Genomic DNA, 115,343 nt, shown 5'->3' with positions numbered 1-115,343 from the left:
GAACGACAAGAAACCTGGCGCGGCTTGCGACGGTTGGCGCGATGCTCGCGGGCACGTTTGCATCGGTGCAGGCTGCCGATTTGCCGGTTTACAAGAAGGCGCCGCCGCCGGTGGAGGCGTTCAATCCGTGGATGGTGCGTCTGCGCGTGCTCGGCGTGTTGCCGGATGCCGGCGGCTCGACCGTCAATGTGGCGGGCGTGCCCTCGCTGTCCTCGCCGAACTCCGGCCTTTCGATCAGCGATCAGGTCGTCCCCGAGCTCGACATCAGCTACTTCTTCACCAAGAACATCGCGGCCGAACTGATCCTCGGCGTGACCCGGCACTCGATCAGCGGCACCGGCTCGCTCGCGAACCTGCCGATCGGCAAGACCACGCTGCTGCCGCCGACGCTGACGCTGCAATATCACTTCGACCAGTTCGGCGCGTTCAAGCCGTATGTTGGCGCCGGTGTGAACTACACCGTGTTCTTCAACAATTCCGCGGCCAATTCGCCTGCCGCAATCGCCGGTCCGCCCGCGATCGTCGCCACCACCACCAACCTGCATGTCAGCAACGCCTGGGGCGGCGCCGTGCAGTTCGGCTTCGACTACATGATCGACCGGCACTGGGGTCTCAACGTCGACGTCAAGAAGCTCTGGCTGCGTCCGGACTACAGCGCCACCGTCTCCGGCCTGCCGGTCACCGGCACCGCGCATATCGATCCGTGGCTGGTCGGCGCGGGCGTGACGTACAAGTTCTGAGGAGCGCTCGCATAGAGCAACGAATTCCGCTGTCGTCCCGGCGAACGCCGGGACCCATACCGCGGAAGCTATCGATAGAAAGAGCAGTACCGAACGACGAGTCTTCGTCAAACCTCTTCCTGGGGTTATGGGTCCCCGCGTTCGCGGGGACGACCACCGGGAGAGGGGGAAATACAAAAGCGCGGCAGGTTTCCTGCCGCGCTTTTTGCGTTTGAAGCGAACGGAAGAGAGGGAGAGGAACTACTCTTCCTCGTCTTCCTGCTTCTTGCCGCCGAGCGTCTTCAGCTTGGCGAACACGGCGTCGAGGTTGAGGTCGTCGTTCGATCGCTCGGCCGGCTCGAACTCGTCCTTCTTGGTGGTCTCGGAGGCCGGCAGCAGCGTGGCGCCGCCATAGGCTGCGTCGATCGGCTTCTCCTTGGCCGCGCGCGCCACCTCGAAATCGAGCTCGATCTGCGAGCAGAGGCCGAGGGTGACGGGGTCGATCGGGGTCAGCTGGGAGGTGTTCCAGTGGGTGCGGTCCCGCACGCTCGCGATGGTGCTCTTGGTGGTGCCGACCAGGCGCATGATCTGGGCGTCCTTGAGCTCGGCATGGTTGCGCAGCAGCCAGAGGATGGCGCTCGGACGTTCGTGGCGGCGCGAGACCGGGGTGTAGCGCGGGCCCTTGCGCTTGGGCTGGGGCGGCAGCACCACCTTGCTCTCCTGGAGGCGGAGCCGATAATCCGGATTCCTCTCGCCCTTCTCGATCTCCTCGCGGGTCAGCTGGCCGTTGGAGAGGGGATCCATGCCCTTGATGCCCTGGGCAGCATCGCCGTCGGCGATTGCGCGCACCTCGAGGGGATGCATCTTGGTGAAATCGGCGACCTGGTCGAAGGTCAGCGCGGTGTTGTCGAGCAGCCAGACGGCGGTCGCCTTGGGCATCAGAGGTGCGTTGCTCATGGCAAATCTCCTTTGTGCTTCGCCCACCCCTCTGGAGGCGAAACCGGTGGTCATCAGCGATGACTGGGAATTCGCGCTATATAAGCCCGGAGGGGGTAGCCACGCAATGGTTCTGCTATAGATAGTGCCTTGACAGCGCCCGAAAGGGGGCCCAATTCCCTGTAAGCCCGTACCCAAGCCCTATTCCATCCATCGACCGCTTCCCGCCCATTTGGCGAGGTGATTCGGTCCCGAGATCGCTCAATGTCAGCCAAACCAGACCTCAAGATCGTGCTTTGTTCTCCCCGTGGCTTCTGCGCCGGGGTGGTCCGGGCGATCGACACCGTGGAACGGGCGCTCGATAAGTACGGCGCCCCCGTCTATGTTCGCCATGAGATTGTGCACAACAAGTATGTCGTCGACGGGTTGAAGAAGAAGGGCGCCATCTTCGTCGAGGAGCTGGCCGAAATCCCGGAAAACACCAGCGCGCCGGTGGTGTTCTCGGCCCATGGCGTGCCGAAATCGGTTCCGGCCGACGCCCAGTCCCGCAATTTGTTCTCGCTGGATGCGACCTGCCCGCTGGTGACCAAGGTGCACCGCGAGGCCGCGATCCACTTCAAGCGTGGCCGCGAGATCTTCCTGATCGGCCACTCCCATCACCCCGAAGTGGTCGGCACGCTCGGCCAGCTTCCGACCGGCGCCGTGACCCTGATCGAGACCGCCGAGGACGCCAAGACCATCTCCCCGAAGGACCCCAACAACCTCGCCTTCGTGACCCAGACCACGCTGTCGATCGACGACACCGCGGAGATCGTGGCGCTGCTGAAGGAGCGCTTCCCGAACATCAACGGGCCGCACAAGGAAGACATCTGCTACGCCACCACCAACCGCCAGCTCGCGGTGAAGAAGGTGGCGCCGGTGGTCGACGCGCTCATCGTCGTCGGCGCCCCCAATTCGTCGAACTCGCAGCGCCTGCGCGAGGTCGCCGAGCGCGAGGGCTGCGGGATTGCGGTGCTGGCGCAGCGTGCCACCGACATCGACTGGGACAAGTTCGGCAACATCAAGAGCCTCGGCATCACCGCGGGTGCGTCCGCGCCGGAAGTGATCGTCGAGGAGATCATGGACGCCTTCGCCGAGCGCTACACGCTGCATGTGGAGACGGTCTCGGCCGCGGAGGAGAACGAGTTCTTCCCGCTGCCGCGTCAGGTGCGCCCCGAAGCCGCCGCCGAGTAGACCTTTATGGCGGTCTACACCGACGTTGCCGCCGACGAGCTTGCGGATTTCCTGAAGCAATACGAGCTCGGCGAATTGCTCTCCTACAAGGGCATCGCCGAGGGCGTCGAGAATACCAACTTCCTGCTGCATACGACCGAGGGCTCGTTCATCCTCACGCTCTACGAGAAGCGTGTGGCGAAGAACGATTTGCCGTTCTTCCTCGCCCTGATGACGCATCTGGCCGAGCACGGCATCAACTGCCCGCTGCCGGTGAAAGGAAGAGACGGCGAGGCGTTGCGCGAGCTGTCGGGGCGTCCCGCGGCGATCATCACCTTTCTCGAAGGCATGTGGCCGCGCAAGCCGAACGTGGCCCATTGCGCCGGTGTCGGCGGGGCGCTGGCTAAGATGCATCTGGCCGGCGCGAATTTTGCGGTTCGGCGCGCCAATGCGCTGTCGGTCGCGGGCTGGCGGCCGCTGTTCGATGCGGCGTCAAACCGCGCCGACGAGGTGCAGCCGGGCCTGCGCGCGTTCCTGGCGGCCGAGCTCGACCATCTCTCGAGCGGGATCTGGCCGGGCGATCTGCCGGAGGGCGTGATCCACGCCGACCTCTTCAACGACAACGTCTTCTTCCTCGGCGACCAGCTCTCGGGGATCATCGACTTCACCTTCGCCTGCAACGACATGCTGGCCTATGATGTCGCGATCTGCCTCAACGCCTGGTGCTTCGAGCCGGATCATTCCTTCAACGTCACCAAGGCGCGCGCTTTCCTCAATGCTTATGGCGGCGTGCGAAAGCTGAGCGAGGCCGAAGAGGCCGCACTGCCGCTGCTGGCGCGGGGTGCTGCGATCCGCTTCCTGCTGACGCGGCTGGTCGACTGGCTCAACGTCCCCGAAGGCGCGCTGGTCAAGCCGAAGGATCCGCTGGAATATGTCCGCAAGCTGCGCTTCCACCAGAGCGTGACGAGCGTACGCGATTACGGGCTGATGCCGTCAGGATTGGTCGCGTGAGCGAGCTTCCCAATGTCACGATCTATACCGATGGCGCCTGCTCGGGAAATCCCGGGCCGGGCGGCTGGGGCGCGATCCTGAAGTTCGGCGACAAGGAAAAAGAGCTGAACGGCGGCGAGCGCCACACCACCAACAACCAGATGGAGCTGATGGCGGCGATCTCGGCGCTCGAAGCGCTGAAGAAGCCGTGCACGGTCGATCTCTACACCGACAGCCAGTATGTCCGGCAGGGCATCACCGGCTGGATTCATGGCTGGAAGCGCAACGGCTGGCGCACCGCCGACAAGAAGCCGGTGAAGAATGTCGAGCTATGGCAGCGCCTGGATGCCGCGCTGAAGGCGCACGAGGTCCGCTGGCATTGGGTCAAGGGCCATGCCGGGCATCCAGAGAACGAGCGTGCCGATCAGCTGGCGCGGGACGGGATCGTGAAGGCTAGGTTGCAGCAGAGGCTGGCGGAGTAGGGGGCTGCCGGCGCTCCACTCACTGCCGTCATCCCGGCGAAAGCCGGGATCCATACCCACCGGGTCGAGTTTGGCGAAGACTCGTGGTGACCAGCTCGCTCCGCTACTCCACCCTGAGAGTATGGGTCCCGGCGTTCGCCGGGACGACACCGAGTGATTGGCTGAAAGCGGTGGCCGCCTTACAGCTGCCCGAGCAGCGTATCGCCGCCGGAGACCTCGACCTTGCCGGGCATCGCCTCGAGGTTCAGCTTCTTCACCACGCCGTCCTCGACCAGCATCGAATAACGCTTGGAGCGGATGCCGAGGCCGTTGGCGGAGGCGTCCAGCTCCATGCCGATCGCCTTGGTGAAATCGGCATTGCCGTCGGCGAGAAAGATAGCCTCGTCGCGCTGGTCGGTGTCGCGCTTCCAGGCGTTCATGACGAAGGCGTCGTTGACGGACACGATGGCGATGCTATCGACGCCCTTGTCCTTCAGGGCATAGGCGTTGAGGAAGATGCTCGGCAGATGCATCTTGTGGCAGGTGCCGGTATAGGCGCCGGGCACCGCGAACAGCGCCACCTTCTTGCCCTTGAAGATATCGTCGGTGGTCTTCACCTGCGGGCCTTCCGCCGTCATCACGCGGAATTTCGCCTCGGGCAGCTTGTCGCCAGTCTGGATCGCCATTGTCGGTCTCCCTGAATATCGATCCCGCTTATTAGACCGTGCCGCGGGCCTGCACAATATTGCTGGCGGGCGAAGCGGTGAGGGTGGGGCCCCTTCACCGTGATGTCATCAACCGGCGAAGCCGCCCTTGTCGAGGAAGGCCTGCTCTTCCTCGGTGCTGTCGCGGCCGAGCAGGTGGTTGCGGTGGGGAAACCGGCCGAACCGCTGGATGATGTCGGCGTGCTCCCGGGCGTATTTCAGGTTTTCAGCATTCTCGGTGTTCTGAAACAGCACGACGCAATGCAGCTGGTCGGGCAGGTGCTCCGAATGCATGAAGGGCAAATAAAGGAATTCGAGCAGGACCGGATCGACCCTGGCATCGACACCGCGATCGATCGCCCGGCGGGCGACGTCGCGCGCCAGCGCATCGCTGGCAAAGGCCTGGGGCGTGCCGCGGAACATGTTGCGGGGGAATTGGTCGAGCACGATGACCAGCGCGAGTGCGCCGTCGTCGCTTGCCTCCCATGAAGCGATCTCGCCGGCGACCGCCTTCTGCCACAAAGCAAGGAAGCGGCGCCTGACTTCCGCGTCGAAGACGTCGTTGCGCTTGTACCAGCGCTCGCGGCCGGCCTCGCGCCAGAAGGCGAGAATGCCCGATGGCGTGATATCGCCGACCGCGGTCATGAATCGGCGACGCGCTTACGCCGCCTGAGCCTTCTTCTCGTCGCGCAGCTCGCGTCGCAGGATCTTGCCGACATTGGTCTTGGGCAGGTCGCTCCGGAATTCGATGTGCTTGGGCACCTTGTAGCCGGTGAGCTGCTCGTGACAGAATTTGATCACCGCCTCAGCGGTGAGGTTCTGATCCTTCTTCACCACGAAAGCCTTCACCGCTTCGCCCGACTTGGAATCGGGGATGCCGATCACGGCGCATTCGAGCACGCCCGGATGACTCGCGATCACTTCCTCGATCTCGTTCGGATAGACGTTGAAGCCGGAGACCAGGATCATGTCCTTCTTGCGGTCGACGATCTTGGTGTAGCCCTTCTCGTCCATGATGCCGATGTCGCCGGTGCGGAAATAGCCGTCCGCGGTCATCACCTTGGCGGTCTCCTCGGGCCTGTTCCAGTAGCCCGACATCACCTGCGGACCCTTGGCGCAGATCTCGCCCGCCTGGCCGAGCGGCACCTCGTTGCCGTCGTCGTCGCGGATCGAGATGTAGGTCGATGGCACGGGAATGCCGATCGTTCCGGTGAACTCGGTTGCCGTTGCCGGATTGCAGGTCAGCGTCGGCGAAGTCTCCGACAGGCCGTAGCCCTCGGCGATGAAGCAGCCGGTGATCGCCTTCCATTGATCGGCCACGGGGCGCTGCACCGCCATGCCGCCGCCGTTGGAGATCTTCAGCTTGGAGAAGTCGAGCTTCTTGAAATCAGGGTGGTGCATCAGGCCGTTGTAGAGCGTGTTCACGGCCGGGAAGCTGTTGACCTGGTATTTCGCCAGCTCCTTGACGAAGCCCGCGATGTCGCGCGGGTTGGGGATCAGGAGATTGCAGCCGCCGGCGCGCACCGCGAGCAGGTAGCAGGCCGTCAGCGCGAAGATGTGATAGAGCGGCAGCGCGCAGACGATCATGAGCTGGTCGACATGCGGCGGCGCGGCGAGCGCCGGCTGGAGCCAGGCGTCGTTCTGCAGGACGTTGGCGACGATGTTGCGGTGGAGCAGGGTGGCGCCCTTGGAGACGCCGGTGGTGCCGCCGGTATATTGCAGGAAGGCGACGTCGCCCGGCGAGAGCTTTGGCTTGTTGAAGGTCATGCCGCGGCCGGCCGACAGCGCATCGTTGAAGGAGATCGAGCCCGGCAGCGACCATGCCGGTACCATCTTCTTGACGCGGCGGACGACGAGATTGACGATCACGCCCTTGAAGCCGAGCAGATCGCCCATGCTGCCGACGATCACGTGCTTGACCTGCGTCCTGGCGATCACCTGCTCGACGGTGTGGGCGAAGTTCTCCAGCACGATGATGGCTTCGGCGCCGGAATCCTTGAGCTGGTGCTCGAGCTCGCGCGGGGTGTAGAGCGGATTGACATTGACCACCGCGAAACCGGCGCGCAGCGCGGCGGCGGTCGCGATCGGATATTGCAGCACGTTCGGCATCATGATGGCGATGCGGGCGCCGCGCTGCAGCCCGCGGCCCTGCAAATAGGCGGCGAGCGCGACCGACATCTGGTCGAGGTCGCGATAGCTGATGGACTTGTCCATGCAGATGAACGCCTTGCGGTCGGCGAACTTGGTGAAGCTCTCTTCAAGAAGATCGACCAGCGATGCGTATTGGGTCGGCTCGATATCGGCGGGCACGCCGGGCGGATATTGCTTGAGCCAGATGCGCTCCATGGAAAACTCCCCTCATCTACCAGAGCCCGCTGTGTCTCGGGCTTGCCTCATTGCTGCCAGTATCGAGCCTGCCGGAACGGGTGGCAAGTCGTCGAGGCTTAAGACATCGGTCAGGGAGTGGCTACCGGAATCGTCGAGTTACCGCGCTGCCGCAGGTGCGAAGCGCGGGGTCCCGGCTCGGCGCGCCGTTAACTGTTGTTGGCCGGCTTGGCGGCGGGCTTTGTCGCGGCCTTGGGCTTGGCGGGCTTCGGATCGCTGCTGGCCGCGGGCTTCTCGGCGGGTTTTGCCACCGCGTCGTGCTTGGCGGCAGCATGCTTGGGCGCCGCCGGCTTCGCCGCGGTCTTCGCGTCGCTCTTATCGTTGCCCTTGGCCTCAGCCGGCTTGGCGACAGGCTTCACGGCCGCTGTCTTGGTGTCCTTGGCGGCGTCCTTGCCCGCGTCTTTCGGCTTGTCGGCCGCGTCAGGCTTCTTGGCCACGCGCGACTTCTTGCCACGCGGCTTTGACGCGGCCTGCTGGTCGGCATCGGCCGCGACCGCCGCGATCAGGGCGGTGCCGGTGCGGGTCGGGCCGGTATAGACCAGCACGGGCTCGGCCGCCGCGGGAGCCGAGGCCATCAGCTCGGAGGCCTTCATCAGGGGCGGCTGGAGGCCGGCGGTGAAGAAGGTCACCTGGGCTTCGCCGCCGGTGGCCGAGGCCGATCCGCTGGTGCCGCCATTGGCCGCAATCAGCGCATCGTCGTCGTCGCTGGCCGGCCGCTTGCGATGGCCGCCGCACATCTCGTCGCGCAGGTTCGGCGGCGAGGCATCGACCGGCACGAGGTTATCGACCGTGCCGAGCGAGGGGCGCAGCCACGTCAGATTGTCCTGGCTGAAGCCGCGCTCCAGCAGCTGCGCCGCCTTCACCGCGCGCGCGGTGCCGGAATTGGCGCCGAGCACCACCGCGATCAGCCGGCGCCCGTTGCGGGTGGCCGAGGCGACGAGGTTGTAGCCGGAGGCGCAGATGAAGCCGGTCTTGAAACCGTCGGCGCCGGGATAGCGGCCGATCAGCTTGTTGAAATTGCCGGTGGTGCGCTTGCCGAAGCGGATCGCCGGGATGTGCACGAAGTATTCGTATTCCGGCAGGTCGCGCAGGAACGAGCGCGCGAGGATGCCGAGGTCGCGCGCCGACGTGATCTGGCCGTCGGCGGGCAGGCCGTTCGGGTTGACGTAGCTGGTTTGCGTCATGCCGAGCTTCTTCGCGGTATCGTTCATCATCGCGGAGAAACCGTCGATCGAACCGCCGACGCCTTCGGCGAGCACCACGGCCATGTCGTTCGCCGACTTGACCATCATCATCTTCAGCGCGTTGTCGACGGTGAGCTGCGTTCCCGGACGGAACCCCATCTTCGAGGGCGACTGCGAGGCCGCCGTCGGCGATACCGTGAGCAGCGTGTCGAGCGTCAGCCTGCCGTCCTTGACCGCCCTCAACGTCACATAGGCTGTCATGATCTTGGTGACGGAGGCCGGATACCAGGGAATGGTCGCGTTATCGGCCTGCAACACCTTACCGGTGTCGGCCTCGATCAGCAGCAGCGCTTCGGCGCTCGCCCCGCGCGGCGCGAGCAGCGCGGCACATGCGAGCGTGGCAGCGAACAGGTTGAACAGCGATTTGCGAAGCAGCGGGCGTAGGGCGTGCACTATCCGATTCCGGTCCTTGGAGACCCGCCTGATACGGGCGGTGCTCGTGATCTGATTGTCGGTTCTGAAATCCAGCGCCGCCGCTTGCGGCGCCGCAAACCTATACCGGCTGGTGCGTCGAGAACAGGGGCATGAGCGGGGTATTCCGCAATGAAATAGGCCGAATTTCGACGATCCTGTGGGGACTTGCTACGGGGATTTGGCAGCAGTCGCAGCAGCCTCTGCGGCTGTCACACTGGCCCGTGTGGTCTCGTGAACCATGAACTGGGCCCTGGCGAGCTCGGCGAAATGGCCGCTCTTGGCCACGAGTTCGTCGAAAGTTCCACTTTCGATCACCCGTCCGTTCTCGAACACCAGGATCCGCGTGGCGTTGCGGATGGTGGAGAGCCGGTGCGCGATCACGAAGGTGGTGCGGCCCTTCATCACTTCGTCGAGAGCGGCATTCACCTTGGCCTCTGTGATGGCGTCGAGCGCGGAGGTAGCCTCGTCCAGAATCAGGATCGGGGGATCCTTCAGCAGCGCGCGGGCGATCGACAGCCGCTGCCGCTCGCCGCCGGAGAGCATGCGGCCGCGCTCGCCGGCATTGGTCTCGAAGCCACCGCTGCGCTCGATGAAATCGAGCGCCTGGGCACGCTCGGCCGCCTTGCGCATCTCGGCCTCGGTCGCGTCCGGCTTGCCGACGCGCAGATTCTCCTCGATCGAGCGGTTGAACAGCAGCGCCTCCTGGAACACGACGCCGATATTCCGGCGCAGCGAGGTCAGCGTGACGCCGCGCACGTCCATGCCGTCGATCTTGATGAAGCCGGATTGCGGGTCGAAGGCGCGGTGCAGGAGCGCGATCGCGGTGGATTTGCCAGCGCCGGTCGGACCGACCAGCGCGATGGTCTGGCCGGGCAGCGCGGTGAAGGTGAGGTCCTCGATCGCCGGCCGCTTGCCGTCATAGGAAAAGGTGACGTCGTTGAACTCGACGAGGCCGGACAGCCTGCCGGCGTCGATCGCGTCGGGCCGGTCGTGCACTGCGGGCACGGCGTCGAGCACATTGAAGAACTCGCGCAGGCGAGGCGCTTCCATGAACACGTTGTTGATGAAGCTCACCACCTGCTCGAGCTTCTGGATCAGCAGCGTCGCAAAGCTCACGAACATCACGATCTCGCCGACCGAGGTCAGCCCCTGGTCGTGCAGCGCGATGCCGAGCGTGAAGATCGCGAGCACGGTGATGGTGGTGGAGGCGCGCGTGATGACGGTGACGAGCGCCCACCATGACAGCACCGGCATCTGCGCGGCCAGCAACTCGTCGGCGACGGAGCGCAGTCCCTTCACCTCGGATTCGACGCGCACGAAGCTCTGAACCAGCGCGACATTGCCGAGTGCATCGGAGGCGCGCGCGGACAGCTCGCTATATTGCTCCTCGACCGCCATCTGCATGCCGAAGGTCTTGCGCACCACGAAGGTCGTCAGTGCGGTGAAGACGATGCAGAGCACGAACAGCAGGATCGCGAGCCGCCAGTTCAGGTAGAGCGACAGCGGCAGCAGCACAACGACCGAGAGGATCGCGGCAAAGTGCTCGCGGAAGAAGCCGAGCCACAGCCGCCACAAGGCGTCGGTGCCGTTGAGCATCACCTTCATCAGCCGGCCCGAATGGGTGCCGGAATGGAAGGTCAGCGGCAATTGCAGGATGTGCTCGAAATAATCGGTCAGCACCGCCTGGCGCTGGCGGTGCGAGAGCCGGTCGGCCTGCAAGGCCACGAGCGCGCTGCAGAGAATAGTGAACAGCCCGAACGCGACCCAGGCGATGAGGAACGGCCAGGCCGAGCTCGACCCGGCTACCGTTTTGCCGGAGAGCACGTCGACGATCCGCCCGAACAGCACGGGCTCGGCGAATTGCGAGGCAGCGAGCAGGAGGTTGGCGACCGCGAGCAGCCAGCCCAGCCGCGCCTCCTTGCCGAGCAGCTCGAGAACACGTGTGTAGAGACGGAGGATGGGCATGCGGGCAACGAACTCGAGCGGGTAACGGAGCCCGTATTTTAAGCAGGGATCGCGCGGGAGATATAGCGGAAGCTGTCAGTTTTGCTCAGTTGATCAGCCGCCCCGCCACCGGCGGCAGGAACCGGTCGTCGAAGATGTCGCCCGCCGTGGGCCGTTTGCGGAATTTGAAGTCCTGCGCGATCTGGTCGATCGAGCGCTCCAGGCGCGCGGGCTCGACGCCGCCGAGGCCGTTGCGCTTGACCTCGTCGGTCAGGATGTTGTCGACGAGGACGGTGCGCAGGCGCTCCAGCTCCAGGTCGCGGTCGCCGTCGTCGATGCGGCCAGCGGCCTCGTCCGCCGCACGTGCCGGCTCCTTGATGGTCGCATTGATGCCGGCGATCAAGGCGCGGACGAAGCCCTTCACGGCGTCCGGCTTTGCCGCGGCGAAGGCGGGATTGACCACCACGGCGAAGCCATAGGCCTCGCAGCCATAGTCGGCATAACGCAGCACGACGAGATCGGCTCCGGGCACGCCGCGGTCGCGCAGGTTCACCGCGGAGAGATAGTTGAAGCCTGCGACGGCATCGACCTGCCCTGCGGACAGGATCGGCTCGCGGACCGCAGCGCCAATCTTGTGGAATCTGACGCGCGATGCCTTGATGCCGTTCTGCTGCGCCAGCGCCGGCCACAGCCGCATCGACAGGTCGCCGTCGGCAACGCCGACGGTCTTGCCGTCGAGATCGGGCAAGAGATGGATGCCGCGGCTCCTGCGCGCGACGATCGCGTAGGGCGCGCGGTTGAACAGCACGAACACCGCCTTGACCGGCGTCGAGTCCTCCTTGTCGCGAAGGCGGATCAGCTCGTTGATGTCGACCAGCGCAAGCTCGCTGTCGCCCTTGGCGACGCGTGCGAGCGCCTCCGGCGAGCTGGCAGCGCTGTTGAAGGACACGTTGAGACGTTCGGCGCTGAACCTGCCGTCCTTCGCCGCAAGGAAGAACGGCGCCATGCTCGCGTCGAGCGGGCGGTCGAAGGTGAAATGGATCGCAACGGACGGCGCAGCGGTCTCGGCCGCACTGACATCGCGTGCAACGAGCGTTGCAAGCGAGATCGAGAGAGCCAGCAGGCAACGCAGGGCGGTCGTCTTGAATCCTGACATCGATTGCGCCGGGTTCCGCATTGTTATGGTTTCGTGACGCTTTACGGCAGCCGGCTGCGGCCAGTCTCTCCGCGCCAACATGAACGGCAGATGAGCGGCGGTTGCGGCACGATCACGCAACCCCGTTCAGCTTGTGTTGGGGTTGGGGAACCCAACTTAGGCTGTGCGGGTTTGAAAGGCATGAGCCTGTCCGCAGGCGTCCATTCCAGGTCCCAAGGAGGGCCCAAGACATGTTCGAGCGATTCTCCAAGTTTGCGGGCCGAAAGGCCGTTCTTGCCACCGCGGCGGTGCTGGCGCTGACCGCGCTTGCCCCGACCGCATCCTATGCAGGCGGCCGTCACTGGCATGGTGGCGGAGGCGGCGCGGCCGCAGCTGCGGCTTTCGCGGCCATCGGCACCGGTCTTGCCATCGCCGCGACCCGTGACTCCTATGCCTATGACTATGGTCCGGGCTATGGCTATTACGGCGGTCCCGCCTATTACAGCGGCCCTTCCTACGGACCCTATTATGGTCCAGGCCCGAACTTCCAATATCAGCGCTACGGCGGCACCGCTCCGTCCGAGTTCTGCGGCCAAGGTTACTACCAGAACTGCTACTAGCTCTGGCAGCCGGAGTTGACCATGACAGGCCGTCGCGCTTGCCGCGCCGGCCTGTTTTCTGCTTTTATTGCCGCGCGTTAACACGCTCGCCATTTGTTTAGAGTAGTTTTGAGTACCATGCTCGCGGCCAGGGATCTTGATCCGGCAACATCGCGTACGGCCCGGCTGTTTCAGCGCGGGCCCTCGAAAATGGCAAAGAAGCTCGCCGAAGAGGCCATCGAGGTCGTGATCGATGCCGTCAATGGCGATACCGACGCCGTGATCCGGGAAAGCGCCGATCTCCTGTACAATCTCACCGTGCTCTGGGCCTCTGCGGGCGTGCGCCCCGAGGACGTCTGGCGCGAGATGACGCGGCGGGAAGACATGCTCGGCATTGCCGAGAAGCTGCCGAAATCGTCGATGAAGCTGCCCAAGGTCGCGTCACCGCGCGTGGCTGCCAGGCGGCCAATTGTCGCGCTCGAGGGGCGTGCCGCGCGCAAGCGCCACTAGAAACGTCATAATTCGCCTCAATCTCGGCATGGACAAATCCGTCCCATGGTGCTTCATCGCGGCGCCATGCTGAAACGTATCTACGACTGGTGCATCGACGCCGCTCACAAGCCCTACGCGCTCTGGATCATGGGAGCGGTGTCTTTCGCCGAAAGCTCCTTCTTTCCGGTGCCGCCGGATGTGATGCTGATTCCGATGTCGCTGGCGCGCCCGCAGCGCGCCTGGCTCTACGCGGCCGTCTGCACCATCACCTCGGTGCTCGGCGGCATCCTGGGCTACGCCATCGGCGCGCTGCTGTTCGACTCGGTCGGTCATTGGCTGATCCAGGTCTACGGCCTCGGCGACAAGGTCGACGCCTTCCGTGCCTCCTATGCGGAGTGGGGCGCGGTGATCATCCTGCTCAAGGGTTTGACGCCGATCCCCTACAAGCTCGTCACCATCACCTCGGGCTTTGCCGGCTACAACATTCTGTTGTTCACCATCTGCTCGATCGTCGCGCGCGGCGGACGCTTCTTCATCGTCGCCATCCTGCTCAACCGCTATGGCGATTGGATCCGGGTCCAGATCGAGAAGCATCTCGGTCTCGTGGTGGCGGTCGGTGCTGCCGTGCTGGTGCTCGGCTTCGTGGTGGCGATCAAGTTGATCTAGAGCATGATCCGGACCCGAAGGGCCGCGTCAGCGCAAGGTGTGAAGCGGTTTTCCCTCGCGACAAACGCGGAACGCGTTTGCGCGGAGATCATGCTCACTTGGTAACCCGCGCTTTGCCGCCGGGCCGGGTTCGGCTACGGTTGCCGTCATGATGGTTCGATCCGGCAATCCGGCCTTGCGGCTCGGGACGGTGATATCAGCAGTGCTGCTGGTCCTGCTCGGTGCCGCCGGGACCGGATGGCCGCAATCCGCTCCGCCGGTGCTTGGCCTGCAGGAGCAGGGGCCGCAGGCCGCGCCTCAGCCGTCGACGCCCGCTCCATCGGCGCCGCCGGCGGCAGCGGAAAATCCCGGGCTGATCAATGAAATGGGCAAGCTGTTCGACAAGCTACCCTCGATCCTGCCGCCGATCAAAAGCCCGAGCGAGACCATGAACGATCTGTCGCGGCTGGCGAAGCCTTCGACCATGGTGTCGGGCCGGGTGGCCTGTCCGGCCTCGTCCAACGGCGCGCCAGATTGCAAGCAGGCCGCCGACCAGCTCTGCCAGAGCAAGGGTTACAAGGACGGCAAGAGCCTGAATGCCGACTCCGCGGAAAAATGCTCGGCCAAGGTCCTGATTCCCGGCAGGGCTCGCAAGCCGGACGACTGCCGCACCGACACTTTCGTGACCAGCGCGCTGTGCCAGAACTAGAGGACGTCGCGCGAGCAACAAGGAGCGCCCATGAGCCGTACGGAGCAGGACTTCCTCGGACAGCGTGAGATCGCCGACGACATTTATTACGGCGTCCAGACCATCCGGGGTAAGGAGAACTTCCACATCACCGGCATTCCGATGAACCAGGAGCCTTACTTCGTGAAGGCGCTCGGTTACGTCAAGAAGGCCGCCGCCATGGCCAATCGGGATCTCGGCGCGATCGAGGCCAGGGTCGCGGACGCGATCATCCTCGGCTGCGACCGCGTGATCGCCGGCGACATGATGGACCAGTTCGTCACCGACTTCATCCAGGGCGGCGCCGGCACCTCCACCAACATGAACGCCAACGAGGTGATCGCGAACCTCGCGCTGGAATCGCTCGGCTTCGGCAAGGGCGACTATCAGCACGTCAGCCCCAACGATCACGTCAATTACGGCCAGTCGACCAACGACACCTATCCGACCGCCTTTCGCCTCGCGCTGATCCTGCGGCTCGAGAGCTACATGACCGCGCTGCGTCAGCTCCAGGAAGCGTTCTTCGCCAAGGGTCGCGAGTTCGATCGTGTCCTGAAGATGGGCCGCACGCATCTGCAGGATGCCGTGCCGATGTCGCTCGGGGCCGAATTCCGGGGCTGGGGCACCACGATCGGCGAGGAGGTCGACCGCATCTCGGAAGCGCGTGCGCTGCTGCGCGAGATCAATCTCGGCGCCACCGCGATCGGAACCTCCGTCACGGCTGCGGTCGGCTATCCCAAGCTCGCGGTCCGGCACCTCAGCGCGCTGACCGGCGTCGACTTCATTCTCGCCGGCGACCTCGTCGAGGCGACCTCCGACACCGGCGCCTATGTGCAGCTCTCGGGCGTGTTGAAGCGCACCGCGAGCAAGCTGACCAAGATCTGCAACGACATCCGTCTGCTCGCCTCCGGCCCGCGTGCCGGCTTCAACGAGATCAACCTGCCGCAGCTGCAGCCGGGCTCCTCGATCATGCCGGGCAAGGTCAATCCCGTGATCCCCGAGGTCGTCAACCAGACCAGCTTCCTCGTCATCGGCCTCGACACCACGGTGACGCTGGCCGCCAGCGCCGGCCAGCTCCAGCTCAACGTGATGGAGCCGGTGATCTCGTTCGCGCTGTTCTTCTCGATCCGCACCATGGAGCGCGCGGTCAACAGCCTGCGCGAGAATTGCGTCGTCGGCATCACCGCCAACGAGGAGCACACCCGCAACATGGTGCTCAACTCGCTCGGCATCGTCACCGTGCTGAAGCCGCTGCTCGGCTACAAGCAATGCGCCGAGATCGCGCGCGAGGGCTACAAGAGCGGCAAGTCGCTGCACCAGATCGTGGTGGCCGAACGCAAGCTGCTGACGCAAGAGAAGTGGGACGAGATGTTCTCGTTCGAGCGGCTGATCAATCCGGATCTGCTGGGGTAGGCGGTCGCTGTCATTCCGTGGCGCGCGTAGCGCGAGCCCGAACCATCTCGCTACGCGCATTGATGCCCGATGAATTCCGGGTTCGACGCTGACGCGTCGCCCTGGAATGACGAGGAAAGAATTCCGCATCTTGGAATAGTGTCGCGGGTGCCGCCTACGGCGCCAAAACGCAATACTTGACAGTGGAAAGATTGCCTTGTTGGTATGGCGGTCAACCTTCCATTGACCTGCCAACAGAGGATCGTCCCGCAATGTCCATGCCTGCCTTGTTCAAAGGACGCCTGTCGATCCCCGTGATCGGCTCGCCGCTCTTCATCATCTCGGTGCCCGATCTCGTGATCGCGCAGTGCAAGGCAGGTGTGGTCGGCTCGTTTCCGTCACTGAACGCGCGGCCGCCGGAGCTGCTCGACGAATGGCTGGCGCGCATCACCGAGGAGCTCGCGGCCTATGACCGCGCGCATCCCGACAAGCCCTCGGCGCCGTTCGCGGTCAACCAGATCGTGCACAAGTCGAACAACCGTCTCGACCACGACATGCAGCTCTGCGCCAAGTACAAGGTGCCGATGATCATCTCCTCGCTCGGCGCACGCGAGGAGCTGAACCAGGCCGTGCACAGCTGGGGCGGCATCGTCTTCCACGACGTGATCAACCAGAAATTCGCCCACAAGGCGATCGAGAAGGGCGCCGATGGCCTGATCCTGGTCGCGGCCGGTGCCGGCGGCCATGCCGGCACCATTTCGCCGCTGGCCTTCGTCGCCGAGACGCGAAAATGGTTCGACGGCCCGACCGCGCTGTCGGGTGCGATCGGCAACGGCAAGGCGATCCGCGCCGCACGCATCTTAGGGGCCGACTTCGCCTATATCGGCTCGGCCTTCATCGCGACCAAGGAAGCCAATGCGGTGGAGAAGTACAAGGAGATGATCGCGGGCTCGACCGCCGACGACATCGTCTATTCTAACCTCTTCACCGGCGTGCACGGCAATTATCTGAAGCCCTCGATCCTTGCCGCCGGCATGGATCCGGAAAACCTGCCGACCTCCGATCCCTCTAAGATGAATTTCGGCACCGACGCTTCCGGCGAGCGCGCCAAGCCGAAGGCCTGGAAGGAGATCTGGGGCTCGGGCCAGGGCATCGGCAGCGTAGAGAAGGTTATGCCTGCCGCCGAGTTGATCGCGCGCTTCAAGAAGGAATACGACGAGGCGATCGATCCGCCGTTGTAGTTTCTCGTGTCCCGGACGCGGTGCAGTGCGTAGCATTGCTCCGCAGAGCCGGGACCCATCGCCGCAAGGCACGGACCCCGGATCAGCAGCTCACCGCTACGCGCTGCGCAGCGTCCGGGGAACGTCAACCAAGACTGATTAAAACATGCCCCCCATCTACCGTGTCGACGGCGACAGCGTCGTCACCAGTCCGGATGCCGCCGGTCCCTGGGATCGGCGCATGCAGCACGGCTCGGCGCCGGCCTCGCTGGTGACATGGGCGGCCGAACGCATTCCGACGCCTGCTCCGATGGATATCGCGCGCGTCACCATCGATCTGATGCGGCCCGTTCCGGTCGCGCCGCTGACGATCGTGACTGACGTCTTGCGTGAGGGCCGCAAGATCCAGCTCTGCGAAATCAAGCTGCTCGCCGACGGTTTGCAGGTCGTCGGCGCCACCGTGCTCAAGATCAGGCGCCAGGCGCTGTCGTTGCCCGCCGACGTCAAGGCGGTGCCGGTGACGCTGCCCATGCCGGAGGACTCGCTGGTCGAGGACGGTCACGCCGCCACCAGCCCGTTCGTGCGTTCGGTCTCGATGCGCGCCGCGCGTGGCCGCTTCGGCCAGGCCGGCGCCGGCGCGATCTGGTTTCGCGTCGATCATCCGCTCATCGAGGGCGAAGCGATCTCGCAGGCCATGCGCGCCGTGGTCGCCGCCGATTTTTCCAACGGCACCGCCTCGACGCTCGATTTTCGCGCCTGGACCTACATCAACGCCGACCTCACCGTGAATTTCTCGCGCCAGCCCATTGGCGATTGGATCCTGCTCGACGGCGACTCCTGGATCGGACCCGACGGCGCGGGGCTCGCAATGTCGCGGCTGGCGGACCGGCAAGGCTATTTCGGCCGCGCGGTGCAGAGCCTGGTGATCGAGAAGCGGTGAGCGTGACGGCCTTTGCTGCTGTCGCTCTGTGAGCCGATTGAACGGCAGGCTTCCGCCGCCGCGGAAGGGATGCTTGGTCGTGTGCGACGAGGCATCCTGCCAGTTCACATTCCGTAGAAGATCTTGATCTCCCACAGCACCACGACGATAGCCGTGATCAAGGTGACCGCGGCGACTGCACTTTCCAGGGAAGCGACTCTCATTGCTTACTCCGCTTCCCAGCCCCGTCAGCGGTCTAGGTGATTCCCCGATTCGCCTGCAATCGGGCGGCCATTGCCGGCGCATACTCCGTTGCTCGTTGTGGTGCCGGGGCCACAATCATACCGTAAAATCCCGGGGTTTTACCCCACCATCCGGTCCCGCCCGCTCCAGAACCCCGCACGCAATACCTTCTTGTCGACCTTGCCGACACCGGTCATCGGCAGCTGCTTCACGAACTGGATCTGCTTGGGCGCATGCGCCGAGCCTTTTCGCGTCTTCACGAGGTTGATCAGCTCGTCCGGATCAGGCCTTGCGCCCTCGCGCGGCACGACGATGGCGGTGACGGCCTCGCCCCATTTCTCGTCGGGAATGCCGACGACCGCGACCATGGCGACATCGGCGTGCTGCGACAGCACGTCCTCGACCTCGCGCGGAAAGATGTTGAAGCCCCCGGAGACGATCATGTCCTTCTTGCGGTCGAGGATGAACATGTAGCCGCGCTCGTCCTTGCGCGCGATGTCGCCGGTGTGGACCCAGCCGTTCTTCAGCGTCTCGGCGGTGATGTCGGGCCGCTTCCAGTATTCCGCCATCACGTGCGGGGCGCGCACGCAGATCTCGCCGGCCTCGCCGGTCTTCACCTCCTGGTCGTTGTCGTCGAGGATCTTGACCTCGCAGGCTGCGATCGGGAAGCCGCAGGACAGGAACAGCTCGGGTGCCTTAAGATCGTGGTCGGCTTTGCGCAGCACCGAGACCGGGTAGCATTCGGTCTGGCCATAGAGCTGCGAGAACACCGGCCCGATCCGCTCGATGCCCTCGACCAGCCGGCTCGGCGACATCGCTGACGCCCCGTAGAGCACCAGCTCGAGCGAGGACAGGTCAGTCTTATCAAGCGAGGGATGATCGAGCAGCACGTAGATCATGGTCGGCACGAACAGCGTGAAGTTGATGCGCTCGCGCGCGATCGTGGTCAGCACCGCCTCGGGATCGAATCCCTTCAGCATGTGCACGGTGCCGCCGCGCATCAAGGTCGGCAGCACTTTCGTGCCCGCGACATGGCTGATCGGGGCGACCGTGAGGTAGCGGGCGGCGTCGGGGATCTCGAAATCGGCGAGGATCGCAGCGGCGGCTCCGGCGTTCTCGCGGTGATAGCGCAGCGCGCCCTTGGATTTGCCGGTGGTGCCGCCGGTGTAGTTCAGCGTGGAGAGATCGTCGAGACCGGCGAGGCACCGCGCGCTGGCGTGTCCCGCGCTCTCGATCGCCGCCAGCAGATCGACACCGTAACCGGCCGGCCCCGTGGTGAAGACCGCCTTCAGCCGGGTTGCCCTCGCGGAGAGCTCGCCGCCGCGGTCGCGGAAGGCGGCCGCGTCGACCACCAGCATCACGGCCTCGGAATCCTCGAGTTGGAACAGCTGGTCCTCCAGCGATCCCAGCGGATGCAGCCAGGTGATGCAGAGCCGCGACAATTGCGCAGCGACACCGGCGCACCAGCTGTCGGCGCGGTTCGCGGTGAGGAAGGCGACGCGCGCGCCGGCCTGCAGGCCAAGCCGCATGAACACGCCCTGGATGCGTCCGATCAGGTCGAGAGTGCCCTGATAGCTCAGCGATCCCTCGGGCCATGCGAACGCGGTGCGGCCGGGATAGCGCGACAACGCCCGTAGCGTCTGCGCACAAGTCGGGGACGATGCGTGGAGCGGATCGGACATATGTTTCCTCGTTGCTTTGTCACCGGCTTCTGGCGTGCCAATGTTGCCGATGACGCTAGCACAGAGACTGCGGGAGGAAACGACAAAGCCCGCACCGGGAGGCAAGCGTGACGAGGAGATTTGCGTGCCATCAGATCGACTGCAACGCTTCGGCGATCGTCTCGCTCTGCCGCTGATCGCAGCGCCGATGTTCCTGGTGTCGGGCGTCGAGCTCATGGTCGCGGCCTGCCGCCATGGGGTGATCGGCAGCTTCCCCACCGCGAATTGCCGCAGCACGGAGCAGCTCGATGAATGGCTCACCGCGATCGCGACGCGCCTGCGCCGGCACGAAGACCAATCCGGCCGCAAGGCTGCGCCGCTCTGCCCGAACCTGATCGTGCATCGCTCCAATGCGCGGCTCGCGCAGGATCTCGCCGTGCTGCTGCGGCACAAGCCGGAGATCGTCATCACCTCGGTCGGCTCGCCCGCGCCTGTGCTGAAGCCGCTGCATGACGCCGGCGTGCTGGTGCTGGCGGACGTCGCCTCGATCCGCCACGCCGAACGGGCGGCGGAAGCAGGTGCCGATGGGCTCGTGCTGCTCACGGCGGGCGCGGGCGGGCAGACCGGCTGGCTCAATCCGTTCGCCTTCGTCCGCGCGGTGCGCGCATTCTACGATGGCATCATCGTGCTCGCCGGCGGCATCAGCGACGGCCAAGCGCTGCATGCGGCCGAAGTGCTCGGCTGCGATCTCGCCTATATGGGCACGAAGTTCATCGCGACGCGCGAGAGCATGGCGGACGAACGCTACAAGCGCATGCTGGTCGAGAGCTGCGCCGACGACATTCTGCTCACCACTGCGTTCACGGGGTTGCAGACCAGCATGCTGAGGCCGTCGATCGTGGCCGCCGGCCTCGATCCCGACGATCTCCCGGCACGCGGCGCGATCGATATCGCTGAGGATATCGACGTTGCCGCGCGCGAGAGCCGGCCAAAGCGCTGGCGCGACATCTGGAGCGGCGGGCACTCGACCTCGGGGGTGACGGACGTGCCGGCGGTTGACGAGCTGGTTGCGCGGACGCTCGCCGAATATCGTGCGGCGGGCGGGCCGTAGGCGCAGCCCGTCGAGCCGGGCCACGACGGTGTGGATCACGGTTAATCCCGGGCTCCTCCGCTCCCCTTATTTAACGGCAGATTAACCAACGCCGGCCAAGAATCCCCCTCACGGCCCGCCAATCAGGGCCGAGAGGGACAGGCGATGGACTTCGATTTTCTCAACAGCAAGACAGCGGCTTCGCTGGACGAAATCCGCGTCCGCGTCGCTCATGCCCTGGCGCGCCACCCGCTGTGCCGCAACGTCCGGTTCGACATCGTCAGCGTCCCCCGCACCCGCCGGGGCGGCAACTGGACGGTGACGCTGCAATCGGTCGAGCCGCGCGCGGTGTGGGAGGCCTCGGAGATCGTCGCCGACATCCAGGACGCCTACGACCTTTCGGCAGCTGCCTGATTTCCTTGAGTTTTCCGGGCGATGTCGCCGCAGTCCGCGCGATTGCCGCCGCGATGGCACGGTTAAGCCTTAATTATCGCCCAGTTGTCGGGCAGTGATCACGTGGACTTGAAGTTGGGCGCGGAGAGACGTTTGTCCAAAGCCATCACCATCGTTGTGCTGACCTGTTTCCTCGTCCTGGGTGCCGCCACCACCGCCATTCTTGGCCGGGACAGCGTGCCCAGCGTCAGCGAAGAGATGATCGCGCAGACGCCTCCAGCCAAGCCGCTCGCCACCAACCGCGCCGCCAAGGCCGACCGTCTGGTTCCGACCCTGGCCCTGGCTTCGGCCGCGATCGAGCCGGTCCAGGTGCCGGCCGACAGGCTTTCGCGGGCACCCGTGCTGGCCGAGCCGCTGCGCCAGGCCTTTGCCGCCGCCACACCATCCGATTTCCCGATGCCCAAGGCGTCGTTGAGTGCGTCCGAAGCGCCCGCCGCGGCTGAAGTTCCCGCCGTCGAAGTTCCGGCCAAGCCGAAGGTTGTCGCCAAGCCGCAGCCGCAGAAACACTATACCCTGCTATCCGACGCACAGATCTCTGGCATCCGGGACCGGCTGAAGCTGTCTTCGTCGCAGGAATATTACTGGCCTTCGGTCGAGACCGCGCTGCGCAACGTCGTCCGCAAGATCTCGGCCAACAAACTCTCCAATCCGAACGCGCCACCCAGCGCGCAGATCGATCCGAATTGCGACGAGGTCCAGCAGTTGAAGTCGGCCGCCATGCCGCTGCTGTTCCAGTTGCGTGACGATCAGAAGGAAGAAGTGCGCAAGCTCGCCCGCCTCATCGGGCTCGAAAAAGTCGCGCAGCAGATCTGACACGCGGGGTTCCTCCGGGAACCGCTCCTGCATCAGGAACATCTGGCAATCAACGTGCGTTGCTCGCCCCAAAGAGGGAGTGGATCAATGCGCGCCTCGACAGCTTATTTCGTCGGTGCCGGAACTATTATCGCGGCCATTGCCATCGGTCTTGGCGGGGGCATCGTTGCCGGCAACATCATGAACCCGGTCGCGTCCAAACAGGGCCCGGACACCAGCAAGATGGCGCAGCGCGCGGAGTCCGCGGGCGCGCCGGCACAGACGAGCGCGCCGTCGGAACGCGTCAATTATCTCACCGGCTCGCAAGCCTTCGGCGCAATGATTGCCGCGCCGGCGCAAGCCGAAGCGAAGCCGGAAGCTGTAAAGCCCGACACGCAGACCACTCAGGCGAATGCCGGACCGCCGGCGCCGCCGCCTTCGCCAGCGGCCGCGGTCGAGCCACCCAGGGAACAGTCCAAGGAACAGTCGAAGCCAGCAATCGCATCGCCTCCGCAGGCCGTAAAGCCGGCTGAGCAGCAAGCCTCGACCGAGCCGGCCTCTTCACCCGAGAACGCCTATGCCAAGGCGAGGGACTCCGACGCCAAGCGCGCTGCGTCCGAGCGGCGCCGGATGGAGCGCCGCGAGCGCTGGACCGAGCGCCGCCACTACGATTCCCGCGAGCAGCGCGGCTTGCGCGATCGCACCGATTGGGACGACGTCGCGCGCAACATCCGCGAAGATTCCGATGTGCGTGATTACGCCAGCCGGCCGCGCGGCGGCTTCCCGCAGATCAGGCTGTTCGGGCCCGACGACGACTAGCGCCTAAATTAGCTCGCGATCGCGCCTGCGATGGGAGAAGGCGGGACGCGGTCACTTCATTCCCGCGCGCCGCAATCCTTCCAGATAGTGCGCACGGTCCTCGTCCCGCAGCATCGGTAGCTCGCGCGTGATCCAGGCGAGCGAGACTTCGGGCTGGGCGCGGCGCAGGCCTTCCAGGGCGGACGCTGCCAGCGCCGGATCTCCTGACATCCCGGCGGCGGCCGTCAGCACGCGGTGCGCGCCGACGAAATCGCCGCGCTGCCGCATCGATTCCCGCGCCATCTGCACGGCTCCGTCATAGTCACGGCCGACGAACCTGGCATAGGCCGCAACCCCGCAATAGACCGCCGCGAGCGGATCGCGCGGGCTCAGCCGCAGCGCGCGACGTGCGGCGGCATCGCCGTCCTGCCATCGTCCGGCGTAGCACAGCGTCACGCCGTAAAAGGCGTGCGCCATCGCGAAGTTCGGGTTGAGCGTCAGCGCCAGCTCGAACTCCGCCAGCGCGTCGTCGAAGCGGCGGCGGAACAGATAGGTGTAGGCAAGGCCATGATGGGCCCAGGCATCCTCGCGATCGGCCTCCACCGCCGCGAGCGCCGCGCGTTCTGCGATCGGCACTGTCGCGGCCATGTCGGCCCAGCCCATATGCGCGCCGAAGATATGGCTGGTCGCGAGCAGTCCCAGCGCCTTGCCATAGGCGGGATCGATTGCGACGGCCTTTTCGAGCAGCCCTTGCGCGGCGGCATTGTCCTCGCGCGTGCTGCGCCAGTGATGCGACAGCGCGCGCATCACGAGGTCCCAGGCATCCAGGCTGCCCGGCGGCTTCTGCTGGGCGCGAAAACTTTCGGCAGCGTAGAGCTGCGGCTCGATTGCGGCGACGATCGCCTCGGTGATCTCGTCCTGCACGGCGAAGATGTCGGCGAGCTCGCGGTCGTAGCGCTCGGCCCAGAGATGACTGCCGGTCGAGACGTCGTTGAGCTGGGCCGAGATGCGCAGGCGCTCGCCGCTCCGCCGCACGCTGCCTTCGACCACGTAGCGAACCCCGAGCTCCCGCGCGACCTCGCGGATGTGCACGGCGCGGCCCTTGTAGACGAAGGAGGAGTTGCGCGCGATGACGAAGAACCAGCGCAGCTTCGACAGCGCGGTGATGATGTCCTCGCTGATGCCGTCGGAGAAATAATCCTGCTCGGCCGCGCCGCTCATGTTGGTGAAGGGCAGCACGGCGATCGCCGGCCGCTCGGGAAGCGTGAGTGCGGCGCGCTGCACCCGCGCGGCGTAGCCGGGCTCCGGCGCGATTGCGCCACCCATCGTGCTACCTTTGGCCTCGACATGGCCGACGAAGCGAAAGCCCTTGCGGGCGATGGTGCGGATCAGCGCCTGGCTCGCGCCACTGTCGCCGACGGCCTTGCGCGCCGCGTTGATCCGGCTGGTCAAGGTGGATTCGGAGACGCTTCGCCCGTGCCAGATCTTGTCGATCAGCTCGTCCTTGCTAACCACCCGATCGCGGTTCTGCATCAGGTGGACGACGAGATCGAAAACCTGCGGCTCTACGGCAACGGGAACCTGCTCGCGGCTCAGCTCGCGCCGGTCGGTATCGAGAAGGTGATCCCGGAACAGAAACTGCACGTCGAAACTCAGGCCTCATTACGAATTGGGGCTAGCAAAAAAACAAAATGAAATTTGGGTCGAAAACTGTGAGTCTGCCGAAGGGGCCGCTTGGTTCATCGCGATCGCGTGATGGCAGCCATCCCGTGCGATTGGGGTAGACGCTGTGTGGGCGACATGTTGACCGGATGTTCCGTCCGAAATCGACCCGTCATCCTGAGGGGCGAGCCGCGCGGCGCAAGGCGCCGCGTGGGGAGCTTCGAGGGTGGGACGGCCACGATGCAGCCGGGCCGTCCATCCTTCGAGGCCTCCGCTTCGCTCCGGCACTTCGGGATGACGGGCGATCGTGCGATGTGCGTCGTATGTCGTCGTGCGGGACGAATGTGCGACGAGCCGCGAATGTCCTTTGCCGGACCGCGTGCCCTGCGTAAGCTGTCGCCCACACAAACACCAACCACGAAGAAATGCCCATGCCCGCCTTTGCTGCCTCCACCACCGTGCTCGATTCCATGCTGTTCCGCGACGCCTTCGGTACGCCCGAGATGCGGGAGGTGTTCTCCGACGTCGCGCTGGTGGCACGCTATGCCGAGGTCGAGGTGGCGCTGGCGAAGGCTGAGGCGAGGTGCGGCGTGATCCCGCAGCAGGCCGCCGATCAGATCTCGGCGCGGACCGACGTCGCCGCGCTCGACTTCGATCTGCTCAGGCAGGAGACCGACATCGTCGGTTATCCAATCCTCCCTTTGGTGCATCAGATGGTGAAGCAGTGCGGCGAGGCCGGCCGCTACGTGCATTGGGGCGCGACCACGCAGGACATCATGGACACCGCCGTGGTGTTGCAACTGCGCGCCGCGTTCGAGATCGTCGAGCACGACATCGCCGAACTTCGCCGTATCCTCGCCGACCTCTCGAAGCGTTACCGGGACACACCGATGGCGGGCCGTACCCATCTCCAGCAGGCGCTGCCAGTGACCTTCGGCTACAAGACCGCGATCTGGCTCGCCATGTTCGACCGCCACGCCGAGCGGCTGACGCAATTGAAGCCGCGCGTGCTGGTCGGCCAGTTCGCCGGCGCCGCAGGTACGCTGGCCTCGCTCGGCGACAAGGGTTTTGAGGTGCAGGAGGCGCTCTGCGCGGAGCTGAAGCTCGGCATTCCCGCCTCGACCTGGCACGTCGCTCGCGACGGCTTTGCAGAAGCCGTGAACTTCCTTGCGCTCGTCACCGGCTCGCTCGGCAAGATCGCACTCGACATCATGATCATGGCCTCGACCGAGTTCGCCGAAGTCTACGAGCCCTTCGTGAAGGGACGCGGCGCCTCCTCGACCATGCCGCAGAAGCGCAACCCGATCTCGTCGGAGCTGATGCTGGCGGCGTCCAAGGCGGTGCGCCAGCATGCCGGCCTGATGCTCGACGCCATGGTGCAGGATTTCGAACGCGCCACGGGCCCCTGGCACGCCGAGTGGATGGCGATTCCGGAGAGCTTCGTGCTGACCGCCGGCGCGCTGCACCAGGCGAAGTTCGCACTCGCAGGCCTCATCGTGGATGAGGCGAAGATGAACGACAATCTTGCGGTCAGCCGCGGCCTGATCGTGGCCGAGGCGGTCATGATGGGGCTCGCGCCACAACTCGGCCGGCAGGAGGCCCATGACGTGGTCTATGATGCCTGCCGTCAGGCCAACGAGAAGGGAATGAGCCTGGCCGACGCGCTGTCCGTGGACTCCCGGATATCGAGCCGCATCGATCGCGCCACAATCGAGGCGCTCACCTCACCGAAAAATTACCTCGGCCTCGCGCCCGCCATGGTTGACCGGGTGCTGAAATCGGCAACGCGTTGAAAACCAAAATGCGTGAAACTGCGTATCTTCTCCATGTCGCAATGTGCTCGCGCACTTGCGTCCCGCGATGCTAGACTTAGATTGAACGACAGACTTTCGGCAGAGGGCCCCGCATGACTGATCACCGCAATTCCGCCACTCCCATCGATCCCGTGAAGCTCGACCGGCTGGCCGAGGTGGCGGTGAAGGTGGGCCTGGGCTTGCGGCCGGGACAGGATCTGCTTCTGACGGCGCCCGCGATCGCGCTGCCGCTGGTGCGGCGGATCGCCGTTCATGCCTACAAGGCCGGCGCCGGCATCGTGACACCGATCCTGTCGGACGAGGAGATGACGCTGGCGCGCTACCGCCACGGCCACGACAGCAGTTTCGATCGTGCCGCCGGCTGGCTCTACGAAGGCATGGCCAAGGCGTTCTCCGACAACACCGCGCGGCTCGCCATCGTCGGCGACAATCCGATGCTGTTGTCGGGTGAGGATCCTTCCAAGGTGGCGCGCGCCAGCAAGGCGAATTCGATGGCCTATCAGCCTGCGCTGGAAAAGATCGTCAATTTCGACACCAACTGGAACATCATCGCCTATCCGAGCCTGTCCTGGGCCAGGCAGGTGTTTCCTGATGATCCCGAGGACGTCGCGGTCGGCAAGCTCGCGGATGCGATTTTCGCGGCGTCCCGCGTCGATCGCGAGGACGCGATGGGCAATTGGGCGAGCCACAATGCGGTGTTGCGTGAGCGTACCAACTGGCTCAACGGCCAGCGTTTCCGCGCGCTCCAGTACAACGGACCGGGGGTCGACCTCACCATTGGCCTTGCCGATGGCCACGAATGGGAGGGCGGCGCCTCGCTCTCCAAGAATGGCATCAGCTGCAACGCCAACATCCCGACCGAAGAGGTCTTCACCACGCCGCATTGCCGCCGCGTCTACGGCCATGTCGTGAGCTCGAAGCCGCTGTCCTATCAGGGCACGCTGATCGACAACATCGCGGTGCGCTTCGAGGACGGCAAGATCGTCGATGCAAAGGCCTCGCGCGGCGCGGAGGTGCTGAACAAGGTGCTCGACACCGACGAGGGCGCCCGGCGCCTCGGCGAAGTGGCGCTGGTGCCGCATTCCTCGCCGATCTCGCAGAGCGGGCTGTTGTTCTACAACACGCTGTTCGACGAGAACGCAGCGTCCCACATCGCGCTCGGCCAGTGCTATTCGAAGTGCTTCATCAACGGCGCGCAGCTCACCCCGCAGCAGATCGCCGCGCAAGGCGGCAACCAGAGCCTGATCCATATTGATTGGATGATCGGCTCGGCCGAGACTGATATCGACGGCATCCTGCCCGATGGCAGCAAGGTACCGGTATTCCGCAAGGGCGAGTGGGCGAAGTAGGGCGTCTTGCGGCCATCCTTCGAGACGCCCGCCGCTGGCGGGCTCCTCAGGATGAGGTCTTGGTCTGTTGCGACATCTTAGACCCTCATGGTGAGGAGCGCCGTTTACGGCGCGTCTCGAACCATGCAGGCCGAGCATGTTCCGTAATTCAACTCACGCCGCCGCGTTGCGCAGCATCGGATTGTTGTCGATGCTGAAGCGGTTGAACAATGTCGTGAACGGGCTGCCGTCGGTGGCTCGTACGATGGCGTCGGAAGCGGCGATCGCCTCGTAGAGCGCGCCGACGGGATCGTCCGCGTCGTCCAGGTCGAGGCTCTTGAGGATCTCCTCGCGAGCCTCGTTGATCTCGTCCTCGTCGTCGAGCGTCGCCTCCAGCGCCTCCGCCGCACGCCGCATCTCCGCGAGGTCGCCGCCGCCGGAAAATTTGAGGATGTCGAGCCAATAGGGACGGCGACGACGAGCTGGACGAACGCTTCGAACGTATCGGCGATAATCCCGGCGCGGCCCTCCGATGAGACGTAAAGCACATTCTGCGGCGGCAGCAGCACGAAGGCGCCCCCGAAGCCGTCACTGCCAATCTGCTGGGGGTTTTCGATGCCGTCGATGGTGAACCAGGGCTCCTCGTCCGGCGCGAAGGAGACATCGAGGCTGACCAGCCAGGCGACGGCCTCACGATTGGCTGTCAGAACCTCGGGCGTGAGGGGCATCGGCGTGGCTCCATTTTGTGCTTCCGCGCACTTTGTCGCACCCCGGAAAAGATCGGTTCATGTGCTCGAATTTGCAGGGAAATCGCCGCGTTAACCGCTTCGCGCCTGCAACTTCCGGCTGATTGTCGGGGCCTGCGTAAGAAAGAATTAAAAACCGATGACTAGCGTTCCCGGCATCTTTCGAAGCAATCCGGGCCGAGATCCGGCAATATTTTATTATACCCGCTGGGGAAGAAGATGTCGCGCGCATTGATTGAAATCGGTAGTTGCAATGTCGAGCTTGAGCTGCGGCCGATCGAGCCGTCCTGGATCATCGAGGGCAATCCCGTGTCGCGCTCGCACATCCTGTCCACCAGTGCCGACGGCACCGCATCGACCATCATCTGGCAGTGCACCGAAGGCCGCTTCAACTGGTACTACGATATCGACGAGACGATCATGATCATGGAAGGATCAATCGTGCTCGAAAGCGACGGCATGCCGCCCAAGCGCTACGGCCCCGGCGACGTGATCTTCTTCCGCGACGGCGCGCATGCCAAATGGCATGTCGAAGGCCACGTCAAGAAGATCGCCTTCTGCCGCAAGACCAATCCCGTGATGATCGGCTTCCTGATCCGCGTCGTCAACAAGCTGAAGAAGATCTTCGCCTCCACCGGAGAGCGCCGTCCGGCCTCCCTGATGGGTGCCGGCTAGAGCATGATCCGGAAAAGTGTGCAGCGGTTTTCCGAAAAGATCATGCTCAAACAATAATCTCAATTCAAGAACGCTTCCCAGCGGCCACGACGGAAGAGGGGGCGGGATCATCCCGGCCCCTCTTCTCGTCATGACGGCAGCTCGAGCCGGTAGACGTCGGTGGCGGTCTGCGAGAACAGCGCGGTCTTCTCGGCCTCGCTCAGGGGTGAGGCGATGCGCTTGAAGGCGTTGAAGATCACCTGGTAGCTGCACTGGCCCTTGTCCGGCGGGAAGTTGCTCTCGAACATCGCGCGCTTGGGTCCGAACGCCTCGATGCAGGTCTCGACGTAAGGGCGCCAGGCCGCGGCGAGCTCCTCGGATGACGGCGGCCTCTCGCGCAAATGGAAGTCGTAGCCGAGCAGGCACATGGCGAGGCCGCCGAGCTTGACCACCACGTTTTCGCATGTCGCGATCTCGCGGATCGAGGCGCGCCATTGTGCAAACACCTCTTCACGCCGTCCTGCAAAGCGGCCGACGCCAGCTGGGCCGCCGCAATGGTCGAGCACGATCCTGGTGTCGGGGAAGGCGCGCGCCAATTCGGTCAGCTCGCCGATCTGCGGATGGAACAGCCATGCATCGAAGCTGAGGTTCAGTGGCGCCAGGCAGGCAAAGCCTTGGCGGAAAGCTGGATCCTGCAACAGGCCCTTCGGCCGGTTCGCATACATGCCGGCGACGACCGGGTCCTCGTCCCAGGCCGAGGAATGGCGGATGCCGCGGAAGCGGCCATTGCCGGCCGCGATCTCGGCTTCCAGCACCGGCCTTGCGGCGTCGCCGAGCAGCAGATTGGCGTGGCTGACGATGCCGGCGCAGATCGCCGCCTTGCCGTAAGCGCCGCTCGCGCTCATCGCGGCGACGCCGTTGGCGAACTCGACCTCGCCGACGGGCCGGAACGCTTCCGGCCCGTGCGCGCGATACATCGAGCGGCAATCGACATAGACGGTCGCGATGACGTTGTGGCCGGAGGCGATGTCGGCCGCCATTTCCTCGATCAGATAGCGGTGGCCGCGATTCCAGAGATGGTGATGGGGATCGACGATCGGCCGCAAGGGATCAATGATCGGCTCCTGATGCAGCGCGAGCCAGTCCTCGCGCGGCTCGACGAACAGCCCGCTCGTATTGCCGGGCACACTGCTTGCAGCCATCGGTGTCCGCTCCCTGTCGTCTTTTGAGGGAGGAGCCTAACATCTCACACGCACGCACAGCAGCGCGCATTGCTCAGAGCACCACAGCAGCGGCGGAGCACGTGCGCTCCCTCTCCCGCTTGCGGGGGAGGGCTGGGGTGGGGGTGTCTCCGCAATGGGACACTCCCGATGTGGAGAGAGCCCCCACCCGGCGCTACGCGCCGCCCTCCCCCGCAGGCGGGAGAGGTTGCAGCGAGCCTGGGGCCCACGGCTTCAACCAACAGCCATCAGATCTCTAGCCCTTCCGCCGCTTCGCCTTCACATCGACCACAAGCCGCCAATCGCTTGCATCGGCCGGCTTGGTCTCGCCGAGCCAGTGGAAGGAATCGCCGGTGATTTCCGTAAAGCTCCAGCGGGTCAGTTCGCCGGCCTCCGTCGTGCCTTCCTGCACGATGTCGGCGCCGCGCGGCCGGCCGATCTGCTGGCGGAAGACGCTGCGTCCAGGATCGAACCAGGAAATCCGCCACGCATCGATGGTCGAATCGTAGAGGCGCAGCGTCGTGCCGTACCAATTGCCCGCAATCGGAAAGGCCGGGCTGCCCGCGGGGCGCGGGATGATCCAGACGTCCTGGACCGCGCGTCCCTCCAGCACCCAGCCAAAATGGATCTCGCCGCGCGCGGTGTGTTTGGTTCCATCGAGGCCGTGGGCCGTGATCTCGGCGTCCCAATCGCCGACAAAGCGGCCGTAGAGCTGCAGCGCCGCGGCGTGCTCGGAATTCGGTCCATCGGCGTGCAATAGTCGCGCAAAGTCGTTCATGTCGATCTCCTGTTGCGCGGAGATCAGCACCGAAGACGGCAGAAGGCTTGGAGAAAATTGCGCCTCAGACCCCGTCGAGGATGATCACCGTCGGCATCGACGGCAGCGCGTCCCGCGACATCCGGAAGGACCGCCCGGAGCGCCGGTCGATCTCGAACTGCTGGCCGATCCGGCGCATGAAATCGTCGAGCGGGGTGGCAAAGCGATGCATCGGTAGCACGACGGAGGCGCGCAGGCGCTTGGTGATGTCAGAAATCCCTTCGAGCGACATGGTGTAGGTGCCGTCGATCGGCACCATCACGATATCGAGCCGTCCGATCTGGGCGAAATGGCTGTCGTCGAGCTTGTGATGGAGGTGGCCGAGATGGCCGATGCAGAGGCCGGCGACTTCGAAGATGAAGATCGAATTGCCGTCGCGGATCATGTCGGTGCCGGCGTCGTCGCCGAAATAGCGGCGGATGTCGGTCGTGACATTGCGGATGAAGGCGTCACTGATGTGTTCTGAAACGATCGCCGGCTTTCCGTCCTCGCCCCAACCATGCAGCACGTGAGGAATGCGCTTATCGGGAAACAGAGAGTAGTGGGTGCTGTGGGCCCGGTTCATGGTCACGACGTCGGGCAGCCGCCCGACCTGGTAGGCGCCGCTATAATCGGTCGCGATGCGCAAGCCGCCGGGCGTGTCGATGAAATAGGTGGAGTGGCCGACATAGGTGATCTCGACCTCGCCTGTGCCGGCCGCCGGCCGGAATGCGACCGGCAGAGCGCGCGGGGCCGCGTTCGCCATCGCCAGGCACTCGCTGCGCTGTGGCTGCTGGGCAAGGGCAGGGGTCAGGAATGCGCCGAACAGCGCCAGGGCCGTCGAAACAAGTCGCCGCATAAGTCCGTCCCCGATGATGTCAGGGAAAGTCTAGCGTGCATTGCGGCGCGGGGCCAATGGGCTGCGATCAACAGCGCGTCAGTGTCGCACCTCTCACTCCGGCTATCAGTCCCGCCTTCAGTCCCGCCTTGGGCTGAACTTCCAGGTGATCGCAACCAGGCTCGCGGTGATCAGGCCGCTGATGAGGCCGGCGATGGGGAGTGCAAGCAGCAGTGCCGCGGTTGCGGCCCAGCCGATCGAGGAAAACGCTTCGGCGAAGGTCGCAAGCCGCGACGAGGTCTGGCGGCGCCGGAATTGGCTGCGCCGGGCCTGCACCCGAAACCAGAGCTGGATCGCGGTCGCGGAGGCCGCGCTGAGGATGATCGCGCCGGCACTCACTGCAGCCTGGATCGGTGCGGCGAAGGCCAGCGCGCCGATCAGCGGGCAGAAGATCACGGCGATCGCGATCAGCACCACCTCGATCTTGGCGCGGACGACGGCGGATGGCGTCAGCGGCGCAGTCGCGACCAGGTCGGGGGCGTCCTCGCCGGAGATCGTCAGCCAGGCCAGCCCGCCGGCAAGCTGTCCGGCCGCCATCACGATCACAGGCGTGATCAGCGTCAGCGCCGCGGAGCTGTCGGCAAAACTGCGCCAGAGCAGCAGCGCCGGCGGCACCAGATAGAGCAGCTGCATCAGGGTCTGCGAGATCAGCCAGGGATCGCGCCAGAGCAGCGAGAATTCCTTGCGCCGCAGCGCCTGCTGCCGCGACCCGCCGCGGAACGGACGCTCCTTCGCGCGCTCGCTGCCGGAGCTGCCGTAAGCCGCGGCATCGATCGCCGTGTCGGCAAAGCGGTGCGAGAAGATCGCCATGACGCTTCCGAGCAGCACCAAAGCGAGCGCCAGGAGCGGCAGCAGCGCTTCGCTGTCGCCCATCGCCGCCCGTGCCGGCCACCACCAGATGCTGTCGACATCGGGGGCATGGGCGGCCACGCTGCCTGAGGTCAGGATGGTGAAGCGCGACAGCGTGCCGTAGGACACGATCGCGGCGACCTGGAGCGCGATCACGAAGCCGGCGCCGATGATCGCGGCGAGGATCTGGGCAATCAGGCGCGTCCGCGCTGGGCCGATCAGGCGAAACAACAGGATGGTGACGGCGATCGCGACCGCCGCGGCCGACAGGCCCATGGCGACGACCACCCCGAATGCGCTGAGCCAGCGCGCGCCGCCGCCGATCACGAGCACATCGATGAACGGCGTCGAGAACAGCAGCGCGATCGCGGTGACGGTCAGCGCGATCGCGGCGATGCGGACCGAGAACAGATTGGCGAGCGTCGCCGGCGAGGACATGATCAGGTCGAGATCGGCGCGGGCGTAGAACACCCGCGTCACCGATTCGATCGCCTGCGACAGCATCAAGGTCCAGGCGAGAAAGATCGTCGCCGAGATCACGATCAGCGAGGATTTGTCGAGCGGCAGCTGCAGATCGGCGAAACGGCCGATCACCGCCCAGGCCGGCAGATGCAGCAGCGCGGCGAAGCAGAGTAGGCCGATGATTGCGGCGCGCGCCCGCTTGCGTCGTCCGCCGGTCATCATGGCGAACCATTCGCGCCAGGCGAGCCGGAGCTCGTGGCGTGCGAACCAGGAGAGCGCGGTTGCCGAGCTCATGCGGCTTCCGGAAGCGTCACCAGCGCGATGAAAAGATCCTCCAGGCTGGTATCGGCATGGCCGTTCTGCTGGCGCAGCTCGGTCAGCGTGCCTTCGGCCACCAGGCGACCCGAGGCGATCACGCCGATGCGGTCGGCCATGCGCTCGGCGACTTCGAGAATATGCGTGGTCATGATGACGGTGCAGCCGGCGCGGACACGCTCGCTGAGCAGGCCCTTCACGTGGCGCGCGGAGACGGCATCAAGCCCCGTCAGCGGCTCGTCGAGAATGATGAGGCTGGGATCATGCACCAGTGCGCCGGCGAGCGCGACCTTCTGGCGCATGCCCTTGGAAAAGCCTTCGCAGCGCTCGTGCCGGTGCGGCGCCAGGCCGAGCGAGGCGAGCAGGTCCTGCGCGACCGGCTCCGAGACCGATGGCGCGATGCCCCAGAGGCCGGCGACGAATTCGAGATATTCGAGCGGGGTCAGCTTGTCGTAGATCATGGGCTCGTCGGAGACCCACGCCATCACCTGCTTGGCGGCGACGGGATTTTCGAGCGCATCGATGCCGAAGATCGAGACCGCGCCGGCATCGGGACGGAGCAGGCCCGCAACCATGCGCAAGGTGGTGGTCTTGCCGGCGCCGTTGGGGCCGACCAGCGCATAGAATTCGCCGGCGTGGATGGTGAGATCGAGGCTGTCGACCGCCAGACGGTCAAAACGCTTCGTTAACCCCAGGACTTCCAGCGCCGACTTGTCCCGCTTCATGACGGCCACACTATCCGGTTTTGCATCGCTCGCGACCATGATCCCAAGATATTTCGGCACCGTGAATCTACGGCCCACAAATTCCGCCATCCGGTTTCGACTAATGGCAAGTCACCGTTTGTTGACAGTAAGGAGCGGTTCAGGCTGAATTGGTTCCGGACAAATGGCGCTAACGCAGCGAAACGACTGCGTAGCGACTGGACACAAGATGCGGCAAGGCGGTCGGGAAGAACCGCCGGTTGCATCGGGAGGACGCGCGTCAATGCTGGATTTCGTTCAGCAGCTGGTCAGCGGTGTTGCGCTCGGCTGCGTCTACGGCCTGATCGCGCTCGGGTTCGTGCTCGTCTACAAGGCCACCGAGGTCGTCAATTTCGCCCAGGGCGATCTGATGATGCTCGGCGGCTTCTTCGCCTTCACCTTCATCGGCATGATGGGCCTGAACTACTGGATCGGCTTTGCCGGTGCGGTGGCCGCGATGGCGCTGTTCGGCATGCTGGCAGAGCGCGTGGTGGTGCGGCCGATCCTCGGCTATCCGCAATTCTCCATCATCATGGCCACCATCGGCCTTGGCTATTTCCTGCGCTCGGTCGCCGGCATGATCTGGGGCACCGATGATCTGAAGATCGAGACCCCGTTCAGCCAGGGCGTGCTCCGCATCGGCTCGCTGGTGCTCGCTTACGACAAGCTGTCGGTGATCGCGGCGACGATGATCCTGTGCACGCTGCTCTATCTCTTCTTCAACAAGACCACGCTCGGCACCGCGATGCGCGCCAGTTCCGAGAACATGCTCGCGGCCTACTACATGGGCATCCCGGTCAAGCGCGTGGTGTCGATCGTCTGGGCGATCAGCGCGGCGGTCGCGACCTGCGCCGGCGTGCTGCTCGCGCCGATCACCTTCATCCATTCCAATGTCGGCCTCGTGCTTGGCCTGAAGGCATTTCCCGCCGCGGTCCTCGGCGGCTTCGGCTCGATCCCGGGCGCCGTGGTCGGCGGCGTCCTGATCGGCGTGATCGAGAGCATGGCCGGCTTCTATCTGCCCGAAGGCTGGAAGGACGTCGCGCCGTACCTCGTGCTGCTCGCCGTGCTGCTGTTGAAGCCCGAAGGCCTGTTCGGCCACCACGTCCGCAAGAAGGTCTGAACGCATGCGCTTCCTGTTCAAGACCGACTATGAGGACGACATCAAGCTGTTCCCGCATTCGGGCTATCTGGTCTCCTACGGCATCCTGCTCGCGCTGCTGTTGATCGCGCCCTATGTGCTCTCCAGCTATCTGATGAGCCAGCTCGTCTTCGTCTGCATCTATGCGATCGTCGGCGTCGCGCTGCTGATCCTCACCGGCTTTACCGGCCAGGCCTCGCTCGGCCACGCCGCATTCCTCGCCATCGGGGCCTACACGGCGGCATACTTGCAGAAGTACAACGTGCCGTTCCCGGTCTACTTCCTTGCCGCCGGAGGTTTGACCGGCATCATCGGCGCGATGGTCGGCTTTCCCGCCCTGCGCCTGACCGGCATCTACCTCGTCATCGCCACCATCTCCTTTGCCCTGATCGTCGAGGAGATCCTGGCGCGCTGGGAAAGCGTCACCCACGGCAACGAGGGCATGCGGGTGAAGACGCTGTCGCTGCTCGGCGTCACCGTCCCGCGCGACAGCCCCACCTTCTATTTCCTCTGCCTCTCAGTGCTGGTGCTGACCATCGTCGGCACGCTCAATCTGCTGCGCTCGCCGACGGGACGTGCCTTCGTCGCGATCCGCGACAGCGAGACGGCGGCGCGCAGCATGGGCGTCAACGTCGCGCTCTACAAGGTGAAGTCGTTTGCGATCTCGGCGGCGATCACCGGCTTTGCCGGCGTGCTGTTCGCCCACAAGCTCTCCTTCATCTCGCCGGAGATGTTCACGCTCCAGCTCTCGATCGAGTTCATCATCGTGATCCTGATCGGCGGCACCTTCAGCCTGCACGGCGCGGTGTTGGGCGCGATTTTCATCGTGATGATCGATCCGTTCCTGACCTATCTCAAGGACGACATGCCCGGCATGATCGCCGGGATCGCGGCGACGTTCGGCGCCGGCCCGGCCACCGCCGGCAACATTCAGTCGAAGGTCGCGGCCTTCGCCTCGCTCAACGGCCTCAAAGGCGCGATCTACGGCATCATCATCGTGCTGTTCGTGCTGTTCGAGCCGCTGGGTCTCTATGGCCGCTGGCTGAAGATAAAACTCTTCTTCCAGCTGTTCCCGCTCTACAAGCGCGCCACCTTCAAGCGGCAGAAGATCTACGTGAAGTCGGAGCGGAACCGATGAGCTATTTCCGCGCCGAGAATCTGTCGCTGCATTTCGGAGGGCTGAAAGCGGTCGACGCGGTCTCGTTCGCGGTCGAGAAGGGCGAGATCCTCTCGATTATCGGTCCCAACGGCGCCGGCAAGAGCTCGATCTTCAACCTGATCTCGCGGATCTACCGGCCGACCTCGGGCCGCATCTTCTTCGAGGATCAGGATATCACCGAAGAGCCGCCTTACGACATCGCCAAGCTCGGCATCGCCCGCACCTTCCAGAACATCGAGCTGTTCGAGAACGCGACCGTGCTCTCCAACCTCCTGGTCGGCCGTCACCGGCACTCGACCACGCAGCTCTGGCAGGAGCTCTTGTTCCTGCCGAGCGTGCGGGCCAACGAGAAGGTGCACCGCCGCAGGGTCGAGCAGGTCATCGAGTTCCTCGATCTCGAACCCTATCGCGACAAGCTGATCTCCGGCCTGCCCTATGGCGTGCGCAAGGTGATCGAGCTGGCGCGCGCGCTGTGCTCGGAGCCGAAGCTGATCCTGCTCGATGAGCCGTCGTCCGGCCTCAATGTCGAGGAGACCGACGACATGTCGTTCTGGATCCGCGACATGAAGAGCGAGCTCGGCGTCACCGTGCTGATGGTCGAGCACGACATGTCGCTGGTCAACCGCGTCTCCGATCGCGTCATCGCGCTCAATTACGGCCGCGTGCTGGCGATGGGCTCGCCCGCCGACGTCCAGCAGCACCCCGACGTCGTCGCCGCGTATCTGGGAGCTTGACGCATGGACGCCGCTGTCACGCCCGAGATCATCCTGAAACTCTCCAACATCGAGAGCTATTACGGGCCGATCATGGCGATCCGCGGCATCTCGCTGGAGGTGCCGCGCGGCCGCATCGTCACCCTGCTGGGGGCCAATGGCGCCGGCAAGACCACGGTGCTGAAGACCATCTCGGGCATTCTCGATCCGCAGAAGGGCTCGATCGAATTCCTGGGCAGGCCGATCCAGCGCATGGAGGCCGACCGGATCGTGCGGCTGGGCCTCAGCCACGTGCCGGAGGGGCGCGAAGTGTTCCCGTTCCTCTCGGTGCGCGAGAACCTGATGATGGGGGCCTATCCGCGCAAGGACCGTGATGGCGTCGCGGAGGATCTCGACCGCGTCTATGGTTACTTTCCGCGGCTGAAGGAGCGCATCAACCAGCCCGCCGGCCAGCTCTCCGGCGGCGAGCAGCAGATGCTCGCGATCGGACGCGCGCTGATGAACCGGCCGACGCTGCTGCTGCTCGACGAACCCTCGCTCGGCCTGTCGCCGCTGCTGGTGAAGGAGATCTTCACCATCATCCGCCGCGTCAACGAGGAGCAGGGCATGTCGATCCTGCTGGTCGAGCAGAACGCCAAGGTGGCGCTGGAGACGGCGCATTACGGCTACGTGCTGGAGATCGGCCGTATCGTCATGAACGACACCTGCGACCGCTTGATGCATTCCCAGGACATCCAGGAGTTCTACCTTGGCGCCAAGGAAGCGGGCGCGCGAGGCGAGCGGCGCTGGAAAAAGAAGAAGACGTGGCGGTGAGGAAGAGCTGGCAGTAAGATGAGCTCGCCATCCGCAATAGAGACCGCCGGCAAGGCAGGCAGCGGAGGCAGGCGACAAGGAGGAGACGTGCATGGCCCGACCGGCGGTGCTGACGGTCGCTGATACGATCGCGAAGAGCTTCTTGCGCGCTGCGGAGACGCGGGGCGATCGGCCTGCCATCCGCGAGAAGAAATTCGGCATCTGGCAGCCGACAAGCTGGCGCGAATGGCTGGCGATATCGAAAGAGATCGCCTACGCGCTTCATGCGACCGGCTTCATGCCCGGCGATGTCGCCTCCATCATCGCCAACGCCGTGCCGGAATGGGTCCATGCCGACATGGGCATCCTGTGCGCCGGCGGCGTCGCTTCGGGCATCTACCCGACCGATGCGTCGTCCCAGGTCGAATATCTGGTCAACGATTCCCGGACGAAGGTGATCTTCGCCGAGGACGAGGAGCAGCTCGACAAGATCCTCGCTTGCCGCGCGCGCTGCGCGAGCCTGCAGAAGATCATCGTGTTCGACATGGAGGGCCTCAGCGGCAACTCCGACGACATGGTGATGTCGCTCGACGAGTTTCGCGCGCTCGGCCGCAATCACATGGTCGGCCGCGAGGCGCTGTGGCAGGAGATGATCGACAGCCGCAGCGCCGGCGATCTCGCGATCCTGGTCTATACGTCCGGCACCACCGGTCCCCCCAAGGGCGCGATGCACGCCAACCGCAGCGTCACGCACCAGATGCGTCACGCCAATGACTTCATCCCGGCGCAGGAGGACGAGGACAGGCTGATCTTCCTGCCGCTGTGCCACGTCGCCGAACGCATCGGCGGATACTACATCTCGGTCGCTCTCGGCTCGGTGATGAATTTCGCCGAGAGCCCGGAAACCGTGCCGGACAATTTGCGCGAGGTGCAGCCGACCGTCTTCCTCGCGGTCCCCCGCATCTGGGAAAAGTTCTATTCCGCCATCACCATCGCGCTGAAGGATGCGACCCCGCTGCAGCAATGGGTCTATCGCCGCGCCATCGGCATCGGCTACCGCATGGTCGATTACCGGATCGAGGGCAAGCCGCCGCCGCTGTCGTTGCGCCTCGCAAGCCGGATCGCCTACCGGCTCGCATTCCGCAACATCCGCCGCATGATCGGGCTCGATCGCTGCCGCGTCGCCTTCACCGGCGCAGCGCCGATCGCGCCGGAGCTGATCCGCTGGTATCTCGCGCTCGGCATCGACATGCACGAGCTCTACGGCCAGACCGAGAATTGCGGCGTCGCCACCATGATGCCGGCGACGCGGATCAAGCTCGGCTCGGTCGGCACCGCCGTGTCCTGGGGCGAAGTCGCGCTGTCGCCCGAGGGCGAGATCCTGATCAAGGGCGACTTCCTGTTCATGGGCTATCTCAACCAGCCGGAAAAGACGGCGGAAGCGATCGATCAACGCGGCTGGCTGCACACCGGCGACGTCGGCACCATCGACAACGAGGGCTTCGTCCGGATCACCGACCGCATGAAGGACATCATCATCACCTCCGGCGGCAAGAACGTCACGCCGTCCGAGATCGAGAACCAGCTCAAGTTCTCGCCCTACATCTCCGATGCCGTCGTGGTCGGCGACAAGCGGCCGTATCTGACCTGCCTCGTGATGATCGACCAGGAGAACGTCGAGAAGTTCGCCCAGGATCATGACATTCCCTTCACCAATTACGCGAGCCTGTGCCGGGCGACGGAGATTCAGGATCTGATCGGGCGCGAGATCGAGCAGGTCAACGGCAATTTTGCCCGCGTCGAGACCATCAAGAAGTTCTACCTGATCGAGCGCCAGCTCACCCCGGAGGACGAGGAGCTGACCCCGACCATGAAGCTGAAGCGCGGCTTCGTGAACAAGCGCTACGCCGCCGAGATCGAGGCGATGTATCGCGAGCGCGCGGTTGCTTGAGCATGATCCGGAGGATCATGCTCAAGAGAGATGGATTTGAGAAAACGGCGAAGGCTTGAGAGGCCCGATCCTTCGCTCAACACGGGCCACTGAAGGAGGAGACTGCAATGTCGAAATCGCTGAAGGCGCTGGGCCTGGCGGTGAGCGCCCTTGCGCTGACCTGTCTGCCGGCCACCGCTCAAACCAAGGTCACCAATGAGGGCATCTCGGCATCCGAGATCGTCATCGGCACGCATCAGGACCTGTCGGGGCCGATCAAGGGCTGGGGCGTGCCGGTCTCCAACGGCATGAAGATGGCGGTCGAGGAGATCAACGCGGCGGGCGGTGTCCAGGGTCGCAAGATCAAGCTTGTAGTCGAGGATAGCGGCTACGATCCGAAGAAAGCCGTGCTGGCTTCGCAAAAGCTGATCGAGCGCGACAAGATTTTCGCGATGGTGGGACCAATGGGATCGCCGACCGTGCTCGCTGCGCAGGATATCCTGCTCGACGCCGGCGTGCTTCAGCTCTTCCCGCTTACGGCGGCCGAGTTCACCTTCAAGTTCGATGCGGCCAAGCCGCAGGAGCGGCTGAAGTTCAACAACCTCCTGCCCTATGTCGAGAGCACGCGCGCAGCGCTCAAATACATGATTGAGGCAAAGAATTTCAAGAAGCCGTGCATCATGCATCAGGATGACGAGTACGGAAAAAATGTGCTCGATGGTTTTAACCAGCAGCTCGCCGCCATGAAGGTGCAGCCGGCCTCGATCACGAGCTACAAGCGCGGCGCCTCCGACTTCTCGGCGCAGGTCGCCAAGATGAAGTCCGACGGCTGCGACCTCGTCGTGCTCGGCGCGGTCCTTCGTGAGCCTATCGGCACCATGACCGAGGCCAGGAAGCTCGGCTGGGAGGTCACCTTCCTCGGTGCCACGCCCGTCAACGTGCTCGAAGTGCCGGCGCTCGGCAAGGAAGTGGTGGAAGGCTTGTATGCCGCTTCGAACTTCGAAATTCCCTACGAGGACACCGCGAAGGGAAAGGTGAAGGACTGGCTCGTCAATTACAAGAAGATGTTCAACGCCGACGCCAACACTCAGGCGATCATCGGCTACAATGCGGTGATGACGTTTGCGCATTATGCCAACAAGGCTGGCAAGGATCTCACTGGCCAGAAGATGCTCGACGCGCTGGAGTCCGGCGACAAGTTCCAGGATATCTTCAATTCGCCGCCGACCGTGTTCTCGAAGACCAACCATCTCGCCACCACCGTCACCCAGGTGCAGCAGGTGAAGAACGGCCGTTGGGTCCTGGTGAAGGACAATCTGATGTTTTGATGCGGACTCTCTCGCGGCGAGTTCAGTGCACCCTCTCCCCTTGTGGGAGAGGGTGGCTCGCCGCGTCGAGCCGGGTGAGGGGTCTCTATCCTCACGAATAGTCTAGCGTGTGGAAAGAACCCCTCATCCGTCGCGCTCGCGCGCGCCACCTTCTCCCACAAGGGGAGCAGGAAGAAGTGCCTACGATCCCCCGCTCGCCGTCCCCGAATTCACCGGGGCCAGTTCGTCCTCCCTGCAGCGCCAGCCGTCGGCGGCTTTGACGAACGCAAAAGTGCGCTGGATCCTCAGGCGACGCGTCACGTTGAAGGCTTCCGCCGAGCGCTCCTTGTTGGCGGCGCTCGGCTGCGGAAGACCCGTCCTGGCGTCCCAGCAGGTGCCGGTGCAGCTGGATGCGACCTTGCTGCACATGGTGAAGGGCGCCAGCACCGCCATCTCGATTTCGCCGGTGACCTGCGCCTCCTGCTCGGTCACCTGGCTGTCGAGCGCGTAGACGCGGTTGATGCGGAGGAAGCTGCCGCACGAATTGGCCGCATGGATCCGCGCCGCGCAGAAGTCGACAGCATCGGTGTCGGGGATGCGGGCCGCGACTTGCCGGCCGAACACCTTCTTGGGATCGCCCTTCGCCGCGCGGATGTCGTCGGCTTTGTGCTTCAAATGATCGGCGAGGCAATCCTCTGCGGATTCGAGCTCCTGGAGCGGCACGTTCTCCTTGCCGACCAGATTGCATTTGCGATCGCGCTCTCGTGTCCACCTGCCATATTCGGCGAAGGCAAAGCGCGCTGCGGTCGGGTCCAGCTTGCCGATCAGGCCGAGCACCTGGCCATTGAGCTCCGTTTCGGCAAGTGCCAGCGACGGGTCCGCACAAATCACCGCGCCCGCCGCGGTGTTGGCTGCGAGGCAGTCGAAATCCGGATCGCGCAGGATCGCGGCGCGCTCCTCGGTCACCTTGAGCAGGCACGCCTTCACCCGCTCGAAATCATCAGTGCGGATCGCGGTCTGGCCGACGATGCCGCAGCCGAGATTGCGCTGGCGGATCCAGATCGCATTCTCCTCGATCGCGGGAAGGCGATCGGGCAGGCGGGCGAGCCGCGCCTCGATCGCGGTGTTCAGCTTCTCGGCGGCGGCGGCAAGCGTGGCATCACCGCAGAACAATTGATTGCCGGGGTCGCGAATCTGCTGGCAGTTGTTCCTGGCGAACAGCGGCAGCCGATCGGCGATGGAGCGGTCGGACTGCGCTGACGCGGGTAAGGCGAGCGCCAGCAGCGCAATCACAGTCAGCACGATGAACCGCATTCCCGTCGCCCCCGCAAAGCCGTGGCCATGCTAGCCGCCCGGATCGCGTGGTGGAATGAGTTTTTGGTGAACGGAGGTTCGTAGCCTGGATGGAGAGAAGCGTAATCCGGGACTCGTACGACAAGCGACAGCGGCCCCGGATTGCGCTGCGCTCCATCAGCGCGCCTCGGCGGCGACCATCGAAACCTGCATCGGTTCGTCGACATATTTCATCACGGCCGACTGATGGAGCGCGAACAGCGGCTGGTAGCTCCGCGCAGCGTCGTCCTCGACCATCGCCATGCGGCGGTTGTCGAGCATCAGCCAGCGGCCGTCGAGGCGCGCGGCGACAACCGCGTGCTCTTCGCCGGCCCTGACGTCGCGCACCACGAGGATGCGGAGGTCCTCAGGCGCCACGCCCGCCAACCGCAGCGCGGCCAGCTTGGCGATGGCATAGTCCTCGCAGTCGCCGGCGCCGCGCGCGAAGGTCGCTAGCGGCGAGCTCCAGACGTCGTCGATGCCGTCATTGGCGGCCCGGATGGCAAGGTTGATGGCGCGGTTGGTCTCGCCGAGCCGCGCGCGGCCGTCGCGGGCTCGGGCCTGGTCGACGATGGCGAGCAGCTTCAGGGCCGCCGGCGAAGCGCAATTGTCCCGGTCACCGTCGCATAACGCGAGCTGCACCATGTCGCCGTCGAGCTTGTCTTTCAGCGCGAGCCATTTCTGTTGCAGGCTGCCGGCGGAGATGGCGAAGGCGAACACGCCGAACGGCTCGGCGGATTTGCGCACGAGCAGGCCTGCGCCCGGCGACAGCAGCGTGCCGGCGCGAAGCTCGGCGGCTGATCCGAGCAGGACCAATCCGCACAGGACAAGGATTGCGCGCCAGGCGCGCGAGCGAGCAGCGGTCTCCATCTGACATCCCCTTCCCGAGCTTCGCCAGATCCCCCTCGACCTGAACGTGCCGGGCTTTGTTGCTTTCGCGGAGATAGTGCGAGACGGGCCGTTTTGTTCTGCTTAACGCGCCCGGCTGGGGTTCCAAAACCGGGGAACAGCCTGAAATGGACCTGCCCAAATTGCGTAAAATTTTACGATTCGCCGGCTAGGAGGTGTCCGGCTGCCGCGAAATGGAGCCAATTGCAGACGCAGGTTGTGGGGAGTGCCGAATCTGGGTCCTATGGCTAACGCCCCCCTATTTCATGGGGTTCTGTTAGTTAGGTCACAGATTTAACTCCGTATTTGCCGCAGGATGCCGCGGAACCTCGCGAAGGAAAGATGACGCAAGTATCTGTTTCGTTACTATGCGTCAGATTACTTTGGATGACTGGAAATGCGTGGAAACAGGCCGAACTCGACTTCCGAATATTTGAGAGATTACTTTCGCTTCTCTGTAGCGGCGCCAAGCCGTGGGGCCTCTTGGGGCCAAGTGATGCGAAATCACACAAGCAATAGATGGTATCGCTAAGGACTTGCTAATGCTATGCAAGCTTAGGCGGTCGATACTTACTTAAATTTTAACCCTTTTTACGGTGCCCGGTTGAACTACGCTGGCCAATTTGACGCCGCGATTTCCTTGGACGGCCAGGGTTCCCGTTCGCCCGCGGGCAGTCATGTCGATTCCTTTACGGCGAAGGCGCATGGTCACGTGCCTGAGGGCGCGTTCGTTGTTCCCGACCCCAACCTGATCTTCAACGGCGAATTCAAGCGCACGGGTCTCGATCTCGTGTTGTCCCACGAGGGTCACGAATTCGTCGTTCACGATTATTTCAGGGGCGAAAAGCGTGCCGCGCTGGCCTCACCCGACGGCGCCCATCTCACCGGCGAAATCGTCAACGCGCTCACGGGCCATGTCCAGGTCGCTCAAGCCGCCCCCGGCGGCGCTGCCGCGGCCCAGGTCATCGGCCACGTCACCAAGCTCGTGGGCAGCGCGACCGCGATCCGCAACGGCGTCTCGGTCATCCTGAACAACGGCGACAACGTCGAGAAGGGTGACGTGGTCTCGACCGGCGCGGATTCCACGCTCGGCATCACCTTCATCGACGGTACCGTGTTCGGCCTGTCCTCGAATGCGCGGATGGTGCTGAACGAGATGGTCTACGACCCCAACGGGTCGAGCAATTCCTCACTGCTCAGCCTGGTCGCCGGCACCATCACCTTCGTCGCCGGCGAGACCGCCAAGCACGGCGACATGAAGATCGACACGCCGGTCGCCACCATGGGCATCCGCGGCACCGCCGTGCTGACCCAGATCAACTTCGTCGTTCCCGCCGGCGGCGGCGATCCGCAGCCGCAGGCGAGCTTCCAGGTGCTGGTCGAGCCGAACGGCACGACGGGCTCCTACATCCTGTTTGACAAGGTCACGCTGCTGCCGATCGCGACGGTCAACCAGGCCGGCCAGATGATCCAGATCAGCGGCGGCAACGTCTCGATCTCCAATGCGCTGATGTCGCCGGACGTTCAGAAGCTGATCACGGACGTGTTCACGCTGAAGTTCACCGACAACAACACCAACACCAAGCTGACCACGAACTTCACCGACACGCTCACGCCGATGAGCCTGGACGTCGTGTTCAAGTCGGGGGGCGGCGCCGTCGCGACCGCGACATTCGTCAATCTCAATCCGCAGGGATCGGAGGCGCCCGGCACGTCCGCGCCGCCCATCGTGCGTATCCCCGGCCAGCCGATTGTGCAAAGCTTCGACGCCGGCGGCAACGTGAAGACGGCGTTCGCGCTGACCGAGCGTGCTGACGCGACCGGCGACACGCATTCCGATACGATTTCCGGCCTGATCAGGTTCGTCGATCAAAACCTCGGCGACCGGCCGACGGTGAGCATCAGCCTCGCCGAAGCGCCGAACTACGTCTACAAGGACGCCGGCCAGCACGACGTCACCGGCTCGCTCTCGGCGCTCCAGAAGCAGGACATCGCGGCGACCCAGATCCAGATCAACGTCGCTCCCGATGCCGGCAACAACAACAACGGCTCGGCAGTCTGGACGTACACGATTCCCGACAAAGTCTTCGACTTCCTCGCCGCCGGCGAAACGCTGACGCTGACCTATATGGTCCGCGTCGACACCAATTTCTCAGTCAATCCCGAGTCCAGGCTCATCCCGATCACCATTACGGTCACGGGAACGAACGACAAGCCCACCGTCACGACGTTGGGCGGAACCGTGATCGAAAAGGTCGGAACGGGCAACGAGGCTCTGGATACCATCACGGGCACCGTCACCTTCACCGATGTCGATCTGACGGACCGCCCGATCGTGAGCGCGGCGCTCTCGTCGACCCAGCCGTTCAAATATCTCGACGCGCAAGGCCACGACATCACGTCGACGCTGACGCCGCAGCAGCTCGCGGCGATCGCCGCCGTCGAGGTGCCGCTGACCGTGGTACAAGGCGCGGGAAACGGCAACAACGGTTCGGCCACTTGGACCTACAGCGTTCCCGACCATCTGTTCGATTTCCTCGCCAAAGGCGAGAAACTGACGCTCAACTACGTGGTGCAGGTCGATGACGGGCACGGCGGTGTCGTCAGCACGCCGGTTACCGTGTCCATCAACGGTGCGGACGTCAATGTCGAGGGCACCAACGACGTGCCGACGATCGTCGAAGATCTGACCACGCCGACCGGTGCGGTGACCGAGGATACGGCGGCCACGCTCGCCGCCAACGGCACCATCACATTCAACGATCCTGATCTCACGGATACGCACACCGCGAGCTTTTCACTGAAGTCGACGATTTCGACCGCGCATCTGCCGGGCTTCAGCGACGGCACCTCGCATATCGGCACGTTCGCGCTAGCCCCGGTGGTTGAAAGCCCGGGCGCCAGCTCCCGCGGGTCAGTGGGCTGGACCTTCACGCTCGACGACAACGACCCGGTGCTCCAGTCGCTGGCCGAAGGGCAGACCATCACGCAGGTCTATACTGTCAGGATCGACGACCATCACGGTGGGACGGTCACCCGGGACGTCACGGTCGTCATCACCGGCAAGAACGACGCGCCGACAGTCACCAGCGGTGCCGCGGCGGCGACAGGTCATGTCGTCGAGGACGCGGACCTGACGCTGTCGATCGGCGGTACGCTGGCCATCCAGGATCTCGACCTGATCGACACCCATGCGGCGCAGGCGGTGTTCAAGTCGTCGTCCATCAGCTCGGCTCTGCCGGGCTTCGATGCCGACAGCACGCACATCGGTACGTTCACGATCGATCAGTCGGTGCTCGAGTACAACTCCGACACGAGCAATGGCGCGACGCTGGGTTGGCACTTCAGCCTCGACAACAGCAATGCAATGCTGCAGTCGCTGGCGCAGGGCCAGACCATCACGCAGGTCTATACCGTTACCTTCGACGATCATCATGGCGGTACCGTCAGCGAGGACGTCACCGTCACGATCACGGGCGTCAATGATGCACCGACGATCACGAGCGATGCCGCCGCAGCGACGGGCGCGGTGACCGAGGATGAGAGCGCCTCGCTCACAGCCGACGGCATCCTGGCGATCCAGGATTTGGACCTGACCGACACCCACACGGCGGCGTGGTCGTTCAAATCTTCGTCGGTCAGCTCGAACCTGCCGGGCTTCGGGACCGGCTCGCATATCGGCACCTTCACGATCGATGCGGTGTCCGAATCCAGCACTGACGGTAACAACGGTGCGACGTTGGGCTGGCACTTCACGCTCGACAACAACGATCCCGTGCTGCAGTCGCTCGCGGAAGGGCAGACCATCACCCAGGTCTACACCGTGACGTTCGACGACCAGCACGGCGGCAAGATCAGCCAGGACGTCACCGTCACGATCACCGGCACCAACGATGCGCCGACCGTCTCCTACGCCACGTCGGACGACATGGGCTTCGACGGCCACACCATCGCGGTCGGCGCCGCGCCGACGGTCGCCACTGATGACGTGACGCTGGACGGCCGGGTGAACTGGAACGGCGGCGCCGAGGCTGGTCACGGCCAGATCCTGTTCTACAACGGCAACACCTCGACGACGGGCTTTGGCCTGCTCGGCACGGTCAATGCCAACGGCACGATGGAGCTGCAGATCCTCGCGGGCGGCGTCCAGATCGCCGATACCGGCGTGGCAATCGCCGCGTCACAGTGGCACAACATCGCGCTGACCCGCGAGAACGGCACCTTCTCGCTCTATCTCGACGGCCATCTCGAATATTCGCAGGCATGGTCGGTCAACCCGATCGACGGCAGCCCGTCGAATCCGTCGCACTCCTACATGATGATCGGCGGCGCGAGCGAGCCGGGTGCGGCGGGCTTTGGCTCGGAAGGCTTCTTCGGCTCGATCGCCGACGTCAGCGTCTGGACCGACGCGCTGACGCAGGTTCAGATCCAGTCGATCGATTTCACCGCGCTCAGCGGTCACGAGACGGATCTGGCCGCGTACTATCAGCTCGGCGGCGGCAGCGGCAACACGGTCGCCAATTCGGTCAACCCCGCCCAAAGCCTCGACATCGACCTTGCCGACCTCAAGGAAACCAATGAGGGCCTGGACACTCACGGCGTGCTGACGGTTTCCGACGTCGATGCGACCGATCACGTCACGGTGTCGGTCAGCCACGTGCAGGCCTATCTCGACGGCGTGCTGCAAACGGACAGCGTCGGCGGGCTGTCGAATGCCGACCTCCTGGCGGATCTCACTGTCCCCTCGGGCTACATCCTCGACGGTACCGCGACTCATACGCAGTTCACCTGGAACTTCAATTCGCACGGACAGGCGTTCGATTTCCTCGGCGCCGGCCAAACGCTGTCGCTGCAATACACGATCGTTCCGGCCGATGGTGTCGGCGCGGGCACCGGTGCAGCCGTCACCGTCAACATCGCCGGCAGCAACGACGCGCCGACGCTCGCAGATCTCCACATCGGTCCGCTCTCGGACACGGCTGCTGCCGACACTTTCTGCGATCTGACCGGGACGTTGGCGGGCAACGATGTCGACACCGGCGAGACGGCGACGCTGACCTATGCCGTCATCAATGCGGATCACCACGCGGCCACGACAGCTGGCGGACTCTACGGGACGCTGACGGTCAATCCCGATGGCAGCTACAGCTACGTTCCGAACGCCGCCGCGATCAACGCGCTGACCGACGGCTCCTACGCGGATATCTTCACGGTCCAGACCACGGATGTGCACGGTGCAACCGGCACGGCCACGCTCACGGTCGACGTGAGGGGCGCGAACGAGGCCGGCGGCCCGGTCATCGACACCGGGAGCTTCCAGGTCGAGCACATCATCGAGAACAGCAACGACATCATCACTGATCTCGTCGTCGCCGATACCGATGCAGGCGCAGCTGCGGATACGTTCACCGTCACGCTGTCGACGGCGCATCCGGACGCCAGCAGCGTCTATTTCGCTCCGATGACGGGTTCACTCGACGCAATCAACGCGGGCCTCGCGAGCGGCGGTACTGGCGTCGTCTACGATCCGACAGGCGCCAGCGCCGAGGACTACCCGCAGCCGCCCGTGACCGACCGGGTCACCCTGACCGTCGCCGATTCGGCCGGCCACTCCGACACGGTCAACTTCATCTTCGTCGCGGGAGCGAGCAGCCAGGATATCATTCTGGCAGGCGCCAACGGCAAGGACGTCATCTTCGCGACGGATTCGAGCGACACGCTGATTGGCGGCGGCGCCAAGGACCAGTTCGTGTTCGCGCCGACGTCGTCGCAGACCGCGGTTCAGCACACCGTGAATGACTTCGAGACCGGCCTCGACAAGATCGACCTGCGGCAGTTCACCAGCATCACGTCTTGGACGCAGGTTTCGCAGCACGCGGCGCAGCAGGGCGTCGATACCTTGCTGACGCTCGACAGCAACGACAAGATTCTCCTGAAGAACACAGTCGTCGGCAATCTCCACGCCAGCGACTTCATCGTTCATTCCTGACGCTTGGGCGCGTCGATCGTCGGTATCTGCGATCGGCCCTGCCATTGATCGTCAATGCATGATATTCCACCAGCATGAAACGTCTCAAGATCCTGCGGCGGTGGTTTGCACGGAAGCTGGGCTTTGCGCGGCTGATGTGCCTTGCGCTGCTGGTCATGTTCGCCGGCGCGCGCCTGTGGGATCCGCTGCCGATCCAGGAATTGCGGCTGCGCACCTTCGACATGTTCCAGCTGATCGACCCGCGCCACAAGGCATCGCGGCCGGTCGTCATCGTCGACATCGACGACAAGAGCCTCGCCAGGCTCGGGCAGTGGCCGTGGCCGCGCACGCGCATCGCCGACCTGATCCAGAACCTCACCGATAGCGGCGCGGTGGCGATCGGCTTCGACGTGGTGTTCTCGGAGCCCGACCGGCTCAACCCGGAGCTGGTCGCGAGCCAGATGCGCTATCTGGACGACGCCACCCGCGCCAAGCTGCGCGAACTGCCGAGCAATGACCAGGTCCTCGCCGACGCGATCAAGCGCTCGCGGGTGGTGCTGGGAGAAACCGGGCTTCCAGAGGTCCTGTCCGAGCTCGATAAATCGCTTCCGTTCACGGGCGTGGCCACGCTCGGGGAGGAGGGCGCCGAGCGCTTCCTGTTCGAATTCCCCGGCCTGCTCCGCAACGTGCCGATCATCGAGAAGATCGCGGCCGGTCGCGGCCTGTTCTCGATCCGGACCGAGCGTGACGGATTGATCCGCCGCGTGCCGATGATCATGCGCGCCCAGGGCAACATCATGCCCTCGCTCAGCCTCGAGATCCTGCGTGTCGTCACGGGAACGCCGACCCTGCTGGTCCGCACGGACAAGGCCGGTATCAGGTCGATCCGCCTCAAGGGCCTGGAAGTTCCGACCGACAAGAACGGTCAGCTCTGGGTGCACTATGCCCGCCGGGATCCTTCGATCTACGTGTCCGCGGTCGACGTGCTCGACAACAGCCTGCCGCCTTCCAGGTTCGCCGGCAAGCTGGTGCTGGTCGGTACCTCCGCGGGCGGATTGAACGACATCAAGACGACGCCGGTGTCACGGGCCATGCCGGGGGTCGAGATCCACGCCCAGGTGCTGGAGAGCGTGCTGAGCGGCGCGGTGATCTCGCAGCCGAATTATGCGCTCGGCGTCGAATTGCTGGCCGCGCTCGTCATCGGCCTGCTCGTGATCATCTTCACGCCGAATCTCGGCCCTGTGCGCCTCGTGCTCGCGGGTGCGACCTTCGCTGCGATCCTGGTCGGCGTGTCCTGGTTCTTCTACGCGCAGTACCGCTACCTCATCGATTTCACCTATCCGCTGCTCTCGACCACTGCGGTCTATCTGACGCTGATCTTCGCGAGCTTCGTGCGCGAGCAGCGCCAGCGCGTGCAGATCCGCGGGCAGTTCGCGCAATACATGTCGCCGGTTCTGGTCGAGCAGCTGGCGCAGTCGCCGGAAAAGCTCGTGCTCGGCGGCGAAGAGCGCGAGATGACGATCATGTTCTCGGACGTGCGCGGCTTCACCACGATCTCGGAAAGCTACAAGCAGGACCCGCAAGGCCTGATTGCGCTGATGAACCGCTTCCTGACGCCGCTCACCGACGTGATCATCGAGCGGAAGGGCTACATCGACAAGTACATGGGCGACGCCATCATGGCGTTCTGGAACGCGCCGCTCGACGATGCCGAGCACGAGGTCAACGCCTGCGAGGCCGCGATCCAGATGCTGGAGCAGATCGACGCGGTCAACAAGGAGCGCGAGCAGGAATCCGCCGACGGCGGTCATGTCTACATTCCGCTCAATGTCGGCATCGGCCTCAACACCGGCATCGGCGTGGTCGGCAATATGGGATCGGACCTGAAGAAGAATTATTCGGTGCTCGGCGACAGCGTGAACCTGGCTTCACGCCTGGAAGGCCAGTCGAAGGAATACGGCTTCCCGATCATCGTCGGATCCAGGACCGCGCTTGCCGCCAAGGACAAGTTCGCGATCCTCGAGCTCGACTTCATCATGGTCAAGGGCAAGACCGAGCCGGAGGTGATCTACGCTATCGCCGGGCGCGAGGACGTGATGCACTCAGGCGCCTTCCAGCGCCTGCGCAACATCACCATCGAAATGCTCGGCTGCTACCGCGGCCGCGACTGGCAGGGCGCACTCGATGCGATCGAACGCGGCCGTCGCAGCGAGGATGCCGACACGCTGGAAAAGCTGTTCAGGCTCTACGAGGCGAGGATCAGGGATTTTCAGATCAACCCGCCGCCGGAGGGTTGGAGCGGGGCGTATGCGCTGCTGACGAAGTAGTGGGGAGGCGTTGTTTGCGTTGCCAGCGCCTCAAATTCGCTGTCGTCCCCGCGAACGCGGGGACCCATAACCCCAGGGAGTGGTTGCCGCGCGAGATTGGCAACCACGAGTCTTCGTCAAACGACTCCCTGTGGTTATGGATCCCGGGTCTGCGCTGGCGCTTGCCCGGGACGACAGTGGTGGTTGATACGGCAGCTTGGCTCAAACGCCAGCGACGTCCATCAACTCTCGTAGGGTGGGCAAAGGCGCGTTAGCGCCGTGCCCACGATCCTGCTCCGCAATGCCGAGGTGGTGGGCACGCTTCGCTTTTCCCACCCTACGACACCTGGGTTTGCCGCTCACTCCATCCCGATCGTCGTCAGATCCTGAAACCAATGCTGCGCCTGCACGAACTGCTTGATCTTCGGCGACAGCGCGTGCGGGTTGGTATCGTGTACGACCCAGACCAACGTGGCGTCGTCCACGATCAGCGCGTGCGCCTGGGCCAGCAACTCGTCCTGTTTGGCGCTATCGAATGTCTGCTTGGCCTCGTCGATCAGAGCATCCACCTTCGGGTTCTTGTAGCCGCCCCAGTTGACCCCCACAGGCGCGATCTGGCCCGAATGGAAGAAGCGGACGATCGCGTAGAGCGGGTCCGAGGTGACATAGGCGATGTTGTTGGCGGTGATGCCGGCGTTGATCTCGTCGGCCGCGCCCTTGCGCCAATGCGTATATAATGTCTCGAGCTCGACCACTTTGAAGTCGATGTCGATGCCGATCTCCTTAAAACTCTGCTGCAGGAATTCGTTCATCGGCAGCGACAGCATCTGGCCGGTGCCGCCCTGTGCGATGATGAAGGTGGCCTTCAGTGGTTTCGCCTTGGAGTAGCCGGCCTCCTCGACCAGCTTCTTCGCCGCAGCCAGATCATATTTCAGCTCGAAGCCCGGCTTGCCGAACCACGGGCTGGACGGGTCGACCTGGCCCTTCGCGGGCTTGGCGAGGCCATTCATCAGCCCGACCACGGCGTCGCGGTCGATCGCAAGGTTCAGCGCCTTGCGCAGGCGGATGTCGGTCCAGGGGGAGCCCGGCAGCACGCTGAGATGATAATTCCAGACATGCGGTGTGACGTTGTCGACGAGCTTCATGCCGGCGGCTTTCAGCTGCGGCACGGCATCCGGCGCCGGCGTCTCGATCAGATCGACTTGCCCCGCCAGCAGCGCGTTGGTGCGGGTCAGCGCTTCCGGCATCGGCACCAGCACGATCTTGTCGGCCTTGGGAATGCGCTTCTTGTTCCAGTAGTCCGGGTTCTTGCTGAGTTCTGCAAGCTCGCGCGGCACCAGCTTCGTCAGCTTGAACGGGCCGGTGCCGGAGGGCTGGCTCGCGAACTTGTCCCAATCCTTGCCGAGCTTGTCGTACTGCGCCGGGCTCGACACCAGGAACCACAGCATCTGATAGGGAAAGAAGGAATCGACCGTCTTGGTGGTGATCTCCACGGTGAAATCGTCGATCTTGGCGTAGCTCGCAACGGAGGGGAGGCGGGTCTTCACCTGCGCGCTCTGGCGCTTGTCGAATTGCGGCGCCTTGTCGTTGAGCACCTTGTCCAGATTCCAGATCACGGCGTCGGCGTTGAACTCGCTGCCGTCGTGAAACCTCACGCCCTTGCGCAGCGTGAAGCGCCATTTGGTCTTGTCGGCATCATCGACCTTCCACTCGGTCGCAAGCCCCGGCACCAGCTTGCCGGGCCGGTCGGCGACGTCCATCTCCCAGGCCACTAAGGGATCGTAGATCGTGTAGGCCGTGAACTGATAGGCGCCGGCGCCGCGATCGGGCTGACCCGTGGTGAGCGGAATGTCCGCCATCGAGATGCCGTAGCGCACCACGGTTTCGGCGCGCGCCGAGATTGCGGACAACGCCAGTGCAAGCACGGCGAGACAAATCGATAGACGAACACGCATGGCCCAGAGCTCCCAGGGGATTTCGAGACCGAACTTGCAATCTTGATGCCAGAATAGGCAGCGCGGCGCGTGGACCCGCCTGCGACCTACAAGGACTTGTCGTCGCAGGGCCAAATCGCAGAATAAGTTTCTCTTTGGCATAGCCATTGCATACGATTGCATCAAAAATAGTCATCGAAGCCGGAAAGGGATTGAGGCGATGCTTACTAAGAAGAACACGCGCGCGGCATGGATCGCGGTGCTCGCTCTAGCGACGGCGGCTGCATGGCCGCGTGAGGCCAGCGCCGACACCGTGCTGCGCATCGGCATGACCGCTGCCGATATTCCGCGCACGCTTGGCCAGCCCGATCAGGGTTTTGAAGGCAACCGCTTCACCGGCCTCACCATGTACGACGCGCTGACCGGCTGGGACCTGTCCTCCGCCGAGAAGGCGAGCGTGGTGATTCCCGGCCTTGCCACCGAGTGGAAGGTCGACGATGCCGACAAGACCAAGTGGGTTTTCAAGCTGCGCCCTGGCGTGACCTTCCACGATGGCTCCCCGTTCAACGCGGATGCCGTGGTGTGGAACGTCGAGAAGGTGTTGAAGCAGGACGCGCCGCAGTTCGACGCCAGCCAGGTCGGCGTCACGGCCTCGCGCATGCCGACGCTGGCCTCCGCCAGGAAGATCGACGACATGACGGTCGAGCTCACCACCAAGGAGCCCGACAGCTTCCTGCCGATCAACCTCACCAATTTGTTCATGGCGAGCCCGGCGAAGTGGCAGCATTTCTATGACAAGGCCGAAGGCGCCGACGCCAAGGCCAAGTCGCAGGCGGCATGGACGGCGTTTGCCAAGGACGCTGCAGGCACCGGCCCGTGGAAGATGGCGAGCTTCACGCCGCGCGAGCGGCTAGAGCTCGTCAAGAACGCGAGCTATTGGGACAAGGCGCGCGTGCCCAAGGTCGACAAGATGGTGCTGTTGCCGATGCCGGAAGCCAACGCCCGCACCGCGGCGCTGCTCTCCGGTCAGGTCGACTGGGTTGAGGCGCCGGCGCCGGACGCACTGCCCGAGCTCAAGCAGCGCGGCTTCAAGCTCTACGCCAACGAGCAGCCGCATGTCTGGCCGTGGCAGTTCTCCCGCGTCGAGGGCTCGCCCTGGAACGACATCCGCGTGCGCAAGGCCGCCAACCTCTGCGTCGATCGCGAAGGTCTCAAGGACGGCCTGCTCGCCGGCCTGATGGTGCCGGCCACCGGCACCTTCGAGCCCGGTCATCCCTGGCGCGGCAAGCCGAGCTTCGAGATCAAGTATGACAAGGCGGCTGCGCAGAAGCTGATGCAGGAGGCGGGCTTCGGCCCCAACAAGAAGCTGACGGTCAAGACCCAGACCTCCGCCTCGGGTTCGGGCCAGATGCAGCCCTTGCCGATGAACGAGTATCTCCAGCAGGCCCTTGCCGAATGCTACTTCGATGTGCAGCTCGACGTCATCGAATGGAATACGCTGTTCACGAACTGGCGCCGCGGCGCCAAGGATCCGTCGGCCAACGGTTCGCACGCGACCAACGTGACCTACGCGGCGATGGATCCGTTCTTCGCCCTGGTGCGCTTCCTGCAATCGGGCATGGCGCCGCCGGTCTCGAACAATTGGGGTTTCATCAACAATCCCAAGTTCGACGAGCTGGTGAAGAAGGCCCGCCAGACCTTCGATCCCGCCGCGCGCGACGCCGCGCTCGCCGAGCTGCACGCGGCCTCGGTCGACGATGCCGCCTTCCTCTACGTCGCCCACGACGTCGGCCCCCGCGCGATGAGCCCGAAGGTGACCGGCGTGGTGCAGCCGAAGAGCTGGTTCATCGACTTCTCGCTGGTGTCGATGAAGTAGTTCGCGCCACACGAACAGTGCACCCTCTCCCCTTGTGGGAGAGGGTGGCTTCGCGACAGCGAAGCCGGGTGAGGGGTCTCTCTCCGCGAGTGACCCTCTCGCTCATTCGATAATGCTGTATCCGCGGATAGATACCCCTCATCCGGCGCTTCGCGCCACCTTCTCCCACAAGGGGAGAAGGAAGAAAGAAGACCAGTGCTCGCCTATATCGCCAGACGCATCGTCTACGTCGTCCCGATCGTCATCAGCGTCGCGCTGGTGTGTTTCCTGCTCGTGCACATCACGCCGGGCGATCCGCTGGTCGCGGTGCTGCCGGCCGATGCCTCGCAGGAACTCGCCGCGCAGCTCCGTGCCGCCTATGGGTTTGACCGCCCGCTGCCGGTGCAGTTCGGCTTGTGGCTGATGCGCGCGCTGCACGGCGATCTCGGCAATTCCATCGCGACGGGGCGCCCCGTGCTCGCCGAGGTCATGCGCGCCGTCAGCAACACCGTCACGCTGGCGATTGCCGCCGCGATCATCGGCTTCACCATGGGCATCCTGCTCGGCCTGATCGCCGGCTATTTCCGCGAGACCTGGATCGACAAGCTCGCGACGTCCTTTGCCATCGCGGGCGTGTCGGTGCCGCATTACTGGCTCGGCATGGTGCTCGTCATCATCTTCTCGGTGCAGCTGAACTGGCTGCCCGCGGTCGGCGCCGGGCCCGGCGGCTCCGCCACCTGGGCCTGGGACTGGGCGCACCTGCAATACCTCGTGCTGCCCGCGATCACGACATCGGTGATTCCCATGGGTATCGTCACCCGCACGGTGCGCGCGCTGACCGGCGACATCCTGAGCCAGGATTTTGTCGAGGCCCTGCGCGCCAAGGGGCTGCATGAGCGCGGCGTGTTCCGCCACGTCATCAAGAACGCCGCGCCCACCGCGCTCGCGGTGATGGGGCTTCAACTCGGTTATATGCTCGGCGGCTCGATCCTGATCGAGACCGTGTTCTCCTGGCCGGGCTCGGGCTTCCTGCTCAACTCGGCGATCTTCCAGCGTGATTTGCCGCTGCTGCAGGGCACGATCCTGATCCTGGCGCTGTTCTTCGTCTTCCTCAATCTCATGGTCGACATCGCGCAAGCCGCGATCGATCCGCGCATCAAGCGGGGCTAGTGGGATGAGGTGCCACACACTCAGTGTCGTCCCGGCGAAGGCCGGGACCCATAACCCCGGTAAGCGGTTGTGGGACGAGACGGCCACGACGAGTCTTCGCCAAATTACATTTCGTGGCTATGGGTCCCGGCTTTCGCCGGGACGACGATGGAAATTGCGGCGATGAGCGAGCTTCCGTTGTCTGCCACCGCCGATGCCGCGCTGCAGGCCGCACCCGCCACCAAGGCGCGCGGTTATTGGGCGACCGTCGGCCGCCGCATCCGGCGTGACAAGGTCAGCATGGCATGCGCGCTGGTGCTGCTGCTGATCTTCCTGTCCGCGATCCTCGCACCGTGGCTGGGTCTGGAAGATCCCTACAAGGGCTCCATGATCCGCCGCCTGCGCCACATCGGCACCGTTGGCTACCCGCTCGGCACCGACGAACTCGGCCGCGACATGCTGGCACGGCTGATCTACGGCGGGCGGCTGTCGCTGGTCATCGGCATTCTGCCCGTGATCCTCGCCTTCTGCATCGGCACCTCGCTGGGCCTCGTCGCCGGCTATGTCGGCGGCAAGCTCAACACGGCCATCATGCGCACGATCGACGTGTTCTACGCCTTTCCCTCCGTGCTGCTGGCGATCGCGATCTCCGGCGCGCTGGGCGCCGGCATCCTCAATTCCATCGTGTCGTTGACGGTCGTGTTCGTGCCGCAGATCACCCGCGTCGCCGAAAGCGTCACCACCGGCGTGCGCAACATGGATTTCGTCGAGGCCGCGCGCGCCTCCGGCGCCGGGCCCTTCACCATCATGCGCGTGCACATCCTCGGCAATGTGCTCGGCGCGATCTTCGTCTATGCGACGAGCCTGATCTCGGTCTCGATGATCCTGGCGGCCGGCCTTTCTTTCCTCGGTCTCGGCACCAAGCCGCCGGAGCCGGAATGGGGGCTGATGCTCAACACCTTGCGTACCGCGATCTACGTCAATCCCTGGGTCGCCGCATTGCCGGGCGCGATGATCTTCGCCGTCTCGATCTGCTTCAACCTGCTTTCGGACGGCCTGCGGAGCGCCATGGACATCAGGAACTAGCCATGAGCGAGAGCAACACATCCGTCGAAATGCTCGAGCCGGTCGAAGACCGCGGCGGCGTCGCGCAGCCGTTGCTTCAGGTCAACGGACTGACAAAGCACTTTCCCGTTCGCGGTGGATTGTTTGCCGCGAAGCGCACCGTGCGCGCCGTCGACAACGTCTCCTTCGCCGTCGCCAAGGGCGAGACCGTCGGCATCGTCGGCGAGTCCGGCTGCGGCAAGTCCACCACCGCGCGCCTGCTGATGCATCTGATGCCGCGCGACACTGGCGACATCATCTATGACGGCATGACCGTCGGCCAGTCGCTGAGCTTGCGCGAATTGCGCCGCGGCATGCAGATGGTGTTCCAGGACTCCTATGCTTCGCTCAATCCGCGCCTGACGATCGAGGAATCGATCGCCTTTGGCCCGAAGGTGCACGGCATGGGCGATGGCGCGTCACGGGCGTTGGCGCGCGAGCTGCTCGGCAAGGTCGGCTTGCGCCCCGAAAACTTCGCCAACCGCTATCCGCACGAGATCTCCGGCGGCCAGCGCCAGCGCGTCAACATCGCGCGCGCGCTGGCGCTGTCGCCGCGGTTGGTGATTTTGGATGAAGCGGTCTCCGCGCTCGACAAATCCGTCGAGGCGCAGGTGCTCAACCTGCTCGCCGATCTCAAGCGCGAGTTCGGGCTGACCTATCTCTTCATCAGCCACGACCTCAACGTCGTCCGCTACATCAGCGATCGCGTGCTTGTGATGTATCTTGGCGAAGTCGTCGAGCTCGGCCCGGTCGACCAGGTCTGGGACAACCCTGCGCATCCCTACACGCGCGCACTCCTGGCGGCGATGCCGTCGTCGGACCCCGACAGGCGCACCGAGCAACCGCCAATCACCGGCGATCCGCCCAACCCGATTGATCCGCCCCCGGGCTGCCGCTTCCACACCCGTTGCCCGTTTGCGGAGCCGCTCTGCGCAAATGCGACACCAAAGCTCACCGCGCTGGATAATATGGGCCACGAGGCCGCGTGCTACATGGCGATACCGGGTTCAGGCCACAGCCGCGCGCCCAGGGAGAAGACCGCATGACGAGACCGACACCGAAAGAGATCAAGCCGATCGCGCTGGTTGCCGGCGTCCCCGTCGATGACGAGATCGCGACGCGCATCTCCAATTCCATCGGACCTGCCTTCGAAGGCTTCGCGGCCATCGCCGGCACGCTGCCGTTCGACCTCGAGCCCGCGCTCTATCCGACCGTGCAGACGCAGAAGGTGTCGAAATGAGCACTGAGCCTGCATTGATGACGCTCACCGAGGTCGCGCGCGCGATCGCGATGAAGCAGGTGTCCTCGCATGAGGTGACGCGCGCGCTGTTGCACCGCATTGCGCAGTGGCAGCCGCATCTCAACGCCTTCATGTCGGTCGAGGCGGAGGCTGCACTGCATGCGGCGGAGGCCGCCGATTCCGATCTCGCCAAGGGCAATGTCCGTGGTCCGCTGCACGGCGTGCCGCTCGCGCACAAGGACATGTATTACGACGCAGGCCACGTCGCGACCTGCGGCTCGCTGATCCGTCGTGATTTCGTGCCGACCGTGACCTCCACGGCGTTGCAGCGGTTGAAGGATGCCGGCCAGATCAGGCTCGGCACGCTGCATCTGGCCGAATTCGCCTATGGTCCGACCGGGCACAACGCCCATTACGGCCCGGTGCGCAATCCCTGGAACGTCGCGCACATCACCGGCGGCTCGTCGTCGGGCTCCGGCTCGGCGGTCGCGGCGCGGCTGACCTATGGGGCGCTGGGCTCGGACACCGGCGGCTCCATCCGGATGCCCGCGCATTTCTGCGGCGTCACGGGGTTGAAGACCACCGTCGGTCGCGTCAGCCGGGCCGGCGCGATGCCGTTGTCGCAGTCGCTCGACACCGTCGGCCCGCTTGCCCGCACCGCCGAGGATTGCGCGCTGCTGCTGGCGCTGATGGCTGGGGCGGACCCTGCGGACTCGACCTGCAGCCACGAGCCGCTATCGGACTATGTCGGCGCCACCAAGGGCTCGCTGAAGGGCCTCAAGATCGGCGTACCCGCCTCGTTCTATGTCGACGATCTCGACAGCGAGGTCGCGCGCGTGCTGGACGAGACCATCGCCGTGCTCAAGCGCGAGGGCGCCGACATCGTCACGGTCGAGCTGCCGGACCAGCGGCAATTGTCCTCGGCGAGCCAGCTCGTGCTCGCCGCCGAAGCTGCCGCCTTCCACAAGCGCTGGATGATCGAGCGTCCGCAGGACTATGGCCCGCAAGTCCTGATGCGGCTGCAGAACGGTCTCGCCGTTCCCGCCATCACCTATCTCGAGGCGATGCGCTGGCGCGGCCCGGCGCTGGCCGCGCACAACGCAGCGACCTCGGACGTCGATGCCTTGATCGCGCCGGCCTCGCCGGTGCCGGCGCCGACGATCGAGGAGAGCGATGTCGGGGGCGGGCCGAACGCACCGGCCATGGTGCAGCGGCTGACGCTGTTCACCCGCCCGGTGAACTTCCTCGGCCTGCCGTCGCTCACCGTGCCCTCGGGCTTCACGAAAAGCGGCCTGCCGGTCGGCATGCAGCTGATCGGCCGCTCCTTCGACGAAGCGACCCTGCTCACCATCGGCGCCGCCTTCCAGCGCGTCACCGATTATCACGATCGATTGCCGAAACTGCCGTCATGACCAACCTCGTCGACATCTCGGGCCTCAACATCCGCTTCACCGGGGAGCGCACGGTCTACGCCGTGAACGATCTCAGTCTCTCGCTGGGCAACAGTGAGGTGTTGGGCCTGCTCGGCGAGTCCGGTTCGGGAAAGAGCGTGACCCTGCGTGCGCTGATGCGGCTGTTGCCGAAGAAGCGCACGCAGATTTCCGGCACGGTCAACGTCATGGGCCGCGACGTGCTCGCCATGAACGACGAGGAGCTGTCGTCCTTCCGCGGCCAGACCGTGTCGATGATCTTCCAGGAGCCGGCATTGGCGCTGGATCCGGTCTACACCATCGGGGCGCAGATCGCCGAAAGCGTCGTGCGCCACGAGGGCAAAAGCTACGCGGAGGGCAGGGCACGCGCACTCGAAATGCTCGAGGTCGTGCGCATTCCCTCCGCAAAACGCCGGCTCGACGCCTATCCGCACGAGATGTCCGGCGGCATGCGTCAGCGCGCCATGATCGCGCTGGCGCTGGCGTGCCGGCCAAAAATCCTGCTCGCGGATGAGCCGACCACCGCGCTCGATGCCACCGTGCAGATCCAGATCCTGCTCTTGCTGCGCGAGCTGCAGCGCGAGTTCGGCATGTCCGTCATCTTCGTCACCCACGACATCGGCGTCGCCATCGAGATCTGCGACCGTGTCGCGGTGATGTATGCCGGCCAGATCGTGGAGCAGGGCACGCTTCGCGACATCGTCCGCAGCCCGGTGCATCCCTATGCCAAGGGCCTGCTCGCCTCGACTATTCACGGCGCCAAGCGTGGCGCACGCCTCGAAACCATCCCCGGCACGCCGCCTTCGCTGGCCGAGAAACCCCACAACTGCTCCTTCGCCCCGCGCTGCGCCGTGGCGCAGCCCCGTTGCCTGGCGCAATTGCCTGCCAATGTGGCGGTCGGGCCGGGCCGGGCGGCGCGATGTGTGCTGGCGGAGCAGGCGGCGGCGGTGTCATAATATTTGAACGGCGCTGCAGCAGCGCTCCTTTCTTTGAAATTCCTCTACGGCAACACCGAGTTGTCACAGTTCACCGGCGACCGCAGGCAGAAGCCGTTCTACTTTGCATGGGGTTGTTTTCGACATTTTTGTCGAAGGCGGGTGAAGCGACTAGCATTCAGACGCCATTCATCCCGGTTCCCGTTCCATGCGGCCGTTCATGCAGAGGGACCAGATTTATGCACATTTCCAACGAAGGCCTGCTCGTCATCCTGTTCGTCGGCCTGGTGGCCGGCTGGCTCGCCGGCAAGGTGGTGCGCGGAACGGGGTTCGGGATCATCGGCGACATCGTGGTCGGCATCGCCGGTGCGCTGGTGGCGAGCTTCCTGTTTCCGAAGCTCGGCATTCGCCTCGGCACGGGCCTGGTATCCGAGATCGTCTATTCCGCCATCGGCGCGGTCATCCTGCTGCTGGTGGTACGGCTGGTGCGGGGCGGCGGCCGGTTCTAGCAGCCGCCCGGTTCGGTCGATCGGAACTAGCCGCCTCTCCAGGACCGGAAAGGGGCGGCGGCCACTGCACCAAAAAGCCGCAGAGACTGTGAAATACCGGACTTGCGTGCGGGGCCATCAGGGGTAGATGTGGGCCATCAGGGTTTTGGATGAACCCGGCTGCGTTGGACGCAGGGCGAACATGATGTTAATCCGGGGCGAGTACCCTGAATTGCTCGTGAAATCAGGGGCCTTGGCCCCCACCTGAAAGAGATCAGACTGATGGCAGCCGGTCCTGGCGTCCGCCGTTCAGAGCTCGGTGACGCCTTACGCGCTTGTCGCACGGCGTTCATCGGCGTCGGCTTGATGAGCTGCATGATCAACCTGCTCTATCTGACCGGGTCGATATTCATGCTGGAGGTTTACGACCGGGTGCTGCCGAGCCGCAGCGTCCCGACCCTGGTCGGCCTGATCATCCTCGCCAGCTTCCTCTACATGGCGCAGGGTGTGCTCGACATGATCCGCAACCGGATCCTGGGGCGGATCGGCACCGCGCTCGATGAAGCCCTCAACAAGCGCGTGTTCGACACCATCGTGCGCCTGCCGCTTCTGGTCGGCAGCCGCAACGAAGGCCTCCAGCCGCTACGCGACCTCGACAATGTCCGCTCCTTTCTCGGCGGAATGGGCCCGAGCGCATTCTTCGACCTGCCCTGGCTGCCGCTCTATCTCGCCATCTGCTTCGCCTTCCACGTCATGATCGGCGTCACCGCGCTGGTCGGCGCCATCATCCTGGTCGGGCTGACGCTGGTCACCGAGTTCATGTCCCGCCAGCCGGCGCGCGAGGCGATGGGGCTTGCCGCCCAGCGCAACGATCTCGCCCAGGCCAGCCGCCGCAACGCCGAAGTCATGGTGGCGATGGGCATGGCCGGCCGGATGAACCAGCGCTGGAGCGAGACCAACGAAAAATATCTCGCCGGCAATCAGCGCGCGAGCGACGTCGCCGGCGGTCTCGGCGCGGTCGCAAAGGTGCTGCGCATGATGCTGCAATCGGCCGTGCTGGCGGTCGGCGCCTATCTCGTCATCCACCAGGAGGCGACCGCCGGCATCATCATCGCCGGCTCGATCCTCTCCGCCCGCGCGCTTGCGCCGGTCGATCTCGCCATTGCGCACTGGAAATCCTTCGTCGCGGCACGCCAGAGCTGGCACCGCCTCACGCGCCTGCTGGAGCAGATGCCGGCGCAGACGATGCCGACCCAGTTGCAGGCGCCCACGAGCCGGCTCTCGGTCGAAGGCGTCGCCATGGTGCCGCCCGGCGACCAGCGCCTCATCGTGCAGGACATCACCTTCGCGCTCGCCGCGGGCAACGGCCTCGGCGTGATCGGCCCGAGCGGTTCCGGCAAGTCGTCGCTCATCCGCGCGCTGGTCGGGGTCTGGCAGCCGGTGCGCGGCAAGGTGCGGCTCGACGGCGCAGCGCTCGACCAATGGTCGTCCGACATGCTTGGCCGGCACATCGGCTATCTGCCGCAGGACGTCGAATTGTTCGGCGGCACCATCGCCCAGAACATCAGCCGGTTCGATCCCGAGGCGACGTCCGAGGGCATCATCGCGGCTGCGAAAGAAGCCGGCGTGCACGAGATGATCATCAAGATGCGCGAGGGCTACAACACGCAAGTCGGCGAGCAGGGCACGGCGCTTTCCGCCGGCCAGGCGCAGCGCGTGGCGCTGGCGCGCGCGCTCTATGGCAACCCCTTCCTGATCGTGCTCGACGAGCCCAACTCCAATCTCGACACCGAAGGCGACGAGGCACTGACCCGCGCCGTCCGCGCCGCTCGCGAGCGCGGCGCCATCGTGGTCGTGGTGGCGCACCGCCCGATCGGCGTCGAGGCGGTCGACCAGGTCCTGGTGCTGCGTGATGGCCGCATGCAGGCTTTCGGCCCAAAGGAGCAGGTGCTCGCCCAGGTACTGCAGCCGCGCGTGACGCCGCCGGCCCCGATCAAGATCGTCAGCGAAGGTGGAGTGGCCAAACCATGAGCACAAAGCCATGAGCACGATGGCCATCGGCGGCCCGAAGCCTGCCGCGAACAAGACCGTACGCGAATCCATCAAGTTTCACCTGATCCTCGGCTTCGTGATCGTGCTGGTGCTTGTCGTCGGTCTCGGCGGCTGGGCCTCGACCGTGCTGATCTCGGGCGCGCTGATCGCGCCGGGCCAGATCGTGGTCGAATCCAACGTCAAGAAGGTGCAGCATCCGACCGGCGGCGTGGTCGGCGAGGTGCGCGCCCGCGACGGCGACCTGGTCAAGGCCGGCGATATCGTGGTGCGGCTCGACGATACCGTCACCAAGGCCAACCTTGCCATCGTCACCAAGAATCTCGACGCCGCGCAGGCGCGTGCGGCGCGCCTGCAGGCCGAGCAGCGCGGGGTCGACAGGATCGAATTTCCGCAGGCCCTGATCGAGCGCGCTGGGGATCCCGACGTCAAGCTGCTGCTCTCCGCCGAAACCAAGCTGTTCGACGTCCGCGTCAACGGCCGCACCGGACAGAAGGCCCAGCTGCGCGAGCGCATCACGCAGCTCAACGAGGAGATCGCGGGGCTCAGCGCCCAGGAGAAGGCCAAGGATCAGGAGATCGCGCTGGTGCAGAACGAGCTCACCGGCGTGCGCGAGCTTTACGACAAGCGTCTGGTGCAGATCTCGCGTCTGACCCAGCTCGAACGCGACTCGGCCCGTCTCAACGGCGAACGCGCGCAGTACATCGCTTCGCGCGCCCAGGCCAAGGGCAAGATCACGGAGACCGAGCTCCAGATCATCCAGGTCGACAAGGACGTGGTGAGCGAGGTCTCCAAGGATCTGCGCGAGACCAACGACAAGATCGGCGAGCTGATCGAGCGCAAGGTCGCCGCCGAAGACCAGCTTCGCCGCATCGACATCCGCGCGCCGCAGGACGGCATGGTGCTGCAATCCACGGTGCACACGGTCGGCGGCGTCATCACCGCCGGCGACGCTCTCATGCTGATCGTGCCGCAGGCCGACGATCTCCAGGTCGAGGCAAAGGTCAATCCGGTCGACATCGACAAGCTGCAGATCGGCCAGAAGACGCTGTTGCGCCTCTCCGCCTTCAATCAGCGCACCACGCCGGAGCTCAACGGCCTCGTCAGCCGCGTCTCGCCCGACGTCACCACCGACCAGCGCACCGGCCAGAGCTACTACACCATCCGCGTCTCGATGCCGGCCGCAGAGATCGCCCGTCTCGGCGACGTCAAGATGATTCCCGGCATGCCCGTGGAAGCCTTCGTCCAGACCGGCGACCGCACCATGCTATCCTATCTGATGAAGCCGCTGCACGACCAGCTGATGCGGGCGTTCCGGGAGAAGTGACGGGCGAAAGCGCGTCGTGATCTCGTAGGGCGGGTTAGGCGAAGCCGTAACCCACCGCTTCTCTATCCGCGGAAGCAGAAGTGGCGGGTTACGCTGCGCTAACCCGCCCCACGGCACCGTGTTTCTCGCTGTCGGTCTCGTCGGGTGGGCAAAGGCGCGATGCGCGGTGCCCACCGTCTCTTACACGACGGGCATATTGGTGGGCACGCTCCGCTTTGCCCACCCTACGGCACTGACTTCTTTGCTATAGTTCGACTCAAGCCCATCAACTCGGCGGTCGACCATGCAATCCCCATCCTCCATCGCCACCGAATCCTTCTCCGACGCCACACTCGCGGCCGCGCGGCTCGAAGAAATCTACGAGCGCAACACAAAATTTCTGCGCGACCGGTTCGAGGCCTATGTCGGCGGCGAAGCGATCACGACGCGGGTGCGAGCCTATTATCCCTTCGTCCGCCTCACCACCGCGACGCATGCGCGGCTGGATTCCCGTCTCGCCTACGGCTTCGTCGCCGGGCCCGGCGTCCATGAAACCAGCGTGACGCGTCCGGATCTGTTCCGGAGCTACCTTATCGAGCAGATCGGCCTCTTGATCCAGAATCACGGCGTGCCCGTCGAGATCGGCGAGTCTGCCGAGCCGATCCCGATCCACTTCGCCTATCGCCGCGACATCAACATCGAAGCTGCGATCACGACGAGCGAGAACTCCTCTGTCGCGCGATCGCTGCGCGACGCGTTCGACGTGCCCGATCTCGCCACCATGGACGATTCGATTGCCGACGGCACCTTCGAGCTTCAGCCGGGCGCACCCGAGCCGCTGTCGCTGTTCCGCGCCGCCCGTGTCGATTACTCGCTGCGCCGGCTCTATCACTACACCGGCACCGACCCCGAGCATTTCCAGAATTTTGTCATTTTCACCAACTACCAGTTCTATGTCGACGCCTTCGCGCAGCTCTGTCAGCAGCGGCTCCAGTCGAGTGAGGCTGGCCTTGACGCCTTCGTCGCGCCGGGCAACGTCATCACGCGCAGCGCCGGCGCAATCAGCGGCGTTGCGCCGGCGCGCATGCCGCAGATGCCGGCCTTCCACCTGGTCGCATCAGGCTATCGCGGCATCACGCTGATCAACATCGGTACCGGTCCGTCCAACGCGCGCAACGTCACCGACCATGTCGCGGTGCTGCGCCCGCATGCCTGGCTGATGCTCGGCCATTGCGCGGGCCTGCGCAACACGCAGCGCCTCGGCGATTACGTGCTCGCGCACGGCTATGTGCGCGAAGACCACGTGCTCGATCGCGAGCTGCCATTGTGGGTCCCGATCCCCGCGCTGGCCGAGATGCAGGTCGCGCTCGAGGAGGCGGTCGAGGACGTCACGGGGCTCGAAGGTTTCGAGCTCAAGCGCCTGATGCGCACTGGAACCGTCGCGAGCGTCGACAACCGCAATTGGGAGATCTCCGGGCCTGAGGTGATCCGGCGTATGTCGCAGTCGCGCGCGGTCGCGCTCGACATGGAATCGGCCGCGATCGCCGCCAACGGCTATCGCTTCCGCGTTCCCTACGGCACGCTGCTGTGCGTCTCCGACAAGCCGCTGCACGGCGAGATCAAGCTCGCGGGCATGGCCAGCGAATTCTATCGCCGCCGCGTCGGCCAGCATCTCGAGATCGGCCTGAAGGCGCTGGAACGGCTCAAGCAGCAGGAATCGGAGCGCCTGCATTCGCGAAAGCTGCGCAGCTTTGCCGAGGTGGCCTTCCAGTAAAGGACACCGGAACTGTCGTACGCATGCTGACGCCTCCGTGAGCGCAGCGTCCTGGAATATTGCCGCCGAGGCAGGGTTATCAATTGGTCCGGGGCCGCTTGAAACACTGAGGAGGCAGACATGATCGCAGCGATGATCAGGCGCGTCGTGTTGGGTACGTTCGCGGCAGCCCTATTGTGCTCGCCGGCCTTTGCCGCGGGCGGAGGCGGGGGTGGAGGAGGCGGGGGCAGCGCCAGCTCCACGGATCCGTACGCCGGCGCCTATTCGGATCAGAAACCGCAGCCGACCTATCCGAAGCGTCCGGGCGCCAAGGCAACCCAGAAAGGCAAGAAGCCGAACAATCAGTCCGGCATCGGCGATCCCGCATTCGCGGCGGGCTACCGCGTGGCCTATGACACGATCTACGAGCGCAACGACTATGCGGCCGCGATCGCGCAATTGAAGTCGCTCGGCCATGACGACCATCCGAACGTCGCCAACCTCATCGGCTACTCCTATCGCAAGCTCGGCGACTACGAGCAGTCGCAGGTCTGGTATGAGCGCGCATTGAAGGCGGATCCGAACCACGTGCTGACGTGGCAATATTACGGGCTGTGGCAGCTCGAGCGGGGTAATCGCGAGCAGGCGCTCTATCATTTGAGCCGGATTGCCTCCATCTGCGGGACCGGTTGTGAGGAGTATCGGTCGCTGGCCGCGGCGCTCGACAGGCCGACCGGCACGGCGCTCGTCTACTGAAGCTGGAGAGCAGCCGGTTCGTCGGCCGCGCTGCTGATGGGCGTCGGATGACCGCCACGTCCTTCGGCGCGGATAGTGACAAGGCGTCAGATTTTCAGCATTGTCCCGTTCGGGGGCGCGACGGGACAATTGGATGCCGCTGACGCGCGACAAGATCATTGGCCATGACCTCGAACGGCTGGCCTTTCGCTTCACCATGCTGAGCGGCGACGAGGTCGTGCAGTGCCAGATCAGCGACGCCGCGATGGACGAACTCGCGGGCATGCAGGGGACCGAAAGCAGCGCGCGGCAGGCGCAGTTCCTGTCGTTGCGTGAGACCATCGAGCGGATCGCGTCAGATCTCTACGACGAAGCACCGCGATTCCAGGGATATGTGGTCCGGATCTTCATGAGGCATCTGGGGCGGTGATGCCACATAATCCGGCGTCATCGCCCGCTTCGCGGGCGATGCAGTACTGCGAGACAGTTGTGATTGAATCGATAGGCCGCGGCGTACTGGATGCCCCCGCTTTCGTGGGGCATGACAGCGGTATTTGCGGCGAGACTACCCCCACTCATTCGAGAAGTAGCTCACCCCTCCAGCTTCCTCAACAACAGCTTCAGCGCCGTCGCAGCAAACATTTGCATGTTGCCGAACCGGTCGTTGCTGCCGGTCTCCAGCGTCATCACCTCTGACACAGGACCCGCAACCGCCATGCAGCTATGGCCGGCGGCGTCGCCGTAGCGGTTGCCGGTTGGGCCGGCTGCTCCGGTCTCGGACAGGCCCCAGTCGCTGTTGAAGCGCGTTCGCATCTGCTCGGCCAGCAGCTGCGCGTAGGGCTGCGACGAGGAACGAAAGCCCTTCATTCCTTCGTCCGAAATATCCATCAGCACGCGCCTGGCATCGCGGGTGTAGACCACCGCGCCGCCGAGGAAATAGGCGGACGCGCCGGGCACCGCGAGCAGGCTGGCCGCGATCAGGCCGCCGGTTGAGGATTCTGCCACGGCGATGGTCTGTTTGCGCGCGATCAGCTTCGCTGCGACCTGTTCCGCAATGCCGACGAGCTCTTTCATCCCTAACCCCTTATCTCTTCGCAACCGAGCTCGGCCTTCCTAGCATATGACAGGACGCTTGGCTGAGTTGCGGGCGACGGGCAGGCCTGCTTGAATGGCGGGTACAAGAAGAGACATGCGAGGAAACGTGAGAAGGGAGACGTCATGGCGTCCCTGATCGCCGGCGGGGTGGATTGCGACGTGCATCCGGCCGTGCCGCATCTGACCAGCCTGCTGCCCCACCTGAACGACTATTGGCGCGATCAGGTGACGACGCGCGGCATGGTCGACCTCATCCCGCAATCCTATCCGCCGAGTTCGCCGATTACGGCGCGGCCCGACTGGCGCCCCGAGAGCGGCAAGCCGGGCGAGAGCCTCGACGACATGCAGCGCCATGTGCTCGATCCGTTTCAGCTCAGCTACGCCATCTGCAATCCGCTCTACGGCGTGCAGATGGTGTTTTCGGAAGATTTGCAGGCCGCCTTCTGCCGCGCGCTGAACGACTGGCTGGTGAAGGAGTGGCTCGATCGCGACAAGAGGCTGCGCGGCTCGATCGTGATCCCGACGCAAAGCGTCGAGAAGGCCGTGGCAGAAATCGAGCGCTGCGCGCACGATAAGCGCTTCGTCCAGGTCCTGATGCTTGTGATGGGCGACACGCCGCTCGGCAAGCGCGCGCTGTGGCCGATCTATGAAGCCGCGGAACGGCTGGAACTCCCGGTCGGCATTCACGCGGGTTCCGCCTATCACAATCCGCCGACCGCAGTGGGATGGGGTTCCTATCACATCGAGGACTATGTCGGGCAGGCCCAGGCGTTCCAGACCCAGCTCACCAGCCTGATCGTCGAGGGCGTGTTCGCCAAATATCCGCGCCTGAAAATGGTGATGCTGGAATCCGGCGTCTCCTGGATCTCTCCCTATCTCTGGCGCCTGCACAAGTTCTGGCGCGGGGTGCGGATGGAGACGCCGTGGGTTGATCGCGCGCCGCTGGATATTGTGCGCAGCAACATCCGCTTCTCCTTACAGCCATTTGATGCGCCGCCAGACGAGGCGACATTAATTCGCCTGTTTGATCATATGCAGTCCGACGAATTGGTCCTATTCTCCACGGACTATCCGCACTGGCAGTTCGAGGGCCAGGACGCGCTGCCCGAAGGTCTCACCCCCGATCTCGTGCGCAAGATCATGATCGAAAATCCACATGCGACCTATCCCCGCCTGACGTGAGCCCGCTGCCAAAGGAGGCAAGGCGATGAATATCCAATTCCGCGAGAGCCAAGAAGCCGCTTCCCCACTGACCGTCAAAACCGCGATCGCGGACTGCGACATCCATCCGGCACGCGCCACCCGCACCGAGCTTTATCCCTATCTCGCCAAACGCTGGCAGCATCATCTCGAAGTCTACGGCGTCCATGCCTATCAGGGCATGATGGAAGGCCCGCCCTATCCGAAGGCCCAGCCCAACGCCTCGCGCCGCGATGCCTATCCGCCTGAAGGCGGCCCGCAGGGCTCCTCGCTGTCCTTCATGCAGAAGCAACTGCTCGATCCCAACAACGTGCAGCTGGGTGTGCTCAATCCGCTCAACACCGGGCAGGGCATCCGCAATCACGAACTCTCGGCCGCTTTGTGTTCGGCGATCAACGACTGGCAGATCGACAAATGGACCAGCAAGGACAAGCGGCTGAAAGCCTCGATCGTCGTCGGCAATGAGGACGGGCTGTCGGCCGCCGCCGAAATCCGCGAGCGCGCCGGCGACAAGAACTTCGTGCAGGTGCTGCTGCTCAGCCGCAATGTCGAGCCGCTCGGCCAGCGCCGTTACTGGCCGATCTACCAGGCCGCGGAGGAAGCCGGCCTTCCCGTCGGCGTCCACGCCTTCGGCTTCGGCGGCAATCCGATCACGCCGTCGGGCTGGCCGTCCTATTACATCGAGGAGATGGTGGGTCACTCGCAATGCCAGCAATCGGCGCTAGCGAGTCTTGTTTTGGAAGGCGTGTTCGAGCGCTTCCCGAAACTGAAGATGGTGATGATCGAGGCCGGCTTCGGCTGGGCGCCGTCGCTGGCCTGGCGGCTCGACAAGACCTGGCAGCGCCTGCGCAGCGAGGTGCCGCATGTGAAGCGGCCGCCGTCGGAGTATATTCGCGAGCAGGTGTGGTGGACGACGCAGCCGATGGAGGATCCTGAAAGCCGCGAGGATCTGTTCGACGTCATCAACTGGATCGGCTGGGATCGCCTGTTGTTTGCGACCGACTATCCGCATTGGGATTACGACGAGCCGTCGCGCGTGTTGCCGGCGGGTGTCAGCGAGGCCAATCGCGAGGCGTTCTACCTCGGCAATGCGCGCGCGCTGTACGGGATTGGTTGATGGCGCGGCATGTGATCGCGCCGGTCGACGAACTGCCGCCGGGGACGCGAAAATTTCTGGAGATCGACGGGCGGCCGATCGCGGTCTTCAACATCAAGGGTGAATATTTCGGTCTGATGAACCGTTGCCCGCATCAGGGCGCGGCGCTGTGCGAGGGCCCGCTGATCGGTCTCGCGCAGTCGAAGGAGCCCGGCGAGATCGAGTATACAAAACTCGGCGAGATCATCCGCTGCCCCTGGCACGGCTGGGAGTTCGACATCCGCACCGGTCAGTCCTATTGCGATCCCCGCCGCTTCCGCGTGAAGGCCTACCCGGCCCATGTCGAGCCGGGTGCGAGCGTCGTGAAGGGGCCGTATGTCGCGGAGACGATCCCGGTGAGCGTCGAGAGCGATTACGTGGTGGTGGAGCTGTAGCCAGTTGGTCATTCCGGGGCAGCCCGAAGGGCTGAGCCCGGAATCCATCGTGCGACGGGAATGCTGAGCGAAATGGATTCCGGGCTCGCCTCTTCGAGGCGCCCCGGAATGACGGTTAGTGCCCCGCAACCGGCTCCGGCACCGCATCATATGTCGGCACCGCCTTGCCGCCGCCGCGATACACCGTCGAGGCCGCGATGATTCCAAGCAGCGCAGCGAGCATCAGCCAGAAGCCGGGCGAGGCCTTGTCGCCGGTATGCTCGATCAGCAGGGTCGAGGCGAACGGCGTGAAGGTGCCGAACAGGGCGGCGGCGAGCGCGAAGGCGAGCGAGAAGCAGGTGGTGCGCACATCCGCCGGCACGATCTCGACCAGCGCGCCGAGCATAGTGCCGCTGTAGACGCCGAAATAGAACGAGAACATCATCTCGACCGCGAGCAGCTTGCCGAAGCTCGGCGCCGCCACCAGCCAGTGCAGTGCCGGGTAGGCGGTGACGAGTGACAGGCCGGCGATGGTGAGCAGCACAGGCTTGCGGCCGATGCGGTCGGAGAGCGCGCCGCCGACCGGGTTCCAGAAGAAGTTGGTGACAGCGACGAGCAGCGTGACCAGCAGCGCGTCCTGCGTCGACAGCTTCAGCACCGTCTTGCCGAAGGTCGGCGTGTACACGGTGACGAAGTAGAACGTGGTCGTGGTCAGGATCGCGATCATCATGCCGAGGATGACGATGCGCCAGTTGGCGAGCGCGGAGGCGAACACCTCGCTGGCCGTCGGATGCTTCTTCATGGCGAGGAAGGCCGGCGTCTCCTCCAGCGTCCGCCGCAGGACAAAGATCAGGGGAATGATCAGGCAGCCGACGAAGAAGGGAATGCGCCAGCCCCAGTCGGCGACGGTGTCGGCCGGCATCACCTCCGAGAGGATGTAACCGAGGATCGAGGCGACGAAGATCGCGACCTGCTGGCTCGACGACTGGAACGAGGTGTAGAAGCCGCGATTGCCGGGCGTGGAGATCTCCGAGAGATAGACCGACACGCCGCCGAGCTCGACGCCGGCGGAGAAGCCCTGCAGCAAACGTCCGACCAGCACGATGATGGGCGCGGCGATGCCGATGGTCGCATAGCTCGGGCAGAATGCGATGACGACGGTGCCGAAGGCCATGATGGCGAGGGTGACGATCAGGCCCTGGCGGCGGCCGATGCGGTCGATGTAAGCCCCTAGCACGATCGCGCCGACTGGCCGCATCAAGGCGCCGAGCCAGAACACGCCGAAGGTGTTGAGCAGCGATGCGGTCTCATCAGAGGAGGGAAAGAACGCCTTGCCGATCGCGGCCGCATAGAAGCCGAACAGGAAGAAGTCGAACTGTTCGAGAAAATTGCCTGACGTGGCGCGCAGGATGGCGCCGATGCGCGATTTGATCGCGGGTGGATTGGTCGATGCGGCTGGTCCAGCCATGGCGTTGCTCCCCTTGGAAAGGTCTGGCCGGACCGGGAAATCATCCCACGGCAAGGCGACAGAGACTGCGACAATCTGCCACGCCTCTTCCCGCGCAAGGCGGGCCGAGTCAATCCGTTTTTGGGAGGAAGCTGATGATTTTTCAGGCTTTATTTTGCGTCGCAGCGAGCATCCATTGGCGGAATGCGGTCAGCTTCGGCGCTTCGCGGCGCCCCTCGGGCGCGACCAGGTAGAAGCCGGCGTCGGCCGGCAGCGCGATCTTGAAGGGCACCACGAGGCGGCCCTTGGCGATGTCGTCCTGGACGTAGGAGGTCCGTCCCATCGCCACGCCGATGCCGTCGATCGCGGCCTGGATGGTCATGAAGATCATGTCGAAGGTGATGCCGGGGTGCCTCGCAATGTCGGCCGGCAGGCCCGCCGCGGTCAGCCAAAGCCGCCAATCGTCGCTGTTGGCGCTCGAGGTGTGCAGCAGCGGATGGTTTCCCAGATCTTCGGGCCGGCGCAGTGGCTTGTCGCCACGCAATAGCGACGGACTGCACACCGGAAACAGCTCATCCGCCATCAGCCAGTCGGCGCGCAGGCCCGGCCACTGGCCGCGGCCGTAGCGGATCGCGGCATCGACATTGTCGCGCTGGAAGTCGACGAAGCTGGTCGAGGTGGTGATACGAACGTCGATGCCGGGATGCTGCTCCTGGAAATCCGTCAGCCGCGGCAACAGCCATTTTGCGGCGAGCGAGGCCAGCGTCGAGACCGTCAGCACCTTGTCGTCGTCCTTGCGCAGCAACCGGTCGGTCGCAAGCCGGAGGTCGTTGAAGGCAGCGCGGACGCCCGGCAGATAGTCCCGCGCCTCCGGGGTCAGAGCCAGCGCACGGTTCTGCCGGATGAACAGGCGGATGCCGAGCTCCTCCTCGAGCCTGCGGATCTGATGGCTGATCGCGGTCTGCGTCACGTTCAGCTCGCTTGCCGCCAGCGTGAAGCTGAGATGGCGCGCGGCGGCTTCGAACGCCCGCAATCCGTTCAGGGACGGCAATCTGGCAGTCATTTGGCAGCAGGATACATGACGTTATTTCATGCGAAAAGGTACAAATTGTCGTTTGTCGCACTGCACTAGGAAGCCGATATTAGCGGTCAAGTTAGCTCCAGGAGCTTAAAATGTCTACCTTGACCCACAATTCGATGACAAATCATCATGCGCCCGGCTTGATCCAGCAGATCGGCGAGACCCTTCACGTCTGGCACGAGCGCTATCGCAACAGGCGCGAGCTCACCCAATGGACCGCGCGTGATCTTCAGGACGTCGGACTGTCCTGGACCGACATTGCCTACGAGGCTGACAAACCCTTCTGGCGGGCCTGATTGGCCGCCAGGCCGGCGCCGCCTGACTGTGGGGGCGCCGGCGGTCCCTTTTGTGAAGGGCTCGTATCATGAGCACTCTCCGCCTCGAAGACCTCAAGCAATATTCGGACACGCTGCGCACCCGCGATGCCACGGCGCTCAACGTCCGTTTTGTCGAGCCGCGCGACACCGACGAGCTGCAGCACTATTTCCGTTCGCTCTCGACCCGCTCCCGCTACAACCGCTTCTTCGGCGCCATCAGTGAGCTGCCGAAAGGGCTGCTGCATGACTTCCTTCAGGTCGGCGAGCGCGAACGTTTCTCCGTGGTTGCGACCATGATGGTCGACGGCTTCGACACCATCGTCGCCGAGGCGCGCTATGCACTGCACGCCGAAACCGCGACGCTCGAATTCGGCCTGTCGGTCCATGACCGCTGGCAGGGCCACGGCATCGCCACCGCGCTGATGAAGAATCTCGAATGCCGCGCGGCTGCGCTCGGCGCCGAGCACATGTTCGGCGACACGCTGCGCTCCAACGAGACCATGGTCTCGCTCGCGCGTAAATCCGGTTTCGCCTTCGTCAATCATCCCGACGACTGGAAGCTGGTGCGCTTCGACAAGGAGATCGCGATCGCGCCGAAAGACATTCCCTGCGCAAGCTGGCGCCTCGCCGCCCTTTCCCGTCAGGCCGAAAGCCCCTCAGCCTCGGTTTGACACCACTGCAAGCCCGGCTCTGGGTGAACCAGGGCCGGGCTTTTTTTTGCCCGGTTGCGGTCCGGGCGAAGACTCTCTCCACATCGTCATTCCGGGGCGCGCGTAGCGCGAACCCGGAATCCATTTCACGACGTGTCTTGCGGCCAGATGGATTCCGGGCTCGATGCTGCGCATCGCCCCGGAATGACAGCCGGTTACCCGCCTCGACCGCCTGTTGCAAAGCGAGTGCCTATTTTCCCGTGAACACCGCCTTGCGCTTTTCGATGAAGGCCTGCACGGCCTCCTTGTGATCCGCGGTCGTGGTCAGGCGCACCAGCCGTTCGGCCTCATGGTCGCGCGCGGTTTCGAAATCGAACAGCACGGCTTCGTCGAGATTGTCCTTCATGTAGCGCAGCGCCAGGCGCGGGCCTTCGGCGAGCGACTTGGCCAGCGCGAAGGCTTCGGCTTGCAGCCTGTCATCGGGCACGACGCGGTTGACGAGGCCGATCGCTTCGGCCCGCACCGCATCGACGCGGTCGCCGGTGAACATCAGCTCGCGGGCTCGCGCGGTGCCGACGAGACGGGTGAGCAGCCAGGCGATGCCGTAATCGCCGGAGAGCGCGATGCGGGCATAGCCGGTGGCGACGAAGGCCGATTGCGCGGCGATGCGGATGTCGCAGGCCATCGCGATGGCAAGCCCGGCGCCGACCGCGGGGCCGGGGAGGGCGGCGATGGTCGGCTTGCGCACCGACACGAGCGCGCCGGTGAGCAGCCGTTGCCGTTCCTGCAGATCGGCGACCTTGTCGTCGAACGACATTTCGAGCTTCTTCGGGTCGCGATGCGCACCCATGCCCTTGACGTTGCCGCCGGCGCAGAACGCTTCGCCGGCGCCGGTGAGCAAGAGCGCGCCGACATCGGGATTCTCGCCGCAGGTCCGGATCATCGTGCGCAGCGCCGGCGTCAGCGTGTCCGACAGCGAATTACGCGCCTCCGGCCGGTTCAGCGTGATCACCGCGACGCGGTCGCGGATGACGCAGAGGAGTTCATTGGTGCCGGTGTCGATGACGGTTTCGGTGGTCATTGATCCTCCCTGTTCTTGTTTGGCTCTCGTAGGGTGGGTTAGCTGAGCGGACTGCGCCTAGCGCAGACCGCTCAGCGTAACCACCTCTTTTCAGACACGCGGTGAATAAAGAGGTGGGTTACGCCTTCGGCTAACCCACCCTACGGCAGTCAGGCCTCAAAACTTCTCCACCCAGGGCCGCAGCTCGAGCTCCCAGCTCCAGGCGCTGCGCGGCTGCTGCAACACGTTCCAATAGCTCTGCGCGATCGCGTCGGGATCGAGCATCGAATCCGGCTTGTCCTCGGCTTCCGTCCGCGCCGCGCTGCGGATGCCGCCGTCGATCACGAAATGCGCGACATGAATGCCTTGCGGCGACAATTCGCGCGCCAGGCTCTGCGCGAGGCCGCGCAGCGCGAACTTGCCCATCGCGAAGGAAGCCGACTGCGCATATCCCTTGACGCTGGCCGAGGCGCCGGTGAACAGGATCGCGCCGTGCTTGTTCGGCAGCATGCGTTTTGCCGCCTGCTGCGCCACCAGGAAGCCGCCATAGGCGCTGATCGCGATCGCCTGCGCCACATCGGCCGGAACGAGATCGACGAACGGCCCGCGGGTGCGGCCGCTGGCGTTGTAGACGACGAGGTCGGGCGTGCCGATCTCGCGCTCGACGAGGCCGAACAGGCGCTCCACCTCGTCGGGCTCGGTCGCGTTGCAGGCATAGGCCTTGGCGCCGGTCTCGCTGCAGAGCGCGCCCAGCTTCTCGATCTTGCGCGCGGCGAGCGCGACGCGAATGCCTTGCGCAGCCAGCAAGCGCGCCAGCGAAGCGCTCAGGCCTTCGCCGGCGCCGACGATAAGGGCGATCTTGTATTTCGGATGTTCCATGGTGTGGTCTCTCGGAAGCAGGAAGCTCCTGATCTATGCATGGCTTTTGCGAACAGCCAGCCGGCGCGATCACAATTCCGCAGAGCGAATTGCTCCTTCACGGTGATCATGCCTCCCTGACGATTTGCGGCTTTATCGCACCCCGCGACTGGAGCATGATCGACATCATCCCAAGCGGCAAGCGCTAAAGTGGCGCGGAATGTCCGCAGGTTGCCGAAACGAAGAGGACGATCATGCATAAGCCGGCCCCAGCGCAGCCAAGGAATGTCGCGGCCGAGCAGTCCGGCCTGCTGGCGCCCGACACCACGGGCATGAATTTCTACCGCGCCGATCCCGCGCTGACCGACCTGCTGCGTATCCATCTGCCGGAAAATCTGTTCCGTCATATCGAGCCGCATCTCGATCGCCTCGGCGAACTCGCCGGAGGCCGGCTCGACGACTGCGCGCGGCTCGCCGACCGTCATACGCCGGTGCTGCACCAGCGCGACAAGTTCGGCCGCGACGTGCAGTGGATCGAATATCACCCGGCTTATCGCGAACTGGAGAACGCGGCGTTCGGCGAGTTCGGCATCCATGCGCTCTCGATCCGCAAGGGCATCATGGGCTGGCCGGACAAATATCCTGTCGTCGCCAAGCACGCCTTCACCTTCCTGTTCAACCAGACCGAATTCGGCATGGGGTGCCCGATCAACGTCACCGACGGCTGCGCCAAGCTGCTGGCGAATTTCGGCGATGAGGCGCTGAAGGCGAAATATCTGGACGGTCTGACCCAGACCGACATGGGCAAGCTGACGCAGGGCGGCCAGTTCATGACCGAGAAGGAGGGGGGCTCCGACGTCGGCACGCTGACCACGCGCGCCGTGCAGGAAGGCGATCATTGGCGTCTCTACGGCGAAAAATGGTTCTGCTCGAATGCCGACGCTGAGGTCGTGATGCTGTTGGCGCGCCCCGAGGGCGCTGGCCCCGGCACGCGCGGCGTCGGCCTGTTCCTGATGCCGCGCTTCCTCGACGACGGCGCGCAGAACCACTACCGGATCGTGCGTCTCAAGGACAAGCTCGGCACCCGCTCGATGGCCTCCGGCGAGATCAAGCTCGAAGGCGCCATCGCCTACGCGGTCGGCAAGCTCGACCGCGGCTTCGTGCAAATGGCCGAGATGGTGAATTCGTCGCGGCTCTCCAACGGCGTCAAATCCACCGCGCTGATGCGCCGCGCCTATCATGATGCGATGACGGTCGCGACAAACCGCGTCGTGTTCGGCCAGCGCATCATCGACCTGCCGCTCGGCCGGCGCCAGATGCTGAAGATCATGCTGCCGGTCGAGCAGGCGCTGTCGATGAGCTTCCTCACGGCAGATGCGCTCGACCGTGCCGAGGCCGGCAGCCAGGATGCGGCTGCGCTGCTGCGCATCCTCACCCCGACGCTGAAATTCCGCGCCACGCGCGATGCGCGAAAGGTCTGCGGCGATGCGCTCGAGATGCGCGGCGGCATCGGCTATATCGAGGAATTCGCGACGCCTCGCCTGCTGCGCGACGCGCATCTCGGGTCGGTCTGGGAAGGCACCGGCAACATCGTCGCGATCGATGCGCTCAGGCGCGCAGTCGGCCGCCACGGCGCGGAATCTGCGCTGGCAGCCGATCTGCATGCCCGGCTCGACGACAGTGCATCCGTGCCCCAGGCTTGGCGCGACAAGCTGCGCGGCTTCGTCGATCGTGCCGTGGGTTTTGCGCGCGAGGTTGCGGCGACATCCGAGAACGAGGCCGATGCGCGTCGTGCGACGAGCCTGCTCTATCATGTCGCCAGCGCCGTCGCTCTCGCCTGGGAGGCACATCGCATCCACGAGATGCGCGGCGATGCGCGCCGGCTGCTGTTGTCGCGGCTGGTGATCGACCATCGGGTGGCACCGAGCGATCCGTTCCGGCTCACGGAAAATGCCGCGCAGGCCAGGATCGCCGCGCTGCTGCTTGGCGACAGCTCAGCCGGCATGAGCGAGGTTGGCGAACTGGTTCTGGCAGCGTAGGCTGCACGCCACGATCAAACCAAGAAACGCGACAGGGAGTGCTCGATGAAGGCCGCCGTCCTCTATGAAGTCAACCAGCCGCTCGTCATCGAGGACGTCAGCCTGCCGAAGCCGGGCCCGCGCGAAGTCCTGATCCGCACCACGGTCGCCGGGCTCTGTCACTCCGACCTGCATTTCATGGAAGGGCTCTATCCGCATCCGCTGCCCGCGGTGCTCGGCCACGAGTCCGCCGGCGTGGTCGAGCAGGTCGGCTCCGATGTCACTTACGTCAAGCCGGGTGACCACGTCGTCACCTGCCTGTCGGTGTTCTGCGGCACCTGCGACAACTGCACCACGGGCCGCACGGTGCTCTGCACCGACACCACCGTGAAGTTGCTGCCGGGCGCCTCGAACCGGATGCAGTGGTCCAAGCCTGAGAAGCTGCACCAGTTCCTCAATCTGTCGTCCTTTGCCGAACAGATGCTGGTGCACGAGAACGCGATCGTCAAAATCCGGAAAGAAATGCCGCTCGATCTAGCCGCGCTGATCGGCTGCGGCGTCATCACCGGCTATGGTGCGGTGGTGAATACCGCGAAGGTGACGGCGGGCGAGACCGTGGCCGTGATCGGCTGCGGCGGTGTCGGCATGGCCGCGATCAACGGCGCGCAGATCGCGGGCGCCGGCCGCATCATCGCCATCGACACCAATCCGGCAAAACTCCAGCTCGCGACCAAGCTGGGTGCGACCGACATCATCAACCCCGCCGACGGCGACGTCGTGAAGCAGGTGCGCGATCTCACCAATGGCGGCGTGCATCATTCCTTCGAGGTGCTCGGCCGCAAGGAGACCGCCGAGCAGGCATTCGGCATGCTCGCCTCCGGCGGCACCGCCACCATCGTCGGCATGATCCCGTTCGGCCAGAAGATCGAGCTGCACGGTTTCGATTTCCTGCGCGAGCGCCGGATCCAGGGCTCCTCGATGGGCTCGAACCATTTTCGCGTCGACATGCCGCGCCTGGTTGACTTCTACCTGCGCGGACGGCTGCATCTGGAGGACTGGATCTCGGCGAAATTGAAGCTGTCCGAGATCAACGAGGGCTTTGCCAACATGAAAGCCGGCAAGACGCTGCGCAGCGTGATCGTGTTCGACAGCTAGCACAACCGACGCCGGCGCCGCCCGAAAATTGAAATCAACGCGATGCGGCCGGACTGTCGGCTGAGGCGCAACGCTGCTCCTTCACGAGGAGCAGCGTCATGGCCGTGGCAAGTCCGGCGACGAGCATATACGCGACGGATACGTTCAGGCCGGGACCCGCGAACAGCAAATAGGAGAACAATCCCGCAGTCGACACGGTGAAGCCAAGCCAGGCAAACCTCGGAAAGCGAAATCCACGTTCGCCATGCCGGAGATCGAGCACGAGGTAGAACACCAGAAAGGTGTTGCAGAGCGCCGCCGGCAACAGACCCATGACGATCTCGCTCTCGAATGCGAGGTAGGATAACACGCCATCGACCTGGGCAATCACCGCGAACGGCAGATAACGCAGATTGAGGCAGGCCAGGGCGATCGCCGCAAGCTCGAAGCCGTAGAAATAGCGCTCGTGCATCTTCGGAAGCAGGTACGGCATGAGGATGAGCGATACGCACGCGACCAGTAGAATGAACTCCGGCCCCGTCCGCCTGGACTGTGCGATGAAGATCGATAGGGCGAGCCCGCTCGCCGCCGCGAGCACGAGGCCGGCGGCGACTCCGACTGCGTACGGCGTTCCTCCTGCGAACACCCAGATGTTCGCTGCATTCATGGTCAGGTGATGAAATGAGTTGGCCTGGCCGAGATAGATCCCGAGGACGGAGACCAGGGATCTGCCAGCGACGAGAACCGGAATGGCGAGGATCGCATAGGCTGCCGGAATGGCTGCAAGCCATGCCACGTGGATCTTGCGGCGCAGGATCATGCCCAGCACGAACGGCCCCAGGAAGACGCCCTGGGCCTTCACCGAGCAGGCCACTGCGAATGGCAAAACCCCGTTTCGGTCCCGCATGAACATCGCCACGGAAATCAGCGCGAAGAAGGTCCAGATCGAATCGGCCTGTCCCCACATTGCGCCGTTGAAGAGCACCGTCGGCGCAAGCCACACCGCGCAGAAGGCCAGGGATGCGCGCAACGGAACGCCTGTAACTCGCCAGACCATCCGGGCCACAACGATCGCGCAGCCGAGCTCGAATATGGCCGAGATCATCTTCACGAGGGAGAGCGGCTGGCCCAGCCCATCAAATCGGGCGGCGATCAGCAGAAGGTAGCTGTAGAACGGCGTGTAGTTGGTGAAAGCCTCGGCCAGCCCGGCAATGCCGTGATCTCGCGCGAAGGTATACCAGGTGATGTACTCGGCGGCGTCGGCGGTCGCGTGTTCCCGCGCGAGGTAACGGAGCACGATGCCCATGAGCCCGCACCCGACCGCTACCGCAATCGGAGTGCGCCATCTCTCGAGCCGCGTCTCATCTCGATTGACGCGATGATAGGGGTCGCGGAGCGCGCCTATCTCGATTGTGTCGTTTGTCACGCAATCACTCTCGCCGGATTTGAGCGGTACCCTCGCCGGGGAGACACTCCGAGCTTCGCAGCGTGTCCTCGTGACATGCTCGAGATCGATGCCCTGAGGGGACCTCTCGTCACTTGCGATTTTGACGGGCGAACGATTGCCAGCTGGATAAATGTCAGATCAGCGGTTTGCCCATTGCTCGGGAAAAGATTGTTTGGTTAGCGATCTCTTTATCGCAGTCGTCGAATGCCCTGCGGCCCGAGGGGGAAAGGCAGCGTGCGGCCTCACCGCGACACGTGTGCCGACACCGCGAGCCACTTGCCATTTTGCTTTGCCCAGCAATCGGTGTAGCGCCCCGTCGCCTGCTGGCCATCCGCCGTGGTGTAGCTCGTCGCGGCGTGGATGACGGCGAAGTCGCCCATGATGCGGATGATGACGTCGCGCTCTTTCAAGTTCCGGATCGTGATCGGCCGCGCGGTCTGCTCCAGGAAGGCGGCACGGTCGACCAGCGTCTTGTCGGGATTGGAGCAATAAAACTCCGTCGCCAGGATTTCGTCGAAACGCTTGACGTCGCAGTTCTGCACGGAGGCAACGTAGTCACGGTTGAGGGCGGTCAGTTGATCGAGGTCCTGGCTCATGGTGCTTCCTTTCCGTCATTCCGGGGCGCGCGACGCGCGAGCCCGGAATCGCGACGTTGTCGTCCTCCGTCATTGCGAGGAGCCCGCGACAAAATTGCGAAGCAATTTTTGCGCTGGCGACGAAGCAATCCAGACTGTCACTTCGAAAAATTCTGAATTGCTTCGCTTCGCTCGCGATGACGGGAAGAACTAATCATTGAATAATGGCGGCGGCTGGAACCCGCCGAACTCACGCTCGATCAGTTCAGCGAGCCTGAGCGGCGTACGGTCTTCGAGGAAGGGGCCGATGATCTGGACGCCGACCGGCAGCCCGTCCTTCGACAGGCCGAGCGGAACGGCCGTGGCCGGCAAGCCCGTCAGCGTGGCGATGCCGGGCCAGGCAAGCTGGTCCGGATAAACATGGTCCTTGCCGTCGATATTGATTCGGCGCTTCTCCTGCTCCGGCGAATGATCATGCGGATAGGCGGGAGTCGGCATGATCGGGCAGATCACCGCATCGAATGTCCTGAACAAGTGCCGCCACTGCGCGCGCAGCCCGGCGCGCGCGCCTTCGTCGAACACCCAGGCCTGATGGCTGGAGGTCATGCCGCGCAGCCGCTCGGCCGCGAGGCTCTTGTCCTCGGGTGAGAGATGCGCCGCACCGGCCCGCGCGCCGGCGAGAATGTCCGGCGGAAAGAACGCGCCCAGGAAGCCCATCAACATGCGCATGTAGAGGCGCGAGGCTTCCTTGAAGTCCGGAAACAGCGGGCTTTCGCGCGCGACGCTCGCGCCGGCGCCCGTCAATCGCCCTGCCAGCGTCTCGATCGCGCCGCGAATGTCGGAATTCGCAGGCAGCAACGGATGGCTGTCGATCACGAGCAGGCGGAAATCCTTCAGCCTGTCGTGGCGTGCGTCCGGCAGCGCCAGCTTGTATCCGATGCCGAGGTCGACCGGATCGGGACCGGCCATCACGTCCAGCAGCAGCGTCAGATCGGCCGCACTCCGGGCCATCGGGCCGATCACCGCCATATCGCGTTCCATCGGGACCGCAGGAAATGGCGGCGGCGTATGGCCGCGCGTCGGACAGAGATTGTATGTCGGCTTGTGCGCATAGACGCCGCAATGGAATGCCGGCACGCGCAGCGAGCCGCCGATGTCGGATCCGAGCGAGAGCGGTCCGTAGCCGGCCGCCAGCGCTGCCGACGAGCCGCCTGATGAGCCGCCGGGCGTGCGGCCGAGATCGTATGGATTGTTCGTCGTGCCGTAGATGTCGTTGTAGCTCTGCCAGTCCCCCAAGCCCACGGGAACGTTGGTCTTGCCGAGAATGACGCCGCCCGCGTTCTTCACCCGGGAGATCGACAGCGCGTCCTCGGTCGGCTTGAAATCCTTTTGCGGCGTCCAGCCCCAAGTTGTGGGCAGGCCCGCGATGTTGAAGGATTCTTTCACCGTCACCGGAATTCCGAGCAGCGGTTTTCTTTCGCCGCGCGCCAGCGCCACATCCGCCTCGCGTGCCGCACTGCGGGCGCGATCAAAATCCCGCACGCAGATCGCGTTGACCTTGCCGTCGTGACGCTCGATGCGGTCGATGGCATCCTGGGTAAGCTCGACCGCGGAGACCTTCTTTGCGGTCAATGCGGCCGAAAGTTCGACCGCGCTCTTGAAACTCCATTCCGATCTGGCCACGGCGCTTCTCCTGCTCTCGTTGTCGGAGGATGATGCGCAGTTTGCCCGAATGCTGCAACGACTGTTTGATCGCGATTGATGTGCCGGCGAGACGGAACGGAAGGAGTTCAGGAATTCGCCGTCATCGCCCGCCTAGTCCGCAATTGCGCACAGGGGCGGGCAATGACAGCGAATGTGAGGCCACTACGCCGCCCCGATCAACACGCCCACCGCGAGCACGATCGCGCCGCCGAGCACGATCTGGAATACGGCCTGGAGGAACGGCGTGTCCATATAGCGGGAGCGAATGAAGGCGATCGCCCACAATTCGAAGAACACGACGACGCAGGCGATCGCCGTTGCGATCCAGAACGCGTTGGCCCAATGATCCGGCACCAGATAGGGCGCGGTGTGGCCGAGGCCGCCGAGCGTGGTCATCGCGCCGCAGGTGACGCCGCGCAGCCAGGGCGAGCCGCGCCCGGTGAGCGATCCGTCGTCGGACAGCGCCTCCGCAAAACCCATGCTGATGCCGGCGCCGATCGATGCGGCGAGGCCCACAAGAAACGTCTGCCAGTTCTGGTGGGTGGCGAAGGCCGCGGCAAACAGCGGCGCCAGCGTCGAGACCGATCCGTCCATCAATCCGGCAAGGCCCGGCTGCACGTACTGCAACACGAACATGCGGCGATTGGTGCGATCCTCCTCGGCGCGGACGTCGGAATTCAGGATCTCGCCCGTCAGCTTTGCGGCGGTCTCCTCGTGACTTTTCTCGGCTTCGGCGAGATCGCCGAGCAGGCGGCGCACGCCGACGTCCTGGGCCTGTTCGGCGGCCTTCACGTAGAAGCGCTCCGCCTGCATCTCCATTGTCTCGACTTCCCTGCGGATGGCGTCGAGCGACAGGTTCTTGGTCAGCCAGACCGGGCGGCGGCGCAGGAATCCCTTGACGTCCTCGCGCCGGATCGGCGGCAGATGCTTGCCGAAGCGCTGCTCGTACAATTCCAGCAACATGTGCCGGTGGCCGCGCTCCTCCTCGGCCATCTCCTCGAAGATTTTTGCCGTGTCCGGGTAACGCTCGCGAAGGTCCTCGGCGAAGGTCATGTAGATGCGGCTGTCCTCCTCCTCGGAGGAGATCGCGACCGCAAGCACCTCGCGCTCGGTCAGGTCGGCAAAATTCTTCACGGCGGCCCTACATCACTAGTTTAGAACTATTCTAAACTATATAGAGGGCCGGAGTTCCCGGGTCAAATCAGGCCGTGCCGGCTTTGGCCAAGAAGTCGAGCAGCAGCCGGCTCACCTCGGCGGGTTGCTCCTGCTGCACCCAATGGCCGGCGCCGTCGACGAGATGGCAGCCGAGCATCCTTGTGCAGCCGCGCCCCTGCATCGCCTCGAACACGCCCGGACGCTGGTAAGTGCCCCAATCCTGCTTGCCCGAGATGAAGCATGAGGGCACGTCGATGCTGCGTGCTGCAAACAGCTGCATCTCTCTGTTGAGCATGCCCGATGTGCCGTAGCGATACCATTGCAGCCCGCCCTGGAATCCGGTGCGGCCATATTCGGCGCTGTAATAGGCGAGGTCGCTGTCCGGCAGCCATTGGTTGGCGGCGATCGCGGCGGGCGAAGGCATCTCCTTGGCGACCGTCTCCGCCATGGTCTCGTTCAGATCCATCACGTAATAGGTTGGCAGCTTTGCGAGTTCGTCCGCCGACCACGACGCCAACGGATAAGGCTTGTTGTCGGTCCAGTCCGCGCTCTTGTGATGATAATAGGCGCGCAGGAAATCATGCACGCCCTGCGGCGCGTGCTGCATGTCGGCATTGGCCGGGCGTGTCGCATAATACCATTGATAATGTTTGCGCGGCCGCGGCAGCGCGGCGAGCTCGCGATGCACGGGGTCCTCCACCGCAGGCTTTGCCGGAGCATCGACCGTACCAAACGGCAGCGCCGGCGGTCCGCCGAACGGCGCGCTCATCATCGTCACCGAACGAAACACGTCGGGCCGGATCAGCGCGCACCAGGCCGCGACCGGGCTGCCGAAATCATGCCCGGCCAGATCGACTTGCCTATAGCCGAACGCCGACACCAGGGCGAGTGCATCGCGCACGAGATTGAGGAGTGAGAACGGCGCAAGGTCGCCGTCGTAATCCGCAGTCCATCCCGTCGTGCGGCCATAGCCGCGCTGGTCCGGCGCAATCACGTGATACCCGGCCGCAGCCAGCGTCGGCATCACCTTGCGCCAGGAGAAGGCGAGCTCGGGAAAGCCGTGCAGCAAGAGGAGGCATGGCCGCCCCGTGGTCTCGAAGCCAGCCTCCAGCACATGCATGCGCAAGCCGTTGATGCCGTCGACATAACGCGAGCGGATTCCGGCGGGCAGGGGGATGTCAGGGAGTGCGGTCATCGTGTCTCTCCACTCGGGTGGAATCGTAGGGTGGGCAAAGGCGCGCATCGCGCGCCGTGCCCACCATCTTTCCGCGACGCGTCTGGCATGGTGGGCACGCTTTGCTTCGCCAACCCTACGGCATCTCGCTAGATGGACTCACACACGAACGCATTGCCCTTGCGCCGGATCTTCCCCACCGAGGGCGACGGGAAATGCGCGGTGCAGCACAGCGTGTCGGTGTCGCAATAGCGCTCCAGGAAGCCGCGCCGCGTTTTCGCTGCCGCGGCTGGATCGACGTCGAACTTGATCGACAGCTCCGGATAGAGCGTCTGCAGCGGCGAGTGCATGAGATCGCCGGAGAACACGGCATCGTCCTTGCCGCGGCCCATCGTGACGGCGATATGCCCCGGCGTGTGGCCCGGCGTCGGCAGGATGCGGACGTGATCGCCGATCTCATGATCATTGCCGACGAGCTCGTGGCGTCCGGCCTCAACCACCGGCAGCACGCTGTCGGCGAAGGGGGCCACCTGCGCCTTCGCGTTCTGCTCGGTCCAGTGGTCGAATTCCTGCCTGGCGAAGACGTAGCGCGCCTTTGGGAAGGTCGGCACCCAGCGGCCGTTCTCCAGCCGCGTGTTCCAGCCGACGTGATCGACATGCAGATGCGTGCACATCACGAAGTCGATGTCCTCGACCGCAAAGCCGGCGGCGCCCAGCCCGCGCAGATAGGTGTCGTCGGTCTTCATGTTCCATTTCGGCCGAGGCCGCGGCTTGTCGTTGCCGATGCAGCTGTCGACCAGGATGGTGTGATGCGGCGTCTTCACCACGTAGGACTGGAAGCACAGGAGCAGCACGTCCTGGTCATCCAGCGCCCTGGCTTGCCGCATCCATGCCCGGTTCTCGGCCAGTACCTCGGCCGTCAATCCCGGCAGCATCTCCAGCGCCGGGACGAACGAGGTCTCCTGCTCGATGATTCGATGGATGGTGAGATCGCCGACCGAGAACTTCAGGCTCATGAGAACTCCGCGTTTACAGCATGATCCGGACCCGGAGGGCCGCGATAGCGCAAAGTGTTCAGCGGTTTTCCGACAAGATCATGCTCAAACAACAACCCTAAAGCGCGATGATCTTCATCGCGCTTTAGGCGGCCGGCGGCACAGAGATCTTGACCGAGGGCCGCTCCAGCATCTTCTGATGGAAGGCGTCGAGCTTCGGATAGGCCTTGCGCCAGCCGCAATCGGCGAAGCGGAAGTCGGCATAGCCGAGCACGCAAACGAGGCCGATCTGCGAGATGTCGAACGGGCCGTTCAGCACCTCAGGCATGTTCTCGAACCGCGCCATGCCGGTCCACGCCCGGTTCCAATGGTCGTCCGACCAGGCCTGCCATTGCAGGCCCTGCGGCCGCACCATCTTCTCGTAGCGGCACAGCAGCATGGAATCGAGCATGCCGTTGATCAGGGAATGATTGGTCTTGGCCTTCCAGCGCGCGGGACCGTAACCGGGGATCAGGGCGCCGCCGGCGGTCTCGTTGAGATATTCAACGATGACGTAGGAATCCAAAATGACGTCGCCGTCATTGGTGATCAGCACCGGCAGCTTCTTCAGCGGCGTGATCTTCGAATAGTCCTCATTGGCCGTGCCCGGCGCGACGCTTGCGGGCACGAGCTCGATCTTGTCGATCAGCCCGAGCTCGATCGCGGCGATGCGCACCTTGCGGGCGAAGGGCGAGGCGGGGGAGAAGGTGAGTTTCATTGGAAATAACCTCTATCCAGACACACAGTCCTCATCCTGAGGAGCGCGCCCCTTGGCGCGCGTCTCGAAGGATGGACAACGAGGGACGGTCGCTCTTCACCCGGCGCGAACGTCGGGCGACTGTGCTTGTGGCGCATCCTTCGAGACGCGCGCGTTGCGCGCTCCTCAGGATGAGGGCACGGCTTACGCCGCCACGATATCCTGGCGCTGCTCGCCGAGACCTTCGATGCCGAGGCTGACGACGTCGCCGACATTGAGGAAGGTCGGCGGCTTCATGCCAAGGCCGACGCCGGGCGGGGTGCCTGTCGTGATGACGTCGCCGGGCAGCAGCGTCATGAACTGCGAGACATAGGAGATGCACTTGGCCATGGAGAAGATCATGGTCTTGGTCGAACCGGTCTGGCGGCGCTGGCCGTTGACGTCCAGCCACATCGACAGGTTCTGCACGTCCTTGATCTCGTCCTTGGTTGCAAGCCACGGCCCGAGCGGGCCGAACGTGTCATGCGACTTGCCCTTGGTCCACTGGCCCAGGCGCTCGATCTGGAAGGCGCGCTCGGAGACGTCGTTGCAGACGCAGTAGCCGGCGACGTAGTTCAGCGCGTCGGCTTCCGAGACATATTTCGCACGGGTGCCGATGATCGCGGCGATCTCGACTTCCCAGTCGAGCTTGGTCGAGCCGCGCGGCTTTTCGACCGCATCGTTCGGGCCGGACAGCGACGTGTTGGCCTTCATGAAGATGATCGGCTCGCTCGGGATATCGGCGCCGGTCTCCTTGGCATGGTCGGAGTAGTTGAGGCCGATCGCGACGAATTTCGAGATGCCGGTGACGGGCGCGCCGAACCGCGGCTTGCCGGAGACCGCCGGGAGCGAGGCGGGATCCAGGCCTGCCAGCTTCTTCAGGCTCTCGGGCGAATAGGCCTCGCCCGTGAAGTCCTTCAGATGCGCCGACAGGTCGCGCAACTGGCCGGATTTGTCGATCAGGCCGGGCTTTTCCGCACCCTTCTCGCCATAACGAACAAGCTTCATTCTCGTTTCTCCCTAGGAATGGACCGATCGGTTAAGCAGCTTCATGGAACAGGGCGAGGGGAAATTCAACCGCCCAGAGCGGGGCGCATTGCAGCCCTCTGGATTCGATGGGCGGACGGCGCTCTCGTGTCCCGGACGCGGCGCGGCATGAAATGACGCGACGCAGAGCCGGGATCCAGATACATGGGCCCCGGCTTAGCAGCGCATCACTTCGTGCTGCGCAGCATCCGGGGCACGAGACCTAGGCCAGCGCCACAAACCTGAACGCCTCTCCATCCCGCCTGATATGCCCGGCCGAGAAATGGCCGCCGATCACCAAGGTCGGCGTGTCGGCAAAGCGGCCGAACAATTCGCGCCGTGTCTTTGCGGATTGGCTCTGGTCGGAATCCGCGGTCGAGGACCAGTCGAGATGCGCCATCTGGCAGGGGTGATGGGCGACGTCACCCGTGAGCAGGCCCTGTTCGCCGTCCGATCGGATGAGAATGCTCATATGGCCGGGACTGTGGCCGGGGGTCGGGATCATGCTGATCTCCTCGCACAGCTGGTGATCGCTCGGAATCAGATCGGCCCGGCCGGCGTCGACGATCGGCTGCACGGAATCCTCGAACACGGCTCGCTTGTCCGGCTCGGTCGAATGTTCCCGCCAATGCTCGTATTCGGTCTTGCCGAAGACATAGCGTGCCTTGGCAAAGGTCGGCACCCATCGGCCGTCGACCAGCCGCGTATTCCAGCCGACATGATCGACGTGAAGATGCGTGCACAGCACAGTGTCGATGCTGTCGGGCGCAAAACCGGCTGCCATCATCGTCGCGAGGAACGGCGTGGTGCGGTTGTTCCAGGTCGGAACATTGCGGCCCTGCTTGTCGTTGCCGAGGCCGGTGTCGACAACGATGCGGCGCGACGGCGTCTCCAGCACCAGCGAATGGATCGACATTTTCAGCCGGCCCTCTTCGGTGGCGAAATGCGGGATCAGCCAGGGAAGTTTCTGGATCTCTGCGTTGCTCGCGAGCGGCAGGATGAAGCGGGTCGAGCCGACCGTCTCCAGCTCCACAATCTTGGTGATTTTGACCTGGCCGACCTTCCACTGCATCCGCCGCCTTCCCATGTTTTTGCCTTGATGCCGAAAGATGCGCCGTTTCCGTCATCGAGCGCAATGGATCATCTGAGGCGGTGCGGCGTTATCGCGGGAACCCCAGGAAAAAGCCGAAGAGGAAGCCATGCCAGAGCTTGCGATTTCCGCGGAGAAAGTCGCCTTCATCATCGAGAAGGCGCGTGAATTCGACGTCAAAGAGGGGGATTCCGATCCGGATTCCGGCTCGAACCCGACCGATGACGACGCGGTCGACGTCCTCGAAGATGATGGCTCCGATCCTGTCGTCCAAGAGCTCGGCAGCTTCATGATCGCTTTGAACGAGGACGAGCAGCTTGATCTCGTCGCGCTGACCTGGCTCGGTCGCGGCGACGGCACCATCGATGACTGGGACGATTTGCGCGCCCGCGCGGTGGAGGCGCGCACCGAATATCGCAGCCCCCGCCGCGAAACGGTGCATTACCTGCTCGGCGAGCCGATGCTGGGCGATCTGCTCGCAGGCGGGCTCGACGAATTCGGCATCGACTGGACCGACGAGCGCACGACGGCCGATTCGTCCGCTCCCAGTCAGCAGGACGAAGACGAGCCGACGAAACAGCGGTGATCTTGCTGACCTCGCCCCGCTTGCGGGGAGAGGTCGATCGCAAAGCGATCGGGTGAGGGGGACTCTCCGTGAGTCCAACTCTCACCGTGTTTGCCGAAGCAGCCCCTCACCCCAGCCCTTTCGGCGCGAGCGAAGCTCGTCGCGGCCCCGTAAGAACGGGGAGAGGGAGAGGCCCGGTCACAACGTCCCCGGGAACGCGCCGCCATCCAGCAGAATGTTCTGGCCCGTAATGAAGCCGGCCTTGGCGCCGCACAGGAAGGCGCAGGCATAGCCGAACTCGTCGGGCTGGCCGAAGCGCCCGGCGGGATTGAGCTTGGCGCGCTCGGTCAGGATCTGCTCGGCCGAGACGCCGCGCTTGTCAGCCTCGGCCTTTGCGGTGCCGGTGAGACGGTCGGTCTCGAACGGGCCGGGCAGCAGGCCGTTGATGGTGACGTTGTTGATCACGGTCTTGCGCGACAGGCCGGCGATGAAGCCGGTGAGGCCGGCGCGCGCGCCGTTGGAGAGGCCGAGGATGTCGATCGGCGCCTTCACCGCGGCCGAGGTGATGTTGACGATGCGGCCGAACTTGCGCGCCATCATGCCGTCCACGGTCGCCTTGATCAACTCGATCGGCGTCAGCATGTTGGCGTCGATCGCCTTGATCCAGTCGTCACGGGTCCAGTTGCGGAAATCGCCGGGCGGCGGGCCGCCGGCGTTGTTGATCAGGATGTCGGGCTCGGGGCAGGCCTTCAGCACGGCCTCGCGGCCCGCCGGCGTCGTGATGTCGCCGACGATCTCGGTGACCTTCACATCAGGATAGGCTTTCCGGATCTCCTCCGCCGTCTTCTTCAGCGCCTCGGCGCCGCGCGCGGTCAGCGTGACGTCGACGCCGGCCTCCGCCAGCGAGATGGCGCAGGCACGACCGAGGCCCTTGCTGGATGCGCAGACGATGGCGCGGCGACCTTTGATCCCAAGATCCACTGTTTCACTCCCGTAATGTCAGGCAGGTTTTGGATGGCGCCCACTTTAGCCAACATCGGCGTCGCTGATAAGGCACGGGCTCGCATCAAAATGCATGCACCTCGCCGCTAGCGATGCAAATGCGACAGATCAGATGCGCTGTTCCTGCTTGAGGCGGTCTATCGCGGAGGTCGCTTCAGGCGGCAGCGACTTGAAGCCCATCTGACCCGCCGTCGAGAACAGCGGCCGCAGATGCGAGCCGGCGAGAAAAGGCGGCTGTCTGTTGGCCGGCACGATCTGGTCAAACACCAGGACCAGCGTGGTGGCGACGAGACCGACCCTGACGGCGCCGAGCGCGGCACCGCCGAGCCGATCGCCGATGCCGGCGTCGCGGATCGTGTCGTTCAGCGCCAGGCGGCCGATATAGCCGAACAGCATGCCGACCACCACGAAGATTCCGAACAGCCAGATCCAGTTCTGCAGCAGCGGCGCATTCGGATTGCCGGCGATCTGCGGCACGATCAACGGCATCAGCGCGACCGCGATCGGCGCAGCGAGGAGATAGGCGAGGATGGTCATGGCGCTGCGGAGCAGGCCGGTCCTGAAGCCGAAGCCGACCGCGATGGCGAGCGCGGCGTAGACGGCGAGATCGAAATTGTTCATCAGCAAAACCCTGCCCTCGACGGAACGAATGAACGCCGGACCGATCATTCCGGTTTCAGATCGCTAAAATCGTCTGTATTGATGGCTCCAAGAGCGTAGGGTCTATCGCCAATGTCAGGCCTATTTGACGTCAGTAAAGAAACCATCCTCGTCACGGGCGCGAGCCAGGGGCTGGGGCGGCAATTTGCCCGGGTGCTCGCCGCCCACGGGGCAGCCGTCGCGCTCGCGGCGCGTCAGGCCGACAAGCTGAAGAGCCTGGAGGAGGAGATCCGCGGCAAGGGCGGCCGCGCCGCCGCGGTCGCGCTCGACGTCACCGACACGGCCTCGATCGCCCGGGCCGTCGACGCAGCAGAGGCCGCGCTCGGTCCCGTCACGGTGCTGATCAACAATGCCGGCATCGCCATCGAGAAACTCGCCACCGAGCAGACCGAAGCGGATTGGGACGCGGTGATCGGTGCAAATCTCAAGGGCGCCTATTTCCTCGCGACGGAAGTCGCGCGGCGCATGATCGCCCGCAAGCAGTCAGGCAACATCGTCAACATCGCCTCCGTGCTCGGCACCGGCGTCCTGAAGGCGGTGTCGCCTTACGCGATCTCCAAGGCCGGCATCATCCAGGCGACGAAGGCGATGGCGCTGGAACTCGCCGGCCAGAACATCCGCATCAACGCGCTCGCGCCCGGCTATATCGACACCGAGATGAACCACGCCTTCTGGTCGACGCCGGCCGGCGAGCGCCTGGCCAAACGCATCCCGCAGCGCCGTGTCGGCGCCGAGTCCGATCTCGACGGCGCGATTCTGCTGCTGGCGTCACAGGCGTCGCGGTACATGACGGGGAGCGTGATCACGGTCGACGGTGGTTTCCTGCTCAATTGAGCCCGGCTGTCGTCCCGGACAAGCGCACCTCAAGCGCGCGCAGATCCGGGACCCATAGCCACAGGGAGAAATTTGGCGAGGACTCGGAGTTATCATCTCGTGCCACAACTCCTCCCTGTGGTTATGGGTCCCCGCGTTCGCGGGGACGACACCGAGAATGACGTGGCAGCGCCGACTAACTCGCCCGCATCTCCGCCCTGATCAATTCCGCCGCCTTCTCTCCGATCATGATGGTCGGCGCGTTGGTGTTGCCGCCGATCAGCGTCGGCATGATCGAGGCGTCGACGACGCGCAATGCCTCGACGCCGTGCACCTTCAGTGCCGGATCGACCACGGCAAGCGCATCCGTCCCCATCTTGCAGGTGCCAACGGGGTGATAGACGGTGTCGACGCGATCGCGCAAAATGTTGCGGATGTCGTCGTCGGTTCGCACGTCGGACGTGAACATGTCCTTCTTCTGCAGCGCGCGCAGCGCCGGCGTTTCCATCAGACGGCGCGTGGTCTTGAAGCCCGCGACCATCCTCTCGAGATCCTCCTCTTCGCCCAAAAAGTTCGGATCGATCAAGGGCGCTGCGAGCGGATCGGCGCTCTTCAGGGACACGCTGCCGCGGCTCTTCGGCCGCAGCAGGCAGACGTGACACGAGAAGCCCGCCTCCTTGTGCTTCTTGCGGCCGTGGTCGTCGAGCATCGCGATGACGAAGTGGAGCTGGATGTCAGGCACGTCGAGATCGGGCCGGGTTTTCAAAAAGCCGCCACACTCGGCGAAATTGGTGGTCATCAGGCCGCGTCGTTCGCTGCGATAGCGCTGGATGGCACGGAGCAGGGACGGCAACCGTCCGAGCGAGGCATGAACGAAGTGCGGAAAGTCGGAGGCGTAGACGAACACGAAATCCGGGTGGTCCTGCAGATTACGCCCGACGCCGGGCAGATGGTGCACGACGCCAATGCCGTGCTTGCCAAGCGCATCTCCATCGCCGATGCCCGACAACATCAGCATCTGCGGTGACTGGAAGGCGCCGCCAGCAAGGATCACCTCGCGGCGCGCGCGCAGCTGCTTCGTCTGCTTGCCCTGCACATATTCGATGCCGACGGCGCGCCCGCCCTCGAACAGGATTTTCGTGGCGTGTGCGCCCGTCTCGACGCGCAGATTGGCTCGCTTGCCGATGTGGGGATGCACATAGGCGCGCGCCGCGCTCCAGCGTTCGCCATTGTGCTGCGTCACCTGATAGCTGCCGAGCCCTTCGTGATCCTCACCATTGAAGTCCTCGCGAATGCGGAACTGCGCCTCGCGTGCGGCCTGATGGAAGACGTCGTGGATCGGATTGTCCGAGCGCAGCCGGTTGACATACAGCGGGCCGCCCTTGCCGTGATACTCGCCGTCGAAATCGGAGTTGTTCTCGGAAGCCTTGAAATAAGGCAGCACCTCCGCATACGACCAGCCGGCATTGCCGAGCGAAGCCCAGTGGTCGTAGTCCCATTTGTGGCCGCGGATGTAGACCATGGCGTTGATCGCCGAGGAGCCGCCAAGACCCTTGCCGCGCGGCTGATAGCCGATGCGGCCGTTCAATCCCACTTGCGGTACGGTATCGAAAGCCCAGTTGGCCGTTTTGTAAGGCAGAGCAAGCCCAAACGGTGTGGTGATGCGCCAATTGTCGTTCGTCCCGCCCGCATCCAGCAGCGCCACGGACGTCGCCGCATCCTCCGACAGCCTTCCTGCAACCGTGCAGCCGCCGGAGCCCGCGCCCACGACGACGAAATCGAATGTGTCAGTCACTGATGCTTCCCCCATTTTCTTCGTCATTCCGGGGCGCGCCCCTTGGCGCGAGCCCGGAATCCATAACCCCGACTGGTGGATATGGATTCCGGGCTCGACGCTTCGCGTCGCCCCGGAATGACGAGCAACTACGACATGAACCGCATCAATTTCTCCAGCCGCGCGATCTTGCCGCCATAGGGCGGATAGAGGTCGGCGAGGCGGTTGAACTTGGAGCGATAGAACACCGGCTTCAGCTTGCTGAACGTGCGAAAGCCCCATTCGCCGTGATAGGCGCCGGTGCCGGATGCGCCCACGCCGCCCATCGGCTGGTTGATTTGCGTGAAGTGAAACAGGCAGTCGTTGATTGTGACGCCGCCGGAGATGGTGCGCGCCAGCACCTCGTCGCGCGCGGTGCCGTCCTTGCCGAACCAGTACAGCGCCAGCGGCCGGTCGCGATGGTTGATGAAGGCGATGGCATCAGTGGGATCGCGATAGCTGAGAATGGGGAGCACCGGCCCAAAAATCTCCTCCTGCATCGCCGCCATCGCTTCGGTCGCACCGACGATCAGCGTCGGCGGGAATTTGCGATGCGCCTTCCAGTTCGGATCGTCCGCCTTCGCCGGCTGCAGGATTTTTGCGCCGCGCTGCGCCGCGTCCGCGACAAGGCCTTCGAGCCGCGCATAATGCCGGTCCGAGATGATCGAGGTGTAGTCCTTGTTTGAGGGATCGGTGCCGAACATCCGCCGCATCTGGGCGCGCACCTTCTCGGCGAAGGCCTGCAACGAGCGCTCCGGCACCAGCACATAGTCCGGCGCGATGCAGGTCTGCCCGGCATTGAGCAGCTTGCCGTAGGCGATGCGCTCGGCCGCTTCATCGAGGTCGGCCGAGGCATCGATGATCGCAGGCGACTTGCCGCCGAGCTCGAGGGTAACAGGCGTCAGGTTACGCCCCGCGGCCTCCGCGACCAGCCGCCCGACCCGGGTCGAGCCGGTGAATAAGAGGTGATCGAACGGCAGGCGCGCAAACGCCTCTGCGATCTCGCCCTCGATGCCGGTGACGAGCAGCTCGGTCGCATCGAATCGCGCGGCGACCGTCTCCTTCAGCAGGCCTGCGAAGTGCGGCGTGAGCTCGCTCGGCTTGATCAGGACGCGGTTGCCGGCGGCGAGCGCGCCGATCGCGGGCGCGAGCGTGAGCTGGAGCGGATAATTCCAGGGCGCGATGATGCCGACGACGCCGAGCGGCTGCGGCATCAGCCGGTTGCGCGCGGGCAGGAATTGCAGCGCGGTCGCGACCCGCTGCGGCGCCATCCAGGTCTTCAGGTGCTTGGTGGCATGCCGGATCTCGGAGAACACCAGCATCGTCTCGGCGATGGTGGTCTCGACCGCCGAGCGGTGGCCGAAATCGGCCGAGATCGCCTGCCGGAAACGCTCTTCGTTGTCGGCGACCACGGCACGCAGCCGCGCCAGCCGGTCGAGCCGCTCGGCAAGGCCGGCCGGCGGCTCGTCCCGCGACCGCGCGACCATGGCGTGGAAGGCCTCCTCCAGCGCTCCGACCGGGGCGCTCGTCAGGGATTTGTCCACGGGCGTTCCTCCCTCAAGGGCGCGTGTCAGCCTTATTCTTGTTGCCGCAAGCTGGCCCTTTGTGGAACTTCTGGCAAGAGCGCAGGGAACGCAGCCGAAATCGGTCGCTTCCGCTGTCATAAAGTCGAAAAAAACGTTCCCGCGGCCCTTTCCAAAGGCAGCTCGGGTTGGTACATACGCCCCGCACCCGAGGGCTTTGCCCGGGGTTGCCTTCCAAGGAAGCCTTTGGGACGGACGAGAAAGCCACGCGAACAGCGCCGGCCTCAACCGACCGTCCCCGGGATCTGACCGAAGGCAAAGCAAGTGTTTAACGCGGGGTGGAGCAGCCCGGTAGCTCGTCAGGCTCATAACCTGAAGGTCATAGGTTCAAATCCTATCCCCGCAACCACCGATGCTTGCGATAGCAAGACATCCAGAGCCCCGGCCTCCGAAAGGAAGTCGGGGCTTTTCTTGCCCGCCGCAAACCGCAGGATCGCGGCTAGGTCCCCGCGCAATATAATCGCTAGCTCTTCGCCATCGGGGGCGAGTGTCACTCGATCGACTAACGAGCGGCAAACCTGGGCCGCTTCGGCTCTCTCGTCTTCACTTTGCAGGCTCTGGTACAGGGTGGCCACGCGCTGATGGTAAATTTCCGCCATATTCGGGTGGAGGAGGGGCGGCGGCTCCTCCGCGTTTGCGAGCAGGTCGACCAACTCGGCCTTGCGTGCTTCCAGAGCACCAATCTTGTCCTTCAACTTCGCTCCCGGCACACCGTCAAGGATTGCTTGAATTGCCTTATCCAGCTCGCGCTCAGTCCTCTCGAGCTCGAGCCTTTGCGCCTCGATATCGGCGCCGCGCTCGATCCTCAGCCGATTCACCTCACGGGTAAACTCTTGGCAGAATTCCTTGAATAGTTCGGGTTCCATGAGATGCGTGTGGAGGCCCCTCAACACGGACGCCTCCAGCGCGTCGCGCCGGATGTTCAAGCGGTTATTGCACGTTCCCTTGTTGCGCGCCGTTGCGCAGCCGAGCAGGTCCTTCGAAATCATCGTGTACCCGCTGCCGCAGCATCCGCACTTCACGAGGCCGGCGAAGAGGTATCTGGGCCGGCGGCGATCATTAAGCTTGTTCTCGCCAGGCGCGGACGGCTCGTAGGCCAGCGTCTGCTGACGCGCCTTGACCGCATCCCACATTTCCTGATCAACAATGCGCAGCTCGGGGACTTCTTGGACCACCCATTCGGATTCGGGGTTCAGCCGAGAAACGCGCCTTCCGGTATCTGGGTCTTTGAGATAGCGGAGGCGATTCCAGACGAGACGGCCGACATAGAGCTCGTTGTTGAGGATGCCAACGCCGCGCTTTGGATTGCCGTGAATGGTCGATGGCCCCCATTCAGCGCTTTGCGGTCCAGGCACACCTTCGCGGTTCAACTCGAATGCGATTGTGCGTGAAGACTTGCCGGCAAGGTAGTCTGCGAAGATGCGACGAACGACAGCCGCTTCGGCCTCGTTGATCGTGCGGTCACCTCGGATCGGCTCGAGATTAGCAGCGAACTGCTTGACGACGTCATAGCCAAAACACAGCCCGCCGCCCGACTTGCCGTTCGCGACGCGGCCGCGCAGGCCTCGCCGCGTCTTGTCCGCGAGGTCCTTCAGGAACAAGGCGTTCATCGTGCCCTTCAGCCCGACGTGGAGATGCGTGACGTCTCCCTCCGAGAGGGTGACGATCCGTACGCCGGCGAAGGCCATGCGCTTAAAGAGCCCGGCAATGTCCTCCTGATCGCGGCTGAGACGGTCCAACGCCTCGGCAAGCACCACCGCAAACTTGCCGCGCATGGCGTCGTTGATCAGTTCCTGGATCCCGGGGCGAAGCAGTGATGCGCCGGAGATCGCCCGGTCCGTGTAGCTGTCCACCACCGTCCAACCTTGCTTCTCGGCGTGGAGGCGGCAGAGCCGCAACTGATCTTCGATCGATGCGTCGCGCTGATTGTCGGACGAGTAGCGGGCGTAAAGTGCGATCTTCATGACGCCTCCTTAGTCCGGGAGACGGTCACGCTTGCGGCTGTCCGTTTCGGCTTGGACGAAATCCCGCGCGGCTTGCCGAGCCAGCAGCCGCACCAGATTGATGAGACGCGGATCGGGCTTCGACGTGACGGACGCAACCGAGGCTCCAGGTGCCGTATCGACGACCACGCGAAGCTTTTCTGCCGTTGTTCCTCTCGGTCGCGCCACCGCGGCGTCCTTGCTGCTGCGCGGATCGCTCCGCATCGTGACAAAGATGACGAGTTGCTGTCGCAACGCAAGAAAGAATATTCAGCGATATCAACGTGTTGTACCGTAGTCATGCGCTGATCCGAGATGCCAAGGGTAGCGGATCGGTAAATCGCAAAGTCGAGCGCACGAAAAACATTTCCGTGATCACCTCTGGGAGCTGCAATTTGGTTGATCCCGACGTCGGACAACGCCACCGCCCTCCTATCACCGGTGCCGACGTCACACAGACAGTCGCAATCTTGCGGCAAGCCCGGAATTCGGCTATATGACCAGATATACTATGGAGGCGGTCGGTGGGCAATAGCGCGCAGAAAAGGGCGATCGAGAATTACCGATCTCGGCTGACCAAGCGGGGCATTGTGCGGTTTGAGCTCCAAGCCCTCGAGGCCGACCGCGACCTCATCAGAACGCTTGCCCGTAAGTTGACCGAGGAAGGGCCAGAAGCTGGGCATCTCCGACGCGCGGTGCAACAGGCCGTTTCCGGCGAGCCACCGAAGCCCGGTGGCATCCTGACCGCGTTGCGTCGCTCGCCGCTCGTCGGCGCCGATCTCGACGTGACGCGCCCACGTGAAGAAGGGCGCAAGGTCGACCTGTGACACGCTATCTTCTCGATACCAACATCATCAGCAATGTCGTCAAGCCGCAGCCATCGGAATCGCTCCTGGCTTGGATGGCGGCACAGCGCGACGACCATTTGTTCATCACCTCGCTTACCCTCGCCGAAATCCGTCGCGGCATCTTGGAGAAGCCGAACGGCAAAAGACGAGCAGCGCTTGATGCCTGGTTCTCAGGTCCGGAGGGACCTCAGGCTTTGTTCGCGGGCCGCATCCTGCCCTTCGACGAGAAAGCGGGCCTCGTCTGGGCAGGATTGATGGCGGAAGGGCGAGCCGCTGGCCGGCCGCGCAGCGGGCTCGACATGATCATCGCCGCCGTCGCCGATGCGAACGACTGCACCGTGGTAACGGACAACGAAAAAGATTTTGCCGGGGTCCAGGTCATCAACCCGATCCGTGGATCGATGTGATGCCGCGGCAAATTGGAGAGCGTTGAGGCCGCTCGGGCGCTGCTCGTGCGATATAACCGCTAACGAATTACTATCTCCGCGCGCTGAAAAAGGAAGAAGTGAGAGAGCGCCTCCTCAAAGATAAACTTGGTTTCGAAGTGAGCCTGCGAGCAAACCCCTTCGTCTTTTCGTTGGTTATCGTTGTGACGGCGGACATGCGCCCGTGCGACCCTCGCCTGCGAATGATCCTGTGCCTCAGAAAGACGAAGCCGTCATTGACGTGGGTGATAGGGGTTTTCTCCATATCCAGCGTCAATTTCAGCTTGCCTTCCACAAAGGCGCGGCTTCTTGGCGGATTTCCTCTGCTTGAGCTTTGGTCCCTTTTACGATGATGACAAAGTCGTTTCGCCGTCAGGGCCTGTGAGACAAACAGGGGGATTTCGCGGAGGGAGGTTTTCTGGTTCATCGTAGCCACCAGGAGCGAAGATGAACAAAATCCGGACCGGGCAAAGCGTCGGCAGACCAAGTGCTAAAGGACATTCGGCGCCAGACCCGCCGGCAGTATTCGGCGGAAGAGAAGATCAGCATCGTGCTGGAAGTATGAACGGAGATGGCGAGGACGAGGCATGAGGTATCCCGCCTCAGAGAAGGCCGAGATCATCCATTTGGTCGAGCAATCGCTGACAAGCTCGGAATCCCGCACGCCACATTCTATCGCTGGTATGATCGCCACCGTGAGGGAGGCGTTAAGGCGCTGGCCGATCATAGGTCTCGACCAGACCGGGTCTGGAACCGCATCCCGGACGATGTGTGGGGCCAGATCATCGACCTGGCGCTGGAGTTAGTTACCTGAACTGTCGCCACGCGAGCTGGCCGTGCGGTTCACCGACGAACGAAAGTACTTTGTCTCCGAGGCGTCCGTCTATGGGCCGCCGAAGGCGCATGACCACATCACCAGCCCGTATGTGGTGATGTGGTGATGCCGCGAACGAGTTCAAGACAAGACGACGGCCGTCAACCAGCCCTGGCAGACCGACCTCACCTACCTCAAGATCGCCCGATGGAGGTGGTACTCTCTCTCGACCGTGCTTGACGACTTCTCGCGCTACATCGTGGCCTGGGGGCTTGGTCCCACCAATGTGCGCTTCCGATGTCACAGTCACCCTCGACCAGGCACTCGCCGCATCCGGCCTTGACCACATCGCCGTCGCGCACCGGCCAAGGCTTTTCAGCGACAATGGTTGGAGTTACGTGGCGGATGATCTGGCCGAGTGGCTCGACCAGAAGGGCATGCAGCACGTGCGCAGCGCTCCGTATCATCCTCAGACCCAGGGAAAAATCGAGCGCTGAATCCTAAAATGTAACAAGTGCAAACTCTTTAAGCAGCAATTTCCGAAGAAGTATCGCAAATTCGACGATAGCGTACCGGTGTCGCTGGACGAGCAGGTTTTCGGTGACGTCACCGTCACCGTTGGCGGTGCCGTGTCCCGGGGGCTTTAGGACGGCTGAACTGCACGTGCCAACTGAGGCGACCAAATAGAAGCAGCGGGGGGCGGCACCCAATGGGCTTCACAGTCGCGGGGGGTGGGCCGCAACACGCCGAGCGGCTGTCGGGCAGCCGGCTTCTCGGGGGCTGTCCTAATTAGAACACCCGCAGAGGGAATTAGGACACCGGATTCACTTCCCACGTTGCACAACACTTCCTAGAAGCTATTCAGGCCCAAACAGGTGAGCGCTCACCCTTCCCCATCTAGAAGCTGGCTAATTCGTGCAGCGATCTTCCGCAGCTTCGGGCCGGGTTGAGTTTTACGTAATCGAGTATGCCTAATACGGCCTGAGCTTCCTCGGCATCAAATGTCGCGGCTTGGCGAACTGCGAGGCTCAGAGACTGGTCGGCCGCGCGGACCTGATTGGCTGCAAGCGCCTTAAGCGCTTGCGACCGTAGGGCTGTGATGTGCCGCTCGAATACGTGCACTGTTCGTCCCTATGGTTGAAGTTAGCGGCCACGTGACTCGGCGCCTGATTGCAGACTAGCGCTGTCCCTACCACGTGCCGCCAACTTCAACGTTGCCAGCCTCGCCGGGAGAAGCTGTCAACGAATATTCCCCTCGACGAATGCCCTAGCGCAACTATCAAGACAGGTGGCGGCGACTTGGCGATTAGCCTTGGATTGCAGGCAGTGCGGGCGCGACTCGGCGTCGTGCGGCTGCGCTGGAGCGGACGCTGTCCCTGCCACGCGCCGCTAACCCCCAAACAGCCCCGCGTCAAAGCAGCGGAAGAAGCTGATCGGGAAGGTCATCGCCCGCAAGCGAGCGGATCTACCAGAACGGGCATTTGCCCGCGCATTGCCTCGCCCTAATTGTTACCGGATGCTGAGCCGTTGCCTCACATAAATTGCTCCCTTGGATCGGGAGCGAGCGGGGCGAAGATGGGGTGGCTAAGCATGCAACGCGGAAGGAACTGACGGCGGCAGCAGGCGCGCGCTATCGGCGTTCGGATCGCGCGAAGAAGACGCGGATATTGGACGAGTTCGTCGACATCACCGCGTTCCATCGCAAACATGCGATGCGACTACTTCGAGGTCAGGAAGACGCGCGCCCAAGCCGAAGGGCGCGACGTCGAATGTATAATGAGGTCGAACACAACGCGCTCGTGCTCCTTTGGGAAGCGTCAGACCGGATCTGCGGGAAGCGGCTGAAGGCGTTGATGCCTGCATTGATTGAGGCGATGGAACGGCACAACCACCTCGACCTTTCCCCTGAAATCCGCGACAAACTTTTGGCGATGAGCGCTGCGACGATCGATCGCGCATTGGCGCGGATCCGAGAACAATTAGGACGCAAGCGCCGGCGGCATGCAGCGCATTCCCTGCGTCGCAGTATTCCAATACGGAGGCCGGCAGATTGGAACGATCCTGCGCCGGGGTTCGTCGAGGCTGACCTTGTAGCGCATAGCGGTCCATCTGCGCGCGGCAGCTTCATCCAGACCCTCGTGCTCACGGACATTGCTACCGGCTGGACAGAGTGCGCGGACCAGGTCCAATTCTCATCTCCGAGCACGTCGGCTCTTTGGCTCTAGCTGGTTTCCTGATCCAGATCTTTCGATCGTTGCGCCCATTCGGGTCGTCGCCTTCTCACACCCCCTTCACCAACGTCAGGCTATTTCGTGCTGCATGCAGTCATGCCGTCACTGCCTGCGCTGGGTTCCGATAATCCTCCTTCCGGGTGAGCATGGCCCAAATCGTCCGAGCCATCTTGTTCGCCAAGGCGATCGCCACAAGCATGCGCGGCTTCCTCGCCAGCATCTGCGCCAGCCAGGATCCGCTAGGGATCGAGTTGCGCCCGAGCCAGTTCAGCCGCGACATCGCCCCAACGATGAGCAACTGGCGAATGTCCGCCTGTCCTTCCTTCGAAACGCGTCCGAGCCTCTCCTTTCCCCCTGAGGAATGTTGCCTGGGACCAAGCCGAGCCAAGCCGCGAAGTCTCGGCCACATCTAAAGGCCGCCATGTCGGGCGCGAAAGCCTCGATCGCCAGTGCCCCCCCCCCCCCCCCCCCCCCCCCCCCCCCCCCCCCCCCCCCCCCCCCCCCCCCCCCCCCCCCCCCCCCCCCCCCCCCCCCCCCCCCCCCCCCCCCCCCCCCCCCCCCCCCCCCCCCCCCCCCCCCCCCCCCCCCCCCCCCCCCCCCCCCCCCCCCCCCCCCCCCCCCCCCCCCCCCCCCCCCGACAGTCCGCGTCGCCAACTTCTTGAGCTGCTCTGCCTTGGCATCGATCCGCTCCGTCTTGTAGGCGATCTGATCAAAGAGATTCCGACATTCCTCGCGGACCAGTTCTGGTAGATCGCTTTTCGGATCTTCGCCCCCCCCCCCCCCCCCCCCCCCCCCCCCCCCCCCCCCCCCCCCCCCCCCCCCCCCCCCCCCCCCCCCCCCCCCCCCCCCCCCCCCCCCCCCCCCCCCCCCCCCCCCCCCCCCCCCCCCCCCCCCCCCCCCCCCCCCCCCCCCCCCCCCCCCCCCCCCCCCCCCCCCCCCCCCCCCCCCCCCCCCCCCCCCCCCCCCCCCCCCCCCCCCCCCCCCCCCCCCCCCCCCCCCCCCCCCCCCCCCCCCCCCCCCCCCCCCCCCCCCCCCCCCCCCCCCCCCCCCCCCCCCCCCCCCCCCCCCCCCCCTCAATGCGTTTAAGTTGTTCGATTCCTTGCGGGATGATATGGCCGAATTCGTAGAGAACAGCACGCAGCGCATTCACCTGATCGGTGCGCTGATGAACAAGGCGCTTCCGACACTGCCCTGGCCTGCTGTTCTTCCGATTTCGGCTCGACGAAGCGCATCTCGGGGCGCTGTGCCGCGATCACGATTGCTTCGGCATCAGCCGCGTCGTTCTTTTGGCGTTTCACAAAAGGCTTCACATATTGGGGAGCGATCAGTTTCACTTCATGGCCGAGCTTGACCATCTCCCGTGCCCAATAGTGGGCGCTGCCACAGGCTTCCATCACCACCACTGCCGATGGATGCCCCGCCATGAACTTCCGAAACTGAAGCCGCGACAGTTTCTTTCGAAACTTCAAGTGTCCCGCCGTTGACGCCCCGTGGAGCTGAAACACATTCTTGGCCAGATCCACTCCGATCACCGTATCCATCAATTTGCCGTCCTCTTCGCTTCGTGGTTCAAACACTGCGTTCTTGGCACATTACGATGCCGTCTGGGGAGGGCGGCAACCATCCCATCTCATCTGGTGATCTGTGATGTGTCGGCCGGGCACGCGAGTGATTCCTCTTGGCGGAAGAACCACTTGCATAACCCCGCCGGCCGCGATCACCAGTCGGCGCGGTCCTCCTCGGGATCGCGCCGACGCTGGGCTCGTAACTCCGGTCGGGCTACGCCCTCCCTACGTCACGAGCCCAGCGAAACTCTCTCACCTTGATTGACGCTGCCTTCCATCCTAATCGCCGCGCGACAGTTGAGCACGGTGCTGACGGAATTGCGCAAACATTTGCCTTTTGTGCTGCTCGGCCTCGATACCGACATGATACCGTGTTCATGAACGAGACGCTGAAAGCCTATTGCGAGGCGGCCAACATTGTCTTCACGCGTTGCCGTCCCTACCGGAAGAATGACCAGGCGTTCGTCGAGCAGAAGAACGGCGCGGTCGTGCGCAGGATGGTCGGCTATCGTAGGTTCGAAGGCCTGGAAGCGGCCGAGCTGCTGGCCGAATTATATCGATCAGCGCGGCTGTTCGTGAACTTCTTCCAACCCTCCTTCAAATTGATAGCCAAGCAGCGCGACGATGCCCGTGTACGCAAGACATGTGCGCCGGCTACACCACACCAGCGCCTGGAAGCGGACGCCCGCACGCCTGACGCTGTCCGCCATCACCTCCAGGAAATCTATGCCGCTCTCGATCCAGTCGCGTTGTTGCGCGACATCCGCGACGTGCAGGAGCGCCTCGCGGCCCTCGCTGATACCCAACCAATCGGCCATCCTGCTGTGGCATCGCAACCGATCGATCGCTTCCTGGCAAGCTTGCGCACGGCCTGGAAGGACGGAGCCATGCGACCGACGGATCGGCCACTCGTGAAGGCGAAAAGAGGCCGACGTCGTCCCGACCCGCTCATCCGAGCAACGCCAGATTTGCAAAAATGGTTTGAAGCCGAGCCTTGGCAAGGCCGCTTTTAGACAGACCGGCGCCTTCTCCACTGCCGTGGTTGATCTGTCTTCTTGCCGAACACGAAGCAGCGATAGGAGGGAGCTTCTGATGGTGCGCACAAAAACGGCGATAAAGCTCTCCGGCATGCGCATCAGCTCGACAAGCCGCTCGATGAGGCGGCGCCCGCGAACCAGTCGCGGACTATGCTACATCCGGGACGTCTTCATTGCCCCGCACCCGCTTCGCTACATTTCACTGTGGCGCGCTCGATCCGCTCGGCTCAAGATGACGGCCAGCCCCTTAGGCGAGAGGCAGTACAGGTGGTTGACTTTCCTCCAGTCCTAGACCGGCGGCGCGCCCAACCCCGTGGTGCCATCATCCGCCAGTCTTTCTCTGACTTTCCCCCAGAAACTCCTGCGGCTGCTGGAAACGTCATTACGAGAAGAACAGTGCTTTGAAGAGTGCGTTGACGGATGTCATGACTTGCAGATCGCAAGCACCGCAAAGACGATAGGCAGGCCGGATTCCAGGACCATCCATGCGCGTGCAAGCCGAGTGGCTACCGCCGCTTTCCCAAACGGTCCTCTGCTTTCTGCAGGGCGCGTTGGCCGCATCCTTACCTTTGTGGTATGCGTCCCAATTCGAGTCCTCTCGGTCGTAGTATTCCGGTCGCTCGAGTGACTTCCTAACTCTTCGGCGTCCGCACCCTCTGCGGAATTCCGAGCGGCATCGTCGTACTCATCTTCGATATACTGCGTCACCAATTTCGCTGTCTCGCGTTCGCGAAGCAGGTCGGTCCAGGTCCGCAACACGAAGCTAAGGAGCAGCAAGAATGACAGCCAGCGCCATAAGCATGGCCAACACTTCGGACCGATTGCCGAAGTTCAACGGGACCAGGCCCGTGCCTTTGAGCTGTACATCGAATGTCACGACGACAGCGCAAATCGTCGAAGCAATAATCAGATGCGCCCCGTCCGCATCGTCTCGGCGCGCAATGGCTCGCCATACAGCCCTTAGAAAAAATCGGCGTTCGGGCTTTTAGTTAGGCGTCCTTTATTGCATTGTCCTCGCTCACCGCTTGAGTCACCTTAGAAATTCCTGCCACCTTGAATGTCTGTTCCTTCGTCGTCGGTCATCTGCTGAACCACATACGCCGGAGAAGATGGTCAGGGCGAACGAAGTGGTGATAGAGAGCGGCCCCGGCATGAAGCGCGACGAAGGCAAGCAGAAGCCGCGCTCCGAAGCCGTGCGGCACCCGGGGCGGATACTTCCAGAAATCGGGCAGCAGGGCGCCGTCTCCGCCAAAGACCATTGGTGCTGCGCCGCTCAGCGTCATCATCCCGATACCACTCGCAATCATTCCGAAGATGACCACGTAGAAGAGAAGATGTATCGCGCGAGCTGTGCGTTCCTGCCACCGTGGTGACCCAGCGACCGGATGGGGCTTGCGATCGACGCCCCACCACCAGCCAACTCGAAGAAGCATCAGCGCAAGAACCGCGATGGCGATCGGGACGTGAACTCGTAGAATCGCCGCCTTCGCTACTGGATCGACCGTGTTGGCAGCGCGGAATCCTGTGGCAATGAGAACGATCATCAGCAGTGCGGTCAGCCAATGCATCGTTACGATCATGGCCCCGTAGCGTTCAGGGGTGCTCTTCAGGCCCATTGCCGGTCTCCTTCTGAAGCGATTGCGGATGAGCTACGCGACGCAGATGCCGGGCACCGCAATTTTCTGGAATAGGTGCGGAGAAGCAACGGCGGACGAGGGGTATGCCGCGATCTTGGCTCTAAACTCGGGATGCGTGAACGCCGCCCGGAAGTGCGCGGTCGATTCCCAGACGGCGTAGTTCAGATAGGTGGGGCTGTCGCCGATCGCGCGGTGAAGCTGAGTGGAAATGAAGCCGGGCTGCCGCTTCATGAAGGCAGCATCGTCCTGCCAGCTTTGGAGAAAGCTTTGATCGTCAGCCTTTTCGAGCGTGAAGACATTCACCAGGACGACGGGGCTGGCGTCGATACCGATCTGGCGTTCGATGGGAAAGGCAGGGTCCAGGGGACGGAACATTGTCATGAAGCACTCCGGTGATTGGTTACATGGTGTCAATGTGCGGCGATATTAGAGTACCAGTGTGGTGTGACTGAACAGGAAGCTCTTCACTGCAGGCGACCGTCTAGTGGCTCTGCTCGGGCTGACGAGCGCGCGCTGGTAGAGGCGCGCTTTCGATGCCGCCATGGCTTTGCAGACGCCTTGGGTCAACGGCCTTTCGGAGGGGCTTTCGGTCAAGGACCTGCAGACCGTTCATCGTGTCGTCCCCGCATTACAGAAGAAGCTCGAAAGCCACGAAGGGCCATCAATCGCCGATTTGTAGGGTAACAGCTCCCAGGGCCCAACGCCCGCTACTGTCATAAGCCGGCGACAGACTGCATCATCACGCACAATTGCCAGTACAGCCTTGTGCAGCCGTCCGTACTCTGCCCTCAAGGTCGATCGTGCCGAAAGCATGCACCGGTAATGCGCTCCGATGCCGCTTGCCCCGCAACCGACTTTCGGATCCGCGCTTCGAAACCCGCGCAAAATCCCGGATACTTGATTCCACATCGATAAGTCGCCCTAGAAGCTGTTTGCGTGCGATGAGGAGTGCCCGGATCCTCCCAGCATGCGACATCCCGACGGTCGTGGCACCTACCAGTAATGATGGGGGTTCTGCGCAAGGCCGCTGACTGAGCCTGAACTCCCGCGTCTGCCTTGATTTGGTTGTGAGTTCCACCCTCGGTTATGCGATTCACGATGGGAATGGTAGGCGATCCATTGGTGGCTAGAGTTTTCGACGACTCGTGCTGTTTCATGTCTTTTTGTCTGGACGGCAGGCAATGTATGTCCTTGCTCTGGTCACTCCAAAAAGGCGGAAGCGGCAAGAGCACGCTGAAGGCTGGAATTGCAGTCGTAGCCTTGGGGAGCGGAGACCGCGTCGCAATTGTTACGCGGATCCACAAGGCACGATTCCAAATGGGTAGAGCGGCGCGGCCATCCTCATCCGCGGATCGTTCGGGTCACCGAGCTCGCCAAAATCGAAGGGGCACTCGTCAACCTTGTGGCTGAGAGGATCTGGCTTTACGGTCATCGATACCGCCGCCACAAACAATGCACTGGCCATGTGCGCCATCGCGAGGGCCGATCTTTGCCTGATCCCGGTGCGTGCGAGTCCGGCCGACATCGAAGCTGCGATACCGACGCTGATGCTATTCGTAGGCTCAACCGCCGATTTGCTTTCGTCCTCAATCAGCCGCCACCGCGGGGTTTTCGCCTGAGTGAAGCTGCAGCCGCACTCTTGCGGCTGGCAGCAACAATTGATACGGCGCTCGGTGCATTCTATCGCCGACTGTCCGTAAGGCCGTATGTCCGTGTCTGCCGATGAGGTGGCTCGCCCTACACTGCGCGTCCGAGGGTTGCTCGGGCGGACCGAGCCGATCCTCATCACAGGAGGACGAGCCGTGGCAGATTATAGGGAAGCATTCGTCGGAATCGATGTGGCCAAGCTGAGAAATGCCGTCGCGATTGCGGACGCAGGCCGGGAGGGGGAAGTTCGGTTCGTCGGTGAGGTTGATGCTACGGCCACCAACATGCGCCGCGTTTTAGAACGGATCGCCAACCGGTTTGACCGCGTCCACTTCTGTTACGAAGCCGGCCCGACTGGCTATGGTCTTTATCGCCTGATCAGGTCGCTCGGCCACGAATGCACGGTGGTGGCGCCATCGCTGATCCCAAGGAAGGCGGGCGATCGGGTGAAGACGAATCGCTAGGACGCCGTTTCTCTCGCGCGTCTGCTACGCTGGCGAGCTGACTGCGGTATGGGTTCCCGATGAAGGCCACGAGGCGATGCGGGATCTCGTTCGCGCGCGAGCGGCAGCGGTTGAGGCGCTGAGGATTCACCGGCAACAGGTGAGCGCCTTCATGCTCAAGCACGGCCGTACCTACCCTCGCAAGAAAGGTTGGACGATGCGCTATCTGCGCTGGCTTCAGGAGCAGCAGTTCGATCACCCCGCACATCAGATCGCGCTCCAGGAGATGGTCGAAGCAGTTCGCGTCGCCAGGGAGCGGGTCGAACGTCTGGAGCGCACGATCGAAGAGTTCGTCTCGATATGGTCTCTGGAGCCGCTCGTACGGGGGCTTCAGACATTGCGAGGCATCGATCTGATCGTCGCGGTAACATTCGCGACCGAAGTCGGTGACGTGAGCCGGTTTGAGAGCCCCCGTCAACTCATGGGTTATCTCGGCCTGGTGCCGGGCGAGCGATCGTCTGGGGAGACCGTCAGGCGGGGCGGCATCACCAAGGCCGGCAACGGCCGCGTTCGCCACATGTTGGTCGAGAGCGCCTGGACATATCGACACCCGCCGAAGATCGGCAAGACAAAGCTATACCGGCTCGAGCAAACGTCGCCAGCAGTGCGAGAGATTGCTTGGAAGGCGCAGAGCCGGCTTGACGGTCCGCTACCGGAAGTTGGCTGCGCGCGGCAAGCGAAGGACGGTGGTCTGCACCGCTATCACCCGTGAATTGGTCGGGTTCATGTGGCCGTCGCCAGGCAAGTGCAGCCGGCCTGATTAGGCGCACTTCTCATCATCATCGTGCATGGGCGGAAGCGGGACCACGGCAGAGGGAATGCCCGTCAGACGCTTTGTGGCCGGCAAGCGCCGACGCCCGCAGTAAGATAGGAGCAGACCTCGGACGCACAATCGGGAATGCGGTAGCCAATCCGCGCATCAGAGCTTGATCACCGACGTCCTTCGGTTCCGCCTCCACCTATGCACGACCATCTCTATGAACAGCCGATCGACGATCGGACGATGCTCTACGTCCCAATCCTTGACAACGGACATCAGAGGCGCTGTTCAGCGGCCACCTACCGGATGACGGGGTGATCTGCCAGTCTGCGGTTGTTTGAACCGTTAGGCTTAGGATGGACACAGTGCGTTGTGCTATCACGGAACCGGTGCGTCGGCTTGAGGTCTTCACCGGAGCCGGCCGTCGGCGGAAGTGGAGCGACGAGGAAAGCGCGGATTGTTGCGGAGATCGTGGCGAGCGGCGGCTCGGTGTGTTCAATAGCGCGAAGGCATGGATTGTCGCCGCAGCAGTTGTTTGGCTGGCGCCGTCAGTTGCGAGAAGCAGCAGACGGTCATTCCGAAGCAGAAGAAGTACAGTTTGTGCCGGCGGTGGTGGATGCCGTAGTGCCGGCGACCGCTCTTGGCCGTGAGCGCAAACCGGTGCGTTGCAAGCCCAAGCCGGATGCTGCCGTGATCATTGAGATCGAAGTCGACGGCATCACGATTCGCGCCGGTCGTGGTGCGGACCCAACGATGATTGCGTTGATCGTTCAGGCGCTGAAGGCAAGCCAGTGATCGGTCCGTCGGGTGCGGTCCGGGTGATGGTGGCGACCAAACCGGTAGACTTCCGCAAGGGCATGGAGGGGCTTGCGACCCTGGTGCGCGAGAGCATGGGGGCTGACTCATTCTCGAGAGCTGTCTATGTGTTCAGGGCCAAGCGGGCGGATCAAGCTGGTGTTCTGGGACGGAGCGGGTTTGTGCGTGGCGCATTGCCGGTGCATCTGCCGCGGATCGAGGTCGTTATCGACATCGACCATAAGATATGTCCTTACAGGCAGTTCCAGGCGCCCGCGATCCAGCTGTTTCTTTGGAAGTCGATCACGATCCTTTGCCGAACGCGGACATGAGCTTCCGCTTCATCGAGGATCATCGCCACATCTATCCGGTCCGGCTGATGATGCCGGCTCAAGGTCTCGCCCGCCAGCTATTAGGCTGGGCGCGAGCGCCCGCTGAGGCGTACGTCGACGACTCGTACACCGGTGATGCCGAGCAGTTTGTTTGCCCGCCGCAAACAATGCCCTCATCCGCCACAAGGGTCGGCATCGTCCGATCGCTGCCGCGATCTGCTGGATTTGCTCGGGCGAATGGCGCCGGGAATTGTGTTCATAGGGCCGTAAACGGCCAACCAGCCATGTTTCCACGGTCGGCTTGATCGCCAGCGCTTCCATGAGTTACTGCTTGACAGGGGCAAGGTTCGAGCACCGATGACAGGCTCTCGCGCCCGGTTCTCTGCGCGTGCGATGGTACGCATCAGCATCCTTGATCTGTTCGTTTTCCTATTGATGATCGACGGCCCCGCCTCTAGGTCGGCTTCTGCGTTCATTTTGGCAATGTCTTTCGGGTCGGCTCGAATGCTTCCTGGTCTTTCGGGCCCTCAAACCAAGAGACAGGTGGTGACGTGTCGATAAAATTGGCGACGACGGATTGTGGCTCCCAATCTTGTCCTTCGCCCTTCTCGAAAATGATGACTCCGTTACCCAGTCCGGGAACATTACAGCCGACCGAAAGCTCGACGCGCCACACGCCGCCCTCGGCGGTTTGTTGCTCATGGATCTTCGGCGAGTAGTGCACTCCAACCGGCTCGCCGATAGTGCAGCTGCCGCGGCGCAGAAGATCGCCCAGCTTGCCTTGTGCGGTCGTCACGAAGTTGAAGTTAGCGGGATCATGCAGGAAGCGGCGGTTCGCGCCTCTTTCGTCGTTCGCTACCTCGTCAGCAACAAGAGCGAGCGCGAACGCCTGCCAGCCTAGTTCCATCGGTTTCGCATACGGAGCCACAAGTTTCATTGTGCCATCGGGGGCCACCTCCCAAGTGACCGTATATTCATCCGTACTTTTATCAGACCGGTGTTTGACCCACGAAAAGATGACCGGCTCGCCGGTGTCGGTCTTTCGGCCAACCTCCCATCCCCTGGGAACGAAATGGGCTACCGTCGAGACCTTGGCGAAGATTTGCTCCGCCGCTCACCATCCTGCGCTCGCCAAGTTGATCTAACCTTGTCAATCAGAGGGTTGTCATCCGCACGGGCGCCGTCGCCCATACCAGCAAGCCGGCCCGTCAAAACCAGCCATAGACTAAGGCCGACACAGCCCCCGAGCCCGAGACCGAACCAAAGCAGGCGTTTGTCAGTCATTTTCTCTTACCCTACGCAGCCAGCGCTTATCTCTGCGTCGCATTGTATCTCCGAAGAGACCCAACACACCCATCAGGGTTGGTTGGTCGCCTACTCGGGCGCCTGTAGGCAGGCGACTAATCCATGCCGGAAACTCGCGCCACACTGTTGTCGGCTCTGATCTCCGGCGCCATCCCCGGCGCGTTGTCCACTGAACATGGCTCGACTCGACCTCACGCCCACCGGCTTAGGTCTTGTGGACTCTTGGGATTGAATGAAGCCGCTGGGCGCGGCGTGTAGGGAGTCATAGCAAGGATTGCCTCCTGTCTGAGAGGATTGCGGATTTTCGAAGCCAAACCCTTTAGACAGGAGGTTTCCGATGGCTGAGATCAGCGCACTTCGCCGCCGCATGATCGAGGACATGACCGTTCGCAATCTGTCACCGACGACGCAGCAATCGCACCAGAACGCCGTAGCGAAGTTGAGCCGACATTTCGGTCGTTCTCCGAGAATCGCGCCTAACAACTAGACCCGCACCCCGGAGGCCAATGTGGCCAGTCTCGCTAATCTAAAGTGCTGCCACGACGTTTGCGGCGCGCGGTAGGGACAGCGCATTCGGGCATCGTCTTGCGACGCCCAGCTCGCGGTCATGCTCAATCACACCAAGATCGATTCTGGTTCATTCGCCGTGGCGCATTCGTCCCAGTCTACCAGATCGGCACCAACCAATCCTGGTAGGTGCTTGCAGGACTCCTCCGCGATACTCCTTGCTAGCATCCCGTCGATTACGAGCCAGCCGGCCGATCCATTGCGAGAGCGCCCGGTTCCTCGTACGATCTGAATGAGACTCAACCAGACGCGCACGAAAAGTTTGTCAATAAATTATCGAGCACGGATGGTCTCCATGGGTTCTGGACCATGAGCACACTTGTGTACTCTTCCGAACACCAACTTGCAGAGTCGTTTGGCGGTCAACGCAAGCGGTCGCAGCTCTCAACGCCACAAGGGCTGAGACGGGAAAAGAGCTTGGGATTAAGGTTAGAATGGAAAAGTGGATCGTCGCCCGATACGACCACGAACCAGGCTTTGACTCCAAACAGTGGCGAGAGTGTTAGCAGATCAGCCCGCCGGTTTCTGGCGACGGTGAAGTAGTTCGCCGATACGGCGGCGCACCGAAAGTTATCGTATCGTTCCGTAGCCGCTAGCCACGAAGCACATGCATCGGAGCCAAATCAGAGCACGAAGGAACAATAATTCTACCCGCGGCAAGCCATCATCAGGGAAGTGAGCAAGGGCGGGTTCACCGAAAAGGCCGTACGTTCCGCAGCGGGAATGTTCATGCGCGCCCTGAACGCTCGCTGCCGAGACGAATAGACGAGACGCACTCATGTTGATTGATCTGAGGCCGGCAAACTGGACCATTTTTGGCTAGAGTTGGCGCTACGTAAATCCCTCGACCGGGAGGTGCGACGACGATGAAGGCCTCGAAGTTTTCGGACGCCCACAAGGCGTTCATTCTCAAGCAGGGCAGCGACCGCGTCGCGGTGGCGGAGATCTGCCGCATGGCCGAGATCAGCCAGGCGACCTACCTCAATTGGAAGAAGAAGTGTGACGGTCTGCTGCCGACCGAGATGTGCCGGCTGAAGCAGCTCGAGGAGGAGAACGGCAAGCTAAAGAAGCTGGTAGCCGATCTGTCGCTCGACAAGAAGATGTTGCAGGACGTGATCCGCCGAAAGCTGTGAAGCCTAGAGCTCGTCGATGCGGTTTGCGGTGAGTGGCAGGTGTCGATCCGCAAGGCCTGTGCGGCCCTCGAGTTCGACCGCTCGACCTACCACTACAAATCTCGTCGCTCCGGCCAGGCGGCCCTGGAAGCTCGGATCAAAGAGAACTGCCATATTCGCGTTCGCTGCGGTTATCGTCGCGTCCACGTCCTGCTGCGCCGCGAGGGATGGCGGCACGGGCAGAACAAGACGCGCCGCATCTATCGTGAATTGGGTCTGCAATGCGCAACAAATCGCCCAAACGCCAGGTCAAGGCCAAGCTGCGCGATGACCGACGGCCGGCAACGCGGGCCAACGAGATCTGGGCGATGGATTTACCATGACCAGCTGGCAACCGGCGGCAAGCTCCGGGTCCTCACCATCATCGACATCTTCTCCCGCTTCTCGCCGGCGTTGGTGCCGCGGCTCACCTTCCGCGGCACCGATGTCGTGGATGTTCTGGAAGGGCTTTGCAATGAAGTGGGGCTCCCGGCGACGATCCGCGCCGATCAAGGCAGCGAGTTTGTGTCGCGCGATCTCGACCTGTGCGCCTATCAGCGCGGCGTCACGCTGGACTTCTCAGGGCCGGGCAAGCCGACTGACAGCGCCTTTATCGAGGCGTTCAACGGTCGCTTCCGGGCCGAATGCCTCAACGCGCATTGGTTCCTGTCCCTTGCAGACGCCCAGGAAAAAGTGGAGACTTGGCGCAGATACTACAACTGCGGATCAGAACACCCATCGTGCTATGTTGCGTATTCCGATGAAGCCGGCCACTGATTCCGACGCGAAGCCGGCCAGGCATTCCGATTTCATTCCGGACGGATT

The 115,343-nt window shown here is 64.0% G+C and carries 94 protein-coding genes, 1 tRNA gene and 8 pseudogenes (1 of these 103 running past the window's edge); 61 read left to right on the top strand and 42 right to left on the bottom strand.

Translation table 11 applies throughout. From position 1 onward, the window contains the following. On the top strand, positions 1–740 hold the 3' portion of the coding sequence (locus XI03_RS26465; protein WP_028140702.1) for an OmpW/AlkL family protein. The gene continues 7 nt to the left of window position 1, outside the view; 740 of the gene's 747 nt are visible here — the last part of the coding sequence; its start codon lies beyond the left edge, outside the window; its stop codon occupies positions 738–740. 240 nt (positions 741–980) lie between these two features. Here XI03_RS26465 and XI03_RS26460 read toward each other — a convergent pair whose 3' ends face one another. After that, positions 981–1,676: a DUF1013 domain-containing protein gene (locus XI03_RS26460; protein ID WP_028140701.1), complete on the bottom strand. Its 696-nt coding sequence runs from the start codon at positions 1,674–1,676 to the stop codon at positions 981–983. Positions 1,677–1,919: 243 nt separating this feature from the next. Here XI03_RS26460 and ispH point away from each other — a divergent pair, with 243 nt between their 5' ends. Genes ispH through rnhA form a run of 3 tightly spaced genes read left to right on the top strand, consistent with a single transcriptional unit; the run spans position 1,920 to position 4,339 of the window. Continuing rightward, positions 1,920–2,888, top strand: coding sequence for a 4-hydroxy-3-methylbut-2-enyl diphosphate reductase (ispH, locus tag XI03_RS26455; protein ID WP_028140700.1), 969 nt, complete (start codon positions 1,920–1,922; stop codon positions 2,886–2,888). A 6-nt stretch (positions 2,889–2,894) separates the two neighbouring features. Next, positions 2,895–3,878, top strand: a complete 984-nt coding sequence (locus XI03_RS26450; protein WP_271593724.1) for a homoserine kinase — start codon at positions 2,895–2,897, stop codon at positions 3,876–3,878. Continuing rightward, the gene (gene rnhA / locus XI03_RS26445) at positions 3,875–4,339 is read left to right on the top strand and encodes a ribonuclease HI (RefSeq protein ID WP_028140698.1); all 465 of its coding nucleotides are present in this window, start codon (positions 3,875–3,877) and stop codon (positions 4,337–4,339) included. The genes XI03_RS26450 and rnhA overlap by 4 nt, the downstream gene beginning before the upstream one ends. Positions 4,340–4,518: 179 nt before the next feature. Here rnhA and XI03_RS26440 read toward each other — a convergent pair whose 3' ends face one another. The 6 genes from XI03_RS26440 to XI03_RS26415 form a co-directional block, all read right to left on the bottom strand. Next, positions 4,519–5,004, bottom strand: a complete 486-nt coding sequence (locus XI03_RS26440; RefSeq protein WP_018321314.1) for a peroxiredoxin — start codon at positions 5,002–5,004, stop codon at positions 4,519–4,521. Between the two features lie 108 nt (positions 5,005–5,112). Then, positions 5,113–5,667, bottom strand: coding sequence for a DUF924 family protein (locus XI03_RS26435; protein WP_271593723.1), 555 nt, complete (start codon positions 5,665–5,667; stop codon positions 5,113–5,115). Between the two features lie 15 nt (positions 5,668–5,682). Continuing rightward, positions 5,683–7,368 carry a long-chain fatty acid--CoA ligase gene (locus tag XI03_RS26430; RefSeq protein WP_028140696.1) on the bottom strand — a complete coding sequence of 562 codons (1,686 nt, stop codon included), beginning with the start codon at positions 7,366–7,368 and terminating at the stop codon, positions 5,683–5,685. 188 nt (positions 7,369–7,556) lie between these two features. Further along, positions 7,557–9,044 carry a D-alanyl-D-alanine carboxypeptidase family protein gene (locus XI03_RS26425; RefSeq protein ID WP_271593722.1) on the bottom strand — a complete coding sequence of 496 codons (1,488 nt, stop codon included), beginning with the start codon at positions 9,042–9,044 and terminating at the stop codon, positions 7,557–7,559. 189 nt (positions 9,045–9,233) lie between these two features. Next, positions 9,234–11,030, bottom strand: coding sequence for a glucan ABC transporter ATP-binding protein/ permease (locus XI03_RS26420; RefSeq protein WP_271593721.1), 1,797 nt, complete (start codon positions 11,028–11,030; stop codon positions 9,234–9,236). Positions 11,031–11,115: 85 nt separating this feature from the next. Beyond that, positions 11,116–12,165 (bottom strand): ABC transporter substrate-binding protein, encoded by a 1,050-nt coding sequence (locus XI03_RS26415; RefSeq protein ID WP_271593720.1) that lies wholly within the window; start codon positions 12,163–12,165, stop codon positions 11,116–11,118. A gap of 230 nt (positions 12,166–12,395) precedes the next feature. On the opposite strand from XI03_RS26415, the gene XI03_RS26410 reads away from it, so the two are divergent. The 7 genes from XI03_RS26410 (at position 12,396) to XI03_RS26380 (ending at position 18,159) form a co-directional block, all read left to right on the top strand. Further along, positions 12,396–12,764 carry a hypothetical protein gene (locus tag XI03_RS26410; protein WP_028140692.1) on the top strand — a complete coding sequence of 123 codons (369 nt, stop codon included), beginning with the start codon at positions 12,396–12,398 and terminating at the stop codon, positions 12,762–12,764. A gap of 117 nt (positions 12,765–12,881) precedes the next feature. Then, positions 12,882–13,253 (top strand): phosphoribosyl-ATP diphosphatase, encoded by a 372-nt coding sequence (hisE, locus tag XI03_RS26405; protein ID WP_271593819.1) that lies wholly within the window; start codon positions 12,882–12,884, stop codon positions 13,251–13,253. Between the two features lie 45 nt (positions 13,254–13,298). Next, entirely contained in the window at positions 13,299–13,901 is a 603-nt protein-coding gene (locus tag XI03_RS26400; protein ID WP_080670090.1) for a YqaA family protein, read from the top strand. A gap of 148 nt (positions 13,902–14,049) precedes the next feature. Further along, positions 14,050–14,589 carry a hypothetical protein gene (locus XI03_RS26395; protein ID WP_271593719.1) on the top strand — a complete coding sequence of 180 codons (540 nt, stop codon included), beginning with the start codon at positions 14,050–14,052 and terminating at the stop codon, positions 14,587–14,589. A gap of 30 nt (positions 14,590–14,619) precedes the next feature. Continuing rightward, positions 14,620–16,020 carry an aspartate ammonia-lyase gene (locus XI03_RS26390; protein WP_028140688.1) on the top strand — a complete coding sequence of 467 codons (1,401 nt, stop codon included), beginning with the start codon at positions 14,620–14,622 and terminating at the stop codon, positions 16,018–16,020. Between the two features lie 251 nt (positions 16,021–16,271). Then, a complete protein-coding gene (locus tag XI03_RS26385) occupies positions 16,272–17,240 on the top strand; it encodes an NAD(P)H-dependent flavin oxidoreductase (RefSeq protein ID WP_271593718.1) in 969 nt (322 codons plus the stop codon). 145 nt (positions 17,241–17,385) lie between these two features. Next, positions 17,386–18,159, top strand: coding sequence for a thioesterase family protein (locus tag XI03_RS26380; RefSeq protein ID WP_271593717.1), 774 nt, complete (start codon positions 17,386–17,388; stop codon positions 18,157–18,159). A gap of 341 nt (positions 18,160–18,500) precedes the next feature. On the opposite strand, the gene XI03_RS26375 is transcribed toward XI03_RS26380, so the two are convergent. Next, positions 18,501–20,063 (bottom strand): AMP-binding protein, encoded by a 1,563-nt coding sequence (locus XI03_RS26375; protein WP_212428825.1) that lies wholly within the window; start codon positions 20,061–20,063, stop codon positions 18,501–18,503. A 124-nt stretch (positions 20,064–20,187) separates the two neighbouring features. Here XI03_RS26375 and XI03_RS26370 point away from each other — a divergent pair, with 124 nt between their 5' ends. From XI03_RS26370 to XI03_RS26355, 4 genes are all read left to right on the top strand, one after another. Then, positions 20,188–21,153 (top strand): NAD(P)H-dependent flavin oxidoreductase, encoded by a 966-nt coding sequence (locus XI03_RS26370; RefSeq protein WP_038973138.1) that lies wholly within the window; start codon positions 20,188–20,190, stop codon positions 21,151–21,153. A gap of 144 nt (positions 21,154–21,297) precedes the next feature. Beyond that, positions 21,298–21,546: a hypothetical protein gene (locus tag XI03_RS26365; RefSeq protein ID WP_028140683.1), complete on the top strand. Its 249-nt coding sequence runs from the start codon at positions 21,298–21,300 to the stop codon at positions 21,544–21,546. A gap of 132 nt (positions 21,547–21,678) precedes the next feature. Beyond that, positions 21,679–22,398 (top strand): hypothetical protein, encoded by a 720-nt coding sequence (locus XI03_RS26360; protein WP_038973137.1) that lies wholly within the window; start codon positions 21,679–21,681, stop codon positions 22,396–22,398. 87 nt (positions 22,399–22,485) lie between these two features. Continuing rightward, positions 22,486–23,196, top strand: coding sequence for a hypothetical protein (locus tag XI03_RS26355; RefSeq protein WP_271593716.1), 711 nt, complete (start codon positions 22,486–22,488; stop codon positions 23,194–23,196). A 51-nt stretch (positions 23,197–23,247) separates the two neighbouring features. Here the strand turns inward: XI03_RS26355 and XI03_RS26350 are convergent, their stop codons facing one another. Beyond that, complete coding sequence (locus tag XI03_RS26350; RefSeq protein ID WP_271593715.1) at positions 23,248–24,819, bottom strand: winged helix-turn-helix domain-containing tetratricopeptide repeat protein; 1,572 nt, start codon at positions 24,817–24,819, stop codon at positions 23,248–23,250. 449 nt (positions 24,820–25,268) lie between these two features. On the opposite strand from XI03_RS26350, the gene pcaB reads away from it, so the two are divergent. Both pcaB and XI03_RS26340 read left to right on the top strand, forming a co-directional pair. Next, entirely contained in the window at positions 25,269–26,630 is a 1,362-nt protein-coding gene (gene pcaB / locus XI03_RS26345) for a 3-carboxy-cis,cis-muconate cycloisomerase (RefSeq protein ID WP_271593714.1), read from the top strand. Positions 26,631–26,743: 113 nt separating this feature from the next. After that, positions 26,744–28,000 (top strand): aminopeptidase, encoded by a 1,257-nt coding sequence (locus XI03_RS26340; RefSeq protein WP_028140680.1) that lies wholly within the window; start codon positions 26,744–26,746, stop codon positions 27,998–28,000. A 153-nt stretch (positions 28,001–28,153) separates the two neighbouring features. Here XI03_RS26340 and XI03_RS26335 read toward each other — a convergent pair whose 3' ends face one another. Further along, complete coding sequence (locus XI03_RS26335) at positions 28,154–28,396, bottom strand: hypothetical protein (RefSeq protein WP_271593713.1); 243 nt, start codon at positions 28,394–28,396, stop codon at positions 28,154–28,156. A 548-nt stretch (positions 28,397–28,944) separates the two neighbouring features. Between XI03_RS26335 and XI03_RS26330 the strand changes: the two genes are divergently transcribed. Then, complete coding sequence (locus XI03_RS26330) at positions 28,945–29,400, top strand: cupin domain-containing protein (protein ID WP_028140678.1); 456 nt, start codon at positions 28,945–28,947, stop codon at positions 29,398–29,400. 128 nt (positions 29,401–29,528) lie between these two features. Here the strand turns inward: XI03_RS26330 and XI03_RS26325 are convergent, their stop codons facing one another. The 5 genes from XI03_RS26325 to XI03_RS26305 form a co-directional block, all read right to left on the bottom strand. After that, positions 29,529–30,581 (bottom strand): amidohydrolase family protein, encoded by a 1,053-nt coding sequence (locus XI03_RS26325; RefSeq protein ID WP_271593712.1) that lies wholly within the window; start codon positions 30,579–30,581, stop codon positions 29,529–29,531. A gap of 274 nt (positions 30,582–30,855) precedes the next feature. Beyond that, positions 30,856–31,377, bottom strand: coding sequence for a hypothetical protein (locus XI03_RS26320; RefSeq protein WP_028140677.1), 522 nt, complete (start codon positions 31,375–31,377; stop codon positions 30,856–30,858). A gap of 64 nt (positions 31,378–31,441) precedes the next feature. Beyond that, on the bottom strand, positions 31,442–32,254 hold the full coding sequence (locus XI03_RS26315) for an MBL fold metallo-hydrolase (protein WP_038948843.1): 813 nt from the start codon (positions 32,252–32,254) through the stop codon (positions 31,442–31,444). A 117-nt stretch (positions 32,255–32,371) separates the two neighbouring features. Then, a complete protein-coding gene (locus tag XI03_RS26310) occupies positions 32,372–33,898 on the bottom strand; it encodes a permease (protein ID WP_271593711.1) in 1,527 nt (508 codons plus the stop codon). Continuing rightward, entirely contained in the window at positions 33,895–34,644 is a 750-nt protein-coding gene (locus tag XI03_RS26305; RefSeq protein ID WP_038948841.1) for an ABC transporter ATP-binding protein, read from the bottom strand. The genes XI03_RS26310 and XI03_RS26305 overlap by 4 nt, the downstream gene beginning before the upstream one ends. 262 nt (positions 34,645–34,906) lie before the next feature. Between XI03_RS26305 and XI03_RS26300 the strand changes: the two genes are divergently transcribed. The 6 genes from XI03_RS26300 to XI03_RS26275 all read left to right on the top strand — a co-directional run bounded on the left by XI03_RS26300 (position 34,907) and on the right by XI03_RS26275 (position 41,722). After that, a complete protein-coding gene (locus tag XI03_RS26300; RefSeq protein ID WP_018321344.1) occupies positions 34,907–35,782 on the top strand; it encodes a branched-chain amino acid ABC transporter permease in 876 nt (291 codons plus the stop codon). A gap of 4 nt (positions 35,783–35,786) precedes the next feature. Next, entirely contained in the window at positions 35,787–36,938 is a 1,152-nt protein-coding gene (locus tag XI03_RS26295) for a branched-chain amino acid ABC transporter permease (RefSeq protein WP_271593710.1), read from the top strand. Further along, complete coding sequence (locus XI03_RS26290) at positions 36,935–37,693, top strand: ABC transporter ATP-binding protein (protein ID WP_038948840.1); 759 nt, start codon at positions 36,935–36,937, stop codon at positions 37,691–37,693. Before XI03_RS26295 ends, XI03_RS26290 begins: the two co-directional genes overlap by 4 nt. Positions 37,694–37,696: 3 nt before the next feature. Next, on the top strand, positions 37,697–38,485 hold the full coding sequence (locus XI03_RS26285; RefSeq protein ID WP_028140672.1) for an ABC transporter ATP-binding protein: 789 nt from the start codon (positions 37,697–37,699) through the stop codon (positions 38,483–38,485). A gap of 91 nt (positions 38,486–38,576) precedes the next feature. Next, positions 38,577–40,415, top strand: coding sequence for an AMP-dependent synthetase/ligase (locus XI03_RS26280; RefSeq protein ID WP_271593709.1), 1,839 nt, complete (start codon positions 38,577–38,579; stop codon positions 40,413–40,415). A gap of 107 nt (positions 40,416–40,522) precedes the next feature. Beyond that, the gene (locus XI03_RS26275; protein WP_212245856.1) at positions 40,523–41,722 is read left to right on the top strand and encodes an ABC transporter substrate-binding protein; all 1,200 of its coding nucleotides are present in this window, start codon (positions 40,523–40,525) and stop codon (positions 41,720–41,722) included. Between the two features lie 180 nt (positions 41,723–41,902). On the opposite strand, the gene XI03_RS26270 is transcribed toward XI03_RS26275, so the two are convergent. Together XI03_RS26270 and XI03_RS26265 are read right to left on the bottom strand one after the other, a co-directional pair. Continuing rightward, on the bottom strand, positions 41,903–43,015 hold the full coding sequence (locus tag XI03_RS26270) for a lysozyme inhibitor LprI family protein (protein WP_028140669.1): 1,113 nt from the start codon (positions 43,013–43,015) through the stop codon (positions 41,903–41,905). A 156-nt stretch (positions 43,016–43,171) separates the two neighbouring features. Continuing rightward, positions 43,172–43,903 (bottom strand): transglutaminase-like cysteine peptidase, encoded by a 732-nt coding sequence (locus tag XI03_RS26265; RefSeq protein WP_271593708.1) that lies wholly within the window; start codon positions 43,901–43,903, stop codon positions 43,172–43,174. Between the two features lie 622 nt (positions 43,904–44,525). Here XI03_RS26265 and XI03_RS26260 point away from each other — a divergent pair. Both XI03_RS26260 and XI03_RS26255 read left to right on the top strand, forming a co-directional pair. Further along, entirely contained in the window at positions 44,526–49,910 is a 5,385-nt protein-coding gene (locus XI03_RS26260; protein WP_442869743.1) for a VCBS domain-containing protein, read from the top strand. A gap of 74 nt (positions 49,911–49,984) precedes the next feature. Further along, positions 49,985–52,216, top strand: a complete 2,232-nt coding sequence (locus tag XI03_RS26255; RefSeq protein ID WP_271593706.1) for a CHASE2 domain-containing protein — start codon at positions 49,985–49,987, stop codon at positions 52,214–52,216. A 338-nt stretch (positions 52,217–52,554) separates the two neighbouring features. On the opposite strand, the gene XI03_RS26250 is transcribed toward XI03_RS26255, so the two are convergent. Then, entirely contained in the window at positions 52,555–54,150 is a 1,596-nt protein-coding gene (locus XI03_RS26250; RefSeq protein WP_271593705.1) for an ABC transporter substrate-binding protein, read from the bottom strand. Between the two features lie 199 nt (positions 54,151–54,349). Between XI03_RS26250 and XI03_RS26245 the strand changes: the two genes are divergently transcribed. The 13 genes from XI03_RS26245 (at position 54,350) to XI03_RS26185 (ending at position 68,603) form a co-directional block, all read left to right on the top strand. Beyond that, on the top strand, positions 54,350–56,005 hold the full coding sequence (locus XI03_RS26245) for an ABC transporter substrate-binding protein (protein WP_271593704.1): 1,656 nt from the start codon (positions 54,350–54,352) through the stop codon (positions 56,003–56,005). Positions 56,006–56,200: 195 nt separating this feature from the next. Further along, positions 56,201–57,154 carry an ABC transporter permease gene (locus XI03_RS26240; RefSeq protein ID WP_271593703.1) on the top strand — a complete coding sequence of 318 codons (954 nt, stop codon included), beginning with the start codon at positions 56,201–56,203 and terminating at the stop codon, positions 57,152–57,154. Between the two features lie 162 nt (positions 57,155–57,316). After that, a complete protein-coding gene (locus tag XI03_RS26235; protein WP_008131747.1) occupies positions 57,317–58,219 on the top strand; it encodes an ABC transporter permease in 903 nt (300 codons plus the stop codon). A gap of 2 nt (positions 58,220–58,221) precedes the next feature. Beyond that, positions 58,222–59,283 carry an ABC transporter ATP-binding protein gene (locus XI03_RS26230; RefSeq protein WP_271593702.1) on the top strand — a complete coding sequence of 354 codons (1,062 nt, stop codon included), beginning with the start codon at positions 58,222–58,224 and terminating at the stop codon, positions 59,281–59,283. Further along, positions 59,280–59,477: a hypothetical protein gene (locus XI03_RS26225; protein WP_038948830.1), complete on the top strand. Its 198-nt coding sequence runs from the start codon at positions 59,280–59,282 to the stop codon at positions 59,475–59,477. Before XI03_RS26230 ends, XI03_RS26225 begins: the two co-directional genes overlap by 4 nt. Beyond that, complete coding sequence (locus XI03_RS26220) at positions 59,474–60,889, top strand: amidase (RefSeq protein ID WP_271593701.1); 1,416 nt, start codon at positions 59,474–59,476, stop codon at positions 60,887–60,889. Before XI03_RS26225 ends, XI03_RS26220 begins: the two co-directional genes overlap by 4 nt. Next, complete coding sequence (locus XI03_RS26215) at positions 60,886–61,863, top strand: ABC transporter ATP-binding protein (protein ID WP_271593700.1); 978 nt, start codon at positions 60,886–60,888, stop codon at positions 61,861–61,863. Before XI03_RS26220 ends, XI03_RS26215 begins: the two co-directional genes overlap by 4 nt. A 218-nt stretch (positions 61,864–62,081) precedes the next feature. Beyond that, positions 62,082–62,351: a GlsB/YeaQ/YmgE family stress response membrane protein gene (locus XI03_RS26210; protein ID WP_028140658.1), complete on the top strand. Its 270-nt coding sequence runs from the start codon at positions 62,082–62,084 to the stop codon at positions 62,349–62,351. A gap of 261 nt (positions 62,352–62,612) precedes the next feature. Further along, positions 62,613–64,361, top strand: a complete 1,749-nt coding sequence (locus tag XI03_RS26205) for a type I secretion system permease/ATPase (RefSeq protein WP_028140657.1) — start codon at positions 62,613–62,615, stop codon at positions 64,359–64,361. A 10-nt stretch (positions 64,362–64,371) separates the two neighbouring features. Continuing rightward, on the top strand, positions 64,372–65,706 hold the full coding sequence (locus XI03_RS26200; RefSeq protein ID WP_028140656.1) for an HlyD family type I secretion periplasmic adaptor subunit: 1,335 nt from the start codon (positions 64,372–64,374) through the stop codon (positions 65,704–65,706). 283 nt (positions 65,707–65,989) lie between these two features. After that, on the top strand, positions 65,990–67,459 hold the full coding sequence (locus tag XI03_RS26195) for an AMP nucleosidase (protein WP_271593699.1): 1,470 nt from the start codon (positions 65,990–65,992) through the stop codon (positions 67,457–67,459). Positions 67,460–67,579: 120 nt separating this feature from the next. Further along, positions 67,580–68,194 carry a tetratricopeptide repeat protein gene (locus XI03_RS26190; RefSeq protein WP_271593698.1) on the top strand — a complete coding sequence of 205 codons (615 nt, stop codon included), beginning with the start codon at positions 67,580–67,582 and terminating at the stop codon, positions 68,192–68,194. Between the two features lie 133 nt (positions 68,195–68,327). After that, positions 68,328–68,603 (top strand): DUF1488 family protein, encoded by a 276-nt coding sequence (locus XI03_RS26185; RefSeq protein ID WP_020508771.1) that lies wholly within the window; start codon positions 68,328–68,330, stop codon positions 68,601–68,603. 161 nt (positions 68,604–68,764) lie between these two features. Here XI03_RS26185 and XI03_RS26180 read toward each other — a convergent pair whose 3' ends face one another. Further along, positions 68,765–69,247: a CinA family protein gene (locus XI03_RS26180; RefSeq protein WP_271593697.1), complete on the bottom strand. Its 483-nt coding sequence runs from the start codon at positions 69,245–69,247 to the stop codon at positions 68,765–68,767. A gap of 144 nt (positions 69,248–69,391) precedes the next feature. Between XI03_RS26180 and XI03_RS26175 the strand changes: the two genes are divergently transcribed. From XI03_RS26175 to XI03_RS26165, 3 genes are read left to right on the top strand one after another with little or no spacing between them, the layout of a single operon-like run. Continuing rightward, the gene (locus tag XI03_RS26175) at positions 69,392–70,450 is read left to right on the top strand and encodes an amidohydrolase family protein (protein WP_271593696.1); all 1,059 of its coding nucleotides are present in this window, start codon (positions 69,392–69,394) and stop codon (positions 70,448–70,450) included. 25 nt (positions 70,451–70,475) lie between these two features. Next, positions 70,476–71,585, top strand: coding sequence for an amidohydrolase family protein (locus tag XI03_RS26170; protein ID WP_028140650.1), 1,110 nt, complete (start codon positions 70,476–70,478; stop codon positions 71,583–71,585). Beyond that, complete coding sequence (locus XI03_RS26165; RefSeq protein ID WP_271593695.1) at positions 71,585–71,998, top strand: Rieske (2Fe-2S) protein; 414 nt, start codon at positions 71,585–71,587, stop codon at positions 71,996–71,998. Before XI03_RS26170 ends, XI03_RS26165 begins: the two co-directional genes overlap by 1 nt. 115 nt (positions 71,999–72,113) lie before the next feature. Here XI03_RS26165 and XI03_RS26160 read toward each other — a convergent pair whose 3' ends face one another. Both XI03_RS26160 and XI03_RS26155 read right to left on the bottom strand, forming a co-directional pair. Beyond that, a complete protein-coding gene (locus tag XI03_RS26160) occupies positions 72,114–73,445 on the bottom strand; it encodes an MFS transporter (RefSeq protein WP_271593694.1) in 1,332 nt (443 codons plus the stop codon). 142 nt (positions 73,446–73,587) lie between these two features. Continuing rightward, positions 73,588–74,487 (bottom strand): transcriptional regulator GcvA, encoded by a 900-nt coding sequence (locus tag XI03_RS26155; protein ID WP_028140647.1) that lies wholly within the window; start codon positions 74,485–74,487, stop codon positions 73,588–73,590. 110 nt (positions 74,488–74,597) lie between these two features. Here XI03_RS26155 and XI03_RS26150 point away from each other — a divergent pair, with 110 nt between their 5' ends. Both XI03_RS26150 and XI03_RS26145 read left to right on the top strand, forming a co-directional pair. After that, positions 74,598–74,801, top strand: coding sequence for a DUF1127 domain-containing protein (locus tag XI03_RS26150; protein WP_028140646.1), 204 nt, complete (start codon positions 74,598–74,600; stop codon positions 74,799–74,801). 68 nt (positions 74,802–74,869) lie between these two features. Beyond that, positions 74,870–75,493 carry a GNAT family N-acetyltransferase gene (locus XI03_RS26145; RefSeq protein ID WP_212475101.1) on the top strand — a complete coding sequence of 208 codons (624 nt, stop codon included), beginning with the start codon at positions 74,870–74,872 and terminating at the stop codon, positions 75,491–75,493. A gap of 229 nt (positions 75,494–75,722) precedes the next feature. Here the strand turns inward: XI03_RS26145 and XI03_RS26140 are convergent, their stop codons facing one another. Next, the gene (locus XI03_RS26140; protein ID WP_271593693.1) at positions 75,723–76,553 is read right to left on the bottom strand and encodes an enoyl-CoA hydratase; all 831 of its coding nucleotides are present in this window, start codon (positions 76,551–76,553) and stop codon (positions 75,723–75,725) included. A 156-nt stretch (positions 76,554–76,709) separates the two neighbouring features. After that, on the bottom strand, positions 76,710–77,411 hold the full coding sequence (locus tag XI03_RS26135) for an SDR family oxidoreductase (RefSeq protein WP_271593692.1): 702 nt from the start codon (positions 77,409–77,411) through the stop codon (positions 76,710–76,712). A gap of 233 nt (positions 77,412–77,644) precedes the next feature. On the opposite strand from XI03_RS26135, the gene XI03_RS26130 reads away from it, so the two are divergent. Both XI03_RS26130 and XI03_RS26125 read left to right on the top strand, forming a co-directional pair. Beyond that, positions 77,645–79,429: an acyl-CoA dehydrogenase family protein gene (locus tag XI03_RS26130; RefSeq protein ID WP_271593691.1), complete on the top strand. Its 1,785-nt coding sequence runs from the start codon at positions 77,645–77,647 to the stop codon at positions 79,427–79,429. A 45-nt stretch (positions 79,430–79,474) separates the two neighbouring features. After that, positions 79,475–80,563, top strand: coding sequence for a Zn-dependent alcohol dehydrogenase (locus tag XI03_RS26125; RefSeq protein WP_028140641.1), 1,089 nt, complete (start codon positions 79,475–79,477; stop codon positions 80,561–80,563). A gap of 34 nt (positions 80,564–80,597) precedes the next feature. Here the strand turns inward: XI03_RS26125 and XI03_RS26120 are convergent, their stop codons facing one another. The 9 genes from XI03_RS26120 to XI03_RS26080 form a co-directional block, all read right to left on the bottom strand. Beyond that, positions 80,598–81,848: a hypothetical protein gene (locus tag XI03_RS26120; protein ID WP_271593690.1), complete on the bottom strand. Its 1,251-nt coding sequence runs from the start codon at positions 81,846–81,848 to the stop codon at positions 80,598–80,600. Positions 81,849–82,231: 383 nt separating this feature from the next. Further along, positions 82,232–82,585, bottom strand: a complete 354-nt coding sequence (locus XI03_RS26115; protein ID WP_028140639.1) for a nuclear transport factor 2 family protein — start codon at positions 82,583–82,585, stop codon at positions 82,232–82,234. A gap of 189 nt (positions 82,586–82,774) precedes the next feature. After that, positions 82,775–84,247: an amidase gene (locus tag XI03_RS26110; protein WP_271593689.1), complete on the bottom strand. Its 1,473-nt coding sequence runs from the start codon at positions 84,245–84,247 to the stop codon at positions 82,775–82,777. Positions 84,248–84,430: 183 nt separating this feature from the next. After that, positions 84,431–85,402 carry an iron exporter MbfA gene (mbfA, locus tag XI03_RS26105; protein ID WP_271593688.1) on the bottom strand — a complete coding sequence of 324 codons (972 nt, stop codon included), beginning with the start codon at positions 85,400–85,402 and terminating at the stop codon, positions 84,431–84,433. A gap of 67 nt (positions 85,403–85,469) precedes the next feature. Beyond that, entirely contained in the window at positions 85,470–86,618 is a 1,149-nt protein-coding gene (locus tag XI03_RS26100) for an alpha/beta hydrolase (RefSeq protein WP_271593687.1), read from the bottom strand. A gap of 128 nt (positions 86,619–86,746) precedes the next feature. Continuing rightward, a complete protein-coding gene (locus XI03_RS26095; RefSeq protein WP_271593686.1) occupies positions 86,747–87,613 on the bottom strand; it encodes an MBL fold metallo-hydrolase in 867 nt (288 codons plus the stop codon). 124 nt (positions 87,614–87,737) lie between these two features. After that, entirely contained in the window at positions 87,738–88,349 is a 612-nt protein-coding gene (locus tag XI03_RS26090; protein ID WP_028140635.1) for a glutathione S-transferase family protein, read from the bottom strand. 183 nt (positions 88,350–88,532) lie between these two features. Further along, complete coding sequence (locus tag XI03_RS26085) at positions 88,533–89,375, bottom strand: fumarylacetoacetate hydrolase family protein (protein WP_271593685.1); 843 nt, start codon at positions 89,373–89,375, stop codon at positions 88,533–88,535. Positions 89,376–89,616: 241 nt separating this feature from the next. Then, positions 89,617–90,465, bottom strand: coding sequence for an MBL fold metallo-hydrolase (locus XI03_RS26080; protein ID WP_271593684.1), 849 nt, complete (start codon positions 90,463–90,465; stop codon positions 89,617–89,619). Positions 90,466–90,592: 127 nt separating this feature from the next. On the opposite strand from XI03_RS26080, the gene XI03_RS26075 reads away from it, so the two are divergent. Next, positions 90,593–91,069, top strand: a complete 477-nt coding sequence (locus XI03_RS26075) for a DUF3775 domain-containing protein (RefSeq protein WP_028140632.1) — start codon at positions 90,593–90,595, stop codon at positions 91,067–91,069. Between the two features lie 177 nt (positions 91,070–91,246). Here the strand turns inward: XI03_RS26075 and XI03_RS26070 are convergent, their stop codons facing one another. Then, entirely contained in the window at positions 91,247–92,029 is a 783-nt protein-coding gene (locus XI03_RS26070; protein WP_271593683.1) for an SDR family oxidoreductase, read from the bottom strand. 129 nt (positions 92,030–92,158) lie between these two features. Next, positions 92,159–92,671, bottom strand: a complete 513-nt coding sequence (locus XI03_RS26065) for a CvpA family protein (protein ID WP_028140630.1) — start codon at positions 92,669–92,671, stop codon at positions 92,159–92,161. Positions 92,672–92,782: 111 nt separating this feature from the next. Between XI03_RS26065 and XI03_RS26060 the strand changes: the two genes are divergently transcribed. Then, a complete protein-coding gene (locus XI03_RS26060; RefSeq protein WP_028140629.1) occupies positions 92,783–93,544 on the top strand; it encodes an SDR family oxidoreductase in 762 nt (253 codons plus the stop codon). Positions 93,545–93,719: 175 nt separating this feature from the next. On the opposite strand, the gene XI03_RS26055 is transcribed toward XI03_RS26060, so the two are convergent. Continuing rightward, positions 93,720–95,318, bottom strand: a complete 1,599-nt coding sequence (locus tag XI03_RS26055; protein WP_271593682.1) for a GMC family oxidoreductase — start codon at positions 95,316–95,318, stop codon at positions 93,720–93,722. 128 nt (positions 95,319–95,446) lie between these two features. Further along, positions 95,447–96,823, bottom strand: a complete 1,377-nt coding sequence (locus tag XI03_RS26050; protein ID WP_442869746.1) for a coniferyl aldehyde dehydrogenase — start codon at positions 96,821–96,823, stop codon at positions 95,447–95,449. 368 nt (positions 96,824–97,191) lie between these two features. Between XI03_RS26050 and XI03_RS26045 the strand changes: the two genes are divergently transcribed. Next, positions 97,192–97,268 (top strand) — tRNA-Met (locus XI03_RS26045). Here the strand turns inward: XI03_RS26045 and XI03_RS26040 are convergent. Next, positions 97,225–98,883: a recombinase family protein gene (locus XI03_RS26040; protein ID WP_271593818.1), complete on the bottom strand. Its 1,659-nt coding sequence runs from the start codon at positions 98,881–98,883 to the stop codon at positions 97,225–97,227. The two genes, XI03_RS26045 and XI03_RS26040, sit on opposite strands and share 44 nt — an antisense overlap. 542 nt (positions 98,884–99,425) lie before the next feature. On the opposite strand from XI03_RS26040, the gene XI03_RS26035 reads away from it, so the two are divergent. From XI03_RS26035 to XI03_RS26020, 4 genes and pseudogenes are all read left to right on the top strand, one after another. Further along, positions 99,426–99,728, top strand: a complete 303-nt coding sequence (locus XI03_RS26035) for a hypothetical protein (RefSeq protein ID WP_271593680.1) — start codon at positions 99,426–99,428, stop codon at positions 99,726–99,728. After that, on the top strand, positions 99,725–100,156 hold the full coding sequence (locus tag XI03_RS26030) for a PIN domain-containing protein (RefSeq protein WP_271593679.1): 432 nt from the start codon (positions 99,725–99,727) through the stop codon (positions 100,154–100,156). The genes XI03_RS26035 and XI03_RS26030 overlap by 4 nt, the downstream gene beginning before the upstream one ends. 517 nt (positions 100,157–100,673) lie before the next feature. Then, positions 100,674–101,482, top strand: a pseudogene (locus XI03_RS26025) (DDE-type integrase/transposase/recombinase); the annotation flags it as partial. Between the two features lie 1,081 nt (positions 101,483–102,563). Beyond that, positions 102,564–103,165 (top strand): annotated as a pseudogene (locus XI03_RS26020) (ISNCY family transposase); the annotation flags it as partial. A 148-nt stretch (positions 103,166–103,313) separates the two neighbouring features. On the opposite strand, the pseudogene XI03_RS26015 reads toward XI03_RS26020, so the two are convergent. Together XI03_RS26015 and XI03_RS26010 are read right to left on the bottom strand one after the other, a co-directional pair. Beyond that, positions 103,314–103,690 (bottom strand): annotated as a pseudogene (locus XI03_RS26015) (transposase); the annotation flags it as partial. 604 nt (positions 103,691–104,294) lie between these two features. Beyond that, a pseudogene (locus XI03_RS26010) lies at positions 104,295–104,760 on the bottom strand (IS110 family transposase); the annotation flags it as partial. A gap of 321 nt (positions 104,761–105,081) precedes the next feature. Between XI03_RS26010 and XI03_RS26005 the strand changes: the two are divergent. Then, a pseudogene (locus XI03_RS26005) lies at positions 105,082–105,785 on the top strand (ISNCY family transposase); the annotation flags it as partial. 1,115 nt (positions 105,786–106,900) lie between these two features. Here the strand turns inward: XI03_RS26005 and XI03_RS26000 are convergent. Both XI03_RS26000 and XI03_RS25995 read right to left on the bottom strand, forming a co-directional pair. Then, positions 106,901–107,437 carry a cytochrome b gene (locus tag XI03_RS26000; protein ID WP_271593678.1) on the bottom strand — a complete coding sequence of 179 codons (537 nt, stop codon included), beginning with the start codon at positions 107,435–107,437 and terminating at the stop codon, positions 106,901–106,903. Between the two features lie 33 nt (positions 107,438–107,470). Continuing rightward, a complete protein-coding gene (locus XI03_RS25995) occupies positions 107,471–107,839 on the bottom strand; it encodes an antibiotic biosynthesis monooxygenase family protein (RefSeq protein WP_271593677.1) in 369 nt (122 codons plus the stop codon). Between the two features lie 160 nt (positions 107,840–107,999). Here XI03_RS25995 and XI03_RS40585 point away from each other — a divergent pair, with 160 nt between their 5' ends. The 4 genes and pseudogenes from XI03_RS40585 (at position 108,000) to tnpB (ending at position 111,495) form a co-directional block, all read left to right on the top strand. Next, positions 108,000–108,137 carry a hypothetical protein gene (locus XI03_RS40585; RefSeq protein ID WP_442869741.1) on the top strand — a complete coding sequence of 46 codons (138 nt, stop codon included), beginning with the start codon at positions 108,000–108,002 and terminating at the stop codon, positions 108,135–108,137. Between the two features lie 1,123 nt (positions 108,138–109,260). Continuing rightward, positions 109,261–110,372: pseudogene (locus XI03_RS25980) on the top strand (IS110 family transposase). Positions 110,373–110,740: 368 nt separating this feature from the next. After that, on the top strand, positions 110,741–111,163 hold the full coding sequence (gene tnpA, locus XI03_RS25975) for an IS66-like element accessory protein TnpA (RefSeq protein WP_333936280.1): 423 nt from the start codon (positions 110,741–110,743) through the stop codon (positions 111,161–111,163). Beyond that, a complete protein-coding gene (gene tnpB, locus XI03_RS25970; protein ID WP_271593676.1) occupies positions 111,160–111,495 on the top strand; it encodes an IS66 family insertion sequence element accessory protein TnpB in 336 nt (111 codons plus the stop codon). The genes tnpA and tnpB overlap by 4 nt, the downstream gene beginning before the upstream one ends. Positions 111,496–111,967: 472 nt before the next feature. Here the strand turns inward: tnpB and XI03_RS25965 are convergent, their stop codons facing one another. Continuing rightward, positions 111,968–112,432, bottom strand: coding sequence for a hypothetical protein (locus XI03_RS25965; protein ID WP_271593675.1), 465 nt, complete (start codon positions 112,430–112,432; stop codon positions 111,968–111,970). A 705-nt stretch (positions 112,433–113,137) separates the two neighbouring features. Between XI03_RS25965 and XI03_RS25960 the strand changes: the two are divergent. From XI03_RS25960 to XI03_RS25950, 3 genes and pseudogenes are all read left to right on the top strand, one after another. After that, a pseudogene (locus tag XI03_RS25960) lies at positions 113,138–113,266 on the top strand (tyrosine-type recombinase/integrase); the annotation flags it as partial. A gap of 967 nt (positions 113,267–114,233) precedes the next feature. Next, positions 114,234–114,500 (top strand): transposase, encoded by a 267-nt coding sequence (locus XI03_RS25955; RefSeq protein ID WP_271593674.1) that lies wholly within the window; start codon positions 114,234–114,236, stop codon positions 114,498–114,500. A gap of 24 nt (positions 114,501–114,524) precedes the next feature. Then, positions 114,525–115,295, top strand: a pseudogene (locus tag XI03_RS25950) (IS3 family transposase); the annotation flags it as partial. Positions 115,296–115,343 lie beyond the last annotated feature (48 nt).

Origin of the sequence: Bradyrhizobium sp. CCBAU 65884 (assembly GCF_028128835.1) — a bacterium.
Lineage (GTDB): Bacteria > Pseudomonadota > Alphaproteobacteria > Rhizobiales > Xanthobacteraceae > Bradyrhizobium > Bradyrhizobium ottawaense.
Note: the sequence above shows the minus strand (reverse complement) of the source record. Positions and strands in the feature narration are given on the sequence as shown.

What these genes read in the sequence shown, in the direction of transcription:
- XI03_RS26270 (WP_028140669.1), bottom strand. Translation starts at nt 43,015, where the DNA reads ATGCGGTTCATCGTGCTGACTGTGATTGCGCTGCTGGCGCTCGCCTTA.
- XI03_RS26390 (WP_028140688.1), top strand. Translation starts at nt 14,620, where the DNA reads ATGAGCCGTACGGAGCAGGACTTCCTCGGACAGCGTGAGATCGCCGAC.
- XI03_RS26400 (WP_080670090.1), top strand. Translation starts at nt 13,299, where the DNA reads ATGGTGCTTCATCGCGGCGCCATGCTGAAACGTATCTACGACTGGTGC.
- XI03_RS26155 (WP_028140647.1), bottom strand. Translation starts at nt 74,487, where the DNA reads ATGACTGCCAGATTGCCGTCCCTGAACGGATTGCGGGCGTTCGAAGCC.
- XI03_RS26000 (WP_271593678.1), bottom strand. Translation starts at nt 107,437, where the DNA reads ATGGGCCTGAAGAGCACCCCTGAACGCTACGGGGCCATGATCGTAACG.
- XI03_RS26080 (WP_271593684.1), bottom strand. Translation starts at nt 90,465, where the DNA reads ATGCAGTGGAAGGTCGGCCAGGTCAAAATCACCAAGATTGTGGAGCTG.
- XI03_RS26200 (WP_028140656.1), top strand. Translation starts at nt 64,372, where the DNA reads ATGAGCACGATGGCCATCGGCGGCCCGAAGCCTGCCGCGAACAAGACC.
- XI03_RS26095 (WP_271593686.1), bottom strand. Translation starts at nt 87,613, where the DNA reads ATGAGCCTGAAGTTCTCGGTCGGCGATCTCACCATCCATCGAATCATC.
- XI03_RS26280 (WP_271593709.1), top strand. Translation starts at nt 38,577, where the DNA reads ATGGCCCGACCGGCGGTGCTGACGGTCGCTGATACGATCGCGAAGAGC.
- XI03_RS40585 (WP_442869741.1), top strand. Translation starts at nt 108,000, where the DNA reads ATGGCTTTGCAGACGCCTTGGGTCAACGGCCTTTCGGAGGGGCTTTCG.
- XI03_RS26190 (WP_271593698.1), top strand. Translation starts at nt 67,580, where the DNA reads ATGATCGCAGCGATGATCAGGCGCGTCGTGTTGGGTACGTTCGCGGCA.
- XI03_RS26320 (WP_028140677.1), bottom strand. Translation starts at nt 31,377, where the DNA reads ATGAACGACTTTGCGCGACTATTGCACGCCGATGGACCGAATTCCGAG.
- XI03_RS26235 (WP_008131747.1), top strand. Translation starts at nt 57,317, where the DNA reads ATGAGCGAGCTTCCGTTGTCTGCCACCGCCGATGCCGCGCTGCAGGCC.
- XI03_RS26380 (WP_271593717.1), top strand. Translation starts at nt 17,386, where the DNA reads ATGCCCCCCATCTACCGTGTCGACGGCGACAGCGTCGTCACCAGTCCG.
- XI03_RS26210 (WP_028140658.1), top strand. Translation starts at nt 62,082, where the DNA reads ATGCACATTTCCAACGAAGGCCTGCTCGTCATCCTGTTCGTCGGCCTG.
- XI03_RS26365 (WP_028140683.1), top strand. Translation starts at nt 21,298, where the DNA reads ATGGACTTCGATTTTCTCAACAGCAAGACAGCGGCTTCGCTGGACGAA.
- XI03_RS26170 (WP_028140650.1), top strand. Translation starts at nt 70,476, where the DNA reads ATGAATATCCAATTCCGCGAGAGCCAAGAAGCCGCTTCCCCACTGACC.
- XI03_RS26230 (WP_271593702.1), top strand. Translation starts at nt 58,222, where the DNA reads ATGAGCGAGAGCAACACATCCGTCGAAATGCTCGAGCCGGTCGAAGAC.
- XI03_RS26140 (WP_271593693.1), bottom strand. Translation starts at nt 76,553, where the DNA reads ATGACCACCGAAACCGTCATCGACACCGGCACCAATGAACTCCTCTGC.
- XI03_RS26335 (WP_271593713.1), bottom strand. Translation starts at nt 28,396, where the DNA reads ATGCGGCGTGCGGCGGAGGCGCTGGAGGCGACGCTCGACGACGAGGAC.
- XI03_RS26275 (WP_212245856.1), top strand. Translation starts at nt 40,523, where the DNA reads ATGTCGAAATCGCTGAAGGCGCTGGGCCTGGCGGTGAGCGCCCTTGCG.
- XI03_RS26115 (WP_028140639.1), bottom strand. Translation starts at nt 82,585, where the DNA reads ATGAGCCAGGACCTCGATCAACTGACCGCCCTCAACCGTGACTACGTT.
- XI03_RS26305 (WP_038948841.1), bottom strand. Translation starts at nt 34,644, where the DNA reads ATGAAGCGGGACAAGTCGGCGCTGGAAGTCCTGGGGTTAACGAAGCGT.
- XI03_RS26175 (WP_271593696.1), top strand. Translation starts at nt 69,392, where the DNA reads ATGGCGTCCCTGATCGCCGGCGGGGTGGATTGCGACGTGCATCCGGCC.
- XI03_RS26415 (WP_271593720.1), bottom strand. Translation starts at nt 12,165, where the DNA reads ATGTCAGGATTCAAGACGACCGCCCTGCGTTGCCTGCTGGCTCTCTCG.
- XI03_RS25965 (WP_271593675.1), bottom strand. Translation starts at nt 112,432, where the DNA reads ATGAAACTTGTGGCTCCGTATGCGAAACCGATGGAACTAGGCTGGCAG.
- XI03_RS26225 (WP_038948830.1), top strand. Translation starts at nt 59,280, where the DNA reads ATGACGAGACCGACACCGAAAGAGATCAAGCCGATCGCGCTGGTTGCC.
- XI03_RS26245 (WP_271593704.1), top strand. Translation starts at nt 54,350, where the DNA reads ATGCTTACTAAGAAGAACACGCGCGCGGCATGGATCGCGGTGCTCGCT.
- XI03_RS26430 (WP_028140696.1), bottom strand. Translation starts at nt 7,368, where the DNA reads ATGGAGCGCATCTGGCTCAAGCAATATCCGCCCGGCGTGCCCGCCGAT.
- XI03_RS26075 (WP_028140632.1), top strand. Translation starts at nt 90,593, where the DNA reads ATGCCAGAGCTTGCGATTTCCGCGGAGAAAGTCGCCTTCATCATCGAG.
- XI03_RS25995 (WP_271593677.1), bottom strand. Translation starts at nt 107,839, where the DNA reads ATGACAATGTTCCGTCCCCTGGACCCTGCCTTTCCCATCGAACGCCAG.
- XI03_RS26265 (WP_271593708.1), bottom strand. Translation starts at nt 43,903, where the DNA reads ATGGAGACCGCTGCTCGCTCGCGCGCCTGGCGCGCAATCCTTGTCCTG.
- XI03_RS26145 (WP_212475101.1), top strand. Translation starts at nt 74,870, where the DNA reads ATGAGCACTCTCCGCCTCGAAGACCTCAAGCAATATTCGGACACGCTG.
- XI03_RS26375 (WP_212428825.1), bottom strand. Translation starts at nt 20,063, where the DNA reads ATGTCCGATCCGCTCCACGCATCGTCCCCGACTTGTGCGCAGACGCTA.
- XI03_RS26285 (WP_028140672.1), top strand. Translation starts at nt 37,697, where the DNA reads ATGGACGCCGCTGTCACGCCCGAGATCATCCTGAAACTCTCCAACATC.
- XI03_RS26065 (WP_028140630.1), bottom strand. Translation starts at nt 92,671, where the DNA reads ATGAACAATTTCGATCTCGCCGTCTACGCCGCGCTCGCCATCGCGGTC.
- XI03_RS26310 (WP_271593711.1), bottom strand. Translation starts at nt 33,898, where the DNA reads ATGAGCTCGGCAACCGCGCTCTCCTGGTTCGCACGCCACGAGCTCCGG.
- XI03_RS26125 (WP_028140641.1), top strand. Translation starts at nt 79,475, where the DNA reads ATGAAGGCCGCCGTCCTCTATGAAGTCAACCAGCCGCTCGTCATCGAG.
- XI03_RS26420 (WP_271593721.1), bottom strand. Translation starts at nt 11,030, where the DNA reads ATGCCCATCCTCCGTCTCTACACACGTGTTCTCGAGCTGCTCGGCAAG.
- XI03_RS26060 (WP_028140629.1), top strand. Translation starts at nt 92,783, where the DNA reads ATGTCAGGCCTATTTGACGTCAGTAAAGAAACCATCCTCGTCACGGGC.
- XI03_RS26355 (WP_271593716.1), top strand. Translation starts at nt 22,486, where the DNA reads ATGCGCGCCTCGACAGCTTATTTCGTCGGTGCCGGAACTATTATCGCG.
- XI03_RS26295 (WP_271593710.1), top strand. Translation starts at nt 35,787, where the DNA reads ATGCGCTTCCTGTTCAAGACCGACTATGAGGACGACATCAAGCTGTTC.
- XI03_RS26160 (WP_271593694.1), bottom strand. Translation starts at nt 73,445, where the DNA reads ATGGCTGGACCAGCCGCATCGACCAATCCACCCGCGATCAAATCGCGC.
- XI03_RS26040 (WP_271593818.1), bottom strand. Translation starts at nt 98,883, where the DNA reads ATGAAGATCGCACTTTACGCCCGCTACTCGTCCGACAATCAGCGCGAC.
- XI03_RS26130 (WP_271593691.1), top strand. Translation starts at nt 77,645, where the DNA reads ATGCATAAGCCGGCCCCAGCGCAGCCAAGGAATGTCGCGGCCGAGCAG.
- XI03_RS26120 (WP_271593690.1), bottom strand. Translation starts at nt 81,848, where the DNA reads ATGGGCATCGTGCTCCGTTACCTCGCGCGGGAACACGCGACCGCCGAC.
- XI03_RS26395 (WP_271593719.1), top strand. Translation starts at nt 14,050, where the DNA reads ATGATGGTTCGATCCGGCAATCCGGCCTTGCGGCTCGGGACGGTGATA.
- XI03_RS26100 (WP_271593687.1), bottom strand. Translation starts at nt 86,618, where the DNA reads ATGACCGCACTCCCTGACATCCCCCTGCCCGCCGGAATCCGCTCGCGT.
- ispH (WP_028140700.1), top strand. Translation starts at nt 1,920, where the DNA reads ATGTCAGCCAAACCAGACCTCAAGATCGTGCTTTGTTCTCCCCGTGGC.
- XI03_RS26300 (WP_018321344.1), top strand. Translation starts at nt 34,907, where the DNA reads ATGCTGGATTTCGTTCAGCAGCTGGTCAGCGGTGTTGCGCTCGGCTGC.
- XI03_RS26195 (WP_271593699.1), top strand. Translation starts at nt 65,990, where the DNA reads ATGCAATCCCCATCCTCCATCGCCACCGAATCCTTCTCCGACGCCACA.
- XI03_RS26460 (WP_028140701.1), bottom strand. Translation starts at nt 1,676, where the DNA reads ATGAGCAACGCACCTCTGATGCCCAAGGCGACCGCCGTCTGGCTGCTC.
- XI03_RS26385 (WP_271593718.1), top strand. Translation starts at nt 16,272, where the DNA reads ATGTCCATGCCTGCCTTGTTCAAAGGACGCCTGTCGATCCCCGTGATC.
- XI03_RS26180 (WP_271593697.1), bottom strand. Translation starts at nt 69,247, where the DNA reads ATGAAAGAGCTCGTCGGCATTGCGGAACAGGTCGCAGCGAAGCTGATC.
- XI03_RS26205 (WP_028140657.1), top strand. Translation starts at nt 62,613, where the DNA reads ATGGCAGCCGGTCCTGGCGTCCGCCGTTCAGAGCTCGGTGACGCCTTA.
- XI03_RS25955 (WP_271593674.1), top strand. Translation starts at nt 114,234, where the DNA reads ATGAAGGCCTCGAAGTTTTCGGACGCCCACAAGGCGTTCATTCTCAAG.
- XI03_RS26165 (WP_271593695.1), top strand. Translation starts at nt 71,585, where the DNA reads ATGGCGCGGCATGTGATCGCGCCGGTCGACGAACTGCCGCCGGGGACG.
- XI03_RS26090 (WP_028140635.1), bottom strand. Translation starts at nt 88,349, where the DNA reads ATGAAACTCACCTTCTCCCCCGCCTCGCCCTTCGCCCGCAAGGTGCGC.
- XI03_RS26220 (WP_271593701.1), top strand. Translation starts at nt 59,474, where the DNA reads ATGAGCACTGAGCCTGCATTGATGACGCTCACCGAGGTCGCGCGCGCG.
- pcaB (WP_271593714.1), top strand. Translation starts at nt 25,269, where the DNA reads ATGCCCGCCTTTGCTGCCTCCACCACCGTGCTCGATTCCATGCTGTTC.
- XI03_RS26290 (WP_038948840.1), top strand. Translation starts at nt 36,935, where the DNA reads ATGAGCTATTTCCGCGCCGAGAATCTGTCGCTGCATTTCGGAGGGCTG.
- XI03_RS26185 (WP_020508771.1), top strand. Translation starts at nt 68,328, where the DNA reads ATGCCGCTGACGCGCGACAAGATCATTGGCCATGACCTCGAACGGCTG.
- XI03_RS26435 (WP_271593723.1), bottom strand. Translation starts at nt 5,667, where the DNA reads ATGACCGCGGTCGGCGATATCACGCCATCGGGCATTCTCGCCTTCTGG.
- XI03_RS26135 (WP_271593692.1), bottom strand. Translation starts at nt 77,411, where the DNA reads ATGGAACATCCGAAATACAAGATCGCCCTTATCGTCGGCGCCGGCGAA.
- XI03_RS26255 (WP_271593706.1), top strand. Translation starts at nt 49,985, where the DNA reads ATGAAACGTCTCAAGATCCTGCGGCGGTGGTTTGCACGGAAGCTGGGC.
- XI03_RS26215 (WP_271593700.1), top strand. Translation starts at nt 60,886, where the DNA reads ATGACCAACCTCGTCGACATCTCGGGCCTCAACATCCGCTTCACCGGG.
- XI03_RS26410 (WP_028140692.1), top strand. Translation starts at nt 12,396, where the DNA reads ATGTTCGAGCGATTCTCCAAGTTTGCGGGCCGAAAGGCCGTTCTTGCC.
- XI03_RS26050 (WP_442869746.1), bottom strand. Translation starts at nt 96,823, where the DNA reads ATGGTCGCGCGGTCGCGGGACGAGCCGCCGGCCGGCCTTGCCGAGCGG.
- hisE (WP_271593819.1), top strand. Translation starts at nt 12,882, where the DNA reads ATGCTCGCGGCCAGGGATCTTGATCCGGCAACATCGCGTACGGCCCGG.
- XI03_RS26150 (WP_028140646.1), top strand. Translation starts at nt 74,598, where the DNA reads ATGTCTACCTTGACCCACAATTCGATGACAAATCATCATGCGCCCGGC.
- XI03_RS26085 (WP_271593685.1), bottom strand. Translation starts at nt 89,375, where the DNA reads ATGAAGCTTGTTCGTTATGGCGAGAAGGGTGCGGAAAAGCCCGGCCTG.
- XI03_RS26330 (WP_028140678.1), top strand. Translation starts at nt 28,945, where the DNA reads ATGTCGCGCGCATTGATTGAAATCGGTAGTTGCAATGTCGAGCTTGAG.
- XI03_RS26440 (WP_018321314.1), bottom strand. Translation starts at nt 5,004, where the DNA reads ATGGCGATCCAGACTGGCGACAAGCTGCCCGAGGCGAAATTCCGCGTG.
- XI03_RS26450 (WP_271593724.1), top strand. Translation starts at nt 2,895, where the DNA reads ATGGCGGTCTACACCGACGTTGCCGCCGACGAGCTTGCGGATTTCCTG.
- XI03_RS26325 (WP_271593712.1), bottom strand. Translation starts at nt 30,581, where the DNA reads ATGGCTGCAAGCAGTGTGCCCGGCAATACGAGCGGGCTGTTCGTCGAG.
- XI03_RS26340 (WP_028140680.1), top strand. Translation starts at nt 26,744, where the DNA reads ATGACTGATCACCGCAATTCCGCCACTCCCATCGATCCCGTGAAGCTC.
- XI03_RS26315 (WP_038948843.1), bottom strand. Translation starts at nt 32,254, where the DNA reads ATGCGGCGACTTGTTTCGACGGCCCTGGCGCTGTTCGGCGCATTCCTG.
- XI03_RS26250 (WP_271593705.1), bottom strand. Translation starts at nt 54,150, where the DNA reads ATGCGTGTTCGTCTATCGATTTGTCTCGCCGTGCTTGCACTGGCGTTG.